A 113,765-nucleotide genomic window follows, 5' to 3' on the forward strand; every position below is an offset into this window, starting at 1 on the left:
AACCGGGCGCGCGAGGGAGGTAACCTCGACCTATTTGCACGCTGTGACGTCACTCGCACACCGCGCGTCACAGAGTACGGGCGTGCGAAAACCACTCACCGTGACGAGTGAAGATTCTCAACAGCTCGGTTCCGGCGCCGAGCCGACACCGCCCAGACCCCGCGCACCGACCTCCACGCGTGCGCAGGCGAGGAGCCGGGCACAGCCCTCACGCCCGCAGGGCCACGACCGTCGTCACGCTCACGCACATCCCCGCGCGCTCACGCCCCTCCGCGGAGTCACGCACCTCCGCCGATGTCACGCACGCCCGCGCGGTCACCCGCGTCCGCCGACTCAAGGCGAACGGGGCAGACAGGGCGAATGGAACGGACGGCATGACCACGCCCGCTCCCCGTCCCGCCCGCCCCGCTCCCTCGTTGCTCACTCCCCCGCGCCCAGAGTTCCCCCATGCCCAGGCGCTCCCCCGCCCCCTCGACTCCCCCGGCCTCTCGGCTCAGCCGCCCGCCCGCCTCACTGCACGGACGAGTACGCGACCACCCCGCGCAGCACCTGGTCCACGGCCCTGCGCGCCGCCTTGCCGACCGTGGAGCCCTCCGTGGGAGCGGCCGCCGCGATCTGGCCCAGGACGTCGATCACCTGCTTGCACCAGCGCACGAAGTCCCCCGCGGGCATCTCCGCCTCCCGCAGCACCTCGTCGAGCCCCTTCCCCGAGGCCCACATGTACACGGCCCAGGCGAACCCGAGGTCCGGCTCACGCTGCCCGACCCCCTCGGTCTGGGAGATCCGGAAGTCCTCCTCAAGGGCGTCGAGCCGTCCCCAGATCCGCACCATCTCACCGAGCGCGGCCTTCGCGTTCCCGGCCGGCAGCTTCGGCGCCATCGCGTCGTCGCTGACCCGCGCCTCGTACACCAACGCCGAGACGCACGCGGCGAGTTCGGCGGGGCCGAGCCCCTCCCACACGCCCGCCCGCAGGCATTCGCTGGCGAGCAGGTCGAGTTCGCCGTAGAGCCGGGCCAGCCGCTTGCCGTGCTCGGTGACCTCGTCGCCCCGCAGATAGTCCAGCTCGGTCAGGAGCGCCACGATCCGGTCGAAGGTCCGCGCGATGGTGTTGGTGCGGCCCTCGATGCGCCGCTCAAGCTGCGAGGTGTCCCGCAGCAGCCGGTGGTAGCGCTCGGCCCAACGGGCGTGGTCCTCACGGTCGTTGCAGCCGTGGCAGGGGTGGGCGCGGATCGCCGTGCGCAGCCGTGCGATCTCCCGGTCGTCGGCGGCCTGCGAGCGCTGCTTGCGGGCCCGCTCCGGCGGGATGTGCCCGGCCTTGGTGCGCAGCGCGGAGGCGAGATCGCGACGGGACTGCGGGGAACGCGGGTTGAACGTCTTCGGGATGCGCATCCGGTCCAACGCCTCGACGGGCACCGGGAAGTCCATCGTCGCGAGCCGCTTGACCTGCCGTTCGGCGGTGAGCACCAGCGGACGCGGCCCGTCGTGCTGCTCGAACCCGCGGTGGCCGTTGGACCGCCCGGCGGGCAGCCCCGGGTCGAGGACCAGGGCCAGGCCCGCGTACTTGCCCGTCGGGACATGGATGACGTCACCCGGCTTGAGCTTCTCCAGGGCGACGGCGGCCTCCGCGCGCCGCTGGTTGGCGCCCTGCCTGGCCAGCTCCGTCTCCCGGTCCTTCAGCTCCCTGCGCAGCCGCGCGTACTCCTCGAAGTCGCCGAGGTGGCAGGTCATGGAGTCCTTGTAGCCGTCCAGGCCCTCTTCGTTGCGCTGCACCTGCCGGGAGATCCCGACCACCGACCGGTCGGCCTGGAACTGCGCGAACGACGTCTCCAGCAGCTCACGCGAACGGTGCCGCCCGAACCCCTCGACCAGATTGACCGCCATGTTGTACGACGGCTTGAAGCTGGAACGCAGCGGATAGGTACGGGTACCGGCGAGACCCGCGAGGTGCTCGGGGCTGAGGCCCCGCTGCCACAGCACGACCGCGTGCCCCTCGACGTCGATACCGCGGCGCCCGGCCCGGCCGGTCAGCTGCGTGTACTCGCCGGGGGTGATGTCGGCGTGCTGCTCGCCGTTCCACTTGACGAGCTTCTCCAGCACCACCGAACGGGCGGGCATGTTGATGCCGAGGGCCAGCGTCTCGGTCGCGAACACGGCCTTGACCAGACCGCGCAGGAAAAGCTCCTCGACGACCTCCTTGAACGTCGGCAGCATGCCCGCGTGGTGGGCGGCGATCCCGCGCTCCAGGCCCTCGAGCCACTCGTAGTAGCCCAGGACGTGCAGGTCCTCGTGCGGGATGGACGCGGTGCGCTCCTCGACGAGCGCCCGCACCCTCTCCCGCGCGTCGTCGTCGTTGAGCCGCAGGCCCGCGTACAGACACTGCTGGACGGCGGCCTCGCAGGCGGCGCGGCTGAAGATGAAGGTGATGGCGGGCAGCAACCCCTCGGCGTCGAGGCGCTCGATGACCTCGGGGCGTCCCGGCGTCCACACCCGGGAACGCTGCCGGCGCTCCCGCTCCCGGTCGGCCTCACGCATCGCCTTGCCGCGCCTGCGGTCCTGGAAGGCGGTACGGCCCGCCTCCATCCGCGCCAGCCGGGTGAGGTCGGGGTTGACGGCCTTCTTCTGGCCCTCGCCCTCCTCGAACAGGTCGTACATCCGCCGCCCGGCGAGCACGTGCTGGAACAGCGGCACGGGCCGGTGCTCGGAGACGATCACCTCGGTGTCGCCGCGGACGGTGTCCAGCCAGTCGCCGAACTCCTCCGCGTTGGAGACCGTCGCCGACAGGGAGACCAGCGTCACCGACTCCGGCAGATGGATGATGACCTCCTCCCAGACGGCACCGCGGAAGCGGTCGGAGAGGTAGTGCACCTCGTCCATGACCACATGGCCGAGGCCCAGGAGCGTCTGCGACCCCGCGTACAGCATGTTCCGCAGCACCTCGGTGGTCATCACGACCACCGGGGCGTCGGAGTTGACGCTGTTGTCACCGGTCAGCAGACCCACCTTGTCGGCGCCGTAACGGCGACACAGGTCCGCGTACTTCTGGTTCGACAGCGCCTTGATGGGCGTCGTGTAGAAGCACTTCTTGCCCTGGCCGAGAGCGAGGTGGACGGCGAACTCGCCCACGATCGTCTTGCCTGAGCCGGTGGGCGCCGCGACCAGCACACCCTTGCCCGCCTCCAGGGCCCGGCAGGCCTCGATCTGGAAGGGATCGAGGTCGAAGTCGTACATCTCGCGGAAGGCGGCGAGCGCGGTGGCCTGCTCGACAGCGCGCCTGCGGGACGCCGCGTAACGCTCGGCAGGTGAGAGATCCTCTGTCATCGTGCTTTCGAGCGTACCGGGCCGCACTGACAACAGGACGATCATTATCCGGATCCGGTGTCCGCGGACCCCGGATCCGCCCAGCTCACGGCCGCACGGCGACGGCCCGCCGGTCGCGTGGGCGACGGGCGGGCCGTGACGGGTTTCAGCGGCGGGAGCGGGTCGGCGGACGTCAGGTCACGTCGTCGTAGCCGTTGACGCGCTCGGGTCCCGACGACTGCTCGGGCAGGGCACGGGCCGCGGGGATCCGCTCGATCTCGCCGATGTCCTCAGGGGTGAGATCCAGCTCGGACGCCTCGTCGTCACCTGGGCCCTCGGCCGCGCGGCGCCTCTTGCGGCGGTCGTTCATCAGGGAGAAGCAGGCGGCGCCGAAGTACAGCACGCAGATCGGTCCGGCCAGGATCAGCATGGACAGCGGGTCGGTGCTGGGCGTGGCGACGGCCGCGAAGACCGTGATGCCCATGATCATGCCGCGCCACCAGCCGATCATGCGCTTGCCGGTGAGGATGCCGGTGAGGTTCAGCATGATCAGGAGCAGCGGCAGTTCGAAGGAGAGCCCGAAGACGACCACCATGCGGGTGACGAACTGCAGCAGATCGTCCAGCGGCAGCAGGTTGTCGACACCGACCGGGGTGAAGTCCATCAGCACCTTGGCGGACTTCGGCAGCACCTTGTACGCGAAGAAACCGCCCGCGAAGAAGAGGGGGGCGCCGGTGGCGACGAAGCCGTAGGCGTACTTCTTCTCGTGGCGGTGCAGACCGGGCGCGACGAACGCCCACAGCTGGTACAGCCAGACCGGCGAGGCGATCACGATGCCGGCCATCAGCGACACCTGGAGAGCCAGCGTGAAGGGGGCCAGCAGACCGTTGATGGTGATGCGCGCGCACTGCTGCTTGGATTCCTCCGACGTCATCAGCTCTTCGAACGACTTCGCGCATCCGACCGAGTCGAGGATGGGCTTCGTCAGAATGTTGATGATGTCGTTGTAGAAGAAGGCGGCCACGATCGTGACGACGACGATGGCGAGCATCGCCTTCGCGAGCCGGTTGCGGAGCTCACGAAGGTGATCCGCGAGGGGCATCCGCCCCTCTGGGTCCTTCTCCTGTGTGCGGGCAGACTTGGGCAACCCACGTCCTCATCTCGTGCGGCGGGCCGGGAGCGTCCGGCCCTGCGTCAGCGCTTGGTCGTGTCCGTGGTCTCGTTCACCGGGCGGGAGCTGGTGACATCGCCCGGAGCAGCCTGGATGGTGCGCTGCGCGTCGCCGGTGGTGGGCGGGTCGGCCGGAGTGGCGGCGTTGTTGCTGCCCTCGTCCTTCATCGCCTTGGCCTCGCTCTTGAGGATGCGCGCGGACTTGCCGAGCGAGCGGGCCATGTCCGGAAGCTTCTTCGCGCCGAACAGCAGGACGATGACGACGAGGATGAGAATGATCTCGGGAGCGCCGAGCCTTCCGAACATAATTCTTTACCTTCTCACCGAGGCGGCTGGGTGGGGTGCCGTCCGACCGGTCGGACATCTGTCCGATCGATCGCGTTGACAGCGATCGTAACGCTCAGGGGTGAACGTGAGGCAATCCCCGTGCGTACTCCCGGTCCGCGGCCAGGGCCTCGTTCGCCGGACCGCGACCAGCAGCGTACCTGCCGGGGTGGCCGGGATGACAGGCCGAAGTGACGCAAAACGCCTGCGGCCCACGACTCACACGCCCCCCACAGCACCCCTCACCGCGTGCCCGCCGAGCGTGCGGCGCTCTCCGCGGCCCGCTCCAGCTCCTCCGCGGCCCGGTTGATACGCCGTGTCGCGTCCGTCACCTGCGCGCCCAGACGCCGTGCCGCCACGAAGACCTGGACGGCGCACACCCCGAGCACCACCAGACCAAGGAACCCCAGCACCACCGCGAGCATCGGCCAGAACATACGGTGAGCCTAGACGGTCGGAGTCAGACGCAGCGTCCTGACCCCACCACCGGTCAGCAGCTCCACGATCCGCTCCCCGGCCGGCTTGCGGACCGCGGCACCGCACTCGGGACAGGTGAACGAGTAGAACGTGGTACGGCTGGTGGCACCTATCGCCAGGCGCAGCGCGGGCGCCGCCAGCTCGAAATGCCCCCGGCACTCCGGGCAGCCCGCCCGGAACACGACCGGCGCGACACTCCGCATCCCGGCGAACGCCGCCGCCACGGACATCCCCGGCGCCTCGGACGTCGTCGACTCGCTCACAGCCCCTGCTCCCGCCTGCCGTACTGCCCGTCGTGAACCCCGCCCGCCCCCGCCGCACCGGCCGGGACCACTCCGTCCGCGTCGTACGCCGCCAGCGCCTCGCGGGCCGCCCGCCGGGCACTGTCGGCGAGCGCGGACGGCGAGACGATCCGGCCGTCCCCGCCCAGCCGCAGCGCCAGCCGGCGCAGCGACGCCGGGTCAGGCGTCCGCAACGTGATGCGCAACCCGCCGTCCGCCAACTCCTCCGCGCTGTCGTGCGGGTAGTACTCGGCGACCCACCGGCCCCCCGGCCCCACCTCGACGACCACCTCGGGATCCTCCGCCGCGGGCTGCACCAGCCCCTCCGAGAGATCCCGCAGCTCCACCTCGGGAGGCGCCGACGGCTCGTCCAGGATCTTGATCTCGGCGACCCGGTCGAGACGGAACGTGCGCCGCGCCTCCGAACGCCGGCACCACGCCTCCACATAGGTGTGACCCACACTGACCAGGCGGATCGGATCGATCTCGCGCTCGGTGACCTCGTCCCGCGCGGGCGAGTAGTAACGGATCCACAGCCGACGGCGCTCCGAGATCGCCCGGTCGACATCCGCGAAGACCCCGCCCTCGGACTCGAACGTCACCGACAGACGGGAACTGGCACCCGCCGCCTCCCCCGCCGACGTCTCCACCTTGGCCGTAGCCCGCAGCAGCGCCTGCCGGTCGCTCTCCCGCAGGCCCGGCAACGTGGCCACCGCGCGCGCGGCCACCAGCAGCGCCGTCGCCTCGTCGGCGGCCAGCCGCAGCGGCTCGGCCGCCTCAGCGGCCAGCGCGGCCGGGTTGTGCCACCAGATGCGCTCACCGTCGGTGTCGATGTCCAGGAGGTCACCACCCCGGAAACTCGTACCGCACATCGGCAGCACGTCCAGATCCGAGACCAGCTCGTCCTCCGTCACACCGAAGGCGCGCGCCACGTCCTCGATGCGGGCGCCAGGACGCTCCCTCAGATACGTGACCAGCGAGAGCATCCGCCGGGTCTGGTCGATGGCGTTGACGGCCCTGACCGGTTTGCCTGCCACTGTGTTGTCCGCTCCCCCTCAGCCCTTGGCCACGGCCCGCAGCCGGTCCACCACGTCGGCCCGCAGCTCTGCGGGCTCGATGACCACCACGTCCGGACCGAACTCCGCCAGCCACGCGTCGAGCCCATGGCCGTACGGAACCTCCAACTCGTCCCAGCCGTCACCGAGTTCCCGAACCGCCGACGCTTTCGCCCGAAGGGGGTACCCGGCACCCGCCCGCAGCCGGATCAGCGCGGACCGGTCCGCGGTCTCCCCCGCCCACCCCGCCACCGTGTCCCGCACGGTGACCACATCGGGCACCTCCGCCGTGAACAGCCCGTTGCGGCTGCGCACCCGCCCGGTGATCCGCGACAACCGGAACACCCGCTCGGCACCGCGGTCCCGGTCCCAGCCCGCCAGGTACCAGTGCCCCCGCCAGCACTCCAGCGCCCACGGCTCCACCTGCCGCGGCTCGGGCCGGGCAGCGGTCGCCTTGCGGTAGTCGAACACGACAGGCCGACGGTCACGGCACGCCAGCATCAACGGCTCGAACGCCGCCTCGTGCACCGGGATGCGCGGCTCCAGCGCGCCGTGCGCCTCATACGGATCGACGTCCTCGGGCAACCCCGCCGCACGCAGCTTCTGCAACGCCCCACTGGCGGCACCCGCGAGCCTGGCCTGCTGCCACACCTTCGCGACCAGCCCGAGCGCGGCGGCCTCCTCGGCGTCCAGGGAGATCGGCGGCAACCGGTTGCTGTCCCGGCGGGCCCGGTACCCCGTCTCGCCGTCCAGGTTCTCCACGGTCTCGATGACCAGACCCAGTTCGCGCAGATCGTCCTTGTCCCGCTCGAACATCCGGTTGAAGGAGTCGTCGCTGCCCGCCTCCAGATAGGCCTCGAGCGACTCGCGCAGCTCGCGCTTGCTGAGGGGCCGCCGCGTCCCGAGCAGACACAGCGCCAGGTTCATCAGCCGCTCGGCCTTGGCAATGGCCATCGACGCCCTTCGCCTTCCCTATGGTGCTTATCAGCGTCGACCGTACCGCCCCGACGAGGCAGGACAAAGCGGAGGGCCCATGCCTGGTCAGGCATGGGCCCCGGGTGATCGCACGCGATCGGATCCCGCTCAGACTCCGAGCAGGTCCACCACGAAGATCAGCGTCTCACCGGGCTTGATCAGCGGGGTGGGGCTCTGGTTGCCGTAGGCGAGGCGCGCCGGGATCGTCAGCTGACGACGGCCACCGACCTTCATGCCCTGCACGCCCTGGTCCCAGCCGGCGATGACCCGGCCACCACCGAGCGGGAAGCGGAACGGCGCATCGCGGTTCCAGCTCGCGTCGAACTCCTCGCCGGTGCTGAACGCCACACCGACGTAGTGGACGGTGACGGTCTGGCCGGCCTTGGCCACCTCGCCGTCGCCCTCCCAGATGTCCTTGATCTCGAGGTCCGCCGGCGGCTCGCCGCCCGGGAAGTCGATCTCGGGCTTCTCGATGCTCACGTCTCTAGCTCCTGCTTGGTCTGCGGTAAGGCAACGGTCACAGTCTTACATCCCCACGGCCTCACATCTTCGCGAGGATGTCCACCGAGAACACCAGCACCGAGTCCTTCTTGATGCCGCTGCCCGACGGCGGGCTGTCGCCGTAGCCCAGCTTGGGCGGAATGACGATCAGCACCCGGCTACCCACCTTCTTGCCCGTCAGACCCTGCGCCCAGCCCTTGACGACCTGCTGGAGCGAGAACGACGTCAACGCGTTCCTGCTGTACGTGGAATCGAACTCCTTGCCGGTGTCCCACAGCACGCCCTTGTACTGCACCAGCACGGTGCTGTCGGCCCCGACCTCCTCGCCGTCCCCCTCGATCACGTAGTCCGCCACCAGCTTCGTCGGCGCGTCCGTCTTCGGGACATCGATCGAGGGCGCCTTGCCGTCGGTGTTCGTCCCGACCTTCGGCAGCTTCGCGTCGCCCTGCGCGACGTCCTTGCCCTTCGCGGAACTCTTCGAGTTGAACGCGTCCTGGATGTCGACCACGAACACCAGCGTGTCCGTGCCCTTGATCCCCGCCTGCGTGTTGCCCTGCGTGCCGTAACCCCACGTCGGCGGCACCGAGAACTCCACCCGGCTGCCCGCCTTCTTGCCCGTCAGCGCGTAACGCCACCCGTCGATGATGGTGCCCTGCGCCAACTGGATCAGCAGCGGCGTCTTCCGGTCGTAGGAATTGTCGAACACCTTCGCCGACGACCACACCTGCCCCAGGTAGTTGGCCTGGATGTAGTCGTTCTCCGCGACCGCCTTCCCGCCACCCGCGATCACCGTCTTCACCGCGAGCTGCTTCGACGGATCACCCGAGCCCTTCGCGACCGTCGGCTTCTCGTCGAACTTGGCACCCGCCGTGATGGCCGGCAACGGCCCGTCGACGATCTTCGGCGGCGGCGCCGCGGACCCCGACGCGGAAGCGGAGGGCGACGCGCTGTCGGCGGCCTTGCTCGTGTCGGACTTGTCGTCACCGCACCCGGCGAGAGCGACAAGTCCGGTGGGAACGGCAATCAGGAGTGAGCGTCGGCGCACGGTGGGGGCCTCAATCGATTCGATCTTGCGGATGACGTGCGCGCAACTCTACGACGTGAGAAGGGCGCCGCACGGAAAACGTGCGACGCCCGTGTTGCGTTCCGGTCTTTCACCGGAACGCGTTGCCCACCCGATCACATTCCCGCGATCAGCTTCTCCACCCGGTCGTCCACCGACCGGAACGGGTCCTTGCACAACACCGTGCGCTGCGCCTGGTCGTTGAGCTTCAGATGCACCCAGTCGACGGTGAAGTCCCGACGCTGTTCCTGCGCCCGCCGGATGAAGTCACCCCGAAGCCGCGCCCGAGTCGTCTGCGGCGGAACCGACTTGCCCTCGAAGATCTTCAAGTCGTTGCAGATCCGCGCGGCTTGACCCTTCCTCTCCAAGAGGTAGTAAAGGCCCCGACGACGGTGGATGTCGTGATACGCGAGGTCTATCTGCGCGACCCGCGGATGCGACATGGTCATGTTGTGCTTGGCCCGGTACCGCTCGATCAGCTTGTACTTCATGACCCAGTCGATCTCGGTGCCGATCCGGTCGAGATCCTCCGCCTCGATCGAGTCGAGCGTCCGGCCCCACAGCTCGAGGACCTGCTCGACCGTACCGGTACGGATACCGCGGCGCTCACAGAAGTCCACGGCCTTCTCGTAGTACTCGCGCTGCACCTCGAGCGCCGACGCCTCCCGGCCACTGGCCAGCCGCACCTTGCGCCGCCCGGTGATGTCGTGACTGACCTCACGGATCGCCCTGATCGGGTTCTCCAACGTCAGATCCCGCATCACCGTGCCCGCTTCGATCATGCGCAGCACCAGATCGGTCGCACCGACCTTCAGAAGCATCGTCGTCTCGGACATGTTCGAGTCGCCCACGATCACATGCAGCCGACGGTACCGCTCGGCATCGGCGTGCGGCTCGTCACGGGTGTTGATGATCGGCCGGGAACGCGTCGTCGCCGACGAGACACCCTCCCAGATGTGCTCAGCACGCTGACTGACGCAGTACACCGCGCCCCTCGGCGTCTGCAACACCTTGCCGGCCCCACACAGGAGCTGCCTCGTGACGAGGAACGGAATGAGGATGTCCGCGAGTCGGGAGAACTCCCCGTGCCGCGCCACGAGGTAGTTCTCGTGACACCCGTAGGAGTTGCCAGCCGAGTCGGTGTTGTTCTTGAAGAGGTAGACGTCGCCCGCGATTCCTTCCTCGTGCAGGCGTCGTTCGGCATCTACCAGGAGTCCTTCGAGAATGCGCTCGCCGGCCTTGTCGTGGGTGACCAACTCGGTCACGTTGTCACATTCGGGTGTGGCGTATTCCGGATGTGAGCCCACGTCGAGATAGAGGCGGGCGCCGTTTCGCAGAAAGACATTGCTGCTGCGGCCCCATGACACGACACGGCGGAAGAGGTACCGCGCCACCTCGTCAGGCGACAGGCGGCGCTGTCCCCTGAACGTGCACGTGACGCCGTACTCGTTCTCCAGCCCGAAAATGCGGCGGTCCATGACTGAACATTACGCCCGATCACCCGAGCTGAAACGGGGTTCGACAGCACGGTTTGGATCATTTTCCGATGAAGCCGCGACAACCGCCCGCCCCACAGGACCCGACAGCACCCGCGTCGTGACCAGCAGGACCAGCAACGACACACCCCCCGCCACCCCCGGCACCACGAAACCCCACCGCGCCCCGCCCGCCTCCACCACAGGACCCGCCAGCCCCGTCCCCACCGACGCACCCACCGTGAACGTCGTCACCAGCCACGAGAACGCCTCCGTCACCGTCCCCGCCGGCGCGTGCCGGTCCACCAGCACGAACGCACACGCGATCGACGGCGCCAGGAACACCCCCGCCAACGCCGTCAGCAACACCATCGGCACCGCGCCCGGCATCAACACCAACGGCAGATAACACACCGCCAGAAGCGCCACCAGCACCTGCAACCGCCGCGCCGGACCACCCGTCCAACGCCGCGCCCCGTACACCCCGCCCCCCACCAGCGCGCCCAGACCCAGCGCCGCCATCAGCCAGCCGTACACCACATCGCCCCCGTGCCCGTCCGCGTACGGCACCGCCGCCACCGTGATCGAACCGAGCGCGATCCCCACGAACAGGAACGCCCCCAGCAGCGCGACCAGCCCCGACGACCGCAGCGCCCCCAGCCAGTGCGCCTCCCGCGGCGCCGAACGCCACGCGCGCGAAGGCGGCGACAGCACCACCGAGAGCGCCCCGACCACCCCGACCGCGTTCATCACCAGCAAGGCCGCCTGCGCCGACCACAGCGACGTGCACAAGGTCACCAGCAGCGGCCCGACCGTGAACATCACCTCCTGGGCCACGGCGTCCATCGCGTACGCCGTGTGCACCTGCTCCTCCTCGCCGAGCACCCCCGGCCACAGCGCCCGCAGACCCCCCTCAAGAGGCGGCGTGAACAGCCCGGCCGCCGCCACCGTCAGGTGCGCGAGCCAGAGCCGGTCGGTACCGAAGAACGCGAACCCGGCCATCGCCACCGCCGACAGCACCGCCGCGGGCAACTGCACCCGAGGCTGCCCCCGCAGATCCACCAGCCGCCCCAGCAGCGGCTGCCCCACCGCGTTCGCCACCCCGTAGACCGCCGCCAGCGCGCCCGCGAGGCTGTAACCGCCCCCCTCCGCGCGCACGAACAGCACGATCGCGATCGCCGCCGTGGCGTTCGGCAACCGGCCCACCAGCGTCCCGACGAGAAGCCGGGCCGCGTGCCGCGCCCTGAGGATCTCCAGATACCCCGTGGCCATGTCCCGACCTTCCCGATCACCGCGCGCACCCGCCCCGAGCACCGCACGTGTTACGTATAACTTCGGCGTCTATACGTACCATGTGCGCTGTTCACGAGTCCATCCGAAGGAGCGTCCCGACGGTGCCACCCAACAGCACCCGACCCACCAGCCGGGACGTCGCACAGGCCGCCGGCGTCTCCCAGGCCGCCGTCTCCCTCGTCCTCGGCGACAAATGGCGCGGCCGCGTCTCCGAACCCACCGCCGAACGCGTCCGCGAAGCCGCCCGCGACCTCGGCTACCGCCCCAACCTCGCCGCCCGCAACCTCCGCCTCGGCAGCACCCGCACCGTCCTCCTCGTCGTCCCCGCCCTCACCACCGAGTTCTTCGCCGGCGTCTACACCGGCGCCGCCCGCGTCGCCGCCGACCACGGCTTCGGCGTCGTCCTCTACCCCTCCCCCGAAGGCGTCGGACCCGCCCGCGACCCCTTCGCCTCCGCCCAGGCCGCCCTCGACGGCGTCCTCGCCTCCTCCATGGCCGCCGACGCCCTCACCGCCATCCGCGGCGACCAACTCCCCCTCGTCATGCTCGACAGCGACCCCGCCGGCAGCCTCGGCGCCGCCACCGTCAACCTCGACATCGCCGACGGCGTCCGCCAGGTCGCCGACCACCTCCTCGCCCTCGGCCACCGCCACTTCCTGCACCTCGCCGCCGACATCCCCTCCTGGACCTTCGCCGCCCGCGCCCACGCCCTCACCGCCCGCCTCGCCACCACCCCGGGCACCACCATCCGCACCGCCGCCGCGCCCATCTCCATCGAAGGCGCCCTCACCGCCGCCGAAACCGCCCTGCGCACCCCGGGCCCCCGCCCCACCGCCCTCGTCTGCGACGACGACAAACTCGCCGCCGGCGCCTACAAAGCCGCCCGCCGCCTCGGCCTGCGCATCCCCGACGACCTCTCCGTCACCGGCCTCGACGACCTCGCCCTCGCCACCGCCCTCGACCCCGAACTCACCACCGTCCGCCTCGACTCCGAACTCTTCGGAGAAGCAGGCATGACAGCCCTCCTCGCCGTCCTGGAGGGCCGCACACCCGCCGCCGGCGACATCCCCGTCCACCTCGTCGTCCGCGGCTCCACAGCGCCCCCTGGCGCCCCCTGAACAGCCGAATGCCCCGGCCGTTTCCCCCAGCCGGGGCACCACATCGACGAACGCGACGGGAACCGTGCCCCGCCACCGCTCACACTCCTACGCGTCGTCAGAACCCTCGACGTCGCCCTCCTCGGCCTCCGCCGCCGTCGTCGCGCCACCCGCCTCCAGGAGCCGGTCGAGCTGACGACCCGTGATCCGCCGGAACTTCCGCTTCTGCGGCCGCGTACGGTCGAGCACCGCCACCTCGAGACGCTCCGTCGGAATGTCCCGCTGCGACCCGTTCGACTCACGCGACAGCGCCTGCACCGCCAGCTTCAGCGCCTCCGCCAGACTCATACCGTCCTGGTGCCGCTGATCCAGATAGGTACTGATCAGCTCCGCGTTACCACCCACCGCGACCGAACCGTGCTCGTCCACGATCGAACCGTCATGCGGCAGCCGGTAGATCTGATCACCCTCGGGGGTGTCCCCCACCTCGGCCACGACCAACTCCACCTCGTACGGCTTCTCGGCCGCACTGGAGAAGATCGTGCCCAGCGTCTGCGCGTACACGTTCGCCAGACCACGGGCCGTCACATCGTCCCGGTCATAGGTGTAACCCCGCAGATCCGCGTAGCGCACACCACCGATCCGCAGATTCTCGTACTCGTTGTACTTACCGGCGGCCGCGAAACCGATCCGGTCATAGATCTCGCTGAACTTGTGCAGCGCACGGGACGGGTTCTCACCGACGAACACGATGCCGTCGGCGTACTGGAGCACGACCAGGCTGCGACCACGCGCGATGCCCTTCCGGGCGTACTCCGCCCGGTCCGCCATCGCCTGCTGGGGTGAGACATAGAACGGCGTCGACACCGGTTATCCGTCCCTTTCTGTCTGAGTCACTTGATCACCTTCACACGACCGGCGGGAACTAGAGCAGCGCGGCCCGAGGACCATCGGGCTGCTCAAGGCGCCGCTCCAGGATCGAACGCGCGATCTCGGACGACTCGTCGTCGTTCAGACGGCGGAAGCCGTCCTCGGTGATCACAGTGACGATCGGGTAGATCCGGCGCGCGACATCGGGACCACCGGTCGCCGAGTCGTCGTCAGCCGCGTCGTACAGGGCCTGCACCACCAGCGTGGTGGCCTGGTCCTCGGTCAGGTCGTCACGGTAGAGCTTCTTCATCGCACCACGCGCGAAGATCGACCCCGAACCCGTCGCCGCGTAACCGACATGCTCCTCGGAACGGCCACCCGTGACGTCGTACGAGAAGACCCGGCCCTTCTCACGGTCCACGTCGTACCCCGCGAACAACGGCACCACCGCCAGACCCTGCATGGCCATGCCGAGGTTGGAACGGATCATCGTCGAGAGCCGGTTCGCCTTGCCCTCCAGCGAGAGCTGCACGCCCTCCACCTTCTCGAAGTGCTCCAGCTCCAACTGGAACAGCTTCACCATCTCGACGGCGAGACCCGCGGTGCCGGCGATACCCACCGCCGAGTACTCATCGGCCGGGAACACCTTCTCGATGTCCCGCTGCGCGATCATGTTCCCCATGGTCGCCCGCCGGTCACCGGCGAGCACGACCCCACCCGGGAAGGTCACGGCGACGATCGTCGTACCGTGCGGCGCCTCGATGACCCCCTGCACCGGCGGCAGCTGCCGCTTGCCGGGCAGCAGCTCGGGCTGGTGATCGGAGAGAAAGTCCATGAACGACGAGGACCCAGGCGTCAGGAAGGCAGCTGGTAGACGCCCGGTGCTACGAGTGTTGGCTTCCACGCGTTTCCTTCCACGTATGCAGCAGCCCGCCTTATGGCATCGGGCCGATCCTTGAACTGCCCCAGCGCGGCATTACAGCTGAAGCACAGTACGCCACGGACCCTACCCGTCTTGTGGCAGTGATCCACATGCTCTGCGGGAGCGGCAAGACATACGCAGCAAACTCCACGCTGCTCCGCCATGAGGGCGTCCACCTCGTCCGGTGACAGACCGTATTTCCGCTTGAAGTAGCCGATCCGATTCCGCTCGGCCCGGCACTCCCTGCAGTAGCTCGCCCAGCCGTCCGACGAGGACTTGCTCAGCTCCCACTCCAGGTGCGGCTTGACCTCGCTGCACCCCGGACATCGCTTGTGCCCAGGCGGCACAGCGACCTTGACGCGGACCTTCTTGCCTCTGGCCTCCTGGCGTTGCCGGTAGTACTCGGCCGAGCACTCTCGGCAGTACGCCTGGAGGCCGTCCCGCATGGCCTTGTTGCTCGCGAAGGCCGAGCGCGGCAGACACTGCTCACACCGCGGGCAGCGTCGCCCTTCTGCCGCTTGGGTCACTGAAGGATTCCCCCGTCCAACCTTCACTTCGAAGGCAAAATCACTCTCCACCCTTCTGAACGAAGGACCTCACGAAATCTTCTGCGTTCTCTTCGAGCACGTCGTCGATCTCGTCCAGCACCGAGTCCACGTCGTCGCTCAGCTTCTCCTGGCGCTCCTTGAGGTCGTCCGTCGCCTGCGCGTCCTGCGCCTGCTCCTCGACCTCCTCGGTGGAGCGCGTCGCCTTCTGCTGGCCGCCGCCGGTGTCCTTGGTTGCCATAACCCTCACCCCGCTCAGTTCGCCCGACATGGTCGACAGGTCGGCATTCCTGCCGATCGGTGATGATCAGACCCTACAAGCCCGGTCCGACATCGGCCCCGCAGTTGCGTCAACGTACGGAGGCCACCTCGATGATTCCCGGCCGCCGGGGTTTCCACCCCGGCGCGGGCCCCGCGTCTCGGGGCCGGGTCAGCTGCCCGACAACACCTTGACCAGGTCTTCCGCGGTGCGGCACCGGTCCAGGAGCTCCTTGACGTGATTACGCGTTCCGCGAAGCGGTTCCAGGGTTGGGACCCGCTGGAGCGAGTCCCGGCCCGGCAGGTCGAAGATCACTGAGTCCCAGGACGCCGCGGCGACGTCGTCGGCGTACTGCTCGAGACAGCGGCCGCGGAAGTACGCCCTGGTGTCCTCAGGCGGCTTCGTACGGGCCCGCTCGACCTCGTTCTCGTCCAGCAGCCGCTTCATCCGCCCCCGGGCCGCGAGCCGGTTGTAGAGGCCCTTCTCCTCCCGCACATCGGCGTACTGAAGGTCGACGAGGTGCAGCCTGGGGGCGTCCCAGTCGACGCCGTCGCGGCGCCGGTAGCCCTCCATGAGTTCGCGCTTGGCGACCCAGTCCAGCTCGCCCGCGAGGCTCATCGGATCGTTCTCGAGCCGGTTGAGGGTGTCCTCCCAGCGGGCGAGGACGTCCTTGGTCTGTTCGTCGGCGTCCGCGCCGTACCGCTCCTCCACGTACTTCCTGGACAGCTCGTAGTACTCCATCTGGAGCTGGACCGCGGTGAGTGTCCGGCCGCTGCGGAGCGTGACGAGCCGCTTGAGGCCCGGGTCGTGGGAGACCTGGTGGAGGGTGCGGACCGGCTGGTCGACGGCGAGGTCGACGGCGATGAAGCCGTCCTCGATCATGGAGAGGACCAGGGCCGTGGTGCCGAGCTTGAGGTAGGTGGAGATCTCGGAGAGGTTCGCGTCGCCGATGATCACGTGCAGGCGGCGGTACTTCTCGGCGTCCGCGTGCGGCTCGTCGCGGGTGTTGATGATGGGCCGTTTGAGGGTGGTCTCCAGGCCGACCTCGACCTCGAAGTAGTCGGCGCGCTGGCTGAGCTGGAAGCCGTGCTCGTGGCCGTCCTGGCCGATGCCGACACGTCCCGCGCCGGTGACGACCTGGCGGGAGACGAAGAAGGGCGTCAGGTGGCGCACGATGTCCGAGAAGGGGGTCTCCCGCTTCATCAGGTAGTTCTCGTGCGTGCCGTAGGAGGCGCCCTTGTTGTCGGTGTTGTTCTTGTAGAGGTGGATGGGCTGCGCGCCGGGCAGCTGGCCGGCCCGTTCGGCGGCCTCCGCCATGATGCGTTCGCCGGCCTTGTCCCAGAGGACGGCGTCGCGGGGGTTGGTGACCTCGGGCGAGCTGTACTCGGGGTGTGCGTGGTCGACGTAGAGCCGTGCGCCGTTGGTGAGGATCACGTTGGCGAGGCCGATGTCCTCGTCGGTGAGCTGGCTGGAGTCGGCGGCCTCGCGGGCGAGGTCGAAGCCCCGTGCGTCCCGCAGCGGGTTCTCCTCCTCGAAGTCCCAGCGGGCCCGTCGGGCCCGGTGCATCGCCGCCGCGTAGGCGTTGACGATCTGGGACGAGGTGAGCATGGCATTGGCGTTGGGGTGGCCGGGGACGGAGATGCCGTACTCCGTCTCGATGCCCATTACTCGCCGTACGGTCATGCGGCCCTCCTTGCCCGGCGGCGTCCCCGGTCGGGGACTCCGCTCAAGTACCGCCGGCGCTCCGGTGCGTGTGCGGTGCCCGTCCCCGCACTGCGCGACTCGGCGGTACCGATGAGCCTAGAACGCCTCTGCGCTGGTGTGGAGATCATTTGCGTCATTGCCTTGCTCCGGCCGGGTACTGAAAAGCAGTCGGCTGCGGGTACCCGGTGACGGGACCCGCAGCCGTCCTGTGTTTTACAGGTACTGCCCGGTGTTCGCCACCGTGTCGATGGAGCGTCCGGTGTCCGCGCCCTGCTTTCCGGTGATGAGGGTGCGGATGTACACGATCCGCTCGCCCTTCTTTCCGGAGATGCGGGCCCAGTCGTCCGGGTTGGTGGTGTTGGGCAGGTCCTCGTTCTCCTTGAACTCGTCCACGCACGCCTGGAGGAGGTGGGAGACCCTGAGGCCCTTCTGCTGGTGTTCGAGGAAGTCCTTGATCGCCATTTTCTTGGCCCGGCCCACGATGTTCTCGATCATGGCTCCGGAGTTGAAGTCCTTGAAGTAGAGGACTTCCTTGTCGCCGTTGGCGTAGGTGACTTCCAGGAAGCGGTTCTCCTCGGATTCGGCGTACATGTGCTCGACGGCCGTCTGGATCATGCTCTGGACGGTCGTCTCGCGGCTGCCCGCGTGCTCTCCGAGGTCGTCGGAGTGGAGCGGGAGGCGTTCGGTGAGGTATTTGCCGAAGATGTCCTTGGCGGCCTCGGCGTCGGGACGTTCGATCTTGATCTTCACGTCCAGGCGGCCGGGGCGCAGGATGGCCGGGTCGATCATGTCCTCGCGGTTGGAGGCGCCGATGACGACCACGTTCTGGAGGCCTTCCACGCCGTCGATCTCGGCGAGCAGCTGGGGGACGATGGTGTTCTCCACGTCCGAGCTGACGCCTGATCCGCGGGTGCGGAAGAGGGATTCCATCTCGTCGAAGAAGACGATGACGGGGGTGCCCTCGCTGGCCTTTTCGCGGGCTCGCTGGAAGACGAGGCGGATCTGCCGTTCGGTCTCGCCGACGTATTTGTTGAGGAGCTCGGGTCCCTTGATGTTGAGGAAGAAGCTCTTGCCCGCGGCTTGGCCGGTGACCTCGGCGACCTTTTTGGCCAGTGAGTTGGCGACGGCTTTGGCGATGAGTGTCTTGCCGCATCCGGGGGGTCCGTAGAGCAGGACGCCCTTGGGTGGGCGCAGTTCGTGCTCTTTGAAGAGGTCCGGGTAGAGGTAGGGCAGTTCGACCGCGTCGCGGATGGCCTCGATCTGGCCGCCGAGGCCGCCGATCTGCTCGTAGCCGATGTCGGGGACTTCTTCGAGGACGAGTTCTTCGACCTCGCTCTTGGGGACGATCTCGTAGACGTAGCCGGAGCGCGGTTCGAGGAGCAGGGCGTCGCCGGGTCGGATGGTGACGTCCAGCAGCGGCTCGGCGAGCCGTACCACCCGTTCCTCGTCGGTGTGCCCGAGCACCAGGGCGCGTTCGCCGTCCTCGAGGATCTCCTTGAGGGTGACGATGTCGCCGACGCGCTCGTACTTCATGGCTTCGACCACGTTGAGCGCTTCGTTGAGCATGACTTCCTGGCCGCGTCGGAGGCCGTCGATCTCGACGCTGGGGCTGACGTTCACCCGGAGTTTGCGGCCGCCGGTGAAGATGTCGGCGGTGCCGTCCTCGTTGGCCTGCAGGAAGACTCCGAAGCCGGCCGGGGGCTGGGCCAGCCGGTCGACCTCCTCCTTGAGGGCGACGATCTGGTCGCGGGCCTCGCGGAGTGTGTTGGCGAGTCGCTCGTTCTGGGCTGAGACGCCGGCCAGGTTGGTCTGGAGTTCGACGATCCGCTCTTCGAGAATCCTCGTGTGCCGCGGAGAGTCGGCGAGCTTGCGCCGCAGGACGGCGATCTCCTGCTCAAGGTAGGCAATCTGCCCGGCAGGGTCGTCGGACCCTCGTCCCGGGCGGATGCCGCGGTTCATGTCGTCGTCGTGGGCTGCCACGGTCCTCACCTCCTCCAAGGGGAGCTGGACGCTTCCAGACCCTACCTGGGTGGGTGTCGATTGAAACCCCTAGATCACAAAGACTGTCGGGGTGTGTCCGATCTTCACCCTTGCGCTCTCCCTCACGCCAAGGGGATACCCACCGGAGGTGAGGGGGAAGCGGGCGGAGGTAGGGTCGAAGTGTTCAACACCCGTCAGTGCTGGCCGGATTCCCGGTCCGCGAGGGGGAGAAACGGCAGGAGACATGAGCGTGCAGCAGGAGGCCGGGGTCGACGGTGAGGCGCTGGAGGTCTGGATCGACCAGGATCTCTGTACCGGCGACGGGATCTGCGCGCAGTACGCGCCGGAGGTCTTCGAGCTGGACATCGATGGTCTGGCGTACGTGAAGAGTCCTGGGGACGAGTTGTTGCAGGACAAGGGCGCGACGACGCCGGTTCCGCTGACGCTTCTCACCGATGTGGTCGACTCCGCGAAGGAGTGTCCGGGCGAGTGCATTCATGTGCGTCGAGTTTCGGACAGTGTCGAGGTCTTCGGTCCGGACGCGGAGTAATCAGATTGTTGCTTTGCGTGGTGGCTGTGTGAGGTCGCGGGCTCTGCCGGGGCGGGTCACACGGTGTGGGCTCCGGCGGGTGTGGAGCGGAGGAAGGTGCCGTTCTTCCACTGCCAGCGCGCGGGTTCGGTGACGTCGGGGCAGCAGCGGGGTATGTCGCTGGTGGAGTAGCCGAGCAGGGTGGCGAGGACGGATCCGTCGCGGATGGAGAAGTCGCTGACGGTGGTGCCGTCCTTGGGGTCGACGAGGGTCGCGACGACGCGCGGGGTGCCGTCGGCGGATCGGGTGATGACGTAGACGCCGTCGGGCGGGGTGCCCATGGGGGCGTCGCAGTGGACCACGGCGACGGTTTCGGGGGTGCCGTCGCCGTCGAGGTCGCCGGTGGCTTTCTCCTTGACGACGGTCTTGACCGGTCCGCAGGTGAGGGGGTAGTCGATGCCGGCCGGGTCGGGGGCCGCGGCGTGGGTGGCGCGCGGGGTGGGGTCGGCGGGTTGGGCCGCGGTCGCGGAGTTCGGCTGGAGGACCGAGGAGAGGGCCATGACTCCGGCGACGGCCGTCGCGGTGGCGACCCAGTGGATCGGACGGGTGTGCGTGTGTGCCAGTTCCGGGACGGCGGGGTGCTGCACGAGGAGTGTCTCCTGTGAGGGCTGTGCCGGTGGGGGTGGGGTGGCCAGCATCGTGCCACACGTCACAGGTGGGGGGAACGGCGGGGTGGGCTCGGGTGCGGGTGGGCTTGTCGGTTTGTGGCGTGGTGTCAACAGATGGGCGGCGCGGCCGGGTTCCCGAGTGGTCGGGGAACTGGGCCGCGCCGCCTGTGCGTTGTCCGCGGGAGGGGCCGTCTCAGCGGCGGCCGGCGCCTCCGTCGGCGTTCGGTCCTTCGTAGTCGTCGCCGTAGGCGCCCTTGGCGGGGCGGCGGCGGCGCATGGGGGGCTCGACGCCGTCGGCGAGGCGGCGGGCGGTGAGGAGGAAGCCGGTGTGGCCGATCATGCGGTGGTCCGGGCGGACGGCGAGGCCCTCGACGTGCCAGTTGCGGATCATCGATTCCCAGGCGGTCGGTTCGTTGAAGGAGCCGATCTCGCGGATGGATTCGACGGTCCTGGCGAGCTGGGTGGTGGTGGCGACGTAGCAGCAGAGGATGCCGCCGGGGACGAGTGCCTTGGAGACGGCCTCCAGGCACTCCCAGGGGGCGAGCATGTCGAGGATGACGCGGTCGACCTCGGTGTCGGACAGGTTGTCCTGGAGGTCGCCGACGGTGAGCTGCCAGGCGGGGTGGGGGCCGCCGAAGTAGCGCTCGACGTTCTGCTGGGCGATCTCCGCGAAGTCCTCGCGGCGTTCGTAGCTGTGCAGCATGCCCTGGTCGCCGATGGCGCGCAGCAGGAAGCTGCTGAGGGAGCCGGAGCCGACGCCTGCCTCGACGACGCGGGCGCCGGGGAAGATGTCGGCGAAGGCGAGGATCTGGCCCGCGTCCTTCGGGTAGACGACGGCTGCCCCGCGGGGCATGGAGAGGACGTAGTCGGGGAGCAGGGGGCGCAGCGCGAGATAGGCGACGTTACCTGTGGTGCGGACAACGCTGCCCTCGGGTGCGCCGATCAGCTCGTCGTGCGGGAAGGAACCTTTGTGGGTGTGGAAGTTCTTTCCGGCTTCGAGCGTGAACGTGTAGTGGCGGCCCTTGGGGTCGGTCAGCTGAACCTGGTCCCCGACCTTGAAGGGCCCGCGCCTGCGGGCGGCACCGGTCGGTTCGGACATGTGACCAGCCTACCGGCCTTTGCGGGGGGCGCCGACCACGGGCGGGGGCGGTTCAGGAGGGGCGGGCCATGGCTTTGACGAAGGCGCGTTCGACGTCGGCGGCGGAGAGGACTCCGTAGATCGCGCCGGTTTCCTCGACGACGAGGTACTCGGTGGCGGGGGTGGCGCGGAGGGCGTCGAGGAGGTCTTCGCCGGCGAGTTCGGCGGAGACGCGCATGCCGTCGGTGAGGTCCTGGGCGAGGCCGCTGACGGCGACCCAGGGGCGGCGGTGTTCGGGGACGCCGACGATGGCGGCTTCGCGGACGAGGGAGAGGGGGGTGCCGTCGGGGTCGACGACGACGAGGGCGCGGGCGCCTGCGGCGTTGGCGCGGCGGAGTGCTTCGGAGAGGGGGGTGTCGGTCTCGACGGGGACGGCGCGGCGGGTGAGGTTGCGGGCGCGCAGTTCGGGGAGGTGTTCGCGCAGGCGGGCCATGCGGAGGCTGTTGCCCGCGCCGGTCCAGATGATGGCGGCGAGGATCGCGGCGAGCAGGGCGTCGAAGACGGTGTCCATGCCGACGTTGTCGACGGCGGTGGAGCCGAGGGCGCCGGACTGGGTGAGCAGGGGGAGGCCGATGAGGACGGTGACGGCGAGGGCGCGGCCGACCCAGGCGGCGGCGATGGTGCCGCTCATGGGTTTGCCGGTGATCTTCCAGACGACGGCGCGGAGCATGCGTCCGCCGTCGAGGGGGAGGCCGGGCAGGAGGTTGAAGGCGGCGACGATGAGGTTGGAGATCATCAGTCCTGCGAGCAGGACACCGGGGACGGTGCCGGGTCGGACGGCAAGGAGGCCGAGGTAGAAGACGCCGGAGAGGACGAGTGAGAGGAGGGGTCCGACGAAGGCGAGGACGAATTCGCGGCCGGGGGTCTCGGCTTCTTTCTCGATCTCGGAGACGCCGCCGAAGAACTGGAGCTGGATGCGGCGGACCGGGAGTTTGAAGCGGAGGGCGGCGACGGTGTGGGCGAGTTCGTGGATGAGGACGGATCCGTAGAAGGCGACCGCGAAGAAGAGGGAGACCAGGTAGCGGGCGGCGCCGAGTTCGGGCAGGACGCGTTCGAGCTGGCCGCCGAAGACCCAGGTGATGAGGGCGGCGACGAGGAACCAGCTGGGGGCTACGTAGACGGGTACGCCGAAGGGTCGTCCCATGAGGAGCCCGCCTCGGGGCTCGGGGGGTTTGCGCGGCGGGCGCTTGCCGCCACCGCCGCCGCTTCCGTCACCGCCGGTGCCGCTGCCTCCGCCGTTGCCTGAGTGGGCGAGGGTGCGGTGTTCCTCGTGGGTGGGCTCGGGGGTGTGGTGCGGCCGGGGGGCGGCGGGCCGGGCGGGGTCGCTGCCCTCGGGCGGGGTGGGGCCGGGGGTGCCCGTGCCGCTGGAGCCGGCATCCGTGCCGAGGGGCCCGGGGGTGCCCGTGCCGCTGAAGCCCGGGGTGCCCGTGCCCGTGGGCGTGGAGGGGCTCGGGGTGGGCGGTGGGGTCGTGCCCTCGGGGGCCGGGGTGTCGTCGGCGCGGTCGGTGGGTGCCGGGGGCTCGGGGGTGGGGGTGGTCGTCGGCTGGACGCGCGGCTCGGGGTCGGTGTGGGGGGTGGGTGGGTGCGGGCCGTTGCCCATCGCGGCGTCTCCCTTGGCTTCGTCGTCCGGCGCCTGGGGGCGCGGGGCGTCCGTGGGGTGGTCGTCGGTGGTGCCCGGGGTCTGGGGCCGGGTGGCCGACTCGTCGGTGTCGGACCGCGGCTGCCGGGCCCCGCCGGTCTCGCCGGTCTCGCCGGTCTCGCCGGTCTCGCCGGTCTCGCCGGTCTCGCCGGTCTCGCCGGTCTCGCCGGTCTCGCCGGTCTCGTCCACGGTCTCCCCTTGGTCCCCTCGTTCGAAGCGGTCTTCCACGCCGGGTGGGCGGAAGGGTCTGATGTCGATGGTATGCGGCCGTCGTGGCGCGTTTCGCCCCGGCACCCCCTGTGTTCCCCGGGTCGTCGCACGGTTCGGTGGCTGGGGTGGGGTGACTGTCAGTGGCGGGCCGTATGGTCTGGGGCATGGAGACGAGCACGGAGGGCGCCGGGACGGCGTCGGGGGCAGTGGTGGAGGCGGCGGGCGCGGGCGGTCGGGCGGCCGTGGCGCCGGCGAGTCTGTCGCCGTCGCGGGCGGGTGACTTCATGCAGTGTCCGCTGCTGTACCGGTTCCGGGTGATCGACCGGTTGCCTGAGAAGCCGAGTGCGGCGGCGACCAGGGGCACGCTGGTGCACGCGGTGCTTGAGCGGTTGTTCGACGCGCCGGCGGCGGAGCGTACCGCGCCGCGGGCGAGGTCGCTGGTGCCCGGTCAGTGGGAGCGGTTGCGGGAGTCGCGGCCCGAGGTGGTGGAGCTGTTCGCGGACGATCCGGAGGGCGAGCGGCTCGCGCGCTGGCTGGACGAGGCGGAGGCGCTGGTGGAGCGCTGGTTCACGTTGGAGGATCCGACGCGTCTCGAGCCGGCCGAGCGTGAGTTGTTCGTGGAGACGGAGCTGGATTCGGGGCTGCGGCTGCGCGGGATCATCGACCGGGTGGATGTGGCGCCGACCGGTGAGGTGCGGATCGTCGACTACAAGACGGGGAAGGCGCCCAAGCCGCAGTTCGCGGAGGGCGCGCTGTTCCAGATGAAGTTCTACGCGCTGGTGGTGTGGCGGCTGAAGGGGGTGGTGCCGCGCCGGCTCCAGCTGGTGTATCTGGGCAGTGGGGATGTGCTGACGTACGACCCGGTGGTGGCGGATCTGGAGCGGGTGGAGCGGAAGCTGCTCGCGTTGTGGGAGGCGATCCGGTCGGCGACGGAGACGGGTGACTGGCGGCCGCGGCCGACGAAGCTGTGCGGTTGGTGCGATCACCAGGCGCACTGTCCGGAGTTCGGGGGCACTCCCCCGCCGTATCCGCTGCCGGTGAGGGTGCCCGATCCGCAGGCGGGTGAGCAGGGCAGAATGGGGCCGGGCTAGCTAAGGAGTTTCACGTGGCCATCCGTGTCCTACTGGTCGACGACCAGCCGCTGCTGCGTACCGGCTTCCGGATGATTCTGGAGGCGGAGCAGGACATCGCGGTCGTCGGTGAGGCCGGAGACGGTCTTCAGGCTCTGGACCAGGTGCGGGCGTTGCAGCCCGATGTGGTGCTGATGGACATCCGGATGCCGCGGATGGACGGGGTGGAGGCGACCCGGCAGATCACCGGTCCCGGGCGGGACGGTCCTGCGAAGGTGCTGGTGCTGACGACGTTCGATCTGGACGAGTACGTGGTGGAGGCGTTGCGGGCGGGGGCCAGTGGCTTTCTGCTGAAGGACGCTCCGGCGAACGAGTTGGTGCAGGCGATCCGGGTGGTCGCGGCGGGTGAGGCGATGTTGGCGCCGAGCATCACGCGGCGGTTGCTGGACAAGTACGCGACGCATCTGCCGTCGGGGGACGAGCCGGTTCCGGACACGCTGCACACGCTCACCGACCGTGAGGTGGAGGTGTTGAAGCTGGTGGCGCGCGGGTTGTCGAACGCGGAGATCGCGGCGGATCTCTTCGTGAGCGAGACGACCGTGAAGACGCATGTGGGTCATGTGCTGACGAAGTTGGGGATCAGGGACCGGGTGCAGGCGGCGGTGTACGCGTACGAGAGCGGTCTGGTGCGTCCTGGCGCGCAGTGAGGCGCGGTGGTCGCGGGCTCTTTGAGGGGCGCGTGATCGTGGATGAGGGGCCCCACCCGGTCGGGTGGGGCCCCTCATGTGTCAGGCGTGGTGGTGCGGGTGGCGGGTCAGCCGGCGACGCCTCGGCCCAGCTCCCAGAGCTGGAGCGTGGAGGAGGAGTTGAGGGCGTAGGCGGTGCCGGTGATGTCGTCGCGGGCGGCGACGTACTGCTTGCCCTGCCACAGCGGGAGGAAGGGGATGTCGTCGGCGACGAGGTCCTGGATCTCGGTGAGTGTCGTCGAGGCCGAGAGGCGGTCGGCGGCGCGGCGGGACTCGGGGATCAGGTTGTTGATGATCTTGTTGTTGCGGTAGGGCGAGTTGAGGAAGTTGTCCTTGTCGAGGAAGGGCGCGACGTAGCTGTCGGCGTCGGGGAAGTCGGGGAACCAGCCCATGCCCCAGACGTCGTACTCGCCCTTGCGTTCGGCGGGGACGAAGGTATCCCAGGAGGTGCCCTTGATGGTGATGTCGAAGAGGCCGCTGCTGTTGAGCTGCTGCTGGAGCTGCTCGAACTCCTTCTTGGTGACCGCGCCGTAGTGGTCGGTGGTGTAGTTCAGGGTGAGCTTGACCGGCGTGTCGATGTTGGCGGCGGCGAGGGTGTTCTTCGCCTTGGTGGCGCTGGGGTCGCCGTACTTGTTGAAGAAGGAGTTGGAGTGGCCGGTGATGCTCGCCGGGACCATCGAGTAGAGCGGCTCGGCCTGTGATCCGTAGACCTTGGCGACGAGTTCGGGCCGGTTGATGAGTTCGGCCATCGCCTGGCGGACGGCCTTGTTCTTGACCGTGGGCGCGTTGGTGTTGAAGGCGAGGTAGCGGATCTCGAGGCCGGCCATCTCGACGAGGTCGACGTCGCCGTCGGTCGAGGTGGAGAGCTTCTGGACCTGTTCGGGCGTCATGCTGCGGGTCATGACGTCGACGTCGCCCTTGTTGAGGGCGGTGCCCATGGTGTCGGCGTCCTCGAAGGACACCATGTCCACCTTGTTGTTCTTGACCTTCAGGGCGCCCTTGTAGTGGGGGTTCTTGGTGAAGGTGGCCTTGACCATCACGTCGCCCTTGACCTCGGCCTTCATCGTGTAGGGGCCGGAGCCGTCGATGTCGAAGCCGTCGCGGAGCTTGTCCTTCTGGTAGTCGTCGGGGTTCACGATGCCGGCGACGGGGGTGGACAGCTTGTACGGGAACGTCGCGTCGGCGGTCTTGAGGTGGAAGACCACTTCGCGGTCGCCGGAGGTCTCGACGGTGTCGATGGTCGACAGGAGCGCGAAGACGCCGGAGTCGGACTTGATGGCCCGTGCGCGGTCGATGGAGAACTTCACGTCGGCCGCGGTGATGGCGTTGCCGTCGGAGAACTTCAGTCCTTCGCGGAGCTTGCAGGCGTAGCGCTCGTTGCCGGTGTCGGTGAAGCCGCAGCTCTCGGCGGCCTCGGGGACCGGGTCGCCGTCGCCCTTGGGCTGGACCATGAGGGTCTGGACCGTCTGGCGGAGGATGTTCCAGGTGCCGACGTCGTACGAGTACGCGGGGTCCACCGGCGCGGGGGCGTCCTTGGTGGCGGTGAACCGGTCCGTGGTGCCCACGACGATCGCATCGCCGCCACCGCTCCCGCTGCCGGACCCGCCGCAGGCTGCGAGCACCGGCGCGAGCAGACCGACCACGGCCGGCAGCACCAAAGTCTTGCGGTTCATGCTCGTTTTTCTCCAGAGCTGTCGAGTCCGTGTATCCGGCATGCAAGGGGTGTCGCGGGCGGATCACGGGGTAAGGGCGATGTTCTCGCGTCGAGATTAGTCGGCGGCGGCGCGGGGTTCGGCGGGGAGTGGACTTGAGCTGCCATCACGCTGCGGAACCGGCCGTGGACGGACTGAAAACCCGTCAGCGGAAGGATTAGTGCAGCGTTCCATCAATCGGGACACAAGGGCGTGTCGGCGCTGCCCGAATCGGGGTGAACAGCACATGCCTCCGCGGCTGTCGACCCCCAGGAACGTGGGGAAGCTCACAAGAACCAACGCCGTTGCGGTGTACCGGAATTCAGCCATCCGTCGGGATTCGAATTCCGGTGAGCCCGGGTGCGGGAATTATCTCGCTATCGGCGCCGCACGCTGGGTGAACGCTCGGCGCATTTCCGTCATGGGGCGGCGATCAGACCGCGCAGAAAAGCCAGGTCGACCTGTTCGAGGGAGGCGACGACGGTGCGGCGCGCGGCGGGGTCGATGGGGGCGAGGGACGGTACCGCGACGACGTGGCAGCCGGCCGCCTCGGCGGAGGCGACGCCGGTGGCGGTGTCCTCGATGACCGCGCATCTGGCCGGATCCACTCCGAGCCCGGCGGCAGCGGCGAGGTAGGGGTCGGGGTGCGGTTTGGTGCGGGGGACCTCGTCGCCCGCGACGGTGAGGGTGAAGTGGCGGGCGCCGAGGGAGCTGATCACGCGGTCGATGATGCGGCGGTGGGAGGCGGAGACCAGGGCGGTGGGGATGCCGTGTCCGGAGAGTTCGGCGAGCAGCCGGGCGGCGCCGGGCATGAGCGGCAGGGTCCGTCCGATGCGGGCCTCGAATCCGTCGTTGAGGAGCACGGACAGTTCGGCGAAGGTGATGTCGGCGCCGGTGGCCTCGATGAGGAAGCCGGCGCTGCGGGTCATGGGGCCGCCGACGACGATGTGGCGCCATGCCGCGTCGAGGGTGTGGCCGAGCCGGCGGAAGATCTCCACCTCGACGTCCCACCAGAAGCCCTCGGTGTCGACCAGGGTGCCGTCCATGTCGAGGAGGACGGCCTGGAGTGCCGAGCCTTCGGCTGTTCGGGTGACGGGCGCGGGGACCGTACTGGTCATCCTGGCGCACCTCCTCGGGGGGCGGTCAGGCCGGTTCCCGTGCGGGAACCGGCCTGCGGTGGACCGACCAGTGTACGGCGTCGCCGGGTGCGGCGCCCGCTGTGTGCGGGGCGCCGGGGTCCTGGCGGGGTCAGCGGGCGTTGAAGTACTTGGCCTCGGGGTGGTGGATGACGATGGCGTCGGTGGACTGCTCGGGGTGGAGCTGAAACTCCTCGGAGAGGTGGACGCCGATCCGTTCGGGTTCCAGGAGGGCGGCGATCTTGGCGCGGTCCTCGAGGTCGGGGCAGGCGCCGTAGCCGAGGGAGAAGCGGGCGCCACGGTACTTGAGGGCGAACATGTCCTCGATGCCGGCCGGGTCCTCGCCCGCGAAGCCGAGTTCGGAGCGGACCCGGGCGTGCCAGTACTCGGCGAGTGCTTCGGCGAGCTGGACGGAGAGGCCGTGCAGTTCGAGGTAGTCGCGGTAGGCGTCGGCTTCGAACATGCGGGCGGTCTCTTCGCCGATGCGGGAGCCGACGGTGACGATCTGGAAGCCGACGACGTCGGTCTCGCCGGACTCCTCCGGGCGGAAGAAGTCGGCGAGGCAGAGGCGGCGGCCGCGGCGCTGGCGGGGGAAGGTGAAGCGGGTGCGTTCGTTGCCCGCGTCGTCGAGGACGATGAGGTCGTCGTCCTTGGAGACGCACGGGAAGTAGCCGTAGACGACGGCCGCTTCGAGGAGGTTGTCGGTCTGGAGGCGGTCGAGGAGGCCGCGGAGGCGGGGCCTGCCCTCGCTCTCGACGAGTTCCTCGTAGCTGGGGCCCTCGCCGGTGCGGGCCTGCTTGAGTCCCCATTGGCCCTTGAAGAGGGCGCCTTCGTCGAGCCAGCTCGCGTACTCCTTGAGCTGGATGCCCTTGATGACGCGGGTGCCGCGGAAGGGCGGCTCGGGGACGGGGTTGTCGGTGGCCACGTCGGAGCGGACGTGTCCTTCCTCGGGGCGTTCCTCGGTCTGGACGGTGGGGGTGGCGCGGACCCGGCGCTGCTTCAGTTCGGGGAGTTTGGCGCCGGGCAGGCCGCGCTTGACGCCGATGAGGGCGTCCATGAGGCGCAGTCCCTCGAACGCGTCGCGGGCGTAGCGGACTTCGCCGCCGTAGAGCTCGTGGAGGTCCTGTTCGACGTAGGCGCGGGTGAGGGCGGCGCCGCCGAGGATGACGGGGTAACTGGTGGCGAGGCCGCGCTGGTTGAGCTCCTCCAGGTTCTCCTTCATGATCACCGTGGATTTGACCAGGAGTCCCGACATGCCGATGACGTCGGCGCGGTGTTCCTGGGCGGCGTCGAGGATCGCGGAGACGGGTTGTTTGATGCCGAGGTTGACGACGTTGTAGCCGTTGTTGGAGAGGATGATGTCGACGAGGTTCTTGCCGATGTCGTGGACGTCGCCGCGGACGGTGGCGAGGACGATGGTGCCCTTGCCCTCGGTGTCGGACTTCTCCATGTGCGGTTCGAGGTGGGCGACCGCGTTCTTCATGACCTCGGCGGACTGGAGGACGAACGGCAGTTGCATCTGGCCCGAGCCGAAGAGTTCGCCGACGACCTTCATGCCGTCCAGGAGGGTGTCGTTGACGATGTCGAGGGCTTTGCGGGTCTCGAGGGCGGCGTCGAGGTCGGCTTCGAGGCCGTTGCGTTCGCCGTCGATGATGCGGCGCTTGAGGCGTTCTTCGAGGGGGAGGGCGGCGAGTTCCTCGGCCTTTCCGGCCCGCAGGGACTTGGCGGTGGCGCCCTCGAACAGGGCCATCAGTTTCTGAAGCGGGTCGTAGCCCTCGGAGCGGCGGTCGTAGACGAGGTCGAGGGCGGTGGTGACCTCTTCCTCGTCGAAGCGGGCGATCGGGAGGATCTTGGAGGCGTGGACGATCGCCGAGTCGAGTCCCGCCTTGACGCATTCGTCGAGGAAGACGGAGTTGAGGAGGATGCGGGCGGCGGGGTTGAGGCCGAAGGAGATGTTCGACAGGCCCAGGGTGGTCTGGACGTCGGGGCGGCGGCGCTTGAGTTCGCGGATGGCCTCGATGGTGGCGATGCCGTCGCCGCGGGACTCCTCCTGGCCGGTGCAGATGGTGAAGGTGAGGGTGTCGATGAGGATGTCGGACTCGTGGATGCCCCAGTTGCCGGTGAGGTCGTCGATGAGGCGTTCGGCGATGGCGACCTTCTTCTCGGGGGTGCGGGCCTGTCCCTCCTCGTCGATGGTCAGCGCGATCAGGGCGGCGCCGTGTTCCTGGGCGAGTTTGGCGACCTGGGCGAAGCGGGAGTCGGGTCCGTCGCCGTCCTCGTAGTTGACGGAGTTGATGACGGCGCGGCCGCCGAGCTTCTCCAGGCCGGCCCTGAGGACGGGGACCTCGGTGGAGTCGAGGACGAGGGGCAGGGTGGAGGCGGTGGCGAAGCGTCCGGCGAGTTCGGCCATGTCGGCGACGCCGTCGCGGCCGACGTAGTCGACGCACAGGTCGAGCATGTGGGCGCCTTCGCGGATCTGGTCGCGGGCCATTTCCACGCAGTCGTCCCAGCGGGCCTCCAGCATGGCCTCGCGGAACTTCTTGGAGCCGTTGGCGTTGGTGCGTTCGCCGATGGCCAGGTAGGAGGTGTCCTGGCGGAAGGGGACGCTCTGGTAGAGGGAGGCGGCGCCGGGTTCGGGGCGCGGGTCGCGTGCGGTGGGGGCGAGGCCGCGGGTCCGTTCGACGACCTGGCGCAGGTGTTCGGGGGTGGTGCCGCAGCAGCCGCCGACCAGGGAGAGGCCGTAGTCGTGGACGAACGTCTCCTGCGCGTCGGCCAGCTCCGGCGCGGTCAGGGGGTAGTGGGCGCCGTCCTTGCCGAGGACGGGCAGACCGGCGTTGGGCATGCAGGAGAGCGGGATGCGGGAGTGCCGGGCGAGGTAGCGCAGGTGCTCGCTCATCTCGGCGGGTCCGGTCGCGCAGTTCAGGCCGATCATGTCGATGCCGAGCGGTTCGAGCGCGGTGAGCGCGGCGCCGATCTCGGAGCCGAGGAGCATGGTGCCGGTGGTCTCGACGGTGACGGAGACGATCAGCGGGGCGTCGAGGCCGGCGATCTCAAGGGCGCGGCGGGCGCCGAGGACGGCGGCCTTGGTCTGCAGGAGGTCCTGGGTGGTCTCGACGAGGAGGGCGTCGGCGCCGCCGGTGAGGAGGCCCTCGGCGTTCTGCTGGTAGGCGTCGCGCAGCAGGGTGTAGGGGGCGTGGCCGAGGGTGGGGAGTTTGGTGCCGGGGCCCATGGAGCCGAGGACCCAGCGGAGGCGGCCGTCGCGGGCGGTGAATTCGTCGGCGACCTCGCGGGCGACGCGGGCGCCGGATTCGGAGAGTTCGTGGACCCGTTCGGGGATGTCGTACTCGCCGAGTGCGGAGTGGTTGGCGCCGAAGGTGTTGGTCTCCACGCAGTCGACGCCGACGGCGAAGTACTCCTCGTGCACGGAGCGCACGATGTCGGGCCGGGTGAGGTTGAGGATCTCGTTGCAGCCTTCGAGGTTCTCGAAGTCGTCGAGGGTGGGCTCCTGTGCCTGGAGCATGGTGCCCATGGCTCCGTCGGCGACCACCACGCGGGTGGCGAGTGCTTCTCGGAGCGCGGACACCCGGGTCCGGCTGTCGGCGGTAGGGGTCAGTGGCGACGAGGCCATGGAGGGGCTCCCTGATGTGCGACGGCTGTCGGCTTCACGTGGCCCGTGGAACTCTCCGCGGTGGGCGCACTCGGCCAGAGTAACCGGGTCGGCGCGGCTGCGGGCACGGCGTCCGGGTGACGGACGAGGATGACGTGCGCGTCGTCGTCGGGATACGAGTACGCGTGGCGGGTGTCGACCGACCATTGGCGGGGAGTCGGCATGGACCGGTAGTGTTCGGCATTGCCGAACGGTGGCCTCGGCGCGGACGCGTCGCGGCCGATGGGGACGGAGGCAGGACGGCGATGGCACGGAACATCCAGTCGCTCGAACGGGCGGCGGCGATGCTGCGGCTGCTCGGCGGCGGCGAGCGGCGGCTCGGCCTGTCGGACATCGCCTCGTCGCTCGGTCTCGCCAAGGGCACCGCCCACGGCATCCTGCGCACTCTCCAGCAGGAGGGGTTCGTGGAGCAGGACGAGGCGTCGGGGCGGTACCAGCTGGGCGCGGAGCTGCTGCGGCTCGGGACCACCTATCTGGACGTGCACGAGCTGCGGGCGCGGGCCCTGGTGTGGACGGACGACCTGGCGCGTTCCAGCGGGGAGAGCGTCTATCTGGGGGTGCTGCACCAGCAGGGGGTGCTGATCGTGCACCACGTCTTCCGGCCGGACGACAGCCGGCAGGTGCTGGAGATCGGCGCGATGCAGCCGTTGCACTCGACGGCGCTCGGCAAGGTGCTGTCGGCGTACGACCCGGTGGCGCACAGCGAGGCGCTGGAGGCGGAGCGGGTGGCGTTCACCGATCGGACGGTGCACGACCTGGGCGCTTTCGAGCAGGTTCTGGATCTCACGCGGGCGCGGGGTTACGCGGCGGACGTGGAGGAGACCTGGGAGGGCGTGGCGTCGGTGGCGGCGCCGGTGCACGACCGGCGGCGGATGCCGGTGGGCGCGGTGGGTGTCACCGGTGCGGTGGAACGGCTCTGTCCCGCGGGTGAGCTGCGTCCCGAGTTGATCGCGGCGGTGCGGGACTGTGCGCGCGCGGTGTCGAGAGACCTGGGTGCCGGGCGTTTCTGATGCCGCGGATGGCGGAAGTCTCCACCGGACCGACCGCTTCTGCCCTCGCCTGATCAGCACGTCGCTCCGAACGACCGGTTCGCCGCCCTGGCGGCCCGGCCGGTCGGCCTGCTCGGCCCCTGCCCGCGCCCTCGCCCCGCCTGTGCCCGTCTCCGCCCTGCCCGTGCCCGGCCTCGGGCTCCGCTCAGGCTCCCGATCCCTCCCCAAGTGGGACATTCGTCATAAAAGCATAGAATGACGTCAGTACAAGATCGATAGCTCACCGCAATCGAAAACGATCGCTCTTTCGACAACAGAACCCTTGACGTGCGCGTGACGCCGGAGCAAGACTCCCGTCCATCGGTCGGCATTGTCGAACACCTACCGGCAATACGCGCTAGAGTGTGACAACGCCAAGGGCCGGCAACGCTCTCACCCACGAGGGCGCCAAACCCCCGAAGGGACTCGGGGTTCGGCTTCCCTGGACGAAGGACAAAGGAGTCGCGGGTGTCCAGCTCCGACATCTTCATCGGCGAGACCATCGGTACCGCCCTACTCATCCTGCTCGGCGGCGGCGTCTGCGCCGCCGTCACCCTCAAGGCCTCCAAGGCCCGCAACGCCGGCTGGCTCGCCATCGCGTTCGGGTGGGGCTTCGCGGTCCTCACGGCCGTCTACGTGTCGACGCCGCTCTCCGGCGCCCACCTCAACCCGGCCGTGACCCTCGCGCTCGCGATCAAGAACGACGACTGGAGCACGCTCCCCGTCTACTGGGGCGGCCAGCTCCTCGGCGCGATGATCGGCGCCCTCCTCGTCTGGATCGCCTACTACGGCCAGTTCCAGGCGCACCTGACGGACAAGGACATCGTCGGCGAGACGCAGCAGCCCGCCAGGGTCAAGTCCGTCGAGGCCGAGGAGAAGGGCGCGGGTCCCGTGCTCGGCATCTTCTCCACGGGCCCCGAGGTCCGCGTCGCCTGGATGAACCTCGCCACCGAGATCATCGGCACGTTCGTCCTGATCATCGCTGTCCTCACGCAGGGCCTCAGCGACGACGGCAAGGGCCTGGGCGCGCTCGGCGGTCTGATCACCGCGCTGGTCGTGACCGCGATCGGCCTCTCCCTCGGTGGCCCCACGGGGTACGCCATCAACCCGGCCCGTGACCTCGGCCCGCGCATCATCCACGCGCTCCTGCCGCTGCCCAACAAGGGCGGTTCCGACTGGCGCTACGCCTGGATCCCGGTGGTCGGCCCGCTGATCGGCGGTGCTCTCGGCGCAGGTCTCTACAACCTGGCCTTCGCCTGACGCACCGGCCGCCCCCAGCAGCAGCACCGACCGTCACCCGTTCGGAACCCCAGGAGTTCACCGTGACCGACGCACACACCGCCGGGCCGTTCATCGCCGCCATCGACCAGGGCACCACCTCGTCGCGCTGCATCGTCTTCGACCGGGACGGACGCATCGTCTCCGTCGACCAGAAGGAGCACGAGCAGATCTTCCCGAAGCCGGGCTGGGTCGAGCACGACGCGAGCGAGATCTGGACCAACGTCCAGGAGGTCGTGGCCGGCGCGATCCAGAAGGCCGGCATCACCCGGGACGACATCAAGGCCATCGGCATCACCAACCAGCGCGAGACGACGCTGCTGTGGGACAAGAACACCGGTGAGCCCGTCCACAACGCCATCGTCTGGCAGGACACCCGCACCGACGCCCTCTGCCGCGAGCTGGGGCGCAACGTCGGCCAGGACCGCTTCCGCCGCCAGACCGGTCTGCCCCTCGCCTCCTACTTCGCCGGGCCCAAGGCCCGCTGGCTGCTCGACAACGTCGAGGGCCTGCGCGAGCGGGCCGAGGCGGGCGACATCCTCTTCGGCACCATGGACAGCTGGGTCATCTGGAACCTCACGGGCGGCGTGAACGGCGGCAAGCACTACACCGACGTCACCAACGCCTCCCGCACCCTGCTGATGAGCCTGCACACCCTGGAGTGGGACGAGAAGATCGCCGAGTCCATCGGGGTGCCGATGGCGATGCTCCCCGAGATCCACTCCTCCGCCGAGGTCTACGGCGAGGTGTCGGGCGGCCCGCTCGGCGAGCTGCTCGGCGGCATCCCGGTCGCCTCCGCGCTCGGCGACCAGCAGGCGGCCCTGTTCGGCCAGACCTGTTTCGCCGAGGGCGAGGCCAAGTCGACGTACGGCACCGGCACCTTCATGCTGATGAACACCGGTGAGCGGATCATCAACTCCTACTCGGGGCTGCTGACCACCGTCGGCTACCGGATCGGCGACCAGAAGCCGGTCTACGCCCTGGAGGGCTCCATCGCCGTCACCGGTTCGCTGGTGCAGTGGATGCGCGACCAGATGGGCCTCATCTCCACCGCCGCCGAGATCGAGACGCTCGCCCTCACCGTCGAGGACAACGGCGGCGCCTACTTCGTACCGGCCTTCTCCGGCCTGTTCGCCCCGTACTGGCGTCCCGACGCCCGCGGTGTGATCACCGGTCTGACCCGGTACGTCACCAAGGCGCACATCGCGCGCGCCGTCCTGGAGGCCACCGCCTGGCAGACCCGTGACGTCAGCGACGCCATGACCAAGGACTCGGGCGTGGAACTCACCGCCCTCAAGGTCGACGGCGGTATGACCTCGAACAATCTGCTGATGCAGACCCTCGCCGACGTCCTGGACGCACCCGTGGTGCGCCCGATGGTCGCCGAGACCACCTGCCTCGGCGCCGCCTACGCCGCCGGTCTCGCCGTCGGCTTCTGGTCGAGCACCGACGACCTGCGCGCCAACTGGCGCAGGGCCGCGGAGTGGACCCCCAACATGGCCGCGGAGACCCGCGACCGCGAGTACAAGAGCTGGCTCAAGGCCGTCGAGCGGACCATGGGCTGGCTCGAGGACGAGAACTAGCCGAGAGCCGGTCGCGCACCGGCCGAGCGCCGGCCACCCGCCGGCCACGGCCGGCCGCGACCGTCGCAGGACGTCGAGGAGTTAGAACCCCACATGACCAGTCAGCCCACCCTGAAGTCCGTGCCTGCCCTGGGCATACGCCCGGCCTCCGGCTCGAACCCGAGCCGCGCCGAGACCCGGGAGCAGCTCGCCAAGGCGTCGTACGACCTGCTCGTGATCGGCGGCGGCATCCTGGGCATCTCCACCGCCTGGCACGCCGCGCAGTCCGGGCTCCGGGTGGCCCTGGTCGACGCCGGTGACTTCGCCGGCGCCACCTCCTCCGCCTCCTCCAAGCTGCTCCACGGCGGTCTGCGCTACCTCCAGACCGGCGCGGTGAAGCTGGTCGCGGAGAACCACTTCGAACGGCGTGCCGTCTCCCGCCAGGTCGCCCCGCACCTGGCGAACCCGCTCACCTTCTACCTGCCGGTGTACAAGGGCGGCCCGCACGGCGCGGCCAAGCTCGGCGCGGGTGTCTTCGCCTACTCGGCGCTCTCCGCGTTCGGTGACGGCGTCGGCCACCTCCTCTCCCCCGCCAAGGCCGCGCAGGACGTGCCCGAGCTGCGGACCGAGAACCTCAAGGCCGTGGCCGTGTACGGCGACGACCAGATGAACGACGCGCGGATGGCGCTGATGACGGTCCGCGCGGCCGTCGAGGCAGGCGCCGTCGTCCTCAACCACGCCGAGGTCACCGGGCTGCGCTTCACCGACGGCCGGGTGACGGGCGCGGAGCTGCGCGACGCCACCTCGGGTGACGAGTTCGGCGTCAACGCCCGTCTGGTGCTGAACGCGACCGGCCCGTGGGTGGACCACCTGCGCCGGATGGAGGACCCGAAGGCGGCGCCGTCGATCCGGCTGTCCAAGGGCGCCCACCTGGTCCTGAAGCGGACGGCGCCCTGGAAGGCCGCGCTGGCCACGCCGATCGACAAGTACCGGATCACGTTCGCCCTCCCCTGGGAGGACATGCTGCTGCTCGGCACCACCGACGAGGAGTACGAGGGCGACCCCGCGGACGTCGCCGTCAACGACAAGGACATCACGCAGATCCTCGACGAGGCCGCGTTCTCCGTCCGTGACCAGCAGCTGGACCGGGATCTCATCACCTACGCGTTCGCGGGGCTGCGGGTGCTGCCCGGCGGTCCCGGCAGCACCGCGAAGGCGAAGCGGGAGACGGTGGTCACCGAGGGGCGGGGCGGGATGCTGTCCGTGGCGGGCGGCAAGTGGACGACGTTCCGGCACATCGGCCGCACCGTGATGAAGAAGCTGGAGGCGCTGCCCGGCCACCCGCTGGGCGACGGCTTCGAGCCGATCTCCGCGCTGCCGAGGAAGCTGCCGCTGCCCGGCGTCGCCAACCCGCGCGCGGTCGCCCACCGGCTGCTGGTGGACAACCCGGCGTCGGGACCGCGGATGGCCGCCGACACGGCCAGGCACCTGGCGACCCACTACGGTTCGCTGGCCTTCGACATCGCCCGGCTGGCGAACGAGAGCCCGGAGCTGGCCGAGCGGGTCCACCCGGACGCCCCGGAGATCTGGGCGCAGGTCGTCTACGCCCGCGACCAGGAGTGGGCCGAGACCCAGGACGACGTGCTGCGCCGCCGCACCACGCTGACGATCCGCGGTCTGGCCACGGACGAGATCCGGGCGCGGGTCCAGGACGTGCTCGACCGGAAGTAGACCCGCGCGCCCGCCCTCTCCCTCCTGGGGCGGGCGCGCTGCCCAGGGGCCGTTCCACGTCGGTGGAGCGGCCCCTTCCGCGTGGCCGCCCGGCCGCGCCTCCGCCCGCCCCCCGAACACGTCCGCGCGCTGCTCCGTCCGGGGTTGGAAGGGGCGGTCAGCGGCCGGTGGGGGCGTTAGAACGGGGGTTCCGGCGGGGCCGGGCGGCATGGGGCACACCCGGGAGCGGCGTATGCGAGGCGGTTGGCAGGGGGTGCGGGTCCGGCGGCGGCTGGGGCTCGCGGTGTGCGGGGTGACGCTGGTCGCGCTGGCGGGGGTGCTGCGGCTGTGGTGGCGGGACGCGGCGACCGCCGGTGTCCTGGTCTCCGCGATCGGGGCGTTCGTGTCGGTGCTCGCCCTGGTCGGCGACTTTCTGCGGGGTGACGGGGAGGTCTCGGCGCGGTCGGCGCGGGAGCGCGGGCGGGCGGCGGCCGACGCGCTCGCCGACGCCGTGCGGGTCCAGTGGTCGGCCGAGGCGCGGCTCAGGCGGCTGGGCGATCCGGCGCCGTTGGAGGTGCGGTGGACGGTGGCCGACCGGCGGCTCGCCGACCATCCGCGCAACGTCCGCAGGGCCCGTCCGCTGCCGGCCCAGCGGGCCGGCCGGCTCGACGACGTCATCGCGGAGTTCGCCGCGCTGCCGGGCCGGCGGATGGTGGTGCTCGGCGGTCCCGGGTCGGGCAAGAGCGTGCTGGCGATGCGGTTCGTGCTGGCCAGGCTCGCGGAGCGGGCGCCGGGCGGGCCGGTGCCGGTGATCTTCCCGATGGCGGGGTGGGACCCGTGGACGACGGGGCTGCGGGACTGGCTGGCCGGGCGGCTCGCGCTCGACTACCGGCCGCTGGCGGCCCCCGCCGACGAACGGCGCACGCTGGGCCGCGCGCTCCTGGACGCGGGGCTGGTGCTGCCGGTCCTCGACGGTTTCGACGAACTGGCGCGGCCCGCCTGGGCGGAGGCCGTGCGCCGCGTCAACGCGGAGCTGGACGACGAGCTGCCGCTGCTGCTGACCGGGCGCGGTGAGGCATGGGCGGCGGCGGTCGCCGAGGGCGATGTGCTGACCGGCGCCGATGTCGTCGAGCTGCTGCCGCTGTCGCCCGCGCAGGCCGGTGCCCATCTGGAGCGGACCGCGCGGCCCCGCTATCCGGACGGCGGCCGTCCGGTGACGGTGTGGACGCCGGTGCTGCGGGTGCTGGCCGAACGGCCCGAGCTGCCGGCCGCGCTGGCTCTGACGTCGCCGCTCATGGTGGCGCTGGCCCGCGCGGTCTACGGGGACGGCGGGTCGAGGGACCCGGTGGAGCTCCTGGACGAGGAGCGGCTGCCGACGGTGGAGGCCGTCGAGGAGCATCTGCTGGAGGCGTTCGTGCCGGCCGCGTTCGTCGACGCGGGTCCTGAGGCCGCTCCGGTGGCGGTGCGCCGGCTGACGGTGTTGGCGCGGACCCTTCAGGAGCGGGGGCGGGGGCGGCTGGGGTGGTGGGAGCTGGAGGCGCTGCTGCCGCCGGCCGTGGGCGTGTTCGCGCCGGGCCTGGTGATGCTGGTGGTGTTGTCGGCGCTGCTGGTGCCGGTGGTGCTGGCGCGGGCGGCGGCCGAACTGGCGGGCGCCGAGGACGTCGTGTCGGTGCTGGCGACGTTGGCCGGGCAGACGCTGGGGTTCGCCGTGGGGACGGTGTTCCTGCTGCCGTCGGGGCGGCTGCGGCCGGGGGCGTTGCTTGTGCGGCAGACGGTGGTGACGACCGGGGCGAGTGTGCTGCTGTGGATCGGGGTGGCGTGGACGGACGACCTGCGGTTCGGGTTCCGTTTCGGCGCGGTGAGCGACGGGTGGGTGCCCGATCTGCTCGGCGGGTGTCTGTTCTCGCTGCTGTTCACGTTGTTCTTCGGGATCGCGGGGCTGCCGAGGCGGCCGGTGCCCTCGGGGCTGCCGTGGACCGGCCGGGCGGGGCGGGCCGCGGCGCGGATCGGGGGTGCGGTGCTGCTGGTGGGCGGGACCGGGGTGCTGGGCGCGGTGCTGCTGGGGCGGGTCGCCAATCCGTGGACGGCGCTGCTCGCGACGACGGGCGCGGCGGCGGGCGGGGCGCTGCTGGCGAGCGGGACGCGGCGGGGCGGGCAGGCGCGTCCGCCGGGTGCGGGGCGGTTGGCGCGCCGGTTCGCCTCGGGGGTGGTGCGGGGTACGGCGGCGGCGCTGCTGGTCGGGGTCGTCGCGTGCACGGCCGCGGGGGTCGCCGCGACGGGGGTGACGGTGCTGCGGACGCGGTCGGCGGAGGATCTGGCGGGCCGCGCTGTGGAGGGCTGGCGGTTCACCGAGCGGCACGGGGTGCGGTCGGCGGTGACGTCGCGGCCGATGCGCGGGACGCTGCTGTTTCCGGGGGACGGGGCGCGGGCGGTGGCCTATCCGCAGGACGCGCGGCCGCCTGACTGTTCGTTGCCGTTGGTGCGGGAGCGGCGCTGTGTGCGGTTCGTGTCGCGGCGTACGGAGTTCGAGTCCCGGGACGGGGCGGTGGTGGTGCGGTTGGCGCCGGCGGGGATCGCGGGCGGGGAGACGGTGGCGTATGCGGCGAATCTGCGGTCCGTGCTGCCGGAGCGGGGCCGGGGGTGGCTGACGCGGGGGTCGGTGGCGGGGGTGGTGGCCCGGTGTCTGCCGCCGTTCCTGGCCGCGGGGGTGCTGATCGGGGTGGTGGGCGGGTGTGTGTGCGGGGTGTACCGGTTGTTGAGCGCGCCGTCGGATCTGATGCGGGCGGCCGGTCCTGGTGCGTCGCTGCGTACGGACCGGGCGGCTTCGCTGACCCGGGGTGGTGGTGTGGCGCTGCTGGTGGCGGTGGTGTGTGTGCCGGTGGTGCTGTTGCCGGGTGACTGGGGTGGTCTGGTGCATCTCGGGACGCAGTTGTGGCTGCCGCTGGGTACGGCGGCTCTGGCGTTGAGCGCGTGGGGGCGGTTCGTGGTGGCGCGGGTGTGGCTGGCGGGGACGGGGCGGCTGCCGTGGCGTCTGATGCGGTTCCTGGAGGACGCGCACCGGCGGGGGGTGCTGCGCAGGTCGGGCGCGTCGTTCGAGTTCCGCCATCTGAGACTCCAGACGCATCTGGCGGGACGGGGGTGGGAGGGCACGGGGGCGGGTTCGGGCGGGGGCGTGGGCGGGGTCCGGGTTCCCGCGGGGCGGCGGCCGTCGGTGTGGGAGCGGGTGCGCGGGCAGGACGGGGGCCGGGGCCGGGTGGTCGCCCGGGGTGGTCGTCGACGGGACGAGTGAGGTGAACGGGGCTTGGCTCGGGGGGAGTTCGCCTCCGGCTCCCTCCGTGCCGGTGGACGGTCCCGGTGTCCGTGCAGCCGGCGGACCCGGTCCGCACCGGGCGCGGGGAGGGGGCGAGGGGGGTGTCGTCGAAGACGGTGCCGACGCGGGGGCCGACCGGCAGAGCACTGGACTCTCCTTCTCAGCAGGTGAGACGACGAGTACGTCACACCGGACCGTCGCCCGCCCTGGCGTTACCATCACGGGACCGGCACCCGACCCGGCACGGTGAGGCCCTGATGACGACAGCATGCTCGACGGCGCAGCGTATGGCCGCCTTCGGCTTCTGTTGCTGCGTCCGGCCGCTCGGCTGAGCGGCGGTCAGCCGCTCTCGTCCGCCCGTCCCCGTCTCCCCCGCCGGTCCGGTGGTCGTCTCACCATCCGGACTTCCGTCCCGTTTTATGGAGTTCTCCCATGACCCTGCTGACCACCTGGCCCGAGTCCGGTCCTGAGACCGTCGTCCGCCGTACCGCGGACCCCGCCGAGATCGCCGAGGCGCTCAGGCCGCTGGGCGTCCGCTACGAGCAGTGGCCGGTGCGCGAGGACGTCCCGTTCGACGCGGACAGCGAGACCGTGTTCGCCGCGTACGGTCCCGAGATCGAGAAGCTGAACGCCGAGGAGGGGTTCACCACGGTCGACGTGCTGGGCCTGCACCCCAGCGACGACCCGCAGTTCCCGGCGAAGGCGAAGGCCGCGCGGGAGAAGTTCCTCCAGGAGCACACCCACGACGACGATGACGAGGTCCGCTTCTTCGTCTCGGGCGCCGGCATCTTCTATCTGCACGTGGACGGCGAGGTGCACGCCGTCTACTGCGAGAAGGGCGACCTGCTGGGCGTGCCGCGCGGCACCACCCACTGGTTCGACATGGGCACCCGCCCGTCGTTCACGGCGATCCGGTTCTTCCACGAGGAGGACGGCTGGATCGGCAGCTTCACCGGGTCCCCGATCGCCTCCCGCTTCCCCGACCACGACACCATCGCCGCCGGGTACGCGCGCGACAGGGGCGCCGCGTGACCGCGTCGTTCGCGGTGGACGCCGTGGTGCTCGACATCGAGGGCACCACGAGCGCCACCGGGTTCGTGGTCGACGTCCTGTACCCGTACTCGCGTGCGCGGTTCGGCGCCCTGCTCGCCGAGCGGGGCGGCGAACCGGCGGTGGCGCGGGCGATCGAGCAGGTCAGGGCCGAGCTGGGTGATCCGGGTGCCGGCCTCGACCGGGTGGAGGAGACCCTGCACGGCTGGCTGGACGAGGACCGCAAGGCCACGCCGCTCAAGACCCTCCAGGGGGTGATCTGGGCGGAGGGGTTCGCCGCCGGTGACCTGGTGGCGCACTTCTACGACGACGTCGTCCCGGCGCTGCGGGCCTGGCACGCGGCCGGGGTGCGGCTGTACGTGTACTCGTCGGGTTCGGTGGCGGCGCAGCGGGCGTGGTTCGCGTCGAGTCCGGCGGGGGATCTGCTGCCGCTGGTGTCGGGGCTGTTCGACACGGAGAACGCGGGTGCCAAGCAGGAGCCCGGGTCGTACCGGCGGATCGCGGCGGAGACGGGGGTCGCGCCGGGCCGGCTGCTGTTCCTGTCCGACCGGCCGGGTGAGCTGGACGCGGCGCGTGCGGCGGGCTGGCTCGCGGTGGGGGTGCGGCGGCCGGGTGAGCCGTACTTCGAGCAAGGGGTCGGTGACCACGTCGAGGCGGGGTCGTTCGACGAGATCAGTGTGAGCGGGTCCGGGAGCACCGTATGAGCGTCGACATCAGTGACTTCGATCTGGCGGAGGCGGGGGCCGTGTTGGCGGCGGAGTCCGCGCGGTTCGCCTCCTTCGGCTGGATGCGCGGTACTTCGGGCAATCTGTCGGTGGTGCTCGCGCGTGATCCGCTGCGGCTCGCGGTGACCGCGAGCGGGCACGACAAGGGTGAGCTGACCGCGCGGGACGTGGTCCTGGTGGACGGCGCGGGCGCGGCGGTGGCCGGTGGCAGGCCGTCGGCGGAGGCCGAACTGCACGCGCGGGTGGCCGCGTTGACGGGTGCGGGCGCGGTGGTGCATGTGCACACGGTGGCGTCGGTGGCGGTGGGGCACCGCAGTCCTGAAGGGATCGTGTTCCGGGACGTGGAGATGCTCAAGGGCATCGGGCAGCCCGCGCACGACGTGGAGGTGACGCTGCCGGTCATCGCCAACAGCCAGGACATGACGGTGCTCGGGGACCGTCTGGAGGCGGCGCGTGAGCCGCGGATGCCGGCGGTGGTGGTGGCGGGGCACGGTCTGTACGTGTGGGGGCAGTCGCCGCGGCAGGCCAGGCATCACACCGAAGTGGTGGAGTGGCTGCTGGAGTTGGAGCTGGCGCGGCGCTGACCGTGCCGCGGGTCCGCAGGACGGAGAAGGGCTCCCCCGACCGGTTGGGGGAGCCCTCTCGTGTCGGTGGGCGTGCTCGGTTGCGGGCGGCGGGGTCTCTCTAGGCGGCCCGGTCGCCGGGGAGTTGGCCCGCGGAGACCTCCAGCACGCCGTGTTCGGTGACCAGTGCGGTGATCAGGCGTCCCGGGGTGACGTCGAAGGCGGGGTTGTGGCCTCGGGAGGCGGCGGGCGCGGTGCGCACTCCGGCCCACTCAAGGACCTCGTCCTCGGCGCGGAGTTCGATGGTGATGTCGTCGCCGGTCGCGGTCGCGAGGTCGACGGTGGTGGTGGGGGCGGCGACCAGGAACGGGACGCCCGCGTCGGCGCAGGCCAGGGCGACGCCCACGGTGCCGACCTTGTTGGCGGTGTCGCCGTTGGCGGCGATCCGGTCGGCGCCGACGATCGCCGCGTCGACGTGGCCGCGCAGGACGGTGCCGGCGGCGGCGCCGTCGACCTGTATGTAGTGGGGTATGCCTTCCTGCGCCAACTCCCAGGCGGTGAGCCGCGATCCCTGGAGCAGGGGGCGGGTCTCGTCGGCGTAGACGACCTCCAGGCGTCCGCGGGCGTGGAGTTCGCGGATGACGCCGAGTGCGGTGCCCCAGCCCGCGGTGGCGAGGGCGCCGGTGTTGCAGTGCGTCAGGATCCGCAACGGCCTGTCGAGGCCGGTGCGTTCAAGCAGCCAGTCGGCGCCGTGCCTGCCCATGGCGTGGTTGGCCTCGATGTCCTCGCGCTGGACGGCGGCGGCCTCGGCGAGGACCGCGTCGAGGCCCTCGGGCAGCCGGTGCGCGACCCGGTCGACGCAGACCATGAGGTTGACGGCGGTGGGGCGGGCGTCGCGGACCCGGGCGACGGCGGCGCGGATCTCGTCGTCGCTCCAGCCCTCCCGTCGGCCCTGGAGGAGTGCGAGGGCGACGCCGTAGGCGCCGGCGGCGCCGATGGCGGGGGCGCCGCGCACGACGAGGCGTTGGATGGCGTCCACCAGGGCGTCCACATCCTGGACGTGCATGGTGACGGTGCGATGCGGGAGCTGGGTCTGGTCGATGAGCGTGAGACCGGATCCGGTCCAGTCGACGGCACGCACTTCCTTGGACATAACGGGGCACTCCTGCCGTTCCTGTGGTGGCGACACCGTACATGACCTGGAAGAACCAGAGTTCGAGACGATCGAGCAGGTGTCCGGAAACTGGTGTTACAGTCCAGCACCTGCATCCCGCAGGCCGACACTCGTGTCCCACAGGCCGAGACGAAGGAGGAGAGCGTGCTGTTGACCATGCGCCGCTTCCTCGACTTCGGGCGCTGTGCCACCGACGGCTGTCGACGCTGACCCGTCCCCCCGCTCAGCGCCTCCCGCTCCACCCTCACCCTCGCCGCGCTCCTCCCGTCGGAGCACGCTCTGCCGTACCCCGGAAGGTCCCCGATGCACCCCAGACCCCGCCGTACCCTCAAGGTCGCCGCCGCCACCGCGCTGCTGGTCACCGCGGCCACCGCCTGCAACGCCGCCGCGAAGAACGGCTCCCCCGACAGCGCGGACCGTGCGGGCGGCGGCGGTTCCCGTACCTCGTTCACGCTGGTGACGCCCGACGCCGTGGGCCAGAACGAGTTCCTGAAGCTGGCCGTCACCGGCGTCGAGAAGGCGGCGAAGGCGCACGACGGCAGCCGGAAGGTGTACCAGTCCACGGACACCGCGTCCCGGCAGCAGAACGTGCAGGCCGCCGTGGACGCCGCTCCCGACGTCGTCGTGCTGGTCGGTTTCGAGTTCGCCGACCTGGTCGCCCAGCAGGCGAAGGCGCACCCGAAGCAGAAGTTCCTGATGGTGGACGCCTGCACGACGAAGACGTTCACCAACGTGAGCTGCGCGGTCTTCCGTGAGCACGAGGGCGTCTTCCTGGCCGGCGCCGAGGCGGGTCTGCTCAGCGAGTCGGGCAAGGTCGGCGCCGTCGACGTCCTCGACACGCCCCAGTTCCGGCGCTACAGCGACCCGTTCGCGGCCGGCGCCAAGGAGGTCGCGGCGAAGACGGAGGCGTCGACGCGCTTCGTCGGCGGCCAGTCGCCGTTCGACGACTCGGCCCGCGCCAAGGAGCAGGCCAACACCCTGCTCTCCCGGGGCTACGACCAGATCATGGCGGCAGCGGCGGCCGGCAACTACGGCGTCTTCGAGGCCGCGAAGGCCAAGGGCGCCCACGCGTACGGCGTCGACGTCAACCAGTGCCCGTCGGCGCCCGGCACGGTCGTCGACAATGTGATCAAGCGCACCGACATCGCCGTCGAGAAGGGCATCGAGCAGGCCCTCGGCGGGAGTTCGGGCACCACCGTCTCCTACGGCCTGAAGGAGGGCGGCATCAGCCTCACCGGTCTTGAGGACGGCGTCGGCTCCTCGCAGTGCGTGATCGCCGACCACCCGGACGTCCTGAAGAAGGTCGAGGCGCTGCGCGACCGGATCGTGTCAGGGAAGCTGACGGTCGATGACCCCGCCGCAAGCTGACCGGGACCCCGCGGTCGAACTGCGCGGCATCACCAAGCGGTTCGCCGGCACGGTCGCCAACGACGGTGTCGACCTGACCGTTTGCCGCGGTGAGATCCACGCCCTGATGGGCGAGAACGGCGCGGGCAAGTCGACACTGATGTCCGTCCTGTACGGCATGGAGCGGCCGGACGCCGGTGCGATCCGGGTGGACGGCCGTGAGGTCGCCTTCGGCAGTCCCTCGGCGGCGATGGCCGCGGGGCTCGGCATGGTGCACCAGAGTTTCAAGCTGTTCGACTCGCTGACGGTCGCGGAGAACGTGGTGTACGCGGCCGAGCCGCGCCGCTTCGGGCTGCTCGACCGGGGCGCGGCCCGCCGCCGGGTGCGGGAACTGGCCGCCGAGCACGGCCTGGCCGTCGACCCGGACGCCCGGGTCGGTGACCTCCCGGTCGGGCTGCGGCAGCGCGTGGAGATCCTCAAGCTGCTGCACCGGGGTGCCCGCACGCTGATCCTGGACGAGCCGACCGCGGTGCTCACCCCGGCCGAGGCGGACAGCCTCTTCGCCGTCCTCATCTCCCTTGCGGGACAGGGCCGTACGGTGATCCTCGTCACGCACAAGCTGCGCGAGGTGCTGGCGGTCAGCGACCGGGTGACGGTGCTGCGCGACGGCCGGGTGGCCGCGCGTCTGGTCACGGCGGACACCTCGGCCGACGAGATCGCCGCGGCCATGACGGGCCGCGCGGTGGAGTGGGACCGGGTCCATCCGGCGGGCACCCCGGGCGAGGTCGTCCTCGCGGTGACCGGGCTCTTCACCGACGGGGTGCGGGACGCCGAACTGACCGTGCGCGCCGGGGAGATCGTCGGCATCGCGGGCGTCGCGGGCAACGGGCAGAGCGAACTGGTCGAGGCGCTGGCCGGGTTGCGCCCGGTCGGCTCCGGCCGGGTGGAACTCGCGGGCCTCGACGTCACGCACGCCTCCGCCGCCGAGCGGCGGGCCCGCGGGCTCGCCTATGTGCCGGAGGACCGGCACGCGGTGGGGACGGCGCCGGCCGCGTCCGTCGCGGACAACCTCGCGATGGGCCACCACCGCACGTCGCTGTCGTCGCGGGGGCTGCTTGCGCCCGGGGCGGTGCGCGCGCACGCCGAACGGCTGGTCGCGCGGTTCGGCGTCAAGGCGGCCACACCGGACGTGCCGGCCTCGGCGCTGTCCGGCGGCAATCTCCAGAAGCTCCTGATTGGCCGTGAACTCGCCCACGAGGCACCGCTGTTGCTAGTCGAGCAGCCCACCCGCGGGGTCGACATCGGGGCCATCCAGAACATCCACGACCAGTTGGTCGCCTACCGGGACGCGGGTCACGCGGTGCTGCTCGTCTCGGCGGAGCTGAGCGAGATCCGGGGGCTCGCCGACCGGGTGCTGGTCATGTACGAGGGCCGGATCACGGCCGCGTACCCGAAGGACGAGGCCGACGAACGCACCCTTGGCCTGGCCATGGCGGGCGCGTCGGCCCCGGTGGAGGCCGTGGACTGACATGAACGAACGCGTCAGGGGAGCGCTGCGCTCCCCCCTCACCTTCTCCGTGCTCGCGGGCGTCGTCGTCGGCGCGCTGTTCCTGGTGGGCACGGGCGCCGATCCGGTGGCCGCCTACACGGCGGTGCTGACCGGGTCGCTCGGCCCGGACGGCATCGGCGCCACGCTGACGACGGCCACCAGCGTGCTCGGCATGGCGCTGGCGCTCGCGGTGCCGCTGCGGGCCGGTCTGATCAACCTGGGCGGCGACGGGCAGTTGGTGCTCGGCGGCATCACGGCGGCCGTGACCGGTCTGTACGTGCCGCTTCCCGGGCCGCTCGCGGTGGCCCTGGCGCTGCTCGCCGGGATGGCGGCCGGCGCCGGGTACGCGGTGCTGGCCGCCCTGTGCGAGACGAGGCTCGGGGTGCCGCTGCTGGTCAGCAGCCTGCTGCTGAGCTATCCGGCGGTGTCGCTCGCCTCCTACCTGGCCCGCTATCCGCTCAAGGAGCCCGGTTCGAGCCTGCCGCAGACGCGGGCGCTGCCCGACGGGGTGGCTCTGGCGTCGTTCGGCGGCTCGACCGTCACCGTCGGACTCGTCCTGGTGGTGCTCGCGGCCGCCGCGTACTGGTTCACCGACCGGCGCACCGCGCTCGGCTACGAGATCCGCATGACCGGCCTCAACTCCCGCTTCTCCGCCTACGCGGGTGTCGAACGCCGGGGCCTGACACTGAAGTTGATGTCGGTGTCCGGGGCGGTCGCCGGACTGGTGGGCGCGGTGGGGGTGTTGAGCTTCCCGTACCGGTTCGTCGACGGTTCGCTGACCGGGCCCGGCTACACCTGGACGGGTCTGACGGCCGCGCTGCTGGCCGCCGCGGCCCCGCTGGGCACCGTCGTGGCGTCGTTCTTCTTCGCCGTCCTCCAGGTGGGCGGACTCGCGATGGAGCGGACGACGGAGGTGCCGCGCGAGCTGACGCAGGTGCTGCAGGCCGTCGTGATCGTGTTCCTGGCGGCCCGGCTGCGGCTGCCCCGGCGCCGGTCGGGCCGCCGCAAGGAGGTGGTGTGATGTTCTTCGACGCCGATCTGCTGACGTCGGCGCTGCGCGCGCTGACGCCGATCCTGCTGGCCGCGCTGGGCGGTGCCCTGTGCGAGCGGGCGGGCGTGTTCAACATCGGTCTCGAGGGGATGATGCTGCTGGGCTGCTTCACCTCCGTGGCGACCTGCTGGTTCACCGGCAGTCCGTGGCTCGGGGTGCTGGCGGCGGCCCTCGCGTCGGCCGCGTACTCGCTGATCCTCGCGGTGGGCGCGGTGACGCTGCGCGGCGACGCGGTGGTCCTCGGCATCGCGATGAACCTGCTGGCCGTCGGGCTGACGAGTTTCCTGCTGCGCACCGTCTTCGGTGTGCAGGGCACCTTCGACGACCCGGCGCTGGCCGGGCTGCCGCTGGTCGGCGCCTTCACTCCGCTGGCCTGGCTGGCGTGGGCGGCGGTCGCGGTGGCCGCGCTGCTGCTGTCCCGGCATGTGTGGGGGCTCAGGCTGCGCGGGGTCGGCGAGGCGCCCGAGGCGGCGGCCACGCTCGGGGTGAACCCGGCGGCGTACCGGTACGGCGCGGTGCTGCTCTCGGGTGTGCTGTGCGGTCTGGCTGGTGCCCAACTCGCGCTCGGCAACGTCACGTTGTTCTCGCAGAACATGACGGCCGGCCGGGGCTGGATCGCGGTCGTCGCGGTGATGCTCGGCCGGGCGCTGCCGGTCGGTGTGCTGCTCGCCGCGCTGCTTTTCGGGCTCGCGGAGGCGGCCGGTTTCCGTCTCCAGGGCCTCGGTCTGCCCCAGCAGGCCACCGATGCCGCGCCGTACGTGGTCACGCTCGGCGCGCTGTTCCTGACGACGGCCCGCCGTCGCCGTACCCGTTCCGCTCCCGGAGTCGTCTCATGACACAGGATCTGCTGCCCATCACCCGCGTGCCGCGCACCGGGCTCCCCGAGCACGCGGTGGTGGTGGGCGACCCGGCGCGGGCCGCCGCCGTCGCGCGGCTCCTCGACGGCGCCGAGGAGGTGTCGTACCACCGCGAGTACCGCGTGTTCAGAGGGAGTTGGCGGGGGCTGCCGGTGGTGGTGGCGTCGCACGGGGTGGGGGGTCCCGGCGCGATCCTGCTGTTTGAGGAGCTGGCCGACGCGGGCGTCGGGACGTTCGTGCGGTTCGGTACGGCGGGCGCGATACGGCCGGGGATCGCGGACGGCGACCTGGTGATCGCGGAGGCGGCGGTGCGCGACGACGGTGTCACCCAGCAGTTGCTGCCGCCGGAGTACCCGGCGTTCGCGGCGCCCGAGGCGGTCCTCGCGCTGGAGCGGGCGGCGCGGGAGGCGGGCGCCCCGCACCACCGGGGCGTGGTGTGGACGCGGGCCGCGTTCCAGCCGGGCCTGATCCCGCTGACCGGGTACGACGGTGCCGGGCTCGCGGCGATCGAGATGGAGCTGTCGGCGCTGCTGGTGACGGCGTCGCTGCGGGGCCTGGTCGCGGGCGGGGTGCTGGTGGTGGACGGCGCCAACGCGGACGAGCTGGTCGACGCGGAGCGCACCGGCGGCTACGACCCGCACCGGGACGTCGTCGCGGCCGGGGTGGAGCGCGGTTCGGTGGTCGCGCTGGAGGCGCTGCGGCTGCTGGCGGAGGCGAACCGGACGTGAGGATCGACCTGTTGGTGCGCGGCGGTGACGTCGTGACCGTCGACGACGCGAACACCGTCGTGGTGGACGGGGCGGTCGCCGTGCACCGGGGCGAGATCCTCGCCGTCGGTCCGGCCGCCGGCGTCGCCGCCCGGTTCACGGCCGACGAGGTGCTGGACGCGGCTGGTGGTCTGGTGCTGCCGGGGCTCGTCAACGCCCACACCCATCTGGCGATGACGCTGCTGCGCGGCAGCGCCGACGACGTCACTCTTCAGGGGTTCCTCGAGCGGGTGGTGCGCCGGGAGAGCGAGCTGCTGACACCGGCGAACGTGGCGGCGGCGGTGCGGCTGGCGATCGTGGAGAGCGTGCGGGCGGGGGTGACGTCGGCGCTGGACATGTACTGGTTCCACGAGGCGGCCGAGCGGGCGGCGGCGGAGGCGGGGTGGCGGCTGCACACCGGGCCCACCTTCATGGACGTCCCCGATCCGGCCGACGGTCTCGGGTACGGGGAGCGACTGGCGTGGGCGCGGCGGGATCTGGCGGCGCGCGGACCGGCGGTGCCCGGCCGCCGTCCGGTGCTGTTCGCGCACTCCACGTACGCCCTGTCCCCCGCGCAGCTGGTCGAGATCGGTTCGCTGGCGCGGGAGTTCGGGGCGCTGCTGCATCTGCACGCGGCGGAGAACGGGACCGAGGTCGCGTCGGTGGAGGTGGCGCACGGCCGGCGTCCGGTGGAACTCCTGGACGATCTTGGCCTGTTGGGTCCTGACACGTTGCTGGCGCATGCGGTGGACCTCACCGGTCGTGAGATCGCGGCGCTGGCCCGTACGGGTACGGCGGTGGCGCACTGCCCGGTGTCGAATCTGAAGCTGGGGTGCGGAATCGCCCCGGTGCCGCGGCTGTTGGGCGCGGGGGTGACGGTGGGTCTGGGGACCGACGGCGCGGTCAGCTCGAACACGCTCGATGTGCTGGGGGCGGTGCGGATGGCGGCGCTGGTGCACAAGGCGGGCGGTGATCCGACGGCGGTGGGGGCGGAGCGGGCGGTGCGGATGGCGACGATCGAGGGGGCGCGGGCGCTGGGGCTCGGGGAGCATCTGGGGTCGTTGGAGGCGGGCAAGCGGGCCGATCTGATCGTGCTGGGGCTCGACGGTCCGCATCTGCTTCCCCGGCATGATCCGTTCTCGACGCTGGCGTACGCGGCGGGTGCGGCGGACGTGCGGGACACGGTCGTGGAGGGGCGGGTCCTGATGCGGGGGCGGCGGCTGACGACGCTCGACGAGGCGGCGGTGGTGGGGGCGTTGCCGGTGGCGCTCTGAGCTGAGGGTTCGGCGTTCGGGCGGTGGGGGGAGCCGCCATAATGCCCCCAAGACATCGGATGTCTCTTGGGCATGCGTGAACGACAGGGAGGCCCGCCATGGCAGTCACCGACGAGGCGATCGAGAAGATCAAGGGGATGATCGTCTCCGGCGCGCTGCGGCCCGGTGACCGGCTGCCGAGGGAGGGCGAGCTGGCCGCCGATCTGGGTCTGTCGCGCAACTCGCTGCGGGAGGCGGTGCGTGCCCTGTCGCTCATCCGCATCCTGGACGTGCGGCAGGGCGACGGCACCTATGTCACCAGCCTCGATCCGCAACTGCTGCTGGAGGCGCTGAGTTTCGTCGTCGACTTCCACCGTGACGACACGGTCCTCGAGTTCCTCGCGGTGCGCCGGATTCTCGAGCCGGCCGCGACGGCGATGGCGGCCCCCCGGATCAGCGAAGGGCAACTGGACGCGTTGCAGGCGCAGTTGGACCGGTTGGGTGCGGCGCCTTCGGTGGAGGAGCTGGTGGCGGCCGATCTCGACTTCCACCGGGGCATCGTGCGCGGTTCGGGCAACACGGTGCTCTGTTCGCTGCTCGACGGGCTGTCGGGTCCCACCACCCGGGCGCGGATCTGGCGCGGTCTGACCCAGGAGGACGCGGTCGCGGGCACGCTGCGTGAGCACCGGGCGATCCTGGCGGCGCTGCGGGACCGGGACGCGGAGGCGGCGCGGTCCTGGGCGACGGTGCACATCGCGAGTGTGGAGCAGTGGCTCCGATCGACGCTGTGAACATGTCATCGGAGGTGTGGTGGGGCCGCCGGGTCGCGGGGCCGGTCCGTGCCGGGGGTGCGGCCGGGGTGTTCCGGGGGGCCGATCGGGGCAGTGATCCGTTCGGTCCCCCCGTGCGAGGGGGCTGCGGGCGCCCTTGCCGCACGCCGTAAGGTTGGGACGTACGCGAGGGCACGTCGGAAGGAGGCGCTGGGTGATCGAGCTGGAGGGGGTTCCCGAGCTGATCGACCCAGTGATGGTGGCCGCGTTCGAGGGCTGGAACGATGCCGGGGACGCCGCTTCCACCGCGGTCGCGCACCTGGACAGGGAGTGGAAGGGCGAGGTGTTCGCGGCGCTGGACGCCGAGGACTACTACGACTTCCAGGTCAACCGGCCCACGGTGTGGATGGACGCGGGCGTGCGCAAGATCACGTGGCCGACGACCCGGCTCTCGGTGGTGAGAGTGGGTGGCGAGAAGCCGCGTGACCTGGTGCTGGTCCGCGGGATCGAGCCGTCGATGCGCTGGCGGTCGTTCTGCAACGAGCTGCTGGGGTTCGCGCACGAGCTGGGCGTGGAGCTGGTGGTGGTGCTGGGCGCGCTGCTCGGGGACACCCCGCACACCCGTCCGGTCCCGATCAGCGGGACGACGTCCGACGCGGATCTGGCGCGGCGGATGGATCTGGAGGAGACCAAGTACGAGGGCCCCACGGGCATCGTCGGTGTCCTTCAGGAGGCGTGCACGCACGCGGGGGTGCCGGCGGTGAGCCTGTGGGCGGCGGTGCCGCACTACGTGTCGCAGCCGCCGAACCCGAAGGCGACGCTGGCGCTGCTGAACCGCCTGGAGGACCTCATCGACGTGCGCATCCCGCTGGGCGAGCTGCCCGAGGACGCGCGCGCCTGGCAGGTGGGCGTGGACCAGTTGGCCGCCGAGGACAGCGAGGTCGCGGAGTACGTGCAGTCCCTCGAGGAGGCCCGAGACACCGCGGAGCTGCCGGAGGCGTCCGGCGAGGCGATCGCGCGTGAGTTCGAACGGTATCTGCGGCGCCGGGACGGCTCGGGCCCCGGTGGCGGGCACGCCACGGCCGACGGGAGCGACACGCCGTCGCCGTATCTGCGGGACAACCCGGGCGGCCGCACCCGCCCGCCGAAGCCGCCCAAGCCGGGCACGGACGACGACGACCCGTCGGACGACTGAGACGGCTGAGACGGCCGACCAGGCCGGCGGCGGCTGACGACGCGGCGCCGCGCCCGCCGCACGCGTGAGGGGCGCCCTTCCGGTTCCGGAAGGGCGCCCCTCACGCGTGGTCGGTCCGGCGGGCTACAGGGCGACGCCGAGCAGCGCGTCCACGGCCCGGGAGACGACGCCGGGCGCGCCGATGTCCGTGCCGCCCCGCTCCGCCTGGAGGGCCGCCCAGCGGTCGACGGCGGTGAGCGCGGCGGGGGCGTCCAGGTCGTGGGCGAGGGCCTCGCGGATCTCCTCGACGAGCGCCTCGGCGGGCGGTCCGTCCGGCCGGGACACGGCGGCACGCCAGCGGTCGAGGCGGTCCACGGCGTCCTGGAGTACCTGGTCGGTCCACTCCCAGTCGGAGCGGTAGTGGTGGGCGAGCAGCGCCAGGCGGATCGCGGCCGGGTCGACGCCGTCGCGGCGCAGCGCGGAGACGAAGACGAGGTTGCCGCGGGACTTGGACATCTTCTCGCCGTCGTAGCCGACCATGCCGGCGTGCACGTAGGCCTTGGCCATCGGGAACTCGCCGGTCAGCACCTGGGCGTGCGAGGCGCCCATCTCGTGGTGCGGGAAGGCGAGGTCGGAGCCGCCGCCCTGGACGTCGAAGCCCATGCCGAGGTGGTCGAGGGCGATGGCGACGCACTCGATGTGCCAGCCGGGCCGTCCCGGGCCGAGGGAGGCGCCGTCCCAGCTGGGTTCGCCGTCGCGGGCGGCCATCCACAGCATCGGGTCGAGGGGGTTCTTCTTGCCGGGCCGGTCGGGGTCGCCGCCGCGTTCGGCGGACAGCAGCCGCATGGCGGCGGCGTCCAGGCCGGAGACCTGCCCGAAGTGCGGGTCGGACTCGACGGAGAAGTAGACGTCGCCCTCGAGGTCGTAGGCGGCGCCCGCGTCCCTGAGCCGCTCGACCAGCGGCACGATGCCGGGTATGGCCTCGACGGCGCCTATGTAGTGCCGCGGCGGCAGCATCCGCAGGGCGGTCATGTCCTCGCGGAAGAGGGCGGTCTCGCGTTCGGCGAGGGCGACCCAGTCGACGCCGTCCCGCTCGGCGCGCTCCAGCAGCGGGTCGTCGACGTCGGTGACGTTCTGGACGTAGTGGACCTGCCGCTTGGTGTCGAGCCACACGCGCTGGACGAGGTCGAACGCGTTGTAGGTCGCCGCGTGACCCATGTGGGTCGCGTCGTACGGCGTGATGCCGCAGACGTAGAGACGGGCGACGGGACCGGGGGCGAGGGGGACGAGCCCACCCGTGGCGGTGTCGTGGATCCTCAGGTCGCGGCCCTGACCAGGCAGGGCGGGGACCTCGGAAGCGGGCCAGGCATGCATGTCATGAGCGTAACCGGACGGAACTTCCGGATACGAACCGGACCTGCCCATCTGGCCGGTAGGGCACTCTTGCGCCGCGATGGCCGCGTGTGCTGCGGAGCGCGTCCGGGGGCCCTAGACGGGCGGCCAGGGGATGGCGGGCCATTCGCCGCCGGGTTCGGGGTGCCTGCCGGTGGTGAGCAGGGCGCCGACCCGGGCGCGGGTCGCGTCGAGTTCGGCCGGGGTGATGAGGGGGGCGAGCCGGGCCGTGAGGTCGCCCGTGGGGCTCAGGGCGTCGCTCAGGCCCCGCAGGACGTCGACGGCCTCCGCGGTCAGCGGTTCGCCCGCCCAGCCCCACAGCAGGGTGCGCAGCTTGTTCTCGGTGTTGAAGGTGACGCCGTGGTCGATGCCGTAGAGCCGGCCGTCCGCCGCGGGCAGCAGATGGCCGCCCTTGCGGTCGGCGTTGTTGATGACGGCGTCCAGGACCGCGAGCCGCCGCAGCCGTTCGTCGTCGGCGTGCACGAGCAGCGCGGTCCTGCCCTCCCCGACGTCGGCGAGGCCGATCGCCTTCCAGCCCGGCTCCGGCTCCTCGGCGTCCACCAGGGCGAGGAGGTCGCCGCCCGGCTCGCCCTCGATCCACTGCTGGCACATTCCCTCGCCGTAGGGGCCGTCGCGCAGCACGGTGACCGGGACGAGGCCCCAGCCGGTGGCCTCGGACACCTCGTAGGCGGCGACCTCGCGCTGGGCGAGCGTGCCGTCGGGGAAGTCCCAGAGCGGGCGTTCGCCGCGGACCGGCTTGTAGACACAGGTGACTTCTTCACCCGCGTGGGCGACGGCGCAGTAGAGCACCGCGTTGGAGGCGTCCCGGATCTGGCCGCGGACGGTCAGTTCACCCCGGGTGAGGTGGTCGGCCGTGGTCACGCTCCCCGGCGGTATCCGTTCTGGCGCGGACATACGTGTCCTTCCGGGTCGAGCGGGAGGCTGCACAGCGGGCAGGGCGGGCGGCCGGCGTTGACGACGTCGAGGGCGCGCTTGGCGAAGGCCCGCGCCTGGGTGCCGGTGAGCCGGACCCGGAGCATCGGGGGGCCGTTCTCCTCGTCCTGGAGGAGCCGTTCCTCGGCCTCGGCGAGGTCCTCGTCGGTGTCGGCGTCCAGTTCCACCAGGGCCTGTGCCTCGACGATCATGCGCTGTTCCTCGCCGTCCCAGGCGAGCGCCATGGTGCCGACGCGGAACTCCTCCTCGACCGGGGCGTCGAGCGGCGCGGTGTCGGAGATCTCGGTGGGGGTGACGGCCGGTACGGCGGCGCTGCCCCCGCTGCGCCTGACGACCTCGTCGAGGAGTTCGTCCATGCGTTCGGCGAGGGCGGCGACCTGGGTCTTCTCCAGGGCCACGCTGGTCACCCGGGCGCCCGCTGTGGCCTGGAGGAAGAACGTACGGCGTCCGGGCAGTCCGACCGTACCGGCCACGAAACGGTCCGGCGGGTCGTAGAGGAACACCTGACGGGACACGTCCTGTCTCCTGGAGTCGTGGATGGGGGCGGCGCTACTGCGACCGCTTCACCCTACTGCGCCCGACGATCACGGTGCGCCCGCACCGCCCCCGACCGGGGCGTCGTCGGCCGGCGGGGTCTCGCGCGGCGCCAGTGACGCGAGGTCGCCGGTGTCGCCGAGGCGGACGAGAAAAGGCCGCAGACGGGTGTAACGGATCGCTGTGATGGAACACGGTTCTACGGAGATCCGCTGGAAGAGGTCGAGATGAAGTCCGAGGGCGTCCGCGACAAGGGACTTGATGATGTCGCCGTGCGAGCACATGAGGTAGACGGCGTCGGGGCCGTGGTCGCGCTCCACGCGCGCGTTCCATTCGCGTACCGCCTCGGCGGCGCGGGTCTGCATCGCGCGCATCGACTCACCGCCGGGGAACGCGGCGGCCGACGGGTGGGCCTGGACGACCTCCATCAGGGGTTCGCCGGACAGCTCGGCGAGCTTGCGGCCGGACCAGTCGCCGTAGTGGCACTCGCCGATCCGCTCGTCGCTGTGGGCGGTGAGCCCCGGGCGGGCGGCGAGCAGCGGCGCCACGGTCTCCTGGCAGCGTTGCAGGGGGCTGGCGACGACCTCGGAGATCGGCAGCGCGGCGAGCCGGGCGGGCAGCGCGGCGGCCTGCGCGGCGCCGCGTTCGTCCAGGGCGACGCCGGGCGTCCAGCCGGCGAGCACCCCCTCGGTGTTGGCGGTGGAGCGTCCGTGCCGGACCAGGATCAACGTGGGCATGCGGCCCAGGGTAGGCACTCCACGGGGTGCGCGGGGACGCGGGTGACAGGAGAATACGCTCCGTGATCGTCGACTGTGCCATCTACCGGGACGGGCGCCGTACCGAGGGACCGGAGGACTTCTCCGACGCCGTCGACGAGGCGCGGGCGGCCGGCGGGTTCGTGTGGATCGGGCTGCACGAGCCGTCGGATCGCGAGTTCGGCCTCGTCACCGAGGAGTTCGGGCTGCATCCGCTGGCCGTGGAGGACGCTCTCAAGGCCCATCAGCGGCCCAAGCTGGAGGTGTACGACGACTCGCTGTTCATGGTGCTGAAGCCGGTGGGGTACGAGCCCGAGCAGGACGTGGTGAGCACCGACGAGGTGATGGTCTTCCTCGGCGACGCCTTCGTGGTGACCGTCCGTCACGGCGAGGGGGCGGGGCTGCGGTCGGTGCGGCAGCGCCTGGAGCGGGACCCGCAGATCCTGGAGAAGGGTCCGACGTCGGTGCTGTACGCGATCTGCGACGACGTCGTCGACCACTATCTGGACGTGGCGTCCGAGTTGCAGACGGACCTGGAGGAGCTGGAGGCGGAGGTGTTCTCGCCCGACCAGGGCGGCTCGCGGCACATCGCGTCCAGGATCTACACGTTCAAGCGGCAGATCCTGGAGTTCCGGCGGGCGACGGTCCCGCTGATGCCGCCGCTGACCCGGCTGGCCGGGGTCGGCACGAGCGGGCTGACGGTGCCGTTCGTGAACCAGAAGGCGCGGCCGTTCTTCCGGGACGTCAACGACCATCTCGCGCGGGTGAACGAGTCCGTGGAGGGCCTCGACCGGCTGGTGTCGGACGTGCTGTCGGCGCATCTGGCGCAGATGAGCGTCCGGCAGAACGACGACATGCGGAAGATCTCCGCGTGGGCGGCGATGGCCGCGGTGCCCACGATGATCGCGGGCATCTACGGCATGAACTTCGACCACATGCCGGAGCTGCACTGGCTCTGGTCGTACCCGGTGGTAATCGCCGTCATGGCGGCGCTCGAGGTGCTGCTGTACCGGACGTTCAAGAAGCGTGGCTGGCTGTGAGGGGTCAGGCGAACTCGGCGGCCGCGGTGGCGTGTCCGCCGAGCGGGTCGGGCGTCGACGGGGCCCTCAGGGTCACCATCCGGCGCCACCCGACGAGGCGTTCGAAGCCGTAGACGGCGTGGATGCCGGCCCGCAGCGCCGCCGACCTGGCCCACCGCCAGCCCAGGATGCGGCCCATGTGCGCCATGACGGCCAGGCTGACGTCCCGGTAGATCCGGATCTCGGCGAGGGCGCAGGCGCGCAGGGTGGCCCGGATGGTGTGGCCGTGTCCCGCGCGGGCCAGGCGCAGCAGTTCCTCGTGGCAGTAGGCGAGGTGGTTGTCCTCGTCGTCGGAGATCATGCGGACCGCGCGGCCGAGGTCGGGGTGGTGGGCGAAGTGCCGGCGCAGCAGCCGCATCTGCTCGGAGGCGCGCTGTTCGGTGACGCGGCTGTGGGCGAGGTAGGTGACGATGTCGGCGACCGTGAGGGGTTCGTCGGACCTGAGCCGCTGGTGGGCGAGGCCGATGCCTTGGCGTTCCAGGATCATCGTGTAGTCGGTGTCGGGCGGCACCGGGACGGGTGCGATGCCGCGTTTCCTCAGCAGGGCGTTGAAGATCCGGCCGTGTTTGTCCTCGTCGGCGCCGTGCCGGGCGATCTTGGGGGCGAGGGCCTGTTCGGCGCGGGGGGCCAGGGCGGCGATCCGGGCGTTCTCCCAGCCGCCCTGGGACTCGCCGCCCGCGGCGATGGAGCAGAAGAGGGCGAACGACCGGTCGTCGTCGAGCATCTCCTGGAACAGACTCTTGGCCGAAAGCATCGTGACCACCTCTCCGCAGGGTTCCGCGGCAGTACGGAATTACTCCGCCGAGAGTGAGTCAAATGGGGCGCCAGGTGCGCTGCAACAGCTGTGTCGGGGGACTGCGCCGAAAGGAGCACACCGGGCGGTGGCCGCGAGGGCGTAACCCGAAGCGCGGTGGCGCGTTGTTCCCCGTGACGGCCGTGGCGGGGAAGACCCCCGAGCCCCCACCACGGCCGTAGGAACCTCCGCCCCTCCCGGTGTCACGCCAGTCCGGCGCGCTCCAGGGCCTCGGTGCCCGCGCGGAGCGAGGCGAGCCGCTCGTCGAGCGTGAAACCGGCCGGTGCCAGGGTCAGGGTGGTGACGCCCGCGGCCGCGTACTCCTTCATCCGGTCGGCGATCCGCTCCACGGACCCGAGGAGCGTGGTCCGGTCGATCAGCTCCTGCGGGACGGCCGCGGCGGCGCCCTGCTTGTCGCCGGAGAGGTAGGCGTCCTGGATCTCGTCGGCGGCCTGCTCGTAGCCCATCCGGCGGGCGAGCTGGTTGTAGAAGTTCTGCTTGCGGCTGCCCATGCCGCCGACGTAGAGCGCGGTGTAGGGGCGGAAGGTGTCGGCGAGGGCGGCGACGTCCTTGTCCTCGCCGAGGGCGAGCGGCAGCGTGGGGCAGACGTCGAAGCCGTCGAGGGTGAGCCCGGCCTTCTCGCGGCCCGCGCGCAGCGGCCGGATCGCGGTCTCCTCCAGGTGCTCGGCGGCCGGGAAGATCAGCAGGGCGCCGTCGGCGATCTCGCCGGTCTGCTCCAGGTTCTTCGGGCCGATCGCCGCGATGTACAGCGGGATGTGCTCGCGCTCGGGGTGCACGGTCAGCTTGAGAGGCTTGCCGGGGCCGCCGGGCAGCGGGAGCGTCCAGTGCCGCCCCTCGTAGGAGAGGCGTTCGCGGGTCATCGCCTTGCGGACGATCTCGACGTACTCGCGGGTGCGGGCCAGCGGCTTGTCGAAGGTGACGCCGTACCAGCCCTCGGAGACCTGCGGTCCCGAGACGCCGAGGCCCAGCCGGAACCGGCCGCCGGAGAGGGAGTCGAGTGTGGCGGCGGTCATCGCGGTCATGGCCGGCTGCCTGGCCGGGATCTGGAAGATCGCGGAGCCGACGTCGATCCGCTCGGTCTGGGCGGCGACCCAGCTGAGCACCGTCGCCGCGTCCGAGCCGTAGGCCTCGGCGGCCCAGCAGACGGCGTACCCGAGCCGGTCGGCCTCCTGGGCGACGGCCAGGTTGTCGCCGTCCATTCCGGCGCCCCAGTAGCCGAGGTTGATCCCGAGCTGCATGCCCATTCCCCTTACCGATCAGTAACGTCCGTTGCGCCGACCCTAGCGCGCGCGGGCCCGGCGGGGGCAGGGGCGGGGGCGCACGGCCGGTTCCGCTCGGGGCCTGGGCCCGCCCCGCGCGGGCCCGCCGCCTGTGGAGAACCGTGTCACCGCTTGTCCACAGGCACCCACTTCGCTGGTCATGGCCAGTAATGTCGCCGTTCATGGAGCAGAGGCATCTCGGCCGGACCGGCCTTCGCGTGTCCCGTATCGGGCTCGGCACCCTCACCTGGGGCCGGGAGACCGACGAGCACGACGCCGCGGACCTCGTGAAGACGTTCTGGGAAGCGGGCGGGAACCTCGTCGACACGGCGGACGTGTACGGCGACGGCGAGGCCGAGTACCTGCTGGGACGCCTCATGGAAGGGCTCGTGCCCCGCCGCGACCTGGTGATCTCCACCAAGGCGGGCGGGGTGCCGGACCCCGAGCGGCGTTTCGACGGCTCGCGCGGCCATCTGCTCTCCGCGCTCGACGCCTCCCTCGCCCGCCTCGGCACCGACTACGTCGACGTCTGGCATCTGCACGCCTTCGACCCGCACACCCCGCTGGAGGAGAGCCTCAACGCCCTCGACCTCGCGGTCTCCAGCGGGCGGGCCAGATACGCGGGCGTCGCCAACTTCTGCGGCTGGCAGCTCGCCAAGGCCGGCACCTGGCAGCTCGCGGCGCCGAGCATACGCACCCGGCTGGCCAGCACCCAGATGGAGTACTCGCTGCTGCAACGGGGTGTGGAGCGCGAGGTGCTGCCCGCCGCGCTCGACCTCGGCATCGGCCTGCTGCCGTCCTCCCCGCTGGGCCGCGGGGTGCTCACCGCGAAGTACCGGGGGGACGCCCAGCCGCCCGGCTCACGCGGGGCGTCCGACCATCTCGCGCCCTTCGTGGAGCCCTACCTCGACGACACCGCGAGCAGGATCGTCGACGCCCTCCAGACCGCGGCGGACGGCCTCGCCGTGACACCGCTTCAGGTCGCCCTCGCCTGGATCCGCGACCGCCCGGGTGTCGTCGCGCCCGTCATCGGCCCGCGCAACGCGCGCCAGCTCACGGCCGCGTTGTCAGTGGAGGCCCTTAGTCTTCCTGACGAGATCTGCCGGGCGCTCGACGATGTGTCGGCACCGGTGCACCGCTATCCCGATCACGACTGGAGCACGCTGTGAGCACGGAGCCCGAGACCCCGGACCCCACAGAGACCCCGACGGTCACGGAGCCGGGGACAACGGGAACGCCGGGGGGCGGGGGCGACACGGGTGGGGCGTCGGAGGGGGGAAGCGCCGGGGGCTCGGCGGCCGAGGGCGACGGCGACGCGGGCGGGGGCGACGACACGGCGGTCGAAGGTGCCCGTGCCTCGGCCGGGGGCGCGGCGGTCGAAGGGGCCGAGGGCGAGGGCGAGGGTGCCCCGGCCGAAAGTGACCCGCCCGAGGGTGCCGTGGCCGAAAGTGACACGGCCGAAAGTGACGGCTCCGCCAAGCAGTTGTCCGAGGCCGAGGCCGAGCTCGCCGCCCAGCGGGTGGAGCGGGAGCGGATCGCCCGGCGGAAGGCCGAGAAGCAGGCCGCCATCGACAGCGGCGCGAAGCTCAGTGGCAAGGCCGCCGACCTGCTCGCCGCCGTGCGGGCCGTGGAGAGCGGCCGGCAGCCCTCGACGACCGTCTTCGCCGACCCCGAGCCCGCCTCGCGCCCGGCCGTCCCCGCTCCCGTGCGGCCCGCCCGGCCCGAGCAGGCCGCCGTCGCGGCCCCCGCGCCCGCCGCCGTCGACTCCGTGCGGCAGGTGCTCGGTGAGGGCGGGGCACCGGACACGCTCGCGCCTCAGGTCGCCGCCGCGCTCGGCGAGGACGCGGCACGACGGCTGCGCGAGGACCCCTGGCTGCTGCTGCGGGTCGGCGGGGTGCGCCCCGAGCAGGCCGACGGCTTCGCGCGGGCGCTCCTGGGCGCCGCGTGCGCGCCGGACGACGAACGGCGCGGCCGGTCCTTCACCGGCTGGCTGCTGGAGCAGGCGGCCGTGGCCGGGCACACCGTGCTGGAGATGCCCGCGCTCATCGCCGCGCTCGGCAGGCAGGCCGTGCCCGACCCGGAGGCGGCCGTGCAGAGCGCCGTCGCGGAGGCCGAGGCGCTGGTCTTCGAGGACGCCCTCGACCCGACCGCGCCGGTGCCCGAGCCGCGCGCCCAGCCGTCCGGCGCGGGCGACGCGGAACACACCGACGACGAGGACGAGCCTGTCGAGCGGCCCGTGCGGGTCCTGGTCGGTCTCGAGCGGTACGCGCTCGCCGAGGAGAGCCTCGCCGAGGGAGTGGCCCGGCTGATCAACTCCGTGCCGAAGGAGGACGGTTCGGCGGAGTGGGAGCGTGCCGCCGACTCCACGCGCGGCTCGGCCGCCGAGCTGCTGCGGGCCGTCAGGACCGGCGGGCTCGTCCTGCACACCGGGGGCGAGGCGTCCTCGGTGGAGGCGGCGACGCTGCTGCGGACGGCCACAGGGGCGGGCCTGCGCGCCTGGGCGGCCACCCACGGCACGGACGGCCGCGACCGGTTCGCCGCCGTCCTCGACGCGAGCGGCGGGACCGAGGACGGCACGATCGTGGGCCGGGGGGCCGGAGGAAGCGGGACCGAGGGGCCCGGTGCGGCCGGCGCCGAGGGTTCCCGCGCCGGGGGGCTCGCGCCCGTCGCGACCCTCGCCGGGCTCCTCTCCGGGGCCGAAGGGCCGGGGCGGGACGCGGAGGGCGCCCTCGATCTGGACCTCCTGGTCGTGCTCGACGCGCCGCAACTCGACGTCGAGGAAGCGGCCCTGCTCGTCGAGTCGCTGCCGGACGGAGCGCGGCTGGTGCTGTCCGGGGACCCCGGGGTGCTGTGGTCGGCCGGTCCCGGGCGGGTCTTCGCCGATCTGCTGGCCGCGCGGGTCTGCCCGCAGATCGCCTCCCGCGTCCCCGACCCGGGACCGCTGGGCGAGCTGGTGTCCGGCATCGGCGTCGGCGAGCTGAACCAGGTCGAGGCGCCCGGCAAGGAGGTCGTGATCGTCCCGGTGCGGGACGCGGGCGAGGCCGTGCACCGCGCCGTGCAGCTCGTCGCGGACTCGGTGCCCCGGGCGATCGGCGTCCCGGCCGAGCAGACCCAGGTGATCACCCCTGGCCACGGCGGCGCGGTCGGGACCCGCGTCCTCAACGCCGCGCTCAAGGAGCGCCTCAACCCGGGCCCCGGCCGCTTCGGCGGCTTCGACCCGGGGGACCGGGTCGCCTACTCCCCCGCCCCCGGGCGCACCCTCACCGGCCAGGTGGTGCGCGCCGACGCCGAGGGGCTGCACCTGAGGTGCGCGGGCGCGGCCGTCGTCGTCCCGAAGGAGCGGGTCGAGCAGGCGGTGCGGCACGGGTGGGCCGTCACCGCGCACCAGGCGGCCGGCGCCCGCTGGCCCGCGGTGGTCGTGGTGCTGCCGGGCGACGCGGCGCAGGCCCTGAGCAGGCCGTGGGTGTACACGGCGTTCGGGCGCGCGGAGCGTCATCTGTCGGTGGTGCACGGCGTGGAACAGGCGCTGGCACGGGCGGTGGCCGAGGTCCAGGCGAAACCGCGCACGACCCGGCTGCCCGCCCTGCTGGCGCCGCAGCTCCCGACGACGACCGGCTGACCACCCACAGGTCCGCACCGCGACGGCGACGACAACGGCGGCGGCGGTCACGCGAGGGATTCCCCTCCGTGACCGCCGCCGCCGCGGTCTTCGGTGTCTTCGGTGTCTTCGCGGTCTTCGCGGTCTTCGCAGTCGTCGGTTCCGGGCGGGCCGCCGGGGCGGCTAGCGCTCCGCGTCCAGCCGTTCCAGGTCGCCGTCGCCGTCGAGGTCGGGGTCCAGGTCGTCGTCGATGTCGTCCTCGTCGATGTCGTCGTCGAAGACGGTGCTGACGTCGAACCGGCAGACCACGTGCTCGCTGTCCACCTGGTCGAACGGCGACTCCAGCCACTCCCCCGGGTCGGCCGACTCCTCGCTCGCCGTCACCCAGAGGGTGGAGTCGCCCTCCTCGAGACCGAACTCCTTGTGCCGCGAGGCGATCTCGTCCGGTTCGAACTCGCCGAACAGTATGCCGAGCGCCCCCGGCACGGTGCCGGAGGCCGTCGGGGTCGGGTCCACGCCCGCCCGGTAGTCCGCCGCCTCGATCCGCTGTGCCTGGGCCAGCAGCCGCTGGGGTTCCGCCACGGTGTAGTCGCGGCGGATCAGCACGCTGAGCGCGTTCGGCTCCTCGGGGCCCCCGTACGGCGGGAGGGATTCCTCGGCGCCGGGGATCTCGAAGGGGGTGACCTCGTCGTAGCGGTCGTACAGCAGCTCGTCGTAGGTCTCGGCGGCGGCCGCCAGCTGGTTGAACGCCTCGTAGACGGCCGGGTCGTCCTCCCCCGACCGGCCCTCGACCGCGGCCAGGTGGCGGTCGAGCGCGGTCTTGACCGCCTCGGCGGCGGCACGTACCTCGGCAGCGGTGGGCTGCTCAGCATCAGACATAGTGCAGACGCTATCCGTACCGGGCCCCAGCCCGCACAATAGATGCGATGCCGGAATACGAATTTGTCGACGTGTACGTGCCGCGCGGGGTCTCCCGCAAGGACGCCACACGTCTCCTCACGGACCATGCCGAGTACGGACACTGGGAGTTGGACCGCCTGAGCCTGCTGCGCGACGGCAGCCGCAGGGTGCGGCTGCGCCGCCGGATCATCCGCCAGGTGCGGGCCACGTGGTGAGCTGAGACGCCACCGTCAGGCAGCGCAGGCAGTGCAGACAGTTCGGACAGTGGGGACAGCCCGGACAGCGGGGCGCACGGTGGGCCCCCTGCCCGCGGGGCCCACCGTGCGCGGATCGCCGGGTCCGGCCCGGCCGTGCGGGGCTACGCCGCGGCACGCGCCTTGCGGTAGAGGACCGCGCCCGCGAGCAGCGCGCCGGCGCCGACCGGCAGCATCAGACCGAGAGGCATCTCACTTCCCGTGTGCGCGAGCTGAGCGCCGCCCACGGAACCGGTGGCCGCGCCCCCGCCGCCCGGCAGGTTCACGTGCGTGGACGTGCCCGGGGTGGTCCCACGGGTGGGCGGAGTACTCGGCGTGCCCGGAGTGCCCGGGGTACCCGGGTGGTTCGGCGTACCGGGAGTGGTGGGGTGGCCGGGCTCGGTGGGGGTGCCGGGGTTCCCGGGAGTACCGGGGTTCCCGGGAGTACCGGGGTGCCCGGGAGTACCGGGGTGCCCGGGGGTGCCCGGGTTCCCGGGGGTGCCCGGGTTGTGACCGCCGTGACCGCCGTGACCGCCGTGACCGCCGTGACCGCCGTGACCGCCGTGACCAGGCTTACCAGGGTGGTGGCCTCCGTCACCCGGGTGGCCCGGGTGGTGCCCCCCGTTGCCCGGGTGGCCCGGGTGGTGGCCCCCGGGAGGGGTGCCGTGGTGGCCGCCTCCGCTCGGGGTGCCCTCGTCGTTGGCGCAGTCGTTCCCCGTCACGGCGTTGCCGAGGCCGACGACGCTGATGTCGTTGCCGCAGAGGTTCACCGGTACGTCGACCGGGACCTGCACGGTGTTGCCCGAGCCCACGCCGGGTGAGCCCCCGGTGTGACCGCCGGCGTGCGCGCCCCCACCGCCGCCGGAGCCGCCGTGGCCGTGGTCGCCCTTGCCACCACCCCTGCCCGCGCTCTGGTTCGCACAGGTGTTGCCGACCGCCGGGTTGAGAAGCCCGACGACGTTGACCGTGTTGCCGCAGACGTTCACCGGAACGTGCACCGGCGCCTGCACCGTGTTGCCCGACAGCACGCCGGGAGAGTGCGCGCTCGCGCCGCTCGCCCCCGAGTCGGCGTGCGCGTACCCCCCGGCGGCGGCCACTACTCCGGTCGCAGCCGCCACAGTCATCAGGCCCTTGCGGGTGACCTGTCGCATCGCTGAAATCCCTGCCTTCGCCCTCGTCAAGAAATCGGAAGATCAGATCCGGAAAAAGCTCCGGAAAAACCGGTCGGCCCCGGAGCGCATGGCGCGCGCTCCGGAGCCGACCGGCAGGAGCGGCCCTCAGAGGGCCGACGTCACTTGTTGAGGCAGGTGTTGCCGAAGGCGGGGTTCAGCAGCCCGATCACGGAGACCGTGTTGCCGCAGAGGTTCACCGGGATGTGAACGGGAACCTGGACGACGTTGCCGGACAGCACACCCGGGGAGTGCACGGCGGCACCCTGGGCACCGGAGTCGGCGACGGCCAGGCCCGCACCCGCGAGAACCAGGCCACCAGTGGCAGCCGCAGCGGCGACGACCTTCTTGATCATTGTTCCTCCTTGTTGGCACATGCGATCCCAAGTACCGGATCGCATCCTGCTGTAACGAGGAGGGAGTAATTGGGCTACGAGCTTATGGTCGGATTCACTCTTCTCAGCAGACCTCGTACGGGCGATCGAATATCCGGACCGATAAACAGTCAGGATGCGTCGATGAATCGATCGAGCACCCGGACCCCGAACTTCAGACCGCCCACCGGCACCCGCTCGTCGACGCCGTGGAACATGCCCGCGAAGTCCAGCTCGGGCGGCAGCTTGAGCGGGGCGAAGCCGAAGCCGCGGATGCCGAGGTCGTCGAAGGACTTGGCGTCCGTGCCGCCGGAGAGCATGTACGGGATCGCCTTGGCCGCCGGGTCCTCGGCCAGCAGCGCGGACTGCATGGCGTCGACCAGCGCTCCGTCGAAGGTCGTCTCGACGGCCTTGTCGGCGTGCACGTCCTCGCGCCGTACCTTCGGGCCGAGGATCCGGTCGAGGTCGGCGAGGAACTCCTCCTCGAACCCGGGCAGGAAGCGGCCGTCGACGTGCGCGGTGGCCTCGCCGGGGATGACGTTGACCTTGTAGCCGGCGCCCAGCTGGGTGGGGTTGGCGGTGTTGCTGAGGGTGGCGCCGATGAGCTTGGCGATGCCGCCGAGCCTGGCCAGCGTCCCCTCCATGTCCTCCGGGTCGAGCTCGGTGCCGAGCGCGTCGCCGAGTTCGTCGAGGAAGGCCCTGGTGGTCTTGGTGACCCGGACCGGGAACCGGTGGCGGCCGAGCCGGGCGACGGCCTCGGACAGCTCGGTGATGGCGTTGTCCCGGTGGATCATCGAACCGTGGCCCGCGGTGCCGGCCACGGTCAGCTTCATCCAGTGCATGCCCTTCTCGGCCGTCTGGATCAGATAGAGCCTGCGCTGCTCGTTCACCGTGAAGGAGAAGCCGCCGACCTCGCTGATCGCCTCGGTGACGCCCTCGAAGAGGTCGGGGTGGTGGTCGACGAGGTGGCGGGCGCCGTACTTGCCGCCGGCCTCCTCGTCGGCGAGGAAGGCGACGACGATGTCGCGCGGGGGCTTGCGGCCGCTGCGCAGCCGGTCGCGGACGACCGCGAGGGTCATCGCGTCCATGTCCTTCATGTCGACGGCGCCGCGGCCCCAGACGCAGCCGTCGGCGACCTCGCCGGAGAACGGGTGGTGGGTCCAGTCGTCCGCGTTGGCCGGGACGACGTCGGTGTGGCCGTGGATGAGGAGGGCGGGCCTGGACGGGTCCTCGCCCTCGATGCGGGCCACGGTGGAGGCGCGGCCCGGGTGCGACTCGAAGATCTGCGGGTCGAGACCCACCTCGGCGAGCTTCTCGGCCACGTACTCGGCCGCCTTGCGCTCGCCAGGACCCGAGTGGTCGCCGTAGTTGCTGGTGTCGATCTGGATCAGCTCGCGGCAGAGGTCGACGACCTCGTCCTCGCCCCTGACGGCCTTGGCCGTGTCCGTCTCGCTCACGCTGCTTCCTCCCGCTGTCACTGCTGGTGGTTCCCTTCATCCTCCCTCTCCACGGGCCGTCGTCCCAAGGCCGGGCCGGGTCCGTCACCCGCCGTTCACACGGGCACCGGGGGTGACCAGGGCACCTCTCAAAGCCTGGTAGTGTTTTCTCTGTCGCCGCGGGCAGCACCCGCGCGACAGACACCTTGTCCGGGTGGCGGAATGGCAGACGCGCTAGCTTGAGGTGCTAGTGCCCTTTATCGGGCGTGGGGGTTCAAGTCCCCCCTCGGACACCAGCCGAAGATCCCGGCCGCGGCAGCGGCCGGGATCTTCGCTTTTCCCCTCCCGCCGGTGGTGTGGGCCATCTCTCCCCCGGGCCAAGATCACCAGGTCACCGGGGGCGGGGCGGGCGGCGGCGGGGGCCGGGTGGGTCTCCCGGGTGGCAGGTCACCGGGCGCGAACCTAGCGTCGTACTAAAATATCCGGCTTGTTACGGAGCTGGACCCGGACAACCTCAGGCAGACCTGCGGCCCGCCAGCGCCCCGGAGGTTCCGGGAACGAGACGCGAGGACCCGATGGCAGCCACCCACGAGAGCAGTGCTCTCGGCCTGCTCGACCAAGAGATCCGCGAACGGTTCGGTGACACGGCACGCTTCTCCGGGAGGCCCGCCGCCTCCCCGCGCACCCTCGTCGACGTCCTCGACGCGACCGTGCGCTCCCACCCCGACGAGCCCGCCCTCGACGACGGGACGGTCCGGCTGACCTACCGCGTACTGGCCGCCGAGGTGGAGGCGCTGCGCGGCCGGCTCGCCGCCGCCGGGGTCGGCCTCGGCGACCGGGTGGGCGTGCGGGTGCCGTCCGGCACCAATGACCTGTACGTGGCGATCCTGGCCGTCCTCGCGGCGGGCGCCGCCTATGTGCCGGTGGACGCCGAGGACCCGGACGAGCGGGCCGAGCTGGTCTTCGGCGAGGCGCGGGTGCGGGGCGTGATCGGCGCCGGGCACGAGCTGCGCACGGACGGGCGGGCCGAGGTGCCCGCCGCCCGCCCCGGGGTCGAGGACGACGCGTGGATCATCTTCACCTCCGGCTCCACCGGCAGGCCCAAGGGCGTCGCCGTGCGGCACCGCTCGGCCGCCGCGTTCGTGGACGCGGAGGCGGCGCTGTTCCTCACCGAGGACCCGATCGGGCCGGGCGACCGGGTGATGGCGGGTCTTTCGGTGGCGTTCGACGCGTCCTGCGAGGAGATGTGGCTGGCCTGGCGGTACGGCGCCTGTCTGGTGCCGGTGCCGCGCGCGCAGGTCAGGAGCGGCGCGGACCTCGGGCCGTGGCTGGTCGAGCAGGAGATCACCGTCGTCTCGACGGTGCCGACGCTGGCCGCGCTCTGGGAGCCGGAGACCCTCAACGACGTCCGGCTGCTCATCTTCGGCGGTGAGGCGTGCCCGCCCGAGCTGGCGCAGCGGCTGGTCACCGAGGGGCGGGAGGTCTGGAACACGTACGGGCCGACCGAGGCGACCGTGGTGGCGTGCGCGGCGCTGCTCAGCGGCGCGGAGCCGATCCGGATCGGGCTGCCGCTCGACGGCTGGGAGCTGGCCGTGGTCGACGAGGCGGGCGCGCCGGTGCCGATGGGCGCGAGCGGTCAGCTGGTGATCGGCGGGGTCGGGCTCGCCCGGTATCTGGACGCGGGCAAGGACGCGGAGAAGTACGCGCCGCTGGCGTCGCTCGGCTGGGAGCGGGCGTACCGCAGCGGTGACCTGGTGCGGGCCGAGCCGGAGGGGCTGGTGTTCCTGGGGCGGGCCGACGAGCAGATCAAGCTCGGCGGGCGCCGGATCGAACTCGGTGAGGTCGACACGGCGTTGCAGGCGCTGCCGGGGGTGGCGGGCGCGGCGGCGGCCGTGCGCACGGCCAGGGGCGGCAATCAGTTGCTGGTCGGGTATGTCGTCACGCAGGACGGGTGGGACCAGGCGGCGGCGGTCGGGCGGCTGCGGGCCGCGCTGCCCGCCGCGCTGGTGCCGCTGCTCGCGCCGGTCGCCGAGCTGCCGACCAGGACCAGCGGCAAGGTGGACCGCGACGCGCTGCCGTGGCCGCTCCAGGAGGTGGACACCGGCGGTCCCGTGGAGGAGCTGTACGGCACCGAGGCGTGGCTGGCGGAGCAGTGGACGGAGGTCCTGGGCGTGCCGGTGGCCTCCGCGTCGGACAACTTCTTCGCGATCGGCGGCGGCAGTCTGGGGGCGGCGCAGCTCACCACCCTGCTGCGGGCCCGGTATCCGGGCGCGGCCGTCGTCGACATCTATCAGCAGCCGGTGCTGCGCAAGCTGGCCAGGCGGCTGGAGAGGTCGGCGCGGGACGAGAGCGCGGCCCGGGTGGTCGCGCCGGTGCCGGTGCGGGCGAAGGTGGTGCAGCTGCTGCTTCTGGTGCCGCTGTTCACGGTGCTCGGGCTGCGTTGGACGGTGGCGCTCGCCGCCCTCGGGAATCTGCTGCCGGCCCACTCCTGGCTGCCGTCGGCGTCCTGGTGGCTGGTCGGGGCGGGTGCGGTGGTGCTGTTCAGTCCGCCGGGCCGGCTCGCCGTCGCGGCGGGCGGGGCGCGGCTGCTGCTGCGGGGGGTCGGTCCCGGCCGGTATCCGCGGGGCGGGAGTGTGCATCTGCGGTTGTGGACGGCGGAGCGGCTCGCCGAGTTCAGCGGGGCGACGTCGTTGACCGGGTCGTGGCTCGAGCGGTACGCGCGGGCGCTGGGCGCGAAGGTGGGGCCCGACGTCGATCTGCACTCGTTGCCGCCGGTGACCGGGCTGCTGAAGCTGGGCCGGGGTGCGGCGGTGGAGTCCGAGGTGGATCTGTCGGGTTACTGGCTGGACGGCGACCGGTTGGAGATCGGGCAGGTCAAGGTGGGCGCGCATGCCGTGGTCGGTACCCGGGGCATCCTGTTTCCCGGGGCCCGGGTGGGCAAGCGGGCCGAGGTGGCGCCGGGTTCGGCGGTGACCGGGCAGGTGCCGACCGGGCAGCGCTGGGCGGGCGCGCCCGCGGTGAAGCTGGGCAGGGCGAAGCGGAACTGGCCGGCGGAGCGTCCTGAGCGCGGCACCTGGTGGGCTGTCATGTACGGGGTGACGGGGTTGGTGCTGACGCTGCTGCCGCTGCTGGCGGCCGGGGGCGCGTTCCTGGTGGCGGACGCGCTGATCGACCCGGCGTCGCCGCTGCCGGGTGCCGCGCTGGCGCTGGTGCCGGCGACGCTGGCGTTCGGTCTCGGGTACGCGCTGCTGATTCTGGTGGGGGTGCGGGTGCTGAGTGTGGGGCTGCGGGAGGGCACGCATCCCACGCACAGCAGGATCGGCTGGCAGGCGTGGACGGTCACGCAGTTGATGGACCGCTCACGGGAGACCCTGTTCCCGTTGTACGCGGGGCTGGTGACGCCGGTGTGGCTGCGGTTGCTGGGGATGCGGGTCGGCCGGGGCGCCGAGGTGTCGACGGTGCTGGCGCTGCCGTCGCTGACGACGGTCGGCGAGGGCGCGTTCCTGGCCGACGACACCCTGACCGCGCCGTACGAGCTGGGCGGCGGCTGGATGCGGATCGGACGGGCGGAGATCGGGCGGCGGGCGTTCCTCGGGAACTCGGGGATGACCGCGCCGGGTCGCAGTGTGCCCGAGGGCGGTCTTGTGGGGGTGCTGTCGGCGACGCCGAAGAAGGCGAAGAAGGGCAGCTCGTACCTGGGGCTGCCGCCGGTGCGGCTGCCGCGCAGCGCGGCCGGGGGCGATCAGAGCCGTACCTATGATCCGCCGGCCAGGCTGCTGTGGGCGCGGGGCCTTGTGGAGCTGTGCCGGATCGTGCCGGTGTTCTGTTCGGCGGCGCTGGCGGCGGCGACGGTGGCCGCGCTCTGCGCGCTGGGGCCGTGGGCGCCGTTGCTGTCGGGGCTGGTGCTGCTGGCCGCGGGGGTGGCGGCCGGGGTGGTGTCGGTGGTCGCGAAGTGGCTGCTGGTGGGCAGGCACCGGGCCGCGGAGCATCCGCTGTGGAGCGGGTTCGTGTGGCGCAACGAGCTGGCGGACACGTTCGTCGAGGTGGTGGCGGTGCCGTGGCTCGCGGGTTCGGTGCCGGGGACGGCGTTGATGACGGCGTGGCTGCGCGGGCTGGGGGCGCGGATCGGCAAGGGCGTCTGGGTGGAGAGCTACTGGCTGCCGGAGACGGATCTGGTGACGTTGGAGGACGGGGTGACGGTGAACCGGGGCTGTGTGCTGCAGACGCACCTCTTCCACGACCGGATCTTGCGGACGGATACTGTGGTACTCCGTGAGGGTGCCACGCTGGGCCCTGGCGGGATCGTGCTGCCCGGCAGCACGGTCGGGGCCCGCACCACGCTGGGTCCCGCGTCGCTCGTCATGGCCGCGGAGTCCGTCCCGGACGACACCCGCTGGCTCGGCAACCCGATCGAGGCATGGCGCCCCTGAGCGCGGGCCACCCGGATCCGGTGAGCGGCGCACCGGGTCGCGGCGGTGGTACGGCGCAGGGAGCAGAGACGGCAGTGGCAGTTCAGCAGTCAGCGGGCGCGGATCCGTACTTCCCGGCCAACGGCGACGCCCGGTACCGGGCGCACCGCTACGAACTCACGCTCGACTACCGTCCCGGGCCCAACCGGCTGGCGGGCGCGGCCCGGATCAACGCGATAGCGGGACGGTCGCCGCTGGCGGAGTTCCAGCTGAACCTGGGCGACTTCAAGATCGGCCGGGTCCGGGTGGACGGGCGGCAGGCGCACTACACGCACCGTGGCGGGAGGCTGCGGGTGCGGCCGGGCAAGCCGGTGCGGGCGGGGGCCGCGTTCACGGTGGAGGTGCAGTGGTCGGGCAATCCGAAGCCGGTGGCCAGTCCATGGGGCGGGCTGGGCTGGGAGGAGCTCGAGGACGGCGCGCTGGTGGCGAGTCAGCCGGTCGGGGCGCCGTCCTGGTACCCGTGCAACGACCGGCCCGCCGACAAGGCGTCGTACCAGATCTCGGTGACGACGCCGTCGGCGTACTCGGTGGTGGCGGGCGGGCGGCTGCTGACCCGGGCCACCAAGGCGTCGACGACGACGTGGGTGTACGAGCAGCCGGCGCCGACGTCGAGCTATCTGGTGAGTCTGGTGATCGGCCGGTACGAGACGCTGCTGCTGGGTGATCCGGGGCTCGGCGGTGTGCCGCAGCACGGGCATCTGCCGGCCCGGCTGCTGCCCGCGTTCTCGCGGGACTTCGCGCGGCAGCCGGCCATGATGGAGCTGTTCCAGGAGCTGTTCGGGCCGTATCCGTTCGACGAGTACGCGGTCGTGGTGACGGACGAGGATCTCGATGTGCCGGTGGAGGCGCAGGGGTTGTCGCTGTTCGGCGCCAACCATGTGGACGGGGCGCGGAGTTGGGAGCGGCTGGTGGCGCACGAGTTGGCGCACCAGTGGTTCGGCAACAGTGTGTCGATCGCCGACTGGCGGCACATCTGGCTGAACGAGGGGTTCGCGAAGTACGCGGAGTGGCTGTGGTCGGAGCGCTCGGGCGGGCCTGGCGCGCAGCAACTGGCGGCTGCGGCGCACCGGTTGCTCGGGTCGTTGCCGCAGGATCTGCGGCTGTCGGACCCGGGGCGCAAGTGGATGTTCGACGACCGGCTCTACGAGCGCGGCGGGGTGGCGTTGCACGCGCTGCGGTGCGCGCTGGGTGACGAGGCGTTCTTCCGGATGCTGCGCGGGTGGGCATCGCTGCACCGGGGCGGGGCGGTGACGACGGAGGGGTTCGCGGCGCACGCGGCGCGTTTCTCGGCCGAGCCGCTCGACGGGCTGTTCGAGGCGTGGGTGCACGGCACCCGGCTGCCGCCGCTGCCACGTCAGGCGCCCGCGGTGCCGGCTCGTCCGACACATCCACCGACCAACGCCGAGCGGCGGTAGCGGACGGCGGGCAGATCGGCGGGCCGGTCGGCGGGCACGACGCCGGGGCGGACGGCGGGCAGATCGGCGGGCCGGACGGCGGGCAGGACGCCGGGGCGGACGGCGGGCAGGACGCCGGGGCGGACGGCGGGCAGGTCGGCGGGCAGATCGGCGGGCCGGACGGCGGGCAGGACGCCGGGGCGGACGGCGGGCCGGTCGGCGGGCAGATCGGCGGGGCGGACGGCGGGCAGATCGGTGGGGCGGACGGCGGGCAGATCGGTGGGCCGGTCGGTGGGCGGGGGTGCGGGACAATGGGCGGCATGTCCCGACGTAGCTCACCGCGTTCCGTCCCCGTCGGCTGCGCGTGCGGGCTGCCGGCGCCGTACGACGGCTGCTGCGGCCGATTCCACCGGGGTGCGGCGGCGCCGACGCCCGAGGCGCTGATGCGTTCGCGGTACTCGGCGTTCGTCCGGCTCGACGCGCCGTATCTGCTGCGTACCTGGCATCCGGCCGCGCGTCCGGCCCGCCTCGATCTCGATCCCGGCACCCGCTGGACGGGCCTGGAGATCCTGGCCACCACGGAGGGCACCGCCTTCCACGGCACGGGCACGGTGACGTTCCGGGCGACGTACCGGGGCGGCGCCCTGCACGAGCGCAGCCGGTTCGAGCGGGTCGAAGGGGCGTGGGTGTACGTGGACGGCGATTTCCTGGAGTGAGAGGCCGCGTCGGGGCGCGGAGGCGGTGCCGTCGCGCGCGTCAGGGGGCGAGGATGTCGAGTTCCTGAAGGGCTCCGACCGTGATCTCGCGGGTCAGTTCCTCCGCTCTGCGCGCGTCGCCCTCGCGGACCGCCTCCGCCACCTGGACGTGCAGGGTGACGGCGGGCGGGTCGGGGTCCTCGAACATGATCTCGTGCTGGGTGCGGCCGGTGAGGACCTCGGCCACCACGTCGCCGAGGCGGGCGAACATCTCGTTGCCCGAGGCGTTCAGGATGACGCGGTGGAAGGCGACGTCGTGGACGAGGTACTGGTCCAGCCGGTGGCCACGGGAGTTGGCCACCATGCCGAGGGCGCAGCGGGTCAGTTCGGCGCACTGGTCGGCCGTCGCGTTGCGGGCGGCGAGGCCGGCCGCGACGGGTTCGATCGCGGAGCGCAGCACGGTCAGGGAGCGCAGTTGGCGGGGGCGGTCGGCGCCGGCCAGCCGCCAGCGGATGACCTGCGGGTCGTAGACGTTCCACTCGGCCTCGGGGCGTACGGTCACGCCGACGCGGCGGCGGGACTCGACCAGGTGCATGGATTCGAGGACCCGGACGGCCTCCCGCATCACGGAGCGTGAGACGTCGAAGCGCTGGGCGAGTTCGTCGGTGCGCAGCACGCTGCCCGGCGGGTAGTCGCCCGCGGTGATGGCAGGGCCGAGGGTGTCAAGTACGTGGCCGTGCAGCCCCCGGCCCGGTGTGCTCATGCACTCAGCGTACGGGGCGCGTCACAGGAACAAAAAGTCAGACTTATATGTCACAGCCTCTTGAATTCGTCGTACCTAATCGGTTTCAGTTACGTCGACACCGGATGTCGGGCCCGCCGCGGCCCGCGGGGTCGCAGCAGACGTCGACGAAGACAGCGAGGCATCGATGAGCACCCCCCACGTCGTCGTGGTCATGGGAGTCGCGGGCACCGGCAAGACCACCATCGGTCCCCTGCTGGCGGCGCGGCTCGGCGTCCCGTACGCCGAGGGCGACGACTTCCACCCGCCGGCCAACATCGCCAAGATGTCGGCCGGCACCCCCCTCGACGACAGCGACCGGTGGCCGTGGCTCGACGCCATCGGCGGCTGGGCGCACGGTCGGGCGGGGCTCGGCGGGGTGGTCAGCAGCTCGGCGCTGAAGCGCTCGTACCGCGACCGGCTGCGCGCCGCCGCCCCCGACGTCGTCTTCGTGCACCTCAGCGGCGACCGCGCCCTCATCGAGGACCGGATGGCTCACCGCCAGGGCCACTTCATGCCGACGGCGCTCCTCGACTCGCAGTTCGCCACGCTCCAGCCCCTTGAGGCGGACGAGGCGGGCGTGGCGGTGGGGGTCGACGGCACCCCCGAGGAGATCGCCGAGCGGGCCGTCGAGGCGCTCGCCGCCCTTCCCGAACCGGCCCTCTAGCCGGCCGGGCAGCCCGCCTTCCGGACCCGCGCCGCGGGTCCGTGCCCCACCGCGGGGCGGCCGCGTCCGTCCGCGGTCCTCCCCCGCATCCGCACCGTTTCCCCCTCCCCCGTCTCATCACCCGTATCTGCAAGGGACTCACCGTGACCAGACTCAGCGTCGAGATGCTGGCAGCGGACGCCGTCGAGCCGATCACCTCCGCAGGCCACGCCCAGCTGGGCATCGCCGTGCTGGCCGGGATCGCCGTCATCGTCCTGCTCATCACCCGGTTCAGGCTGCACGCCTTCCTGGCGCTCACGATCGGTTCGCTCGCGCTCGGCGCGTTCGCCGGGGCGCCGCTCGACAAGGCCATCGCCAGCTTCACCGCGGGGCTCGGCTCCACGGTCGCCGGCGTCGGCGTGCTGATCGCGCTCGGCGCGATCCTCGGCAAGCTGCTCGCCGACTCAGGCGGCGCCGACCAGATCGTCGACACGATCCTCGCGAAGGCGGGCGGCCGTTCGATGCCGTGGGCGATGGTGCTGATCGCGTCGGTGATCGGTCTGCCGCTGTTCTTCGAGGTCGGCATCGTGCTGCTGATCCCGGTCGTGCTGATGGTCGCCAAGCGCGGCAACTACTCCCTGATGCGGATCGGCGTCCCGGCCCTCGCCGGTCTCTCCGTGATGCACGCCCTGATCCCGCCGCACCCGGGACCGCTGGCCGCGATCGACACGGTCAAGGCCAACCTGGGCCTCACGCTGGCCCTCGGCATCCTCGTCGCCGTCCCGACGGTGATCATCGCGGGACCGCTGTTCTCCCGGTTCGCGGCCCGCTGGGTGGACGTCCCGGCGCCGGACCGGATGATCCCGCAGCGCCCCTCGGAGGACCTGGAGAAGCGCCCCGGCTTCGGCGTCACGGTCGCCACGATCATGCTGCCGGTCGCGATGATGCTCTCCAAGGCGCTGGTCGACATCGTCGTGGACGACCCCACCCACCTGGTGCAGCGGGTCTTCGACGTGGTCGGCTCGCCGCTGATCGCGCTGCTCGCGGCCGTCATCGTCGGCATGTTCACGCTGGGGCGGCCCGCCGGGTTCTCCAAGGAGCGGATCTCGGGCGCGGTCGAGAAGGGGCTCATGCCGATCGCGGGCATCCTGCTGATCGTCGGCGCGGGCGGCGGCTTCAAGCAGACGCTGATCGACTCCGGTGTCGGCCAGATGATCCTGGAGATATCGAAGGACTGGTCGATACCGGCCCTGCTGCTGGCCTGGCTGATCGCGGTGGCGATCCGGCTCGCGACCGGCTCCGCGACGGTCGCGACCATCTCGGCCGCCGGTCTCGCGGCCCCGCTCGCCGCCGACATGTCGACCACCCACACGGCCCTGCTCGTGCTCGCCATCGGCGCCGGGTCGGTCTTCTTCAGCCATGTCAACGACGCCGGGTTCTGGCTGGTCAAGGAGTACTTCGGCCTGGACGTCGGCCAGACGGTGAAGACCTGGTCCGTGATGGAGACGATCATCTCGGTGGTCGGCGGCGGCGTGGTCCTGCTGCTGTCGCTGGTGATCTAGAGGTGCCGGCCGGGCGGCTCAGGGGCGCCAGAGCGGGTGTTCGCGTTCCGCCCAGCTCCTGCTGACCCGGCCGGTGCGCAGCCCCTTGCGGGACTCCGGGTCGCCCAGGGCCATGCCGATGTGGCCCGCGAGGACGACGCCGACGGTGAGGGCGAGCCAGTCGTGGACGAATGTCGCGCTGGTGCGCCACACCAGGGGCGTGAGGTGGGTGAACCACATCAGCAGGCCGGTGCCCAGCATCACCAGGGTCGCGCCCGCGATCCAGGCCGCGTAGAGCTTCTGGCCCGCGTTGAACTTCGCCGCCGGGCGGGCGGAGCGGCGCTTGTCGCGGCGCAGCGCCGCGCGCAGCCACACTGTGTCGTGCGGGCCGAAGCGGTTGAGGTGTCCGAGGTCGGCGCGGAGCGCCCGGGATGCGAGGCCCGCGAGGACCGGCAGCGGCAGGGCGAGCCCGGCCCACTCGTGGACCCTGACCAGCAGGTCGCGGCGGCCGACGAGTTCGGCGAACTGGGGGACGTAGAGGCAGGCGGCCGTCACCACGCACACGCCCATCAGGGCGGCGGTCGTCCGGTGCGTCCAGCGCTGGGCCGGGCCGAACCTGTGGACCTCGGTGGCCGGCCCGGTGGCCGCCTCAGTTCGTGGGGGCATCGTCGCGTCCGTTCGAGCGGCCCACCCAGCCGTCGACGTCGTAGCCGCGTTCCTCCCAGTAGCCGGGCCGCACCTTCTCGGTGACGGTGATCCCGGACAGCCACTTGGCGGACTTGTAGAAGTACATCGGGGCGACGTAGAGGCGGACCGGGCCGCCGTGGGCGTGGCCGAGGTCCTCGTCGCGCATGCGCAGCGCGACCAGGACGTCGGAGCGGCGGGCCTGGTCGAGGGTGAGGCTCTCGCTGTAGGCGCCGTCGAAGCAGGTGAAGCGGACCGCGCCGGCCGAGGGGCGGACCCCGGCCGCGTCGAGGAGGCGGGAGAGGCGGACGCCTTCGAAGGGGGTGTCGGGGACCCGCCAGCCGGTGACGCACTGGACGTCCTTGACCAGCCGGGTCTGCGGCAGGGCGCGCAGGTCGGCGAGGGTGTAGCTGGTGGGGCGCTCGACGAGGCCGCCGACGGTGAGGCGGTAGTCGGCGGTGCGCGGGCGGGGCACGGACGTGGTGACGGAGTAGTAGCGGAAGCCGCCGCCGTTGGGCAGGAGCCCGGTCAGGCCGGTGGGGTCCTGGTCGGCGGCGGCGCCGAGGAACCCCTCCAGGGTGCGCTGGAGGGCGGGGGCGCTGACCACACCGAGGGCGCCGAGGCCGAGGGTGCCGAGCAGGACCCGGCGGCCGACCGGCGTGCCCGGCCCCTCGGGTGGTTCGACGTTCACTCGTCCATTCGAGCATCCCGCACCCGGTTCGGGCCAGGGATCGGGGCTGCCGGGCCGGATCGTGCGCGGTTTCCCCGGTTTTCTGCCCCTCGTCATGGTCCTGGCGTCGGCGCGGGCGCGCTCCGTGGACGTCAGGCCGTGCCGAGCGCGGTGGCGCGGGCGGCGCGGAAGGCGGTGTGCGGGTCGCGGTCCGGGTAGGACCAGGGGGCCGCGGTGAGGTGCTCGCCGATCCGGTGGAAGAGGGCGGCGGCCTCCGCGCCCCGGCCCTCGCAGACCTTGGCGTGGGCGAGGAAGTTCAGGTCGACGAGCCGGCGCGGGTGCCCCTCGTGCTCCCATTCGAGCCACCAGTCGAAGGCGGCCTTCATCACCTGCCGGGCCCGGCCACCGGCCCAGTGCCCCGAGCCGACCGGGTCGGCGGGCTCGTGGCCCGCGAGGGCCAGCGCGCGGTAGCGCTCGGCGTGCGCGACCACCGGCAGGATCGCCAGCGGGGAGTCCGCCGGGGCCTGCTGGGCGGCCCAGTCGGCGAAGTCGTAGACCTCGTGGAGCGGGTCGGGTCCGGCCTCGGCGCGGCGGGCGGCGAGGTGGGCGACCATCAGGTGGTGGGCGTGGTGGTGGTCGGCGTACCGGGCGCGGATCTCGTGGAAGATCCGCTCGGTGGCCTCGGGGGTGCCGTCCGCGCGCTCCAGCAGGAGCAGTCCGAGCCAGGGGGTGGGGTCGGCGGGCATCCGCGCGATGGCGGCCCGGCAGGCGTCGCGGGCCCGTGCCCGCTTCGCCTTGCCGCGCAGCGCCTGGTGGGTGACGGCGAGGCCGAGCAGGACGGCCGCGTCCCCCGAGTCCGGTTCGGCGAGCAGCCAGTCGCGGGCCCAGGCGGCGGTGTACCGCTCCCGCGCGAGGACGGTGACGCGGTGGCACCGGCGGTCCCAGTCGTCCCCGGTGTGGACCAGCAGGGAGCGGGCGGCCTGCCAGCGGCCCTGGGCCAACGAGGCGCGGACCGCGGCGAGTTCGACGTCGTCGAGGGCTTCGTCGAGAGACCGGGCGGCCCGCCTGCGCGGCCGTCCCAGGGGTGGCGGAGGTGGTGACACCGCGGAAACATCCTCACGCGACGCGGCTCTGCGGCAGGGCTTCGGACTGCCGCCGACTGATCACTCACAGCAAACCCTCAGCCAACGGTCCGCGTCAAGTACAGGAAGGCTGCTCCGCCCTTCAACTACCGTTACGGAAGGGGCACTTGCGGTTCACAGCCCTCTCACATCCCGGACTTCCCGACGATCACTCCAGGTCACCCGTGTGGCGTACGCCATGGCGTCTTCCGTCGCGACCCCTCACCATGACAAAACGGTCACGTCACCGCCGGTGTCCCCACCGCGCCGGGTGACGGAGCGACCGCGTCAGCACCCGCTTTCCGGGTACTCCCCCAGGGCAGTGAACGCCCGGGAACGCTACAGTCGGCCACTACGCACCCCGTGGCCCGGCCGAATGTGATCGAGGTACGCAGCGTGTCGGTTCTGGTTCTTGTTCTCGCCGTGAGCGCTGCCTGCTGCCTTGGCTTCGGGTTCGTGCTCCAGCAGGACGCGGCCCAGCGAGCCCCGCTCAGCGACTTCCTCTCCCCGCGCCTGCTCCTCGACCTGATGAAGGTGCCGCTCTGGCTCGGCGGCATCGCCCTCATGGTGGCCGGCATGGTGCTCGGCGCCATCGCGCTCGGCCAGGGCGAGATCTCCCTCGTCGAGCCGCTGCTCGCCACCAACCTGCTCTTCGCCCTCGCCCTCTCCCGCAGACGGACCAAGCAGTCGCTCGGCCGCCAGGGCTGGGCGGGGCTCGCGCTGCTCGCGGGCGGGGTGACGACGTTCATCCTGGCCGGTGAGCCACGCGGCGGGCACGCCGTCACCGACCCGGTGCGGCACTGGCTGATCATCGGCGTGATGGTCGGCATCGCCCTGCTGCTGACCTGGTACGCCAAGCGCTTCCGGCTGAGCGCCGCCCCGACGCTGCTGGCCCTCGCGGCGGGACTGCTCTACGGCGTCCAGGACGCCCTCACCCGGGTCAGCGGCCAGCGCTTCGCCGCCGGCGGCCTCGCCGAGGTGCTCACCGGCTGGCAGCCGTACGCCGTGCTGGTGCTCGGCGTCACCGGCCTCGTCCTGGTGCAGAGCGCGTTCGAGACGGCGCCGCTGCGGATGTCGCTGCCCGCGCTCACCGCCGCCCAGCCGCTGGCCGGGATCATCTGCGGGGTCGGCTTCCTCGGCGACCGGCTGCGCACCGACACCGGGGCGCTGGCCTGGCAGGCGGCCGGACTCGCGGCGATCGTCGCGGGCATCGTGCTCCTCGGCATGCATCCGGCGATGCCACGCGGCTCGGGCGAGCCGGAACGCGTCCGCGACCTCCAGCCACGCTGACCGCCGCTCCGCCCCCGGCCCCCGCGGGCGGGCCGTCCCACGGGGGTCCTGCTTGGATGGAGCCATGACCCCGACACGCAGGACGCGCCCCGCGCGCCCCCCGAGGACCTCATGAGCGCCGCCGACGAGATACTCGACGTCGTCGACGAGCACGACCGGGTCGTGGGCCGGGCCCCGCGCGGCGAGGTGTACGCGAGGGGCCTGCGCCACCGCTGCGTCTTCATCCAGGCCAGGGACGCCGACGGCCGCGTCTTCGTGCACCGCCGCACCCCCACCAAGCTGGTCTTCCCGTCCCTGTACGACATGTTCGTCGGCGGGGTGGTCGGCGCGGGCGAGTCCTACGCGTCGGCCGCGCTGCGCGAGGCCGAGGAGGAACTCGGCGTGACCGGGCTGCCCGCGCCCCGCTTCCTCTTCTCGTTCCTGTACGACGACGGCGCCGGGAACTCCTGGTGGTCCGCCGTCCACGAGGTCCGCTGCACCCTGCCGGTCAGCCCCCAGGTCGAGGAGGTCGCCTGGCACGACTTCCTGACCGACGAGGAGCTGGAGCGGCGGCTGCCCGCCTGGGAGTGGGTGCCGGACGGACTGGCCGCCTACCGGCGGCTGCGGGAGTTCCGGTCGCGGGCCCAGGGGCCGGGGTCACCGGCGTGATCGAGTTCGCCCGCACCGTGCGCCTCTGGTTCGCCCCCGCGCGGATCCGCGACGAGGGCCGCACCCCCGACTACCGCTTCTCGCTGGCCAACGAGCGCACCTTCCTGGCCTGGCTGCGGACCGCGCTCGCACTGATCGGCGGCGGTTTCGCGGTCGACCAGTTCCTGCCCGACCTGCGCTGGGGCTGGCGGGTCGGGCTCGCCCTCGCCCTGCTCGCGGCGGGCGTCCTCTGCTCGCTGCGCGCCGTCAACCACTGGGTGCGCTGCGAACGGGCCATGCGGCGGGGCGAGGACCTGCCGGTCTCCCGGTTCCCGGCGCTGCTCGGCGTGGTGGTCGCGGTCGTTGCCGTCGCGATGGTCGTGGTGGTGCTGGTGGGATGGGAAGGGTGACCGGGGCGCGCGGGGCGGGCAGCATGAGCGGGGCGGGCGGAGTGCGCGGGGTGGGCCGGTGAGCGCCGTCGCGGGCGGCGGGGCCGGGGGCGGTGCCGGGAGCCGGGACCCCGGGTTGCAGCCGGAGCGGACCCGGCTGGCCTGGCGGCGCACCACCCTGTCGAGCACCGTGGCCGCCGTCCTGGCCGTGAAGACGGTGCTGCACGACTCCACCTCCGCCACCGGAGTCGTCGCCGGCGCGCTCTGCGGGGTGCTCTGGCTCGGCTTCCTCGCCCTGGCCCACCGCCGGACCAGGACCCTCGCCGCGAACCCCGTCCCACCGGCCCTGACCACCCGGCACGCCACGGCCGCGGTCCTGTGCACGGTGGCGTTGGCGGCCTGCGCGGCGGCGCTGGTGCTGTAGCGCCCGCGCTCCGGGCGGTCGCGGTGGCTGTGGCTCCGGGCGTCCGTGGTGTCCGGGTCCGCGCGCCCGTTCAGTGTCCGTCCGCCTCCGCCTCCGCCTCCGCGTCCTGCCAGTCCACGACCACCACGATCTTCCCCCGGGTGCGGCCCTCCTCGTTGAGGCGGTACGCCTCCGCGGCCCGGTCCAGCGGGAACGTCCGCGACACGTGCACGGACACCACGCCCTGCTCCACCAGCTCGGTCAGCCGCAGCAGGTCCCCCGCGTCCGGGCGGGCCCAGTAGTGGCGGCCGCCGTAGCCGACGACGTCCGCGTCGGCGATCGAGGCGAGCCGCCCCTCCGGGGCCAGCAGCTGCGCCGAGACGGCGAGGGCCTCGCCGCCGACCGTGTCGAACGCGGCGTCCACGCCCTCGGGGGCCAGCCCCCGCACCCGTTCGGCCAGGCCCTCGCCGTACGCGACCGGCTCGCACCCCAGCCCGCGCAGATAGTCGTGGTGGGCCGGGCTCGCGGTGCCGATCACCCGGGCGCCCAGGTTCCTGGCGAGCTGGACGGCGATCGAGCCGACACCGCCGGCCGCCGCGTGCACGAGCACCGTGTCGCCGCGCCCCACCTGGAGCACCCGGTGGAGGACCTGGTAGGCGGTGAGGCCGGTCAGCGGCAGCCCGGCGGCCTCGGCGAAGGACGCGTTGCGGGGCTTGCGGGCCAGGGTGCGCACCGGGGCGGCGACGTACTCGGCGAAGGTGCCCCGGCCGAGGAAGTCCTCCCTCACGTAGCCGATCACCTCGTCGCCGACCGCGAACTCGGTGACGGACGCGCCGGGCTGCACCACCACCCCCGAGACGTCCCAGCCGGGGACGACGGGGAAGACGGCGTCGAGGAGGCTGTCGAGGTGGCCCTCGCGGCACTTCCAGTCGACCGGGTTGACGGCCGCCGCGCACACCTTGACCAGGACCGCGTCGGGCCCGACCTTCGGGTCGCGGACCTCGCCGTACGCCAGCACCTCGGGGCCGCCGTACCGGCTGTAGCTGATGCCCTTCATGGCACCGACCCTCCGGGGTGACCGGACGCCACGCAACCGGGATGACCCGTTATGTCACGATTTCGTGACAACCTGGAGATCGCCACCCCGCATCTCCCGCGCGCGTCCCGTCCGTGATCCGCGCATCACCCCCCTCTCCCTCACCACCTCGAAGGCGAGCGCCATGACCACCACCCACCAGGAACACGTCTCCCACGAGCACCGGCACGGGCCCGGCTGCGGGCACACCGAGGTGCCGCACGGGGACCACGTCGACTACGCGCACGACGGCCATCTGCACCGCGAGCACGGCGACCACTGGGACGAGTGCGAGCGCGCCGGGCACACCGCGCACACCGGGCACGAGCACCGGCACGGCGAGGGCTGCGGCCACCAGGGCGTCCGGCACGGCGACCACGTCGACTATCTGCACGACGGGCACCGGCACGCGGCCCACGAGGGGCACTGGGACGACCACTGACCCGCCTTCGACCATCTGACGACGGCCCTCCGCCCACCGGCGGGGGGCCGTCGTCAGGTCGTGGCCCGGATCACGTTCCCGCCTCGCACTGGACGGCATACCGACCGGTCGGCATCATGGGGCGGGTCCTGTCCTCGCGCGCCCGCAAAGGAGCACCGATGAGCCCCGACCACCCGCCAGGTCTCGACCCCGACCGGCTCCGCGGACTGCTCGACCGCGAGCGCCCCGGCCTGGTGCGCGGCCCGCTCACCGGCCGGCTGATCGAGGGCGGACGGTCGAACCTCACCTACACGGTCTCCGACGGCGGCTCGACCTGGGTCGTGCGCCGCCCGCCGCTCGGCCATGTGCTGGCCACCGCGCACGACATGCGGCGCGAGCACCGGGTGATCAGCGCCCTGCACCCGACGGACGTGCCGGTGCCCAGGCCGCTGCTGCTGTGCGAGGACGAGGAGGTGCTCGGGGCGCCGTTCTACGTGATGGAGTTCGTCGAGGGCACCCCGTACCGCACCGCCGAGCAGCTCGCCCCGCTGGGCGCGGAGCGCACCAGGGACGCGGTGCTGTCCCTGGTGGACACCCTGGTCGGACTGCACGCGGTCGACCCCGCTGCGGTCGGGCTCGCCGACTTCGGCCGGCCCGAGGGCTTCCTCGACCGTCAACTGCGGCGCTGGGGAAAGCAGTTGGACGCCTCCCGGAACCGTGAGCTGGCCGGTATCGACGAGCTGCACGCCACTCTCGGCCGCCGGCTGCCGGTCTCCCCCGCGCCGTCCGTGGTGCACGGCGACTACCGTCTCGACAACGTCCTGATCGGGGACGGCGACCGGATCACGGCGATCCTCGACTGGGAGATGTCCACCCTCGGCGACCCGCTCACCGACCTGGGCCTGCTGGTCATGTACAGCATCCCGCTCGAACTGCCCGGCTCCCCGATCTCCACCACGGCCACGGCCGCCGGGCACCCGGCCCCCGCCGAACTGGTCGAGCGGTACGCGGCGCGCTCCGGGCGGGACGTGTCCGCCGTCGCCTGGTACACGGCGTTCGCGTGGTTCAAGCTCGCCGTGATCCTGGAGGGCATCCACTACCGCTACACCCTGGGCCAGACCGTCGGCGGCGGCTTCGACCGCATCGGCGACCTGGTGCCCGTCTTCATCGAGCACGGCCTGACCACTCTTCAGGAAGGCTGACCGCCATGGACTTCGCCTACGACGCACGCACCGAGGAGCTGCGCGGCAGGCTGCTCGCCTTCATGGACGAGTACGTCTACCCCGCCGAGGAGGTCGCCGAGCGGCAGCGCGCCGCCCTCGCCTCGCCCTGGGACACCCCCGCGGTGGTCGGCGAACTGAAGGCCGAGGCCCGCAGGCAGGGCCTGTGGAACCTGTTCCTGCCGGACGCCGAGCACGGTGCCGGGCTCACCAACCTCCAGTACGCGCCGCTCGCCGAGATCACCGGCCGCTCCCCGCACCTGGCGCCGACCGCGACCAACTGCGCGGCGCCCGACACCGGGAACATGGAGGTGCTCGCGCAGTTCGCCGACGAGCGGCAGAAGAAGCAGTGGCTCGAACCGCTGCTGGCGGGCGAGATCCGCTCCGCGTTCGCGATGACGGAGCCTGAGGTGGCCTCGTCGGACGCCACCAACATCACCACGCGCATCGCGCGGGAGGGCGACGCGTACGTCGTCACCGGTCGCAAGTGGTACATCTCCGGGGCGATGAACCCGGACTGCCGGATCTTCATCGTGATGGGCAAGACCGACCCGGACGGCGCCGACATCCGCCGTCAGCAGTCCATGGTGCTGGTGCCGCGCGACACGCCGGGCGTCACGGTCGAGCGGGCCATGCGGGTGTTCGGCTACGAGGACCACAGCCACGGCGGGCACGCCGAGGTCGTCTTCGACCACGCGCGGGTACCGGTGTCGAACCTGATCGGCGAGGAGGGCGGCGGCTTCGCCATCGCGCAGGCCCGCCTCGGCCCCGGCCGCATCCACCACTGCATGCGGCTGATCGGCATCGCCGAGCGGGCCATCGAGCTGATGTGCAGGCGGGCGGTGTCGCGCACGGCGTTCGGCAAGCCGCTGGCCCAGCAGGGCGTGGTGCAGAACTGGATCGCGGACGCGCGGGTCGCCGTCGAGCAGCTGCGGCTGCTGGTGCTGAAGACCGCCTGGATGATGGACACCGTCGGCAACCGGGGCGCCCACACCGAGATCCAGGCCATCAAGATCGCCACGCCGCGCACGGTGGTGGACATCCTGGACCGGGCGATCCAGCTGCACGGCGCGGGCGGGGTGAGCCAGGACTTCCCCCTGGCCGAGCTGTACGCGAGCGCCCGCACCCTGATGCTGGCCGACGGCCCCGACGAGGTGCACCAGCGGTCGCTGGCCCGCCGGGAGCTGAAGAAGTACCTCTGAACGGCGCCGTGGTGAAGCGGTACCTCTGAGATGCCTCTGAGCGGTGCCGCTACGGTCGGAGGGCTCGCAGGAGCAGGTCGGCGAGATGGTCGGCGACCTCCTGGGGGCCCATCGGGCCGCCTGGCCGGTACCAGGTGGAGAGGTGGTGGACGGACCCGAAGTGGTAGTCCACCACCAGGTCGGCCGGGGTCGCGGTGGAGAAGACGCCGGCGCGCTGGCCCTCCTCGACCAGCGCGCGGAACCGTTCGTGGTAGCGGCGGCGCTCGGCGCGGACCTGCTTGTTGCGCTCCGGGCTGAGGTGGTGCATCGAGCGGAAGAAGATCGACGCGTCGTCGAGGTTCTCGATCGTGGTGACGACGACGTCGGCGGCGGCCCCGCGCAGCCGCTTCTCGACCGGTTCGTCGGCGTCGGCGAAGGCGTCCAGGCGCTCCTGCTGGACGCGCAGCACACGGGCGTAGACCTCCTGGAGGAGGTCGTCCTTGGAGCCGAAGTAGTGGTAGAGCGCGCCCTTGGTGACGCCGGCCGCCTCCACGATCTCCTGCACGGAGGTGCGGTCGTAGCCGCGCTCGGCGAAGAGCCGGGTGGCGGCGGCCAGCAGCCGCTGCGGGACGGGGGTACCGTCCGGGTCCGTCGTCCTTGGCACTGAACCGCCACCTGCCTTCCGAGCCTGCTGCCTGGTGCTACGCGCCGTCCCGCGTACGGGAACGCAGTTCCCGACGGAGGATCTTGCCACTCGCCGTCTTCGGCAGGTCGGCCAGGATCTCGACCTGCCGCGGGTACTTGTAGGCGGCCAGTCTCTCCTTGCAGTACACGGCGAGTTCATCCGGGTCCGGATCGGCGCCCGGACGGAGGCTGATGTACGCCTTGACGGTCTCACCGCGGTAGCCGTCGGGCACCCCGACGACGGCCGCCTCGCGTACCGCCGGGTGGGTGTAGAGGACGTCCTCGACCTCGCGCGGCCACACCTTGAAACCGGACGCGTTGATCATGTCCTTCTTGCGGTCGACGACGTACAGCCAGCCCCGGGTGTCCATGAAGCCGATGTCGCCGGTGCGCAGTTCGCCGTCGGGGAAGGTCTCGGCGGTGGCGTCGGGCCGCCGCCAGTAGCCGGGCACCACCTGCGGTCCGCGGACCACGATCTCGCCGTGGGTGCCGAACGGCACCTCGGCGCCCTCCTCGTCGACGATCCTGACGACGGTCTCGGGGCCGGGCACGCCCACCGCGAGGGTGCCGGAGGCCGGGTCGACGGGGGCTTCGAGGCCGGGCGGGACGGAGGCGCAGGGGGCGGTGCACTCGGTGAGGCCGTAGCCGTTGCGGATGTAGGGCCCGAACCCGGCGCGGAACTTCTCGACGAGCGCGGGCGGCAGCGGCGCCCCGCCCGAGGACAGGACGGTGAACGAGGAGAAGTGGTCCCGGGTCGCCGCCGGGTGGGCGGCGAGCGCCATGAACGCGGTGGAGGGGCCGACCGTGAAGTGCGGGCGGTGTTCGGCGAACGCGTCCAGGACGACGCCCGCCTCGAAGCGGTAGGTCAGCACCAGGGTGCCGGTGCTCGCGAGGCAGGCGGCGAGCTGGCAGACCATGCCGGTGATGTGGAACAGCGGCGCGAGCGCGTAGTAGACGGGCGCGTCGGGCAGGCCGAGGCCGGTGCGCTGGCGTTCGGCGTTGTACATGATGTTGCGGTGCGTGTTGGTGGCGCCCTTGGGGGTGCCGCTGGTGCCCGAGGTGTAGCTGATCAGGGCGAGGTCGTCGCCGCCCGCGGCGCGGTCGGCGGGGGCCGGGTGGCCGGCCAGCGCGACCCGGGCCAGGTCGTCGGCGTCGGGGGCCTCGGGGAGCCGTTCGAAGCCGAGGACCCGGGTGTCGTCGCGGGTCTGGAAGTCCCGTTCGCAGGCGGTGAGCGCGATCCGCACCGGCGACCCCTCGGCGGCCTGCCGCAGATAGCCGTCCCAGGCGCGGTCGGAGCAGATCAGCGCGGCCACCTCGGCGTCCCGCAGCACATGCCCGACCTCGCCCGCCTTGTACATGGGGTTGACGGGGACGACGATCGCGCCCGCCTTCCAGGCGCCGAGCAGGGCGAGCACGAACAGCGGGGAGTTCTGGAGCAGGATCGCGACCCGGTCGCCGCGCTCCAGGCCGCGTCCGGCGAGGTGGCCCGCGACCGAGTCGCTCAGCCGGTCGGCCTCGCGGTAGCTGAGCCGCCCGTCGAAGTAGGTGAGGAAGACCCGGTCGGGGGCCTCGGCGACGGCCCGGCGCAGCGCGTGGACGAGTGACGCGTCCGGTGTGACCGGAGCCCGCTGGACGTCGTTGAGCAGGGCGGTCCAGGGCATGTCCGCGTAGCCGGTCACCGGGTCTCCTCCCAGGTGCGCTGGAGGTGGTTCATGCTGTCGAGCCAGCGGTCGGGTTCGGCGGCCCTGGTGGCGTAGTACCGGGCGACCTCGGGGTGCGGCAGGATCAGGAAGCGGTCCTCCTCGATGCCCTTGAAGAGGGCATCGGCGACGTCCGCCGGTTCGATCGCGGTGGACTTGAGGACGAGGTCGCCCGCGCTGCCGGTGGCGGCGAGCATGTCGGTGCGCACGCCCTGCGGACAGATGGCGTGCACCTTGAGCCCGCGGTGGCGGTACGTCAGGGACAGCCACTCGGCGAAGGCGAGCGCGCCGTGCTTGGTGACGCTGTAGGACGGGGCGCCGATCATGGTGAGCAGTCCGGCGGCGGACACCGTGGAGACGAACCGGCCCGCGCCCCGCTCCAGCCAGTCGGGCAGCAGCTCGTGGGCGGCCCTGACGTGCGCCATCAGGTTGACGTCCCAGGAGGTGGCCCAGGTCCGCTCGTCGAAGGGGTGCCCGGGTCCCGCATCCTCGAAGGCGACTCCGGCGTTGGCGCAGTAGACGTCGACGGTGCCGCCGAGCGCGTCGCGGGCGGCCGGGACGACGGTGGAGGCGTCGCCGGGTACCGCGGTCCCGCCGATCTCGGCGGCGACGGCCTCGGCCCGGTCGGCGTCCAGGTCGTTGACGACGACCCGGGCCCCTTCGGCGGCGAACCTCCGGGCGAGCGCGGCCCCGATCCCACCACCGGCTCCCGTGACCACGACACCAGCACCTTGCACGGATCCCACCCTCAATCTCCTTCGACGACGGCTGCCTGCCGGGCCAGACTAACCGGTCGGTATGTCGGGGGGAAGGTGATGCGCGGGGCCTGCCGGGGGACGACCGGGGGGTCCGGGGAGGGCTGGGGAGGGGGTGCCCGCCGAGCGGGCGGCCAGGGCGGTGGGGAGGGGGTGCCTGTTGCCGAGGAGACGGGCGGGGGTCCCGGGAGCCGGTGTCTGCCGAGAAGTCGGCCGAGCGGTCGGGGTGGTGGCTGGCGAGCGGGCGGCCGGGCGCACAGGGGCGGTGCCCGCCGAGCGGACGGCCGGGCGCGTGGCAGGCGGCCTCTGCCCAGCGGACAGCCGGGCGGTTCGTAGCCGACGCCCGGTGAGCGGACGGCCGGTCACGCCTGAGATGGCGCCCACCCAGCGGACAGCCGGGTGCTCGGAGGCAGTTGCCGCCGAGCGGTTCGGAGGCGACGCCCTCCGAGCGAGCAGCCGGGCGATTCGGAGGCGACGGCCGCCGGGCGAACGACCGGGCGCACGAGCGTGGTGCCTGGCGAGCGGACAGCGGCCAGCCGAAGGGCAGCGCCTGCCGGGCGAACGACCGGGCACCACCCTCCGGGTCCCGCCGGCAGGCAGCCAGGCGCTCAGCCGGGGCGCCCGCCCCGCCGGCAGCCGGCAGCATGTAAGGCCGGCGGACCGGCCCCCTCGACCGGCCCGGCGGGAGACCGCGGCGCCTCCGGGACCTCCCCGGCTTCCCCTCTCTCCCCCGGACCCCCGGCCTCCCCCCCTCCCCCGCGACAGGCCCAACCCCTCCGTGCCCTTCCCCCGCGGCGGCGCGGCTCCTACCGTGCCTCCATGCGCCTCTCCCGACGTACCGTTCTCAGCGCGACGACCGCCCTTCCGCTGGCCGCCGCGCGTCCCGCGGCCGCCTCGGGGCATCGGCGGGTCCCCTTCCGTACCGGGTTCGAGAATCTCGCCGCGACCGGCTACGCCGCGCTGCGCGGCCGGCGCGTCGGGATCGTCACCAACCCGACCGGGGTGACCCGGGACGTCCGTCACATCGTCGATGTAATGCACGCCGACGGGCGGGTCGAGCTGACCGCCGTCTTCGGGCCCGAGCACGGCTTCCGCGGCACCGCGCAGGCCGGCGGGTCCGAGGGCAGGCACGACGACCCGGCGACCGGGCTGCCCGTGTACGACACGTACCTCACGAGCGGGCAGCGGCTCGCGGACGTCTTCACCGCGTCCGGCGTCGACACCGTCGTCTTCGACATCCAGGACGTCGGGGCCCGCTTCTACACCTATGTGTGGACGCTCTACGACTGCATGGAGGCGGCAGGGCTCGCGGGCCTCTCCTTCGTGGTGCTCGACCGGCCCAACCCGCTGACCGGGCGGGCCGCCCAAGGCCCGGTGCTGCACAAGGAGTTCGCCACCTTCGTCGGACGGCAGCCGATCGCGCAGGCGCACGGCATGACCGTCGCGGAGCTGGCGCGGCTGTTCAACGCCGAGTTCCTGGCCGCGCCGGTGCCGCTGACGACGGTGGCGATGAGCGGCTGGCGGCGCTCCGACTTCTACGACGCGACCGGTCTGCCCTGGGTGCCGCCGAGCCCGAACATGCCGACCCCGGAGACGGCCCTCGTCTACCCGGGGACCTGTCTCTTCGAGGGCACCAACCTCTCGGAGGGGCGCGGCACCACCCGCCCCTTCGAACTCCTCGGCGCCGCGGGCCTCGACGGCCGCTGGGCCGCCGCGATGGGCCGGCTCGGGCTGCCCGGCGCGCACTTCAGGGAGGCGTACTTCGCGCCGACGTTCTCCAAGTTCCAGGGGCAGACCGTCGGGGGCGTGCAGATCCATGTGCACGACCGGGCCGCCTACGACCCGGTGCGCACCGGGATCGCGCTGCTGGTGACCGCGCGGCGGGTGTGGGACGGCTTCGCCTGGCGCTCCGACGACTGGATCGACAAGCTCACCGGGTCGGCCGCGGTGCGCACGATGATCGACGCGGGGGCGGACACCGACGACGTGGTCGGGGCCTGGCAGGCGGAGTTGGCGGCGTTCCGGCGGACCCGGCGGGAACATCTCCTGTACCGATGAGCCCGTCCGTCTGGCCTTTGCCGCCCGGCGGCGGGACGATACGCGGCACATCACCGCGCTTCGGGGGACGAAGGAGCCCGTCATGGCAGACCCTGGGATGAGCGTGGCCCCGTACTGGGAACTGACCTTCGACGCGGACGGCGAGGTGGACGGCCCCGAACGCGACCGGCTGCTCGCCGAGGTGACGAGGCATCAGCTCCGTGACCTGATCGTCTTCGCGCACGGCTGGAACAACGACCGCGCGGGCGCGACCCGGTTGTACGGCGACTTCTACGCGCCGATACCCGGCTTCGCGCCGCACGCCAGGATCGGGTACGTGGGGGTGATCTGGCCGTCGATGCTGTTCTGCGACGAACGCGTCCCGCGCTCCGCGCCCTCCGTCGCGGCTCCCCCGCCCGCCGCCGCTCCCGCGCTGGACGAGGAGACCCGGCACGCGCTCCTGGAGACGTTCCCCGGCAAGGCGCAGCTGATCGGCCGGATCTCCCTGATGCTGGACCAACGGCACGCCCAGGAGAACGAGTTCGCCGAGTTCGGGCGGCTGGTGCGGATGCTGGTCGAGGTGGTGCCCGGCGGGCCGCAGCCGCTGTTCGCCGCCGACACGCTGGCGGAGGGCGTGCCGCAGAGCGAGCCGGTGCTGCTGACCGGGGAGACGGCGGCGGTCTGCGGGGAGTTCGCCCAGGCGCTGGCGGGTCTCGCGGCGCCGGGGTCCGCCGCCGGGCCCGGATCGCCGGTCGCGGCCGAGGAGTTCGCGCTGCCGAATCCCTGGGACGGGGCGCGTGAACTCCTGCGGCAGGCCACCTACTACGCGATGAAGCGGCGGGCGGGCACTGTCGGGGAGCGGGGACTCGGGCCTGTGGTGGGCCAGTTGGCGGCGCGGGCGCCGGGGCTGCGGGTGCATCTGGTCGGGCACAGCTTCGGCGGGCGGCTGGTGTCGTTCGCGCTGGGCGGACTGCCCGAGGGGGTGCGCGCGGTGAAGTCGGTGACGCTCCTCCAAGGGGCGTTCTCGCACTACACGTTCGCGGCCAGGCTGCCCTTCGACGCGCGGGCGGGCGGGGTGCTCCAGGGCCAGGAGAACCGGATCGACGGGCCGTTGGTGTGCTGCCACTCCCGCTTCGACACCGCGCTCGGCACCCTGTACCCGCTGGCGTCCCGGATGGCGGACGAGGACGAGTCGTTCCTCGGCGTCGACATCGGGCGGCGGCTGGGCCCCAGGTGGGGCGCGATGGGCCACGACGGGGTGCAGGGGGTGCCCGGCACCCGCGGGCTCGATCTGGCGGGGGCGCTGCGCGGGCCGCTGCCCGCGGAGGGGTGTGTGAACGTGGACGCGGCGGCCGTCGTCCGGCACGGCGGCCCGCCCTGCGGGGCGCACAGCGACATCGTGCACCCGGAGCTGGCCCGGCTGGTGCTGGCGGCGGGCCGGATCGGCTGACCCGCCGCCAGGGAGGTCACCGGTGCGAGGTGTACTCCACCACCTGCTGGAAGGTGGGCCGGTTCTGCCAGCTGATCTTGCCGTGCTTGATGCCGCCCAGGGTGCGCTGGACGATGGAGTCGGCGCACCACTGGTCGCCCGCCGAGCACTGGTCGTCGCCCGGGTAGACCTGGGCCGCGGTCTGTCCCGCCGCCGTCTTCAGGGTGGAGATGAGCAGGTCGCGGCAGGCGGTGAGGCTGCCCGCGCCGCAGTACTTCTGCGGCAGCGCGCCCTGCACGGTCTCACCGAGCACCGCGCGGATGTCCTTGTCGACGTAGCTCCACCAGCCGTACTGGAAGGAGCTTCCGGCGTGCGCGCCGGTCGGGCCGTGCGCGGCCGAAGGCGCTTCGTCGATCGGCAGGTTGGCGGTGATCGCGGTGTACAGGCCGGTGCCGAGGCCGGGTTGGAACTCGGCCTTGACCAGGAGCGGCCACCAGGCGTCGAGGATGCGGATGGCGTCGGCGTTCGCGTACGTCTTCGAGCCCGCCGATGTCTCGGTGCGGCGGGCGCCCGCGGTGATCCAGGTCTGGAGCTTGGTCACCGCGGCGGCGGCCGTGGTGTCGGTGACCGTCGAACTGGTGACGACCTTGAGCAGCTTGGGCAGCACGTCCTCGGCGCGCAGGTCGGCGAGTGCCGCGTCGGCCATCGCCTTCACCAGGGCGGTGCGGGTCACCCCGCCGGCCGCGACCAGCTTCTTGACCCGGTCCTCCAGCAGGTTGCCGCGGTGCACGGAGCCGTCGCCCCAGGACGCGGTCGAGTAGTCGAGGGCCTGTTTGTTGTTCCAGGAGATGTAGTAGTCCTGGTCGATGGAGTTGGGGTGGGCCGAAGCCGCCGTGTAGTCGGCGGTGTTGGTGGCCGGGACCCAGTTCTTCCACTCGTAGGCGGCCTGCGCCCAGACCGGGAACTCGGGGTCGATGCCGGTGGCGCGCACCGGGTTGTCGCCGCTGTTGTAGTAGGCGGTGTGCTGGGAGTCGGCGTAGAACCAGTTGAAGGTGTAGTTGATGTGCTGGACCGCGCTCTGGAAGGTCTGCGGGCTCGTCACGTAGTCGGGGTCGTTGAGCATCTGGAAGCCGATGATGGAGTCGGCCTCGTGCATGTAGGAGGAGCGCAGGGTGGTGTAGGCGACCTTCTTGCCGCCGACCGTGGCCCGGTACTCGACGGGTCCGTACTTGGTGCGCCAGACCCGCATGGTGTACGAGCCGGCGGCGGTGGAGTCGGCCGTCGTCGGGGTCCAGGCGTTCTTCTGCTCGACCTTGTCCATGGCCGTGCAGGTGCCGTGGTAGAGGTAGTGGTAGTCGTCCTGGCACAGTTCGACGGCGTAGGTGTCGATGATGTCCTGGCCCGAGGTGGTCGCCGACCAGGAGTAGTCCTGGCCGCGCCCGAGTTCCACGTAGAGGCTGAGTCCGGCGAAGGACGCGCCGCGGGCGCTGAGGCCGGGGCCCTGGATCTCCTGGAGCATCAGCAGCTGCGGGGCGAAGTAGCCGGTCTGCGGTCCGAAGACGGCGACGGGGTGGCCACTGGCCGTGGACTTGCCGCTGACCAGCAGGGCGTTGGACATGCCGCGTCTGGCGGAGGTGAGGGCGGTGGCGGCGGCCGTCGTGGAGGTGGTGGTGGCGCCGGCGGTGGCGGCCGATCCGGTGCGGTCGTAGACCAGGGGCTCCTGGCTCACCGAGCCGGCGTCGGGCAGCGCCTGGCCCTGCGCGGTGGCGGGCTTGGTGGCGTACGGGAAGCTCTTGCCGTCGTGGACGGTGAGGACGGCCTCGGGGTCGTTGCGTTCACGGAACGACTCCCAGACCTTGGTGCCCTGTTCGAGCCCGTACTGGGACTGCGCGGCGAGCAGCGAGAGGGCGTTGTTGACCTCGCCGCCGCCGCCCGAGCCGAAGAGCGCGCCGATCACGGAGGCCAGCGCGACCAGGTCGGTGATCTTGAAGTGGTCGATGGTGCCGGCGTTGGTGATGGAGTCCTTGTGTCCGGTGAGGACGTACTCGCCGGGGAAGTAGCGGCCGCTGTCGGAGGCGTCGATGTAGGCGTTGACGCCGGCGAGGTAGGCGTTGGCGTCGGCGAGCGCCTGCTGGCCGCGGGCGCCCGCGTTGGCCACGGCGCTGTCGATCTGGGCCTGGAGGTCGGCCTCGGTGTAAGGGGCGTTGCGCCAGAACTCCTGTTCGAGGCCCTGGTTGGAGGGGGCGCCGCCGGCGAAGGCGGTCAGCTGGCCGCGTCCGACGTGCCGGAAGACGTCCATCAGCCAGAGCCGGTCCTCGGCCGCCGCGTAGCCGGCGCCGTACTCGGTGCCGTAGCGGGTGGTGCCGGTGATGTGCGGGATGCCGGCCTTCTTGTCGCGGACGATGGTGACGTCGGTGCGGCCGCCGGGCTTCTCGGTGGAGGCGACCTGGTCGGCGGCGACCCCGAACGAGGCGTCGTTGAAGAAGGTGTTGATCTTGGCGTCGGCGAGGGCGGAGTAGCCCGTGGCCAGGTTGGCGTAGGGGCCGAGCTGGTCCTCGGCGTGCGCGGGCTGGGTGCCGAACGCCTGGTTGAGGAGGATCTGGGCGAGGGTGGCGTTGCCGTTCTCGCCGGGCGGCAGGATGTCGGAACACTGTCCGCCGCAGTAGTCGTTCGAGGCCGTGACCTGCGGGGCTGCCACCGCTTGGGAAAGCGGAGACAAAAGTCCGGCAATCAGGACGCATATCGCGGTGCTCTTCAGGAACCCGGGGAATCCGCGGGGAGTTCTCAGTCTGTCGAGAACGTTGCGTGGGGTACGCCGTGCCATGGCAGCTCCTACCGACGAGGGTGGGCCGGGACGTTACCGCCGGTATCCCCGGGATAGAAGATGAACATGCGTCACTTTTTGGAGTCGGGGCAACGGCTTATGGAGGGCATCGGAAATCGGATGGAGCCGAATCGCTTGTCGATACGTCTATTCGGCGACGTCCGTACGACGACGCCGAAGTGACCGAAGTACCAGTGCAGGTGTGACGGAGGTGCAGGGCGATGGCCGGTTTTCGGAGTCTGGCGAGACAGGTCCGGGATCCGCGGAGCGATCTGGCACTGCGGCGCTACTCGCTGCGCAAGTGCCTGGAGCGGTTCGCTCCCTACGGGCACAGGGCGACCTGGGACCACTTGTGCTCCCGGGCCGGGTTCGGTGCTGAGGACCGATCCCCCGATCCGGTGCGGCTCGTGGCCGCACTGGACGAACTGGAAGAGGCGCGTTCGGTGTGGCTGGCCTACGAGGTCGACTTCGCCGAGCGCCGCAAGAAGGAGAAGCACGACGGGCTGCGCAGGCCCGGCACGGTGGACGACTGGCACCGGCTGACCTGGGGCGGCTTCGGGGTCGCCTGGTGCGACGACCCGCGGCTCCACCCCCGTGAGCCGCTGGCCGAGGTGCTGCGGCTGCTGATCTCCGCGCTGGAACGCGACCCGGGCGATGGGTGCCCGGTGTGCGGCGGGGACCAACTGGTGTGGAGGTACGACCTGGACCACGAGCCCTCCACGGGCCCGGTCTGCACCCACTGCGGAATCCTCGTACCGCGGCCCGTGCTCACGCCCGAGGCCCTGGCCGACGCACGGCGCGGAAGGCTGCTGGTCTCGGTGGCCTGAGCTGAGCGGGGGTGCGCCGGGGATGCCGCACCCCCTGTAACACCGGCGCCGACAGAACCGTCCGCGCGCCGACGACCGCCGTCAGTCCCGGTCTCCGGGCGCTTCCACCCGGCGGGCCGCCGCCCCGCGCTCCACCAACAGGCGGGAACCCGAAGCCCGTTCACCGAAGACGTCGTCCGGGTTGGAGAGCACGCAGGTGTCGAGCGAAAGACAGCCGCAGCCGATGCAGTCGGTGAGGTGGTCGCGCAGCCGGTTGAGCTGGTTGATGCGCTCGTCCAGTTCGGAGCGCCAGGCCGCCGAGAGCCGCGCCCAGTCCTCGCGGGTCGGAGTGCGCTCCTCGGGCAGTTCGGCGAGGGCCTCGCGGATCGTGGCCAGCGGGATGCCGACCCGCTGCGCGGCCCGCACGAAGGCCACCCGGCGCAGCGCGTCCCGGTGGTAGCGGCGCTGGTTGCCGGTGGTGCGACGGCTGCTGATCAGACCCTTGGACTCGTAGAAGTGCAGGGCGGAGACGGCGGCCCCGCTGCGCGCGGCGAGCTGGCCGACCGTGAGTTCGTGGATCGTCTCGGGAATCTGGGGCACTCCGTCGAGCCTACCCATCCGCGCGGCTCGCGAGCTCCGTTGACATCGGTTTCCCGCCCGACCATGCTAAGCAGTCGCTTAGGGATATCGGGCAGAGGTAGGCAGGGAGGCCGGGACATGGCAGAGCCGAGGATTTTCGCGTCCGCCGAGGAGCTGAAGGCGGCGGTGGGCGAGCAGTTGGGGTACACCGACTGGCTGGAGGTCGACCAGAAGCGGATCGACCTGTTCGCCGAGGCCACCGGGGACCACCAGTGGATCCACGTGGACCCGGAGAAGGCCGCGGCCGGGCCGTTCGGCACGACCATCGCGCACGGCTATCTGACCCTCTCCCTGCTGCCGCTGTTCGGACCGCAGCTGCTCGCCGTCGAGGGCGTGCGGATGGGCGTCAACTACGGCACCAACAAGGTCCGTTTCCCCGCCCCGGTGCCGGTCGGCTCCCGGCTGCGCGCGACGGCCAGGATCAACGGCGTCGAGGACGTGACCGGCGGCATCCAGGTCACCGTCGGCTTCACCGTGGAACGCGACGGCGGCGAGAAGCCGGTCTGCGTGGCGGAGTCGGTGTCCCGCTACTACCTGTAGACCGCCGCGGGCCGGCGCGGGGTCAGGCCGCCGCCGGCCGGGCCGCGACCATCCGCAGCACGAGGTCGGCGTAGAGCGCGCCGACCTCGTCCGGGGTGCGCGGGCCCCCGACGTTGAACCAGCGGGCGACGTCGATGCAGAGCGAGAGGATCGCGAGGGTGGTGCCCTGCACGTCGGGGACGTCGAAGTCGCCCGCGGCCACGCCCTCCTCGACGATCCCGCGGACCTCCGCGTCGACCTGCCGGCGCAGCGCGAGGATCTCGGCGCGGGCGTCGGGCCCGAGCGCGTCGAGTTCGTACTGCACGACCCGGGCGGTGGTGCGCCGGCCTGCGTGCCAGCGGACGAAGGAGCGGACGGCCTCGGCGAGCCGCTCGGCCGGGCTGCCCTCGGCGCGGGCCGCGGTGCGCAGGATGTCCAGTGCCTTGTCGTGGCCGATCCGGCTGATCCGGTGGAGGAGTTCCTCCTTGGTCTTGTAGTGGATGTAGAGCGCGGCCGGGCTCATGCCGGCCCGGCCCGCGATGTCGCGGGTCGTGGTGGCGTGGTAGCCGCGCTCGGCGAAGGCCTCCACCGCGGCGACGAGCAGGCGCCTGGCCGCGTCAGGGGTGACCTGCTCCCACGGCTCGACCTCGCCGCCGGTCGTCTCCTGCGCCGTACTCATCGCTGGCCTGCCCCTCTCGCCGACATCCGCCCCACCATACCGCCGAAGGTGAGCGCCCGCTTAGCGTGCCGTCCGCCGGAGTGCGCCGGGCCGCCGAGGCGCGGGAGGTCGCGGGGCGGGAGTCGCCAAGGTGCGGGCGGCCGCGCGGGGCGGTCAGAACTTCTCGAAGGGGCCGTGCGGGCGGTGCGCGGACTCCTGGCGGTCCCTGATCACCTTGGCGAGGGTGAAGGACGAGGTGACCAGGTAGAGGACGGCGATGGCGAGGAAGGCGCGCACCCAGGCGTCGGCGTGCAGCCGGAAGATGCCGACGGCGGTCGCGGCCATGGCGACGGAGAAGGAGGCGACGGCCTGGCCGTAGAAGGCCGCCGTGTTCTGCTGCTTGCCCGAGGTGTCAGTCATGCCGACAGCATCGGCCGACCCCGCCGCGTGCGGTATCCGCCCAGCTACTCAGCCGGCTACTCAGAACGCCGAGACACCGGTCAGGGCGCGGCCGATGAGCAGCTTCTGGATCTGGCTGGTGCCCTCGTAGAGGGTCATCACCCGGGCGTCCCGCAGCAGTTTGCCGACCGGGTACTCGTCGATGTAGCCGTAGCCGCCGAAGACCTGGAGGGCGTTGTTGGCGGCGCGCACCGCGGCCTCCGAGGCGAACAGCTTGGCCTTGGAGGACTCGACGGCGAACGGCTCGCCGCGGTCGACCAGATCGGCGACCCGCCAGGTCAGCAGCCGGGCCGCGTCCACGTCGACGGCGATGTCGCTGATCAGCTCCTGCACCAGTTGGTGTTGGGCGATGGGCTTGCCGAACTGCTCGCGCTCGCCCGCGTACCGCACGGCCGCGTCCAGGGCGGCCTGGGCGATGCCGACGCAGCCCGCCGCCACCGACATCCGCCCCTTGGCGAGGGCCGACATGGCGACCGAGAAGCCCTTGCCCTCCGGGCCGAGCATCGCGGAGGCCGGCACCCGGACGCCGTCGAAAACCAGTTCGGCGGTGGCCTGGCCGCGCAGCCCGAGCTTGCCGTGCAGGGTGCGGCGGGTCAGGCCCGGGGTGTCGGCGGGGACCAGGAACGCGGAGACGCCCTTGTGGCCCGGGGCGTCGGTGGAGCGGGCGAAGAGCAGGACGACGTCGGCCCAGGTGCCGTTGGTGATGAAGGTCTTGGTGCCGTCGATGACGTAGGTGTCGCCGTCGCGCACCGCCCGGGTGGTGAGGCTGCCTGCGTCCGATCCGGTGCCGGGTTCGGTGAGGCCGAAGGAGCCGACGTACTCGCCGGCCGTGAGCCCCGGCAGCCAGCGCCGCTTCTGCTCCTCGTCGCCCCAGGCGGCGACGGTCTTGGCGACCAGGCCGAGGGAGACCGAGACGATGCCGCGCACGGACGAGTCGCCGCGCCCCAGCTCCTCGGTGACCAGGCAGTACGCGAGGTGGTCGCCGCCGCTGCCGCCGTACTCCTCGTCGACGGTGAGGCCGAGGAAGCCGACCTCGCCGAGCTTCCTCACGATGTCCCGGTCGACGTTCTCGGCCCGGTCCCAGGCGACGACGTGCGGGGCGATCTCGCGGGCCACGAAGTCACGGGCGAGCTGCCGTACGGCGCTCTGCTCCTCGCTGAGCTCCAGGTTCATGCCGAGTCACCCCACTGGGACGTGCCCTTAAATTAGCACTGCTAGTTTGTGGTCGCAGCCCTACTATGTGCGCCATGGCCCGACCGCGCAAGCCCCTCCTCAGCACCGACCGCATCGTCTCGACCGCCCGCGCGCTGGTCGACGCGGAGGGGCTCGCGGCCGTCTCCACCCGCCGGCTGGCCGCCGAGCTGGGGGTGAGCGGGCCGTCCCTCTACAACCACTTCCGCACCAAGGACGAGATCCTGGAGGCGGTCGCCGACTCGGTGAGCGCCCAGGTCGACCTGTCGATGTTCGAGGACGGCAGGCAGTGGCGGACCGCTTTGCGCGACTGGGCGGTCTCCTACCGGGCCGCGCTGCGCGACCACCCGAACATCGTCCCGGTACTGGCCCGCGGCCCCGGCCGCCGCCCGGCCGCGCTGCGGCTCGCCGACGCGGTGTACGGCGCGATGGTCGACGCGGGCTGGCTGCCGGCCCAGGCCACCTCGATCGGCGCGCTGATGCGGTACTTCATCATGGGCTCCGCGCTCGGCTCGTTCGCCGGGGGCTTCGTCGACGACCAGAGCGCCTACGACCCCGCCGACTACCCCCACCTCGGCCAGGCCCACCTCCTCGCCGACCAGCAGGAGAAGATCGACGAACGGGCCTTCGAGACCGGCCTGACGGCGCTGCTCGACGGCCTCGCGCAGCAGTACGCGCGGCTGGCCCCGGAGTCGGAGTCCTGAGTCCGCGCCCCGGCACACTTCGGTCCCGGCCGAAGCGTCCCGGGCGCATGCTGGACCCATGACCACCAGGGACCCCCGGGCGGCCCGGCTGGCCCGGTTCGCCGGGCTCGTCGCCGACGAGACACGCGCCGCCTGCCTCCTCGCCCTCCTCGACGGACGGGCCTGGACCGCGGGTGAGCTGGCCCGGCACGCGGGGGTCGCGCCGTCCACGCTCAGCGGTCACCTGGACCGGCTCGTCACCGGCGGGCTGCTCGCCGAGGAACGGCAGGGGCGCCACCGCTACGTACGGCTCGCCGACGCGCGGGCCGCCCAACTGGTGGAGGAGTTGGCCGCAGGCACCGGCGGCTCCGACCTTCCCGCGCGCGCCGGACTGCGGGCGGCGACCGCCGACTCCGCGATGGCCCGCGCCCGCACCTGCTACGACCACCTCGCGGGCCGGCTGGGCGTCGCGGTGACCGACGCCCTCGCCGAGCGCGGCCTGCTGCTGCGGGAGACCGGGTTCGCGCTCACCGACGCGGGTCTCCGGTGGTTCGCGGCGACCGGAATCCCGCTCGACCGCGCGGGCCGCCGCCCCCTGGCCCGCGCCTGCCTCGACTGGACGGAACGGCGCCCGCACCTCGCGGGCGCCGCCGGGGCCGCGCTGTGCCGGCACGCCCTGGAGACGGGCTGGTGCGCGCGGATCGGCTCGGAGCGGGCCGTACGGGTGACGCCGACCGGGGAAGCGGCCCTGCGCGAGCTGCTGGGGGTCACGGCGGAGGCGCTGCGGTGACGGGCCGCGGACCCCCGCGAGGCACGGCAGCGGGCTGCTGAGGTGCGGGGGCGGGCCGCTCAGGTGCGGGGGCGGGCGCTGCGGTGACGGCCGCGGGCCTCTGCGGACGGCGGACCGCCGGAGTACCGGCGGAGGCGACGCGGTGACGGCCGCGCTCTCCTGCGGGCTGCGGGCTGCGGGCTGCGGGCTGCGGGCTGCGGGCCGACGGTGCCCGTCCTGTCTCCTGGCCGTCGACCTCCGTACCGCCACCGTCTCCGTCTCCGCGCCGACCGGCACCAGCACCAGCACCGCTACCGGCGCCCGGCGCCCCTCCACCGCCTCGTCCGAAATCCGCGCGCCCTTCGGCGGCGCCCCTCCTACGCTCAGGGACCATGATGAACGTCTCCCCCGCCCGCCGGACCGAACTGCTCGCGGCCGGTGCCGCCGTGGTCACCGTCGTGCTCTGGGCCTCCGCCTTCGTGTCGATCAGGAGCGCGGGAGCCGCCTATCCGCCGGGCGCGCTGGCGCTCGGACGGCTGGCTTCCGGCACGCTGGCGCTGGGGGTGTTGTGCGCGGTGCGGCGGGTGGGGTGGCCGCCGCGGGCCGCGTGGCGGGGCATCCTCGTCTCCGGTGTCGTCTGGTTCGGGTTCTACATGGTCGCCCTCAACTGGGCGGAGCAGCGGGTGGACGCCGGTACCGCCGCCCTCGTCGTGAACATCGGGCCGATCCTCATCGCGCTCCTCGGCAACCGGCTGCTCGGCGACCCGATGCCGCCCCGGCTGCTGGCGGGCATGGCGGTGTCGTTCGCCGGGGCGGTGACCGTGGGCCTGTCGATGTCGGGGGACGGCGGGTCGTCGGTGCTCGGGGTGGTGATGTGTCTGCTGGCCGCCGTCGCCTACGCGGCCGGTGTCGTCGCGCAGAAGCCCGCGCTGGGCAGCGCGAGCCCGTTGCAGGTGACGACGTTCGGCTGTCTGGTCGGGACCCTGGGCTGTCTGCCGTTCACGGGGCAGTTGGCGCGGGGCCTCGCGGACGCGCCTGTGTCGGCGACCCTCAACATGGTGTACCTGGGCGTCTTCCCGACCGCCCTCGCCTTCACCACCTGGGCGTACGCGCTGGCCCGTACGACCGCGAGCCGGATGGGCGCGACCACGTACGCGGTGCCCGCCCTCGTCGTCCTGATGTCGTGGCTGCTGCTCGGCGAGGTGCCGGGCCTGCTGACGCTGGCGGGCGGGCTGCTCTGCCTGGCGGGGGTCGCGGTGTCCCGGTCCCGGCCGAGGACGCGCGTCGACGGCGAACTCCGCGCGCGGAGTGCGGAGTTGCCCGCGTCCTCGGGGGAACGCCGCGCGGAGGAGGCCGGGTCGGCGGCCCCTCCGGCGGAACGGGATTAGGCGGGGCGCTCGTTCAGAAGACCACGAGCGCTCGGCCGCCCTTGCCCGCGAGCATGTTCTCGAAGGCCGCCGGGATGCCGTCGAGGCCGATCCGTTCCGTCACCAGGGCGCCCAGGTCGAGGCGGCCCGCGCGGACGTGTCCGGCGAGGACCGGGAGGTCGCGGGCGGGGTCGGCGTTGCCGTACACGCAGCCCGCCAGGGTGCGGCCCCAGTGGAAGATCTCCAGGGCGTTGAAGGTGACCTGCTGGTCCTTGCCGCCGATGCCGACGACGGTGGTGCGGCCGCCGCGCCGGGTGGAGTCCCAGGCGGTCCTGATGGTGGTGGCGCGGCCCACGCACTCGATCGCCGCGTCCACGCCCTGCTTCCCGGTGAGGGCGCGGATCTCGCGGGCCGTGGTGTCGGAGGCGACCAGGTAGTCGGTGGCTCCGGCGGCCCGCGCCAACTCCTCCTTGCGCGGGGAGACATCGACGGCGACGATCCGTGCGGCGCCCGCGATCCTGGCCGCCTGGAGGGCCGCGAGCCCCACCCCCCCGACGCCGAACACGGCGACCGTCTCACCCGCGCGGACCCGGGCGGAGTGGACGACCGCGCCGTAGCCGGTGAGGACCGCGCAGCCGAGGAGGGCCCCGTCGGTGAGGGGGATGCCGTCGGGCAGCGGCAGCAGACAGGAAGCGGCGACGACGGTCTCCTCGGCGAACGCGGCGACGTTCAGGCCGGGGTGGAGGTCGGCGCCGTCGTCGGCGCGGTGGGCGTACACGTCGGCGGCGCCCGCCAGGGCGTTGGCGCACAGCCAGACCTCGCCGAGCGAGCAGGCGTGGCAACGGCCGCAGGCGGGAGCCCAGTTGAGGACGACCTGGTCGCCGGGGGCGACGCCGGTGACGTCCTCGCCGACGGCGACGACCGTGCCGGCGCCCTCGTGGCCGAGGACCGCGGGGACCGGTACCCGCATGGTGCCGTCGGAGAGGGAGAGGTCGGAGTGGCAGACGCCGGCGGCGGCGAGCCGGACCCGGACCCGGCCGGGGCCAGGCGCGGGCAGGGCGATGTCGGTGACCTCCAGGGGGGCGCCGACGGCGGGCAGAACGGCTGCGCGAACCATGCGAACGCTCCTAGAACTGGAGGGACTTGGTCTGGAGGAACTCGGCGAGGCCGTGCGTGCCGAGTTCCCTGCCCACGCCTGACTGCTTGTGGCCGCCGAAGGGGGCGAGGGGGTTGAACCGTCCGCCGTTGATGTCGACCTGCCCGGTCTCCATCCGGCGGGCGAAGGCGGCGGCCGCCGCGTCGTCGGCCGCCCAGACGGCTCCGGACAGGCCGTAGACGGTGCCGTTGGCGATGCGCAGGGCGTCCTCCTCGTCCTCGTAGCGCAGCATCGTCAGGACCGGGCCGAAGATCTCCTCCTGGGCGACGGTCATGTCGGGGGTGACGTCGGCGAGGACGGTGGGGCTGACGAAGTAGCCGCGCGGGTGCGGGGACTCGGTGCCGCCCGCGACCAGCCTGGCGCCCTCGGCGACGCCCTTGTCGATGTAACCGCGCACCCTGGCCCGCTGGGTGGCGTTCACCACCGGGCCGATCCGGTCGCCGTACTTGGCGGCGGCCGTCGCGGCGAGGGTCACCGCCTGCTCGTACTCGTCGCGGTGGACGAGCATCCTGGTCCACGCGCTGCACGTCTGCCCGGAGTTGGACATGACGTTGGCGACCCCGACGTTGACCGCGCGGGCGAGGTCCGCGCCGGGCAGGATGACGTTGGCCGACTTGCCGCCGAGTTCCAGGGCGACCCTCTTGACCGCCGCGCCCGCGAGCGCGCCGATGCGCCGGCCGACGGCGGTGGAGCCGGTGAAGGACACCAGGTCGACGCCCGGGTGCTCGACGAGGGCCTGTCCCGCGACCGGGCCGCGCCCGGTGACCAGGTTGAAGACGCCCGCGGGCACCCCCGCCTCGTGCACCGTCTCGGCGAACAGCTGGGCGACCAGCGGGGTGTCCTCGGCGGGCTTGAGGACGACGGTGCAGCCGGCCGCGAGCGCGGGGGCGACCTTGGCGACGATCTGGTGCAGCGGGTAGTTCCAGGGGGTGATCGCACCGACCACGCCGACCGGCTCCAGCAGGACGGTGGAGTTGCCCGTCCTCTCCTCGAAGGCATGGGTCGCGGCGAGTTCGGCGTACGAGCCGGCCACGGCGATCGGCAGGGCCGCGTGGACGGACCGCGAGAACGGCAGCGGTGAGCCGAGTTCGGCGGTGACCGTCTCGGCGATCTCGTCCTCGCGGGCGGCCAGCGCGTCCCGCAGCGCGGCGAGCCGGGCGGCGCGCTCGGCGGGCGGGGTCGCGGCCCAGCCGGGGAGCGCGGCGCGGGCGGCCCGCACGGCGGCGTCGATGTCGGAGGCGTCGCCCGCCGGGACCCGGCCGATGACCTGCTCGTCGGCCGGGTTCACGACCTCGATGGTGTCCGCCCCCGCGGCGGGGCGCCAGGCGCCGTCGAGGTACATGCCGTCGTGTGCCTTCATCGTGCGTCCTCCCGGGCGGGTACGTCGTCGTCCGCCTCATAAACTAGCGGCGATAGTTTTCCGGCGCCAGAGATGCAGGGCACCGCGTGCCACCCGGTGCCCGCCCAGGACGTCACCCGCCCCGCGTAATCACTCGTCCAGGTCCGGCAGCCGGGCCGGCGCCGGGGAGATCCGTTCACCGTGCTGGTCGAAGACGAAGAGATGCGCGATGTCGACGAGCAGCGGCACCTGCATGCCGTGCCTGAGGTCGATGTCCGGCGTGGTCCGCACCACCAGATCGCCGGGCAGGCGGGGCTCGGCGGGCCTGGGAGCGGTGTCCGGCGGATCGTCCAGCGCGACGACGGGCCCGGCCCGCAGCGATCCGGCCCGCTCCCTGAGCCGGTCCAGGACCCCCGACCCCTCGCGGCGCCGCCGCCGCGAGGGACGGGCGACCGGGCGCGGCGCCTCCAGATCGGGCACGACGGCCGCCTGCGAGCCGGTGTTGAAGTGCACCAGGACCTCGTGGCCCTGGAACTCGACGTGCTCGACGAGACCGGTGAGCACCGCCTCCCCCGGCCGCGCGTCGGCGCGCTTGGCGATACGGATCGCCTCCGAGCGCAGTCCGACGATGACCTCGCGGCCCTGCTGCACCCGCAGCAACTGGTGGTCGAGGGAGAGGGGTTCGGGCAGCCGCAGGAACTGCTTGCCGAGGCTGATGGTCATCGCGCCGTCCAGCGGGGCACGGACCAGGCCGCGCAGCAGGTTGATGCGCGGGGTGCCGATGAAGGCGGCGACGAAGACGTTGCGGGGCAGGGCGTACACCGAGCGGGGGCTGCCGACCTGCTGGAGGACGCCGCCGCGCAGCACCGCTACCCGGTCCCCGAGCGACATGGCCTCCGCCTGGTCATGGGTGACATACACCGTGGTGACGCCCAATTCACGGGTGAGGCGGGCTATTTCGGCGCGCAGATGGTTGCGGAGCTTGGCGTCCAGGTTGGACAGCGGCTCGTCCATCAGGAAGACGGAGGGGTGGCGGGCGATGGCCCGGCCCATGGCGACGCGCTGGCGTTCGCCGCCGGAGAGCTGGCCCGGGTAGCGGTCGAGGAGGTCCTCGATGCCGAGCATGCGGGCGGTGGCGTCGACCCGCGGGCCCGGGTCCGCGCCGGGGTTCTCGACGCGCAGCGGGAAGCCGATGTTGCCGCGGCTCGTCATGTTCGGGTAGAGCGCGAAGTTCTGGAAGACCATCGCGACGTCGCGCTCGGCCGGGATCAGATGGTTCGCGTACTCGCCGTCGAGCAGCAACTGCCCCTCGGTGACCTCCTCCAGGCCGGCGATCATTCTGAGGACGGTGGATTTGCCGCACCCCGAGGGACCGAGCAGGACGAGGAACTCGCCGGGTGCGATGTCCAACGACAGCCGGTCCACCACGCGGACGCCCCGCGTGTAGGTCTTGCTCACGTCGTGCAGAGAGATGGCGCGTGTCATGTCCGGTGCCCCCGGTGGCGGATTCGGGCGCTGATGCTCCGTGTACGGATGCCCCGCACGTGAGGTACGGGGCCTGTGGGTCACGGAAGTTAACGGAATGTACGCGCGCGGGGGAAGCGATTCGGCCGGATCGGGGGCGATCGTCCGCGATACGAGAAAACGGAGGATTTCCTTCCGGAGGGCGGCGCCGGGGGTGGGATGTCGGGAGTGGGCATGCGGGAGGCGGGGCTGTCGGAGGGGCGGAAGCCAGGGCGAGGCGGGCGGCGTGACGGGGGTGAGGCGTGCGGGGTCCGGGGTGGGCGGTCTCCGCGGGTTCCGGGAGGGTGCCGTCAGGGCTCCGTCGTCGGTGCCGTCGGTGCCGTCGAAGTGGGCTGCTGTGCCAGGGAGTTCGTGGGCTCCTGGGGTCCCGGCGGGGTCTGCGGGTGCTGTGCCTGGGTCCGCGGGTGCTGTGCCGGGGGCTGCGGGTGCTGTGCCGGGGCCGGCCGGGACGGGGACCGCCAGGAGACTCCCGCGGAGAGCAGCAGCAGCGCGCCCAGCATCACGAACGGGGCCGCCACGCCCGCCGCTCCGGCCACCAGGCCCGCCGTCGCGGGCGCAGCGACCTGGCCGAGGCGGTTGCCGGTCAGGCGCAGCGCGAGCGCCGTGGAGCGGGCGCCCTCGGGGGCCGCCTGGACCACCGTCGTCATGGAGAGCGGCTGTCCGACGCCGAGGCAGAAGCCGAGCGCCGTCAGCGTCAGGGCGAGCGCCCAGACCGGCGCCGGGACCGCGACGCCCGCGCACAGCACCGCCGCGAGGAGGCAGGTCACCGCCAGCAGGGCCGGCCGTCCCAGCAGCCGCAGCAGCGGGGTGAGCACCAGGCGGCAGGCGATGGTGGCGCCCGCGCGCAGGCTGAGCAGCACGCCGACCACCGAGGGCGCGATGCCCCGGTGTTCGCCGACCACCGGGAGGTACGCGGTGAGGATGTCCGTGGCGGACAGCACCGACAGGCTGACCAGCATCCCCGCGGGCACGCCGCGGGTCCGCAGGATCCGCGCGACCGGCACCCGCTGCCCCGCGCCCGGCCGTGCGGTGGCCGTCGTCCGGTCCTCGACACGCCACAGCCAGGCGCAGCCGGCCGCCGCGCCCGCGCCCGCCACCAGCAGGGCCCGCGCGCTGCCCGCGGCCATGTCCTGGCCGCCGATCAGCGCGCCCGCGGCGATCGGGCCGACGAGCTGGCCGAGGGAGGCGCCGATGGTGAAGTGGCCGAAGTCGCGGTCCTGTTCGTGCGGCGCGGACCGGCGGGCGACCAGCGACTGCGAGCCGATCACGAAGCAGAGGTGGCCGAGCCCCATCACCCCGCTCCACAGCGCCATCGTGGCGAGCGAGCCGGCGAGTCCGCTGAGCGCGCAGCCGCCGGAGATCAGGATCACGCCGGCCGGCAGCAGCGGCGCGCAGCGGCCGTGGTCGGTGCGGCGGCCGAGCGGTACGGCCGCGAAGAGCGGCAGCAGGGCGTAGACGGCGGCGATGACGCCGATGGCGCGCTCGTCCGCGCCCAGCGACAGGGCCCGGTAGGAGACGGCGGGCCTGGCCATCGACACCGCCCCCTGCGCGAAGCCGAAGGCGATGACGAGGCGGAGCAGCCAGCCGCGGTTGCCACCGGGCGCCATGACGGTGTCCTCCCGCGCGATCAGACGATGCCGAACAGGATTCCGGCCCCGAGGACCACGAGGGAGGTCAGGGCGGCCCACTTGACGACGAACCGGGTGTGGTCGCCGAACTCCACCTTGGCCATGCCGACCAGGACGTAGACGGCGGGCACCAGCGGGCTGGACATGTGCAGCGGCTGGCCGACGAGGGAGGCGCGGGCGATCTCCAGCGGGGAGACCCCGTGGGCGGCGCCCGCCTCGGCGAGCACCGGGACGATGCCGAAGTAGAAACCGTCGTTCGACATGAAGTAGGTGAGCGGGATGCTCAGGACGCCGGTGACGAAGGCCATGTGCGGGCCCATGCCGTCGGGGATGTTGGCGACCAGCCACTCGGCCATGTGGTCGACCATGCCGGTGCCCTGGAGGACGCCGGTGAAGACGGCGGCGGCGAAGACCATGCCGGACACGTTGAGGACGTTCTCGGCGTGCGCGCCGATGCGGGCCTTCTGGTCGGGCATGTGGGGGAAGTTGACGGTGAGCGCGGTCGCGGCGCCGAGCAGGAACAGCACCGGGATCGGCAGCAACTCCATGATCATGGCGGTCAGCAGGACGACCGTGAGCAGCGCGTTGAACCAGTAGAGCTTGGGGCGCAGGGTGGCGCGGTGCGGGTCGAGGCCCTGGAAGTCGCCGTCGGGGGTCTCGTCGGGGGTGCGGTCGGGGGTCTCGTCGGACGGCGGCTGCGGGCGGTCGGCGTCCGTCCCGGAGCCGGAACCGCCGCCGGGGGCGGGCGACGCGACCGGGCCGGTGCCGGTGGTGGAGCCGTTCCGCGGGGTCTTCTCGGCGCCCGCGCCGACCAGGACGGTCTCGCTCCCGGCCGTCTTCTCCTCGACCAGCACGTCGTCGAGGGTGAGCACGCCGAGCCGGGTGCGCTCGCGGCGGCCGAGGACGTAGGCGAGGGCGATCACGAAGACCAGGCCGACGGCGAGCGCCGGGATCATCGGGACGAAGATGTCGCTCGCGTCGATCTTGAGGGCGGTGGCGGCGCGGGCGGTCGGGCCGCCCCACGGCAGGGTGTTCATCACGCCGTTGGCCATCGCGGCGACGCCGGTCATCACGACCAGGGACATCTTCAGGCGCTTGTACAGCGGGTACATCGCCGAGACCGTGATCATGAAGGTGGTCGAGCCGTCGCCGTCGAGCGAGACGATCGCCGCGAGCACCGCGGTGCCGACGACGATCCGCAGCGGGTCGGCCTTGCAGAACCTCAGGATGCCCCGGACGATCGGGTCGAAGAGGCCGACGTCGATCATGACGCCGAAGTAGACGATCGCGAACATCAGCATCGCCGCGGTGGGCGCCAGGCTGGTGACGCCGTCGATGACGTAGTCGCCGAGGTGGGCACCCTTGCCGACGAAGACGCAGAACAGCGCCGGGATCAGCACGAGCGCCGCGATCGGCGACATCTTCTTCAGCATGATCAGGACCAGGAAGGTCGCGATCATGGTGAAGCCGAGGATGGTCAGCATGAGTGGATACCTAACGTTCGCCCTTGAACATCCCACCTGGGGCCGGCGGTGGGTCGACGTTAGGTCCCGTCAAACGGCGTTAACAAGACGTTGACATGCGAGCAATAAGCGCAGAATTCCTGGTCACAGACGTGCGGTTGCGGTCAGGACCCGTCCAGTACCCGGCCCAGGTAGGCGCGCAGCATCAGCCGCGCCTCCTCGATGATCCGCGCGTCCCCCTCGGGGGCGACCCGGAACGCCAGGTGGACCAGGGTGTCGGCGGTCTCCACCGCGACCAGGAAGCTGCGGCGCAGGTCGTCGTCCGGCTCGCGGTCGAGGTAGCCGGCCAGCAGGTCGGTGAGGCGGTCGGCGACCCGGTGGTTGGGTTCGCTGTGCCGGGAGCCGACCGGTATCTGGTTGCCGAAGTCGACGAGGGAGAAGCCGGGCGCGGTGCGCTTCATGACGAGGTACTCGTCGAGGACGGCGTCCATGGCGGTGCGCCAGTCGCCGACGCCGGCGCCTTCCGGGGTGCCGTCCCCGTGGAGGCGGTCGGTGACGCGCTCGGTGAAGCGCTCCAGGTTGCGCTGGGCGAGGGCGTCCGCCATCTGCCGCTTGTTGCCGAAGAAGCGGTACACGGAGCCGATGGGCACGCCGGCCCGCTGGGCGACGGCCCGGGTGCTCAGGTCGTCGTAGCCGACCTCGTCCAGCAGGTCCGCGCAGGCGTCGAGTATGCGGGTGAGCCGTTCGGCGCTGCGCCGCTGCACGGGGGCGCGGCGCAGCGAGGGCGCGTGGGACACGGTCTTCATGATGCCTTTCCGGCGGGGGCGGGTGAACGTCGTCTCCCCGTACGCGGATCGGTGCCCCCCTCACTCAACGCACTCGCGACATTCGGGGTGCCCGGGGTGAACCCGGCACGCGGTGCCAGGGAACGGGCGACGGCGACGGGGGCCGCGGAGGCGCCCAGAGGAGCCCGGGTGCCCGGTGCCGTCCGGGCCCGCGAGGTCTGCGGGAGGTCCGGCGCGGTCCGCGCCCGCGCCGTCGTCCGGGCATCCGGTGCCACGTCCGAGGCCGTGATGTCGGCCGTGCTCTGGACGGGCTCGCCCGCGACCGCCCACGCGGTGCCGTCGTCGGCGTAGAGGCGGGCGGTGACGTGGTGGGTGCCGCGGGGCACGAGGCGGGCCGGGATGCGGTACGTGACGCCGCGCAGCCGGGTCACCAGGCGGTCGTCGACGAAGAGGAACGCGAAGCCCTGTCCCGGCACCGCGCGGGCCCGCGTGCCGGCCGGTGAGAAGCGGAAGCGGCGGACGGTGAGCCGGACGCTCCAGGCGTCGTCGGCGTCCGGCTGCACCTCGATGCCGACCTCGGGGGCGCCCTCCTCGGGGACCTCCCGGAAGTGCCTGCCCTCCTTGTCGGTGCCGCGCAGCAGCTTGCCGGCCGGGGTGGGTGAGGCGGTGCTCGCGCCGCGGACCCGGCCGTCCCCCGCGGCGCAGCCGGTGGTTCCGGTCAGCGCCAGGGCGCAGACCGCGAGTACGGCTGAGGTCCCCCGAATCCACGACATGCCCGGAGCGTAGAACACGGGTCCGACCCGTGGATCCCCCCGCCGTCTCGTTCCGGTCGTTCTTCCCGCGCGGTCACCGGGAATCCGCAGGAGAGCGGTCTCCCTCTTGCGCGAGGGAAACCGCAATCCTACGGTGATGCATAGGAATCAGACCGCAAGGGAGCGATCATGAGCGGGGACGCGCGCACGGCCGCGGAGGGACTGCGATATCTCTCCGGTTTCGGCGACGAACACAGCTCCGAGGCGGTTCCGGGGGCGCTGCCGGAGGGCCGCAACGCGCCGCAGCGCGCCCCGCTCGGGCTCTACGCGGAGCAGCTGAGCGGAACGGCGTTCACCGAGCCGCGGGCCCACAACCGGCGCTCCTGGCTCTACCGGATCCGGCCGTCCGCGGCCCACCCGGCCTTCACCCGCACCGAGAACGGCGCGATCCGCACCGGCCCGTTCACCGAGGTGACGCCCGACCCGAACCGGCTGCGCTGGAACCCGCTGCCCGCACCGCCCGAGGGCACCGACTTCCTGGCCGGACTCTGGACCCTCGGCGGCAACGGCGACGCGACCCAGCGCACCGGCATGGCCGTGCACCTCTACCACGCCGACCGGTCGATGCGACGGGTGTTCAGCGACGCCGACGGCGAGCTGCTGATCGTCCCCGAGCGCGGCGGGCTGCTGCTGCGCACCGAGTTCGGGCTGCTGCGGGCCGAGCCGGGCGAGGTGGCGCTGATCCCGCGCGGGGTGCGGTTCCGGGTGGAGCTGCTCGACGGCTCGGCGCGCGGCTACGTGTGCGAGAACTACGGCGCCCCCTTCCGGCTGCCCGACCTCGGCCCGATCGGCGCCAACGGCCTGGCGAACGCACGGGACTTCAGGGCACCGGTCGCCGCGTACGAGGACGTCGACGGAGCGGCGGGCCCGGTCGAGGTGGTCAACAAGTTCTGCGGCAACCTCTGGACGGCCGACTACGACCACTCCCCGCTCGACGTCGTCGCCTGGCACGGCAACCACGTCCCGTACGTCTACGACCTGCGCCGCTTCAACGTCATCGGGACGGTCTCCTACGACCATCCGGACCCGTCGATCTTCACGGTGCTGACGTCCCCCTCGGACACCCCGGGTCTCGCGGGCGTCGACTTCGTGGTGTTCGCGCCGCGTTGGCTGGTGGGCGAGGACACCTTCAGGCCGCCGTACTTCCACCGCAACGTGATGAGCGAGTACATGGGGCTCATCGAGGGCGCCTACGACGCCAAGGCGGAGGGCTTCGTGCCGGGCGGCGGCTCGCTGCACAACATGATGTCCGCGCACGGCCCGGACCGGGAGACGTTCGACCGGGCGAGCGCGGCCGAGCTGCGGCCGCAACGGATCGACGACGGCCTCGCGTTCATGTTCGAGACCCGCTGGCCGCTGACGCTGACACCGCACGCGGCGGGCGCCGGCCACCTCCAGGAGCGCTACGACGACGTCTGGCACGGTCTCGAACGGCACTTCCGCTCTGTTTAATGGAGTCCACCGCAGACCCCGCCGACGGTACGGACGGACCCGTGACCTCCTTCGCCCCCGACTCGATCGTCCTGAACCGCAAGCTGCCGCTCTGGTACCAGGTGTCGCAGTCGCTGCGCGCCTCGATACTCGGCCGCTCGCCCCGGGACCCGCTGCGGCTGCCCACCGAGGAGCAGTTGGCGGGCCACTACGGGGTGAGCGTGCTGACCATGCGGCAGGCGCTGAAGGAGCTGGAGGACGAGGGTCTGATCACCCGGCACCGCCGCCGGGGCACGTTCATCGAGCCGAGCGCCCGGCGGGGCGCCCCGGTGCGGCTGCTCGGCTCGGTGGACGCGATCGTGGCCCAGCAGTCCGGCATGGCGGCCGAGTTGCTCGCACACGGCACGGCGCCGGTCCCCGCCGAACTCGCCGAGTTCTTCCCCAACCTGACGGAGGTGGCGACGTACCACCGGCTGCGCGGCGACGAGAAGACCGGCGAACCCACCAACCACGCCCGCAACTACGTCCGTCCCGAGCTGGCCGACCGGATCGACCCGGCCGACCTCGCGCGCCGCCCGATGACCAAGGTGCTCCAGGACCTCCCGGGCGTGGACATCGCCCGGATCACCGACACCGTGCAGGCCCGGCTGGCCGACCCGGAGACCGCGAGACTCCTCGAAGTCCCGCTGCTCAGCCCGATCCTGCACTACACGGGCGTCACCTACGACCACGGCGGGCGGGTCCTCGACGCGGCCGTCATCCACTACCGGGGCGACCGCTTCTCCTTCACGGTGACGCTGGACGCCACCTGAGACAACGCTCCGTGACAGGCTTTACGATGCCCAGCGTGCCGCACGACGACGCTCCGCCGCTGGCGGACCTCATGCCGTGGTCCGTCGCACCGCCGCGGCTCGGCCGGGGGTGGCCGACGGGCCCCGACCCGGCCTCCCTGAGAGCCCGCTGGGACGCCCTCCTGAAGGCCGACGGCCAAGAGCGCGAGGCCCTGTTCGAGCCGACCAGGGCCCGCACCACGCACACGGCGGTGGGGCAGCTGCCGGGGCAGGAGGGCGGCAC

Annotated in this window: 100 protein-coding genes and 1 tRNA gene (1 of these 101 cut by a window edge); 47 read left to right on the forward strand and 54 right to left on the reverse strand. The window is 72.1% G+C overall.

Annotation, left to right across the window (positions count from 1 at the left end):
- Positions 1–510 precede the first annotated feature (510 nt).
- From DDJ31_RS07595 to DDJ31_RS07645, 11 genes are all read right to left on the reverse strand, one after another.
- Positions 511–3,363 carry a DEAD/DEAH box helicase gene (locus DDJ31_RS07595; protein ID WP_127181055.1) on the reverse strand — a complete coding sequence of 951 codons (2,853 nt, stop codon included), beginning with the start codon at positions 3,361–3,363 and terminating at the stop codon, positions 511–513.
- 127 nt (positions 3,364–3,490) lie between these two features.
- The gene (tatC, locus tag DDJ31_RS07600) at positions 3,491–4,444 is read right to left on the reverse strand and encodes a twin-arginine translocase subunit TatC (protein WP_127181054.1); all 954 of its coding nucleotides are present in this window, start codon (positions 4,442–4,444) and stop codon (positions 3,491–3,493) included.
- Between the two features lie 47 nt (positions 4,445–4,491).
- Positions 4,492–4,773 (reverse strand): Sec-independent protein translocase subunit TatA, encoded by a 282-nt coding sequence (gene tatA / locus DDJ31_RS07605; RefSeq protein WP_127181053.1) that lies wholly within the window; start codon positions 4,771–4,773, stop codon positions 4,492–4,494.
- Positions 4,774–5,033: 260 nt separating this feature from the next.
- Positions 5,034–5,228 carry a hypothetical protein gene (locus tag DDJ31_RS07610; protein WP_127181052.1) on the reverse strand — a complete coding sequence of 65 codons (195 nt, stop codon included), beginning with the start codon at positions 5,226–5,228 and terminating at the stop codon, positions 5,034–5,036.
- Between the two features lie 9 nt (positions 5,229–5,237).
- Positions 5,238–5,531 carry a hypothetical protein gene (locus DDJ31_RS07615; protein WP_127181051.1) on the reverse strand — a complete coding sequence of 98 codons (294 nt, stop codon included), beginning with the start codon at positions 5,529–5,531 and terminating at the stop codon, positions 5,238–5,240.
- The gene (locus tag DDJ31_RS07620) at positions 5,528–6,586 is read right to left on the reverse strand and encodes a helix-turn-helix transcriptional regulator (RefSeq protein ID WP_127181050.1); all 1,059 of its coding nucleotides are present in this window, start codon (positions 6,584–6,586) and stop codon (positions 5,528–5,530) included. The genes DDJ31_RS07615 and DDJ31_RS07620 overlap by 4 nt, the downstream gene beginning before the upstream one ends.
- 18 nt (positions 6,587–6,604) lie before the next feature.
- Complete coding sequence (locus DDJ31_RS07625) at positions 6,605–7,558, reverse strand: helix-turn-helix transcriptional regulator (protein WP_127181049.1); 954 nt, start codon at positions 7,556–7,558, stop codon at positions 6,605–6,607.
- A 129-nt stretch (positions 7,559–7,687) separates the two neighbouring features.
- On the reverse strand, positions 7,688–8,059 hold the full coding sequence (locus DDJ31_RS07630) for an FKBP-type peptidyl-prolyl cis-trans isomerase (RefSeq protein WP_127181048.1): 372 nt from the start codon (positions 8,057–8,059) through the stop codon (positions 7,688–7,690).
- 61 nt (positions 8,060–8,120) lie between these two features.
- Positions 8,121–9,125, reverse strand: coding sequence for an FKBP-type peptidyl-prolyl cis-trans isomerase (locus DDJ31_RS07635; RefSeq protein ID WP_127181047.1), 1,005 nt, complete (start codon positions 9,123–9,125; stop codon positions 8,121–8,123).
- A gap of 134 nt (positions 9,126–9,259) precedes the next feature.
- Positions 9,260–10,621 (reverse strand): Pup--protein ligase, encoded by a 1,362-nt coding sequence (pafA, locus tag DDJ31_RS07640; RefSeq protein WP_127181046.1) that lies wholly within the window; start codon positions 10,619–10,621, stop codon positions 9,260–9,262.
- Positions 10,622–10,630: 9 nt separating this feature from the next.
- The gene (locus tag DDJ31_RS07645) at positions 10,631–11,890 is read right to left on the reverse strand and encodes an MFS transporter (protein WP_171480784.1); all 1,260 of its coding nucleotides are present in this window, start codon (positions 11,888–11,890) and stop codon (positions 10,631–10,633) included.
- 122 nt (positions 11,891–12,012) lie between these two features.
- On the opposite strand from DDJ31_RS07645, the gene DDJ31_RS07650 reads away from it, so the two are divergent.
- Positions 12,013–13,029 (forward strand): LacI family DNA-binding transcriptional regulator, encoded by a 1,017-nt coding sequence (locus DDJ31_RS07650; protein ID WP_127181045.1) that lies wholly within the window; start codon positions 12,013–12,015, stop codon positions 13,027–13,029.
- Between the two features lie 87 nt (positions 13,030–13,116).
- Here the strand turns inward: DDJ31_RS07650 and prcA are convergent, their stop codons facing one another.
- The 6 genes from prcA to arc all read right to left on the reverse strand — a co-directional run bounded on the left by prcA (position 13,117) and on the right by arc (position 19,288).
- Positions 13,117–13,875 (reverse strand): proteasome subunit alpha, encoded by a 759-nt coding sequence (gene prcA, locus DDJ31_RS07655; protein WP_127181044.1) that lies wholly within the window; start codon positions 13,873–13,875, stop codon positions 13,117–13,119.
- Positions 13,876–13,933: 58 nt separating this feature from the next.
- Positions 13,934–14,782, reverse strand: a complete 849-nt coding sequence (prcB, locus tag DDJ31_RS07660) for a proteasome subunit beta (protein ID WP_127181043.1) — start codon at positions 14,780–14,782, stop codon at positions 13,934–13,936.
- Positions 14,734–15,246: an endonuclease VII domain-containing protein gene (locus DDJ31_RS07665; RefSeq protein WP_127181042.1), complete on the reverse strand. Its 513-nt coding sequence runs from the start codon at positions 15,244–15,246 to the stop codon at positions 14,734–14,736. The genes prcB and DDJ31_RS07665 overlap by 49 nt, the downstream gene beginning before the upstream one ends.
- Positions 15,247–15,367: 121 nt before the next feature.
- Positions 15,368–15,586 (reverse strand): ubiquitin-like protein Pup, encoded by a 219-nt coding sequence (locus DDJ31_RS07670; RefSeq protein ID WP_127181041.1) that lies wholly within the window; start codon positions 15,584–15,586, stop codon positions 15,368–15,370.
- A 189-nt stretch (positions 15,587–15,775) separates the two neighbouring features.
- A complete protein-coding gene (gene dop, locus DDJ31_RS07675; RefSeq protein ID WP_171480785.1) occupies positions 15,776–17,287 on the reverse strand; it encodes a depupylase/deamidase Dop in 1,512 nt (503 codons plus the stop codon).
- A 234-nt stretch (positions 17,288–17,521) separates the two neighbouring features.
- Positions 17,522–19,288 carry a proteasome ATPase gene (gene arc / locus DDJ31_RS07680; RefSeq protein WP_127181040.1) on the reverse strand — a complete coding sequence of 589 codons (1,767 nt, stop codon included), beginning with the start codon at positions 19,286–19,288 and terminating at the stop codon, positions 17,522–17,524.
- Positions 19,289–19,532: 244 nt separating this feature from the next.
- Here arc and DDJ31_RS07685 point away from each other — a divergent pair, with 244 nt between their 5' ends.
- On the forward strand, positions 19,533–19,838 hold the full coding sequence (locus DDJ31_RS07685) for a ferredoxin (RefSeq protein ID WP_127181038.1): 306 nt from the start codon (positions 19,533–19,535) through the stop codon (positions 19,836–19,838).
- Positions 19,839–19,894: 56 nt separating this feature from the next.
- On the opposite strand, the gene DDJ31_RS07690 is transcribed toward DDJ31_RS07685, so the two are convergent.
- From DDJ31_RS07690 to DDJ31_RS07700, 3 genes are all read right to left on the reverse strand, one after another.
- Positions 19,895–20,464, reverse strand: coding sequence for a hypothetical protein (locus DDJ31_RS07690; RefSeq protein WP_127181037.1), 570 nt, complete (start codon positions 20,462–20,464; stop codon positions 19,895–19,897).
- 214 nt (positions 20,465–20,678) lie between these two features.
- Entirely contained in the window at positions 20,679–21,584 is a 906-nt protein-coding gene (locus tag DDJ31_RS07695) for a tRNA (adenine-N1)-methyltransferase (RefSeq protein WP_127181036.1), read from the reverse strand.
- Positions 21,585–21,636: 52 nt separating this feature from the next.
- Complete coding sequence (locus DDJ31_RS07700; protein WP_240678452.1) at positions 21,637–23,223, reverse strand: site-2 protease family protein; 1,587 nt, start codon at positions 23,221–23,223, stop codon at positions 21,637–21,639.
- A 413-nt stretch (positions 23,224–23,636) separates the two neighbouring features.
- Between DDJ31_RS07700 and DDJ31_RS07705 the strand changes: the two genes are divergently transcribed.
- Positions 23,637–24,563: a RecB family exonuclease gene (locus DDJ31_RS07705; RefSeq protein WP_127181035.1), complete on the forward strand. Its 927-nt coding sequence runs from the start codon at positions 23,637–23,639 to the stop codon at positions 24,561–24,563.
- Positions 24,564–24,577: 14 nt separating this feature from the next.
- Positions 24,578–25,249, forward strand: coding sequence for a response regulator (locus tag DDJ31_RS07710; RefSeq protein ID WP_093831789.1), 672 nt, complete (start codon positions 24,578–24,580; stop codon positions 25,247–25,249).
- Positions 25,250–25,356: 107 nt separating this feature from the next.
- On the opposite strand, the gene DDJ31_RS07715 is transcribed toward DDJ31_RS07710, so the two are convergent.
- The 3 genes from DDJ31_RS07715 to metH all read right to left on the reverse strand — a co-directional run bounded on the left by DDJ31_RS07715 (position 25,357) and on the right by metH (position 31,743).
- On the reverse strand, positions 25,357–26,961 hold the full coding sequence (locus DDJ31_RS07715) for an ABC transporter substrate-binding protein (protein ID WP_127181034.1): 1,605 nt from the start codon (positions 26,959–26,961) through the stop codon (positions 25,357–25,359).
- Positions 26,962–27,398: 437 nt separating this feature from the next.
- A complete protein-coding gene (locus tag DDJ31_RS07720; protein WP_127181033.1) occupies positions 27,399–28,097 on the reverse strand; it encodes an HAD family hydrolase in 699 nt (232 codons plus the stop codon).
- Between the two features lie 130 nt (positions 28,098–28,227).
- Positions 28,228–31,743, reverse strand: coding sequence for a methionine synthase (metH, locus tag DDJ31_RS07725; protein ID WP_127181032.1), 3,516 nt, complete (start codon positions 31,741–31,743; stop codon positions 28,228–28,230).
- Between the two features lie 284 nt (positions 31,744–32,027).
- On the opposite strand from metH, the gene DDJ31_RS07730 reads away from it, so the two are divergent.
- The 8 genes from DDJ31_RS07730 (at position 32,028) to mtnB (ending at position 43,029) form a co-directional block, all read left to right on the forward strand.
- Positions 32,028–32,792: an IclR family transcriptional regulator gene (locus tag DDJ31_RS07730; protein WP_127181031.1), complete on the forward strand. Its 765-nt coding sequence runs from the start codon at positions 32,028–32,030 to the stop codon at positions 32,790–32,792.
- A 486-nt stretch (positions 32,793–33,278) separates the two neighbouring features.
- Complete coding sequence (locus tag DDJ31_RS07735; protein ID WP_127181030.1) at positions 33,279–34,070, forward strand: MIP/aquaporin family protein; 792 nt, start codon at positions 33,279–33,281, stop codon at positions 34,068–34,070.
- A gap of 62 nt (positions 34,071–34,132) precedes the next feature.
- Positions 34,133–35,671 carry a glycerol kinase GlpK gene (gene glpK / locus DDJ31_RS07740; RefSeq protein ID WP_127181029.1) on the forward strand — a complete coding sequence of 513 codons (1,539 nt, stop codon included), beginning with the start codon at positions 34,133–34,135 and terminating at the stop codon, positions 35,669–35,671.
- Positions 35,672–35,764: 93 nt separating this feature from the next.
- A complete protein-coding gene (locus DDJ31_RS07745) occupies positions 35,765–37,381 on the forward strand; it encodes a glycerol-3-phosphate dehydrogenase/oxidase (protein ID WP_127181028.1) in 1,617 nt (538 codons plus the stop codon).
- Between the two features lie 232 nt (positions 37,382–37,613).
- Entirely contained in the window at positions 37,614–40,649 is a 3,036-nt protein-coding gene (locus DDJ31_RS07750; RefSeq protein WP_206280718.1) for a hypothetical protein, read from the forward strand.
- A gap of 453 nt (positions 40,650–41,102) precedes the next feature.
- Positions 41,103–41,702: a 1,2-dihydroxy-3-keto-5-methylthiopentene dioxygenase gene (locus DDJ31_RS07755; protein ID WP_127181027.1), complete on the forward strand. Its 600-nt coding sequence runs from the start codon at positions 41,103–41,105 to the stop codon at positions 41,700–41,702.
- On the forward strand, positions 41,699–42,424 hold the full coding sequence (mtnC, locus tag DDJ31_RS07760) for an acireductone synthase (RefSeq protein WP_127181026.1): 726 nt from the start codon (positions 41,699–41,701) through the stop codon (positions 42,422–42,424). Before DDJ31_RS07755 ends, mtnC begins: the two co-directional genes overlap by 4 nt.
- Positions 42,421–43,029 (forward strand): methylthioribulose 1-phosphate dehydratase, encoded by a 609-nt coding sequence (gene mtnB / locus DDJ31_RS07765; RefSeq protein ID WP_127181025.1) that lies wholly within the window; start codon positions 42,421–42,423, stop codon positions 43,027–43,029. The genes mtnC and mtnB overlap by 4 nt, the downstream gene beginning before the upstream one ends.
- 100 nt (positions 43,030–43,129) lie before the next feature.
- Here the strand turns inward: mtnB and mtnA are convergent, their stop codons facing one another.
- Complete coding sequence (gene mtnA, locus DDJ31_RS07770) at positions 43,130–44,161, reverse strand: S-methyl-5-thioribose-1-phosphate isomerase (RefSeq protein ID WP_127181024.1); 1,032 nt, start codon at positions 44,159–44,161, stop codon at positions 43,130–43,132.
- A gap of 324 nt (positions 44,162–44,485) precedes the next feature.
- Between mtnA and DDJ31_RS07775 the strand changes: the two genes are divergently transcribed.
- The 8 genes from DDJ31_RS07775 to DDJ31_RS07810 all read left to right on the forward strand — a co-directional run bounded on the left by DDJ31_RS07775 (position 44,486) and on the right by DDJ31_RS07810 (position 52,950).
- Positions 44,486–45,550: a BMP family ABC transporter substrate-binding protein gene (locus tag DDJ31_RS07775; protein WP_127181023.1), complete on the forward strand. Its 1,065-nt coding sequence runs from the start codon at positions 44,486–44,488 to the stop codon at positions 45,548–45,550.
- A complete protein-coding gene (locus DDJ31_RS07780) occupies positions 45,531–47,057 on the forward strand; it encodes an ABC transporter ATP-binding protein (protein WP_127181022.1) in 1,527 nt (508 codons plus the stop codon). The genes DDJ31_RS07775 and DDJ31_RS07780 overlap by 20 nt, the downstream gene beginning before the upstream one ends.
- Position 47,058: 1 nt before the next feature.
- The gene (locus DDJ31_RS07785) at positions 47,059–48,099 is read left to right on the forward strand and encodes an ABC transporter permease (protein WP_127181021.1); all 1,041 of its coding nucleotides are present in this window, start codon (positions 47,059–47,061) and stop codon (positions 48,097–48,099) included.
- Complete coding sequence (locus DDJ31_RS07790) at positions 48,099–48,965, forward strand: ABC transporter permease (protein ID WP_127181020.1); 867 nt, start codon at positions 48,099–48,101, stop codon at positions 48,963–48,965. Before DDJ31_RS07785 ends, DDJ31_RS07790 begins: the two co-directional genes overlap by 1 nt.
- Positions 48,962–49,714 (forward strand): nucleoside phosphorylase, encoded by a 753-nt coding sequence (locus tag DDJ31_RS07795; RefSeq protein WP_127181019.1) that lies wholly within the window; start codon positions 48,962–48,964, stop codon positions 49,712–49,714. Before DDJ31_RS07790 ends, DDJ31_RS07795 begins: the two co-directional genes overlap by 4 nt.
- Complete coding sequence (locus DDJ31_RS07800; RefSeq protein WP_127181018.1) at positions 49,711–51,006, forward strand: amidohydrolase; 1,296 nt, start codon at positions 49,711–49,713, stop codon at positions 51,004–51,006. The genes DDJ31_RS07795 and DDJ31_RS07800 overlap by 4 nt, the downstream gene beginning before the upstream one ends.
- Positions 51,007–51,104: 98 nt before the next feature.
- Positions 51,105–51,776, forward strand: coding sequence for a FadR/GntR family transcriptional regulator (locus DDJ31_RS07805; protein ID WP_127181017.1), 672 nt, complete (start codon positions 51,105–51,107; stop codon positions 51,774–51,776).
- A gap of 193 nt (positions 51,777–51,969) precedes the next feature.
- Positions 51,970–52,950 carry a PAC2 family protein gene (locus DDJ31_RS07810; protein ID WP_127181016.1) on the forward strand — a complete coding sequence of 327 codons (981 nt, stop codon included), beginning with the start codon at positions 51,970–51,972 and terminating at the stop codon, positions 52,948–52,950.
- 123 nt (positions 52,951–53,073) lie between these two features.
- Here the strand turns inward: DDJ31_RS07810 and mshC are convergent, their stop codons facing one another.
- The 4 genes from mshC to DDJ31_RS07830 all read right to left on the reverse strand — a co-directional run bounded on the left by mshC (position 53,074) and on the right by DDJ31_RS07830 (position 56,546).
- A complete protein-coding gene (mshC, locus tag DDJ31_RS07815; protein WP_127181015.1) occupies positions 53,074–54,303 on the reverse strand; it encodes a cysteine--1-D-myo-inosityl 2-amino-2-deoxy-alpha-D-glucopyranoside ligase in 1,230 nt (409 codons plus the stop codon).
- 114 nt (positions 54,304–54,417) lie between these two features.
- Positions 54,418–55,236 (reverse strand): SCO1664 family protein, encoded by an 819-nt coding sequence (locus DDJ31_RS07820; protein WP_171480786.1) that lies wholly within the window; start codon positions 55,234–55,236, stop codon positions 54,418–54,420.
- A complete protein-coding gene (locus DDJ31_RS07825) occupies positions 55,200–55,790 on the reverse strand; it encodes a DUF3090 domain-containing protein (protein ID WP_127181014.1) in 591 nt (196 codons plus the stop codon). The genes DDJ31_RS07820 and DDJ31_RS07825 overlap by 37 nt, the downstream gene beginning before the upstream one ends.
- A 69-nt stretch (positions 55,791–55,859) precedes the next feature.
- Positions 55,860–56,546, reverse strand: coding sequence for a histidine phosphatase family protein (locus DDJ31_RS07830; RefSeq protein WP_127181013.1), 687 nt, complete (start codon positions 56,544–56,546; stop codon positions 55,860–55,862).
- A 62-nt stretch (positions 56,547–56,608) separates the two neighbouring features.
- On the opposite strand from DDJ31_RS07830, the gene corA reads away from it, so the two are divergent.
- Positions 56,609–57,604, forward strand: coding sequence for a magnesium/cobalt transporter CorA (corA, locus tag DDJ31_RS07835; RefSeq protein WP_164785023.1), 996 nt, complete (start codon positions 56,609–56,611; stop codon positions 57,602–57,604).
- Between the two features lie 4 nt (positions 57,605–57,608).
- Here the strand turns inward: corA and DDJ31_RS07840 are convergent, their stop codons facing one another.
- Positions 57,609–58,397 carry a ferritin-like domain-containing protein gene (locus DDJ31_RS07840; protein WP_127181012.1) on the reverse strand — a complete coding sequence of 263 codons (789 nt, stop codon included), beginning with the start codon at positions 58,395–58,397 and terminating at the stop codon, positions 57,609–57,611.
- A gap of 242 nt (positions 58,398–58,639) precedes the next feature.
- Complete coding sequence (locus DDJ31_RS07845; RefSeq protein ID WP_127181011.1) at positions 58,640–59,695, reverse strand: LLM class F420-dependent oxidoreductase; 1,056 nt, start codon at positions 59,693–59,695, stop codon at positions 58,640–58,642.
- Between the two features lie 203 nt (positions 59,696–59,898).
- On the opposite strand from DDJ31_RS07845, the gene DDJ31_RS07850 reads away from it, so the two are divergent.
- Both DDJ31_RS07850 and DDJ31_RS07855 read left to right on the forward strand, forming a co-directional pair.
- A complete protein-coding gene (locus tag DDJ31_RS07850) occupies positions 59,899–60,885 on the forward strand; it encodes an aldo/keto reductase (protein ID WP_127181010.1) in 987 nt (328 codons plus the stop codon).
- A complete protein-coding gene (locus DDJ31_RS07855; RefSeq protein WP_171480787.1) occupies positions 60,882–63,335 on the forward strand; it encodes a helix-hairpin-helix domain-containing protein in 2,454 nt (817 codons plus the stop codon). Before DDJ31_RS07850 ends, DDJ31_RS07855 begins: the two co-directional genes overlap by 4 nt.
- Before the next feature lie 162 nt (positions 63,336–63,497).
- Here DDJ31_RS07855 and DDJ31_RS07860 read toward each other — a convergent pair whose 3' ends face one another.
- Entirely contained in the window at positions 63,498–64,193 is a 696-nt protein-coding gene (locus tag DDJ31_RS07860; protein ID WP_127181008.1) for a hypothetical protein, read from the reverse strand.
- 47 nt (positions 64,194–64,240) lie between these two features.
- On the opposite strand from DDJ31_RS07860, the gene DDJ31_RS07865 reads away from it, so the two are divergent.
- Entirely contained in the window at positions 64,241–64,429 is a 189-nt protein-coding gene (locus DDJ31_RS07865) for a DUF5703 family protein (RefSeq protein WP_005485166.1), read from the forward strand.
- 143 nt (positions 64,430–64,572) lie between these two features.
- On the opposite strand, the gene DDJ31_RS07870 is transcribed toward DDJ31_RS07865, so the two are convergent.
- The 3 genes from DDJ31_RS07870 to DDJ31_RS07880 form a co-directional block, all read right to left on the reverse strand.
- Positions 64,573–65,598: a chaplin family protein gene (locus tag DDJ31_RS07870; RefSeq protein WP_127181007.1), complete on the reverse strand. Its 1,026-nt coding sequence runs from the start codon at positions 65,596–65,598 to the stop codon at positions 64,573–64,575.
- A 140-nt stretch (positions 65,599–65,738) separates the two neighbouring features.
- Positions 65,739–65,972, reverse strand: a complete 234-nt coding sequence (chpH, locus tag DDJ31_RS07875; RefSeq protein ID WP_127181006.1) for a chaplin ChpH — start codon at positions 65,970–65,972, stop codon at positions 65,739–65,741.
- 149 nt (positions 65,973–66,121) lie between these two features.
- A complete protein-coding gene (locus DDJ31_RS07880; RefSeq protein ID WP_127181005.1) occupies positions 66,122–67,447 on the reverse strand; it encodes a M20/M25/M40 family metallo-hydrolase in 1,326 nt (441 codons plus the stop codon).
- A gap of 187 nt (positions 67,448–67,634) precedes the next feature.
- On the opposite strand from DDJ31_RS07880, the gene DDJ31_RS07885 reads away from it, so the two are divergent.
- The 4 genes from DDJ31_RS07885 to DDJ31_RS07900 all read left to right on the forward strand — a co-directional run bounded on the left by DDJ31_RS07885 (position 67,635) and on the right by DDJ31_RS07900 (position 74,005).
- Positions 67,635–67,722: transfer RNA gene (locus tag DDJ31_RS07885), tRNA-Leu, on the forward strand.
- A gap of 279 nt (positions 67,723–68,001) precedes the next feature.
- Positions 68,002–71,856, forward strand: a complete 3,855-nt coding sequence (locus DDJ31_RS07890; protein WP_127181004.1) for a Pls/PosA family non-ribosomal peptide synthetase — start codon at positions 68,002–68,004, stop codon at positions 71,854–71,856.
- A 74-nt stretch (positions 71,857–71,930) separates the two neighbouring features.
- A complete protein-coding gene (locus DDJ31_RS07895) occupies positions 71,931–73,310 on the forward strand; it encodes a M1 family metallopeptidase (RefSeq protein WP_127181003.1) in 1,380 nt (459 codons plus the stop codon).
- Positions 73,311–73,600: 290 nt separating this feature from the next.
- Positions 73,601–74,005: a YchJ family protein gene (locus DDJ31_RS07900; protein ID WP_431029264.1), complete on the forward strand. Its 405-nt coding sequence runs from the start codon at positions 73,601–73,603 to the stop codon at positions 74,003–74,005.
- Positions 74,006–74,045: 40 nt separating this feature from the next.
- On the opposite strand, the gene DDJ31_RS07905 is transcribed toward DDJ31_RS07900, so the two are convergent.
- The gene (locus DDJ31_RS07905; RefSeq protein WP_127181001.1) at positions 74,046–74,747 is read right to left on the reverse strand and encodes a FadR/GntR family transcriptional regulator; all 702 of its coding nucleotides are present in this window, start codon (positions 74,745–74,747) and stop codon (positions 74,046–74,048) included.
- A gap of 166 nt (positions 74,748–74,913) precedes the next feature.
- On the opposite strand from DDJ31_RS07905, the gene DDJ31_RS07910 reads away from it, so the two are divergent.
- Positions 74,914–75,432 (forward strand): gluconokinase, encoded by a 519-nt coding sequence (locus DDJ31_RS07910; RefSeq protein ID WP_127181000.1) that lies wholly within the window; start codon positions 74,914–74,916, stop codon positions 75,430–75,432.
- A gap of 143 nt (positions 75,433–75,575) precedes the next feature.
- Complete coding sequence (locus DDJ31_RS07915) at positions 75,576–76,973, forward strand: GntP family permease (RefSeq protein WP_127180999.1); 1,398 nt, start codon at positions 75,576–75,578, stop codon at positions 76,971–76,973.
- 18 nt (positions 76,974–76,991) lie between these two features.
- Here the strand turns inward: DDJ31_RS07915 and DDJ31_RS07920 are convergent, their stop codons facing one another.
- From DDJ31_RS07920 to DDJ31_RS07930, 3 genes are all read right to left on the reverse strand, one after another.
- Complete coding sequence (locus DDJ31_RS07920) at positions 76,992–77,618, reverse strand: cytochrome b/b6 domain-containing protein (RefSeq protein ID WP_127180998.1); 627 nt, start codon at positions 77,616–77,618, stop codon at positions 76,992–76,994.
- Entirely contained in the window at positions 77,602–78,327 is a 726-nt protein-coding gene (locus DDJ31_RS07925; protein WP_240678255.1) for a molybdopterin-dependent oxidoreductase, read from the reverse strand. Before DDJ31_RS07925 ends, DDJ31_RS07920 begins: the two co-directional genes overlap by 17 nt.
- A gap of 131 nt (positions 78,328–78,458) precedes the next feature.
- Positions 78,459–79,409, reverse strand: a complete 951-nt coding sequence (locus tag DDJ31_RS07930; protein WP_127180996.1) for a hypothetical protein — start codon at positions 79,407–79,409, stop codon at positions 78,459–78,461.
- 414 nt (positions 79,410–79,823) lie between these two features.
- Between DDJ31_RS07930 and DDJ31_RS07935 the strand changes: the two genes are divergently transcribed.
- The 4 genes from DDJ31_RS07935 to DDJ31_RS07950 all read left to right on the forward strand — a co-directional run bounded on the left by DDJ31_RS07935 (position 79,824) and on the right by DDJ31_RS07950 (position 82,157).
- Entirely contained in the window at positions 79,824–80,717 is an 894-nt protein-coding gene (locus tag DDJ31_RS07935; RefSeq protein ID WP_127180995.1) for a DMT family transporter, read from the forward strand.
- A gap of 111 nt (positions 80,718–80,828) precedes the next feature.
- Positions 80,829–81,365, forward strand: coding sequence for an NUDIX hydrolase (locus tag DDJ31_RS07940; protein ID WP_127180994.1), 537 nt, complete (start codon positions 80,829–80,831; stop codon positions 81,363–81,365).
- Entirely contained in the window at positions 81,362–81,754 is a 393-nt protein-coding gene (locus DDJ31_RS07945) for a YidH family protein (RefSeq protein WP_127180993.1), read from the forward strand. Before DDJ31_RS07940 ends, DDJ31_RS07945 begins: the two co-directional genes overlap by 4 nt.
- Before the next feature lie 58 nt (positions 81,755–81,812).
- Positions 81,813–82,157 (forward strand): DUF202 domain-containing protein, encoded by a 345-nt coding sequence (locus DDJ31_RS07950; protein WP_127180992.1) that lies wholly within the window; start codon positions 81,813–81,815, stop codon positions 82,155–82,157.
- A gap of 70 nt (positions 82,158–82,227) precedes the next feature.
- On the opposite strand, the gene DDJ31_RS07955 is transcribed toward DDJ31_RS07950, so the two are convergent.
- A complete protein-coding gene (locus DDJ31_RS07955; RefSeq protein WP_127180991.1) occupies positions 82,228–83,193 on the reverse strand; it encodes an NADP-dependent oxidoreductase in 966 nt (321 codons plus the stop codon).
- 163 nt (positions 83,194–83,356) lie between these two features.
- On the opposite strand from DDJ31_RS07955, the gene DDJ31_RS07960 reads away from it, so the two are divergent.
- The 3 genes from DDJ31_RS07960 to DDJ31_RS07970 all read left to right on the forward strand — a co-directional run bounded on the left by DDJ31_RS07960 (position 83,357) and on the right by DDJ31_RS07970 (position 86,054).
- Positions 83,357–83,653, forward strand: a complete 297-nt coding sequence (locus tag DDJ31_RS07960; protein ID WP_127180990.1) for a hypothetical protein — start codon at positions 83,357–83,359, stop codon at positions 83,651–83,653.
- A 158-nt stretch (positions 83,654–83,811) separates the two neighbouring features.
- Positions 83,812–84,834, forward strand: a complete 1,023-nt coding sequence (locus DDJ31_RS07965; protein ID WP_127180989.1) for a phosphotransferase family protein — start codon at positions 83,812–83,814, stop codon at positions 84,832–84,834.
- Positions 84,835–84,839: 5 nt separating this feature from the next.
- The gene (locus DDJ31_RS07970; protein WP_127180988.1) at positions 84,840–86,054 is read left to right on the forward strand and encodes an acyl-CoA dehydrogenase family protein; all 1,215 of its coding nucleotides are present in this window, start codon (positions 84,840–84,842) and stop codon (positions 86,052–86,054) included.
- A gap of 49 nt (positions 86,055–86,103) precedes the next feature.
- Here the strand turns inward: DDJ31_RS07970 and DDJ31_RS07975 are convergent, their stop codons facing one another.
- From DDJ31_RS07975 to DDJ31_RS07985, 3 genes are read right to left on the reverse strand one after another with little or no spacing between them, the layout of a single operon-like run.
- On the reverse strand, positions 86,104–86,697 hold the full coding sequence (locus DDJ31_RS07975) for a TetR/AcrR family transcriptional regulator (protein WP_127180987.1): 594 nt from the start codon (positions 86,695–86,697) through the stop codon (positions 86,104–86,106).
- A 37-nt stretch (positions 86,698–86,734) separates the two neighbouring features.
- On the reverse strand, positions 86,735–88,378 hold the full coding sequence (locus DDJ31_RS07980) for a class I adenylate-forming enzyme family protein (protein ID WP_127182906.1): 1,644 nt from the start codon (positions 88,376–88,378) through the stop codon (positions 86,735–86,737).
- Positions 88,379–88,392: 14 nt separating this feature from the next.
- Positions 88,393–89,163, reverse strand: coding sequence for an SDR family oxidoreductase (locus tag DDJ31_RS07985; protein ID WP_127180986.1), 771 nt, complete (start codon positions 89,161–89,163; stop codon positions 88,393–88,395).
- Positions 89,164–89,991: 828 nt separating this feature from the next.
- On the opposite strand from DDJ31_RS07985, the gene DDJ31_RS07990 reads away from it, so the two are divergent.
- On the forward strand, positions 89,992–91,230 hold the full coding sequence (locus DDJ31_RS07990; RefSeq protein ID WP_127180985.1) for an exo-beta-N-acetylmuramidase NamZ family protein: 1,239 nt from the start codon (positions 89,992–89,994) through the stop codon (positions 91,228–91,230).
- 82 nt (positions 91,231–91,312) lie between these two features.
- The gene (locus DDJ31_RS07995) at positions 91,313–92,659 is read left to right on the forward strand and encodes a serine-threonine protein kinase (RefSeq protein ID WP_127180984.1); all 1,347 of its coding nucleotides are present in this window, start codon (positions 91,313–91,315) and stop codon (positions 92,657–92,659) included.
- A gap of 16 nt (positions 92,660–92,675) precedes the next feature.
- Here DDJ31_RS07995 and DDJ31_RS08000 read toward each other — a convergent pair whose 3' ends face one another.
- The gene (locus tag DDJ31_RS08000; RefSeq protein WP_127180983.1) at positions 92,676–95,462 is read right to left on the reverse strand and encodes a penicillin acylase family protein; all 2,787 of its coding nucleotides are present in this window, start codon (positions 95,460–95,462) and stop codon (positions 92,676–92,678) included.
- 221 nt (positions 95,463–95,683) lie between these two features.
- Here DDJ31_RS08000 and DDJ31_RS08005 point away from each other — a divergent pair, with 221 nt between their 5' ends.
- On the forward strand, positions 95,684–96,289 hold the full coding sequence (locus tag DDJ31_RS08005) for a hypothetical protein (protein ID WP_127180982.1): 606 nt from the start codon (positions 95,684–95,686) through the stop codon (positions 96,287–96,289).
- Positions 96,290–96,370: 81 nt separating this feature from the next.
- Here the strand turns inward: DDJ31_RS08005 and soxR are convergent, their stop codons facing one another.
- Complete coding sequence (gene soxR / locus DDJ31_RS08010) at positions 96,371–96,868, reverse strand: redox-sensitive transcriptional activator SoxR (protein ID WP_276319318.1); 498 nt, start codon at positions 96,866–96,868, stop codon at positions 96,371–96,373.
- Between the two features lie 117 nt (positions 96,869–96,985).
- Here soxR and DDJ31_RS08015 point away from each other — a divergent pair, with 117 nt between their 5' ends.
- Entirely contained in the window at positions 96,986–97,447 is a 462-nt protein-coding gene (locus DDJ31_RS08015; RefSeq protein WP_127180980.1) for a MaoC family dehydratase, read from the forward strand.
- A gap of 22 nt (positions 97,448–97,469) precedes the next feature.
- On the opposite strand, the gene DDJ31_RS08020 is transcribed toward DDJ31_RS08015, so the two are convergent.
- From DDJ31_RS08020 to DDJ31_RS08030, 3 genes are all read right to left on the reverse strand, one after another.
- A complete protein-coding gene (locus DDJ31_RS08020; RefSeq protein WP_127180979.1) occupies positions 97,470–98,105 on the reverse strand; it encodes a TetR/AcrR family transcriptional regulator in 636 nt (211 codons plus the stop codon).
- 153 nt (positions 98,106–98,258) lie between these two features.
- Complete coding sequence (locus DDJ31_RS08025) at positions 98,259–98,504, reverse strand: YiaA/YiaB family inner membrane protein (RefSeq protein ID WP_127180978.1); 246 nt, start codon at positions 98,502–98,504, stop codon at positions 98,259–98,261.
- A gap of 60 nt (positions 98,505–98,564) precedes the next feature.
- Positions 98,565–99,716, reverse strand: a complete 1,152-nt coding sequence (locus DDJ31_RS08030; protein ID WP_127180977.1) for an acyl-CoA dehydrogenase family protein — start codon at positions 99,714–99,716, stop codon at positions 98,565–98,567.
- Positions 99,717–99,790: 74 nt separating this feature from the next.
- Between DDJ31_RS08030 and DDJ31_RS08035 the strand changes: the two genes are divergently transcribed.
- From DDJ31_RS08035 to DDJ31_RS08045, 3 genes are all read left to right on the forward strand, one after another.
- Positions 99,791–100,438, forward strand: coding sequence for a TetR/AcrR family transcriptional regulator (locus tag DDJ31_RS08035; protein WP_127180976.1), 648 nt, complete (start codon positions 99,791–99,793; stop codon positions 100,436–100,438).
- 58 nt (positions 100,439–100,496) lie between these two features.
- The gene (locus DDJ31_RS08040) at positions 100,497–101,207 is read left to right on the forward strand and encodes an ArsR/SmtB family transcription factor (protein ID WP_127180975.1); all 711 of its coding nucleotides are present in this window, start codon (positions 100,497–100,499) and stop codon (positions 101,205–101,207) included.
- A 371-nt stretch (positions 101,208–101,578) separates the two neighbouring features.
- Positions 101,579–102,574 (forward strand): DMT family transporter, encoded by a 996-nt coding sequence (locus DDJ31_RS08045; RefSeq protein WP_431028520.1) that lies wholly within the window; start codon positions 101,579–101,581, stop codon positions 102,572–102,574.
- Between the two features lie 13 nt (positions 102,575–102,587).
- Here DDJ31_RS08045 and DDJ31_RS08050 read toward each other — a convergent pair whose 3' ends face one another.
- The 7 genes from DDJ31_RS08050 to DDJ31_RS08080 form a co-directional block, all read right to left on the reverse strand.
- Entirely contained in the window at positions 102,588–103,670 is a 1,083-nt protein-coding gene (locus tag DDJ31_RS08050) for a zinc-binding dehydrogenase (RefSeq protein ID WP_127180974.1), read from the reverse strand.
- Positions 103,671–103,680: 10 nt separating this feature from the next.
- On the reverse strand, positions 103,681–105,069 hold the full coding sequence (locus DDJ31_RS08055; protein WP_127180973.1) for an aldehyde dehydrogenase family protein: 1,389 nt from the start codon (positions 105,067–105,069) through the stop codon (positions 103,681–103,683).
- Between the two features lie 129 nt (positions 105,070–105,198).
- Positions 105,199–106,533, reverse strand: a complete 1,335-nt coding sequence (locus DDJ31_RS08060; protein ID WP_127180972.1) for an ABC transporter ATP-binding protein — start codon at positions 106,531–106,533, stop codon at positions 105,199–105,201.
- Positions 106,534–106,862: 329 nt separating this feature from the next.
- A complete protein-coding gene (locus tag DDJ31_RS08065) occupies positions 106,863–108,179 on the reverse strand; it encodes an MFS transporter (protein WP_127180971.1) in 1,317 nt (438 codons plus the stop codon).
- A gap of 20 nt (positions 108,180–108,199) precedes the next feature.
- Positions 108,200–109,684, reverse strand: a complete 1,485-nt coding sequence (locus tag DDJ31_RS08070) for a CitMHS family transporter (protein ID WP_127180970.1) — start codon at positions 109,682–109,684, stop codon at positions 108,200–108,202.
- A gap of 143 nt (positions 109,685–109,827) precedes the next feature.
- On the reverse strand, positions 109,828–110,469 hold the full coding sequence (locus DDJ31_RS08075; protein ID WP_127180969.1) for a TetR/AcrR family transcriptional regulator: 642 nt from the start codon (positions 110,467–110,469) through the stop codon (positions 109,828–109,830).
- Entirely contained in the window at positions 110,466–111,221 is a 756-nt protein-coding gene (locus DDJ31_RS08080) for a hypothetical protein (RefSeq protein ID WP_127180968.1), read from the reverse strand. The genes DDJ31_RS08075 and DDJ31_RS08080 overlap by 4 nt, the downstream gene beginning before the upstream one ends.
- Before the next feature lie 168 nt (positions 111,222–111,389).
- On the opposite strand from DDJ31_RS08080, the gene hmgA reads away from it, so the two are divergent.
- The 3 genes in view from hmgA to DDJ31_RS08095 are tightly spaced (at most 41 nt apart) and all read left to right on the forward strand, a layout consistent with a single transcriptional unit that may run on beyond the window.
- Positions 111,390–112,712 (forward strand): homogentisate 1,2-dioxygenase, encoded by a 1,323-nt coding sequence (hmgA, locus tag DDJ31_RS08085; protein ID WP_127180967.1) that lies wholly within the window; start codon positions 111,390–111,392, stop codon positions 112,710–112,712.
- 41 nt (positions 112,713–112,753) lie between these two features.
- Complete coding sequence (locus tag DDJ31_RS08090) at positions 112,754–113,503, forward strand: GntR family transcriptional regulator (protein ID WP_127182903.1); 750 nt, start codon at positions 112,754–112,756, stop codon at positions 113,501–113,503.
- Between the two features lie 26 nt (positions 113,504–113,529).
- Positions 113,530–113,765 carry the beginning of a type ISP restriction/modification enzyme gene (locus DDJ31_RS08095; RefSeq protein WP_127180966.1) on the forward strand. The gene runs 925 nt beyond the window's last position, so only the first 236 of its 1,161 coding nucleotides appear in the window; its start codon is at positions 113,530–113,532; the stop codon falls past the right edge of the window.

The sequence above is a fragment of the Streptomyces griseoviridis genome (assembly GCF_005222485.1).
Taxonomy (GTDB): domain Bacteria; phylum Actinomycetota; class Actinomycetes; order Streptomycetales; family Streptomycetaceae; genus Streptomyces; species Streptomyces hintoniae.

Bases quoted from the DNA above. Each gene is read 5' to 3' on its own strand.
- DDJ31_RS08070 (WP_127180970.1), bottom strand. From the start codon at position 109,684: ATGCTGACCATCCTCGGCTTCACCATGATCGCGACCTTCCTGGTCCTG.
- mtnA (WP_127181024.1), bottom strand. From the start codon at position 44,161: ATGTCCAAGGAAGTGCGTGCCGTCGACTGGACCGGATCCGGTCTCACG.
- DDJ31_RS07830 (WP_127181013.1), bottom strand. From the start codon at position 56,546: ATGCCCACGTTGATCCTGGTCCGGCACGGACGCTCCACCGCCAACACC.
- hmgA (WP_127180967.1), top strand. From the start codon at position 111,390: ATGAGCGGGGACGCGCGCACGGCCGCGGAGGGACTGCGATATCTCTCC.
- DDJ31_RS08045 (WP_431028520.1), top strand. From the start codon at position 101,579: ATGATGAACGTCTCCCCCGCCCGCCGGACCGAACTGCTCGCGGCCGGT.
- DDJ31_RS08040 (WP_127180975.1), top strand. From the start codon at position 100,497: ATGACCACCAGGGACCCCCGGGCGGCCCGGCTGGCCCGGTTCGCCGGG.
- DDJ31_RS08000 (WP_127180983.1), bottom strand. From the start codon at position 95,462: ATGGCACGGCGTACCCCACGCAACGTTCTCGACAGACTGAGAACTCCC.
- DDJ31_RS07755 (WP_127181027.1), top strand. From the start codon at position 41,103: ATGACCCTGCTGACCACCTGGCCCGAGTCCGGTCCTGAGACCGTCGTC.
- chpH (WP_127181006.1), bottom strand. From the start codon at position 65,972: ATGATCAAGAAGGTCGTCGCCGCTGCGGCTGCCACTGGTGGCCTGGTT.
- DDJ31_RS08080 (WP_127180968.1), bottom strand. From the start codon at position 111,221: ATGTCGTGGATTCGGGGGACCTCAGCCGTACTCGCGGTCTGCGCCCTG.
- DDJ31_RS08065 (WP_127180971.1), bottom strand. From the start codon at position 108,179: ATGGCGCCCGGTGGCAACCGCGGCTGGCTGCTCCGCCTCGTCATCGCC.
- DDJ31_RS07870 (WP_127181007.1), bottom strand. From the start codon at position 65,598: ATGCGACAGGTCACCCGCAAGGGCCTGATGACTGTGGCGGCTGCGACC.
- tatA (WP_127181053.1), bottom strand. From the start codon at position 4,773: ATGTTCGGAAGGCTCGGCGCTCCCGAGATCATTCTCATCCTCGTCGTC.
- DDJ31_RS07990 (WP_127180985.1), top strand. From the start codon at position 89,992: ATGCGCCTCTCCCGACGTACCGTTCTCAGCGCGACGACCGCCCTTCCG.
- DDJ31_RS07665 (WP_127181042.1), bottom strand. From the start codon at position 15,246: ATGCGGGACGGCCTCCAGGCGTACTGCCGAGAGTGCTCGGCCGAGTAC.
- DDJ31_RS07960 (WP_127180990.1), top strand. From the start codon at position 83,357: ATGACCACCACCCACCAGGAACACGTCTCCCACGAGCACCGGCACGGG.
- mtnB (WP_127181025.1), top strand. From the start codon at position 42,421: ATGAGCGTCGACATCAGTGACTTCGATCTGGCGGAGGCGGGGGCCGTG.
- DDJ31_RS07780 (WP_127181022.1), top strand. From the start codon at position 45,531: ATGACCCCGCCGCAAGCTGACCGGGACCCCGCGGTCGAACTGCGCGGC.
- DDJ31_RS07795 (WP_127181019.1), top strand. From the start codon at position 48,962: ATGACACAGGATCTGCTGCCCATCACCCGCGTGCCGCGCACCGGGCTC.
- DDJ31_RS08030 (WP_127180977.1), bottom strand. From the start codon at position 99,716: ATGAACCTGGAGCTCAGCGAGGAGCAGAGCGCCGTACGGCAGCTCGCC.
- DDJ31_RS08055 (WP_127180973.1), bottom strand. From the start codon at position 105,069: ATGAAGGCACACGACGGCATGTACCTCGACGGCGCCTGGCGCCCCGCC.
- DDJ31_RS08050 (WP_127180974.1), bottom strand. From the start codon at position 103,670: ATGGTTCGCGCAGCCGTTCTGCCCGCCGTCGGCGCCCCCCTGGAGGTC.
- DDJ31_RS07970 (WP_127180988.1), top strand. From the start codon at position 84,840: ATGGACTTCGCCTACGACGCACGCACCGAGGAGCTGCGCGGCAGGCTG.
- DDJ31_RS07865 (WP_005485166.1), top strand. From the start codon at position 64,241: ATGCCGGAATACGAATTTGTCGACGTGTACGTGCCGCGCGGGGTCTCC.
- DDJ31_RS07910 (WP_127181000.1), top strand. From the start codon at position 74,914: ATGAGCACCCCCCACGTCGTCGTGGTCATGGGAGTCGCGGGCACCGGC.
- DDJ31_RS07840 (WP_127181012.1), bottom strand. From the start codon at position 58,397: ATGCTTTCGGCCAAGAGTCTGTTCCAGGAGATGCTCGACGACGACCGG.
- DDJ31_RS07890 (WP_127181004.1), top strand. From the start codon at position 68,002: ATGGCAGCCACCCACGAGAGCAGTGCTCTCGGCCTGCTCGACCAAGAG.
- DDJ31_RS07790 (WP_127181020.1), top strand. From the start codon at position 48,099: ATGTTCTTCGACGCCGATCTGCTGACGTCGGCGCTGCGCGCGCTGACG.
- DDJ31_RS07685 (WP_127181038.1), top strand. From the start codon at position 19,533: ATGAGCGTGCAGCAGGAGGCCGGGGTCGACGGTGAGGCGCTGGAGGTC.
- DDJ31_RS07940 (WP_127180994.1), top strand. From the start codon at position 80,829: ATGAGCGCCGCCGACGAGATACTCGACGTCGTCGACGAGCACGACCGG.
- DDJ31_RS07715 (WP_127181034.1), bottom strand. From the start codon at position 26,961: ATGAACCGCAAGACTTTGGTGCTGCCGGCCGTGGTCGGTCTGCTCGCG.
- DDJ31_RS07730 (WP_127181031.1), top strand. From the start codon at position 32,028: ATGGCACGGAACATCCAGTCGCTCGAACGGGCGGCGGCGATGCTGCGG.
- mshC (WP_127181015.1), bottom strand. From the start codon at position 54,303: ATGCATGCCTGGCCCGCTTCCGAGGTCCCCGCCCTGCCTGGTCAGGGC.
- DDJ31_RS07705 (WP_127181035.1), top strand. From the start codon at position 23,637: ATGGAGACGAGCACGGAGGGCGCCGGGACGGCGTCGGGGGCAGTGGTG.
- DDJ31_RS07750 (WP_206280718.1), top strand. From the start codon at position 37,614: ATGCGAGGCGGTTGGCAGGGGGTGCGGGTCCGGCGGCGGCTGGGGCTC.
- DDJ31_RS07720 (WP_127181033.1), bottom strand. From the start codon at position 28,097: ATGACCAGTACGGTCCCCGCGCCCGTCACCCGAACAGCCGAAGGCTCG.
- DDJ31_RS07785 (WP_127181021.1), top strand. From the start codon at position 47,059: ATGAACGAACGCGTCAGGGGAGCGCTGCGCTCCCCCCTCACCTTCTCC.
- DDJ31_RS07845 (WP_127181011.1), bottom strand. From the start codon at position 59,695: ATGCAGCTCGGGATCAACCTCGGCTACTGGGGCGCCGGAATGGACGGC.
- DDJ31_RS07610 (WP_127181052.1), bottom strand. From the start codon at position 5,228: ATGTTCTGGCCGATGCTCGCGGTGGTGCTGGGGTTCCTTGGTCTGGTG.
- DDJ31_RS07920 (WP_127180998.1), bottom strand. From the start codon at position 77,618: ATGCCCCCACGAACTGAGGCGGCCACCGGGCCGGCCACCGAGGTCCAC.
- pafA (WP_127181046.1), bottom strand. From the start codon at position 10,621: ATGGACCGCCGCATTTTCGGGCTGGAGAACGAGTACGGCGTCACGTGC.
- DDJ31_RS07995 (WP_127180984.1), top strand. From the start codon at position 91,313: ATGGCAGACCCTGGGATGAGCGTGGCCCCGTACTGGGAACTGACCTTC.
- DDJ31_RS08025 (WP_127180978.1), bottom strand. From the start codon at position 98,504: ATGACTGACACCTCGGGCAAGCAGCAGAACACGGCGGCCTTCTACGGC.
- DDJ31_RS07775 (WP_127181023.1), top strand. From the start codon at position 44,486: ATGCACCCCAGACCCCGCCGTACCCTCAAGGTCGCCGCCGCCACCGCG.
- metH (WP_127181032.1), bottom strand. From the start codon at position 31,743: ATGGCCTCGTCGCCACTGACCCCTACCGCCGACAGCCGGACCCGGGTG.
- DDJ31_RS08035 (WP_127180976.1), top strand. From the start codon at position 99,791: ATGGCCCGACCGCGCAAGCCCCTCCTCAGCACCGACCGCATCGTCTCG.
- DDJ31_RS07980 (WP_127182906.1), bottom strand. From the start codon at position 88,378: ATGCCCTGGACCGCCCTGCTCAACGACGTCCAGCGGGCTCCGGTCACA.
- DDJ31_RS07860 (WP_127181008.1), bottom strand. From the start codon at position 64,193: ATGTCTGATGCTGAGCAGCCCACCGCTGCCGAGGTACGTGCCGCCGCC.
- DDJ31_RS07645 (WP_171480784.1), bottom strand. From the start codon at position 11,890: ATGGCCACGGGGTATCTGGAGATCCTCAGGGCGCGGCACGCGGCCCGG.
- DDJ31_RS07805 (WP_127181017.1), top strand. From the start codon at position 51,105: ATGGCAGTCACCGACGAGGCGATCGAGAAGATCAAGGGGATGATCGTC.
- DDJ31_RS07965 (WP_127180989.1), top strand. From the start codon at position 83,812: ATGAGCCCCGACCACCCGCCAGGTCTCGACCCCGACCGGCTCCGCGGA.
- DDJ31_RS08005 (WP_127180982.1), top strand. From the start codon at position 95,684: ATGGCCGGTTTTCGGAGTCTGGCGAGACAGGTCCGGGATCCGCGGAGC.
- DDJ31_RS07670 (WP_127181041.1), bottom strand. From the start codon at position 15,586: ATGGCAACCAAGGACACCGGCGGCGGCCAGCAGAAGGCGACGCGCTCC.
- DDJ31_RS08075 (WP_127180969.1), bottom strand. From the start codon at position 110,469: ATGAAGACCGTGTCCCACGCGCCCTCGCTGCGCCGCGCCCCCGTGCAG.
- DDJ31_RS07850 (WP_127181010.1), top strand. From the start codon at position 59,899: ATGGAGCAGAGGCATCTCGGCCGGACCGGCCTTCGCGTGTCCCGTATC.
- DDJ31_RS07905 (WP_127181001.1), bottom strand. From the start codon at position 74,747: ATGAGCACACCGGGCCGGGGGCTGCACGGCCACGTACTTGACACCCTC.
- DDJ31_RS07955 (WP_127180991.1), bottom strand. From the start codon at position 83,193: ATGAAGGGCATCAGCTACAGCCGGTACGGCGGCCCCGAGGTGCTGGCG.
- DDJ31_RS07745 (WP_127181028.1), top strand. From the start codon at position 35,765: ATGACCAGTCAGCCCACCCTGAAGTCCGTGCCTGCCCTGGGCATACGC.
- DDJ31_RS07700 (WP_240678452.1), bottom strand. From the start codon at position 23,223: ATGGGCAACGGCCCGCACCCACCCACCCCCCACACCGACCCCGAGCCG.
- DDJ31_RS07820 (WP_171480786.1), bottom strand. From the start codon at position 55,236: ATGTCCGCGCCAGAACGGATACCGCCGGGGAGCGTGACCACGGCCGAC.
- DDJ31_RS07900 (WP_431029264.1), top strand. From the start codon at position 73,601: ATGGGCGGCATGTCCCGACGTAGCTCACCGCGTTCCGTCCCCGTCGGC.
- DDJ31_RS08015 (WP_127180980.1), top strand. From the start codon at position 96,986: ATGGCAGAGCCGAGGATTTTCGCGTCCGCCGAGGAGCTGAAGGCGGCG.
- dop (WP_171480785.1), bottom strand. From the start codon at position 17,287: ATGACCGTACGGCGAGTAATGGGCATCGAGACGGAGTACGGCATCTCC.
- DDJ31_RS08060 (WP_127180972.1), bottom strand. From the start codon at position 106,533: ATGACACGCGCCATCTCTCTGCACGACGTGAGCAAGACCTACACGCGG.
- DDJ31_RS07695 (WP_127181036.1), bottom strand. From the start codon at position 21,584: ATGTCCGAACCGACCGGTGCCGCCCGCAGGCGCGGGCCCTTCAAGGTC.
- DDJ31_RS08020 (WP_127180979.1), bottom strand. From the start codon at position 98,105: ATGAGTACGGCGCAGGAGACGACCGGCGGCGAGGTCGAGCCGTGGGAG.
- DDJ31_RS07595 (WP_127181055.1), bottom strand. From the start codon at position 3,363: ATGATCGTCCTGTTGTCAGTGCGGCCCGGTACGCTCGAAAGCACGATG.
- DDJ31_RS07625 (WP_127181049.1), bottom strand. From the start codon at position 7,558: ATGGCCATTGCCAAGGCCGAGCGGCTGATGAACCTGGCGCTGTGTCTG.